At 69.6% G+C, this 115343-nt stretch carries 90 protein-coding genes and 1 pseudogene (2 of these 91 only partly in view); 47 read left to right on the plus strand and 44 right to left on the minus strand.

The features are described from left to right. The 3 genes in view from GF068_RS29650 to GF068_RS29660 are tightly spaced (at most 1 nt apart) and all read left to right on the plus strand, a layout consistent with a single transcriptional unit that may run on beyond the window. Positions 1-287, plus strand: the 3' end of a protein-coding gene (locus GF068_RS29650; RefSeq protein ID WP_153822862.1) for a 1,4-dihydroxy-2-naphthoate polyprenyltransferase. The gene continues 664 nt to the left of window position 1, outside the view; only the last 287 of its 951 coding nucleotides appear in the window; its start codon lies off the left edge, out of view; it ends in the stop codon at positions 285-287. Position 288: 1 nt separating this feature from the next. Continuing rightward, positions 289-1362: a mandelate racemase/muconate lactonizing enzyme family protein gene (locus tag GF068_RS29655; protein WP_338046629.1), complete on the plus strand. Its 1074-nt coding sequence runs from the start codon at positions 289-291 to the stop codon at positions 1360-1362. Next, entirely contained in the window at positions 1344-2795 is a 1452-nt protein-coding gene (locus GF068_RS29660; RefSeq protein ID WP_153822863.1) for a class I adenylate-forming enzyme family protein, read from the plus strand. Before GF068_RS29655 ends, GF068_RS29660 begins: the two co-directional genes overlap by 19 nt. Here GF068_RS29660 and GF068_RS29665 read toward each other — a convergent pair. Next, on the minus strand, positions 2758-3234 hold the full coding sequence (locus tag GF068_RS29665) for an acyl-CoA thioesterase (RefSeq protein ID WP_153822864.1): 477 nt from the start codon (positions 3232-3234) through the stop codon (positions 2758-2760). The genes GF068_RS29660 and GF068_RS29665 overlap by 38 nt on opposite strands. 102 nt (positions 3235-3336) lie before the next feature. Here GF068_RS29665 and GF068_RS29670 point away from each other — a divergent pair, with 102 nt between their 5' ends. Further along, positions 3337-4368: a DUF933 domain-containing protein gene (locus tag GF068_RS29670; protein WP_153822865.1), complete on the plus strand. Its 1032-nt coding sequence runs from the start codon at positions 3337-3339 to the stop codon at positions 4366-4368. A 130-nt stretch (positions 4369-4498) separates the two neighbouring features. Here GF068_RS29670 and smc read toward each other — a convergent pair whose 3' ends face one another. After that, positions 4499-8104 carry a chromosome segregation protein SMC gene (smc, locus tag GF068_RS29675; RefSeq protein WP_153822866.1) on the minus strand — a complete coding sequence of 1202 codons (3606 nt, stop codon included), beginning with the start codon at positions 8102-8104 and terminating at the stop codon, positions 4499-4501. A 287-nt stretch (positions 8105-8391) separates the two neighbouring features. On the opposite strand from smc, the pseudogene GF068_RS47430 reads away from it, so the two are divergent. After that, positions 8392-8538: pseudogene (locus GF068_RS47430) on the plus strand (FmdB family zinc ribbon protein); the annotation flags it as partial. Between the two features lie 26 nt (positions 8539-8564). Here GF068_RS47430 and GF068_RS46510 read toward each other — a convergent pair. Continuing rightward, the gene (locus GF068_RS46510) at positions 8565-8711 is read right to left on the minus strand and encodes a hypothetical protein (protein WP_275939272.1); all 147 of its coding nucleotides are present in this window, start codon (positions 8709-8711) and stop codon (positions 8565-8567) included. 102 nt (positions 8712-8813) lie between these two features. Between GF068_RS46510 and GF068_RS29685 the strand changes: the two genes are divergently transcribed. After that, positions 8814-9932 (plus strand): bifunctional chorismate mutase/prephenate dehydratase, encoded by a 1119-nt coding sequence (locus tag GF068_RS29685; RefSeq protein ID WP_153822868.1) that lies wholly within the window; start codon positions 8814-8816, stop codon positions 9930-9932. Further along, positions 9929-10978, plus strand: a complete 1050-nt coding sequence (locus tag GF068_RS29690; protein WP_153822869.1) for a hypothetical protein — start codon at positions 9929-9931, stop codon at positions 10976-10978. Before GF068_RS29685 ends, GF068_RS29690 begins: the two co-directional genes overlap by 4 nt. A gap of 17 nt (positions 10979-10995) precedes the next feature. Here GF068_RS29690 and GF068_RS29695 read toward each other — a convergent pair whose 3' ends face one another. Together GF068_RS29695 and GF068_RS29700 are read right to left on the minus strand one after the other, a co-directional pair. After that, on the minus strand, positions 10996-12156 hold the full coding sequence (locus GF068_RS29695; protein WP_153822870.1) for a hypothetical protein: 1161 nt from the start codon (positions 12154-12156) through the stop codon (positions 10996-10998). Between the two features lie 124 nt (positions 12157-12280). After that, positions 12281-13198 (minus strand): N-formylglutamate amidohydrolase, encoded by a 918-nt coding sequence (locus tag GF068_RS29700; protein WP_338046630.1) that lies wholly within the window; start codon positions 13196-13198, stop codon positions 12281-12283. Between the two features lie 170 nt (positions 13199-13368). Here GF068_RS29700 and xerD point away from each other — a divergent pair, with 170 nt between their 5' ends. Next, positions 13369-14259 (plus strand): site-specific tyrosine recombinase XerD, encoded by an 891-nt coding sequence (gene xerD / locus GF068_RS29705; protein ID WP_338046631.1) that lies wholly within the window; start codon positions 13369-13371, stop codon positions 14257-14259. A gap of 124 nt (positions 14260-14383) precedes the next feature. Here the strand turns inward: xerD and GF068_RS29710 are convergent, their stop codons facing one another. Genes GF068_RS29710 through GF068_RS29725 form a run of 4 tightly spaced genes read right to left on the minus strand, consistent with a single transcriptional unit; the run spans position 14384 to position 19153 of the window. Then, on the minus strand, positions 14384-15394 hold the full coding sequence (locus tag GF068_RS29710; RefSeq protein ID WP_153822872.1) for a DUF4340 domain-containing protein: 1011 nt from the start codon (positions 15392-15394) through the stop codon (positions 14384-14386). After that, on the minus strand, positions 15391-17349 hold the full coding sequence (locus GF068_RS29715; RefSeq protein ID WP_153822873.1) for a Gldg family protein: 1959 nt from the start codon (positions 17347-17349) through the stop codon (positions 15391-15393). Before GF068_RS29715 ends, GF068_RS29710 begins: the two co-directional genes overlap by 4 nt. Further along, positions 17340-18062, minus strand: coding sequence for an ABC transporter permease (locus GF068_RS29720; RefSeq protein WP_153822874.1), 723 nt, complete (start codon positions 18060-18062; stop codon positions 17340-17342). Before GF068_RS29720 ends, GF068_RS29715 begins: the two co-directional genes overlap by 10 nt. Next, positions 18059-19153, minus strand: coding sequence for an ABC transporter ATP-binding protein (locus tag GF068_RS29725; protein ID WP_153822875.1), 1095 nt, complete (start codon positions 19151-19153; stop codon positions 18059-18061). The genes GF068_RS29720 and GF068_RS29725 overlap by 4 nt, the downstream gene beginning before the upstream one ends. 226 nt (positions 19154-19379) lie before the next feature. Here GF068_RS29725 and GF068_RS29730 point away from each other — a divergent pair, with 226 nt between their 5' ends. Continuing rightward, complete coding sequence (locus GF068_RS29730) at positions 19380-25112, plus strand: alpha-2-macroglobulin family protein (RefSeq protein ID WP_153822876.1); 5733 nt, start codon at positions 19380-19382, stop codon at positions 25110-25112. After that, positions 25109-27550, plus strand: a complete 2442-nt coding sequence (gene pbpC / locus GF068_RS29735) for a penicillin-binding protein 1C (RefSeq protein WP_338046632.1) — start codon at positions 25109-25111, stop codon at positions 27548-27550. The genes GF068_RS29730 and pbpC overlap by 4 nt, the downstream gene beginning before the upstream one ends. Here the strand turns inward: pbpC and GF068_RS29740 are convergent. Next, the gene (locus GF068_RS29740; RefSeq protein ID WP_153822877.1) at positions 27531-28709 is read right to left on the minus strand and encodes a mechanosensitive ion channel family protein; all 1179 of its coding nucleotides are present in this window, start codon (positions 28707-28709) and stop codon (positions 27531-27533) included. The two genes, pbpC and GF068_RS29740, sit on opposite strands and share 20 nt — an antisense overlap. Positions 28710-28791: 82 nt before the next feature. On the opposite strand from GF068_RS29740, the gene GF068_RS29745 reads away from it, so the two are divergent. After that, entirely contained in the window at positions 28792-30306 is a 1515-nt protein-coding gene (locus tag GF068_RS29745) for a chloride channel protein (RefSeq protein ID WP_240807592.1), read from the plus strand. Here GF068_RS29745 and GF068_RS29750 read toward each other — a convergent pair. After that, entirely contained in the window at positions 30303-32336 is a 2034-nt protein-coding gene (locus GF068_RS29750; RefSeq protein WP_153822878.1) for an OPT family oligopeptide transporter, read from the minus strand. The two genes, GF068_RS29745 and GF068_RS29750, sit on opposite strands and share 4 nt — an antisense overlap. Before the next feature lie 39 nt (positions 32337-32375). Next, the gene (locus tag GF068_RS29755) at positions 32376-33506 is read right to left on the minus strand and encodes a GNAT family N-acetyltransferase (RefSeq protein WP_338046633.1); all 1131 of its coding nucleotides are present in this window, start codon (positions 33504-33506) and stop codon (positions 32376-32378) included. Between the two features lie 88 nt (positions 33507-33594). Between GF068_RS29755 and GF068_RS29760 the strand changes: the two genes are divergently transcribed. The 11 genes from GF068_RS29760 to GF068_RS29810 all read left to right on the plus strand — a co-directional run bounded on the left by GF068_RS29760 (position 33595) and on the right by GF068_RS29810 (position 46650). After that, positions 33595-34233, plus strand: coding sequence for a Uma2 family endonuclease (locus GF068_RS29760; protein WP_153822880.1), 639 nt, complete (start codon positions 33595-33597; stop codon positions 34231-34233). A gap of 67 nt (positions 34234-34300) precedes the next feature. After that, positions 34301-35038, plus strand: a complete 738-nt coding sequence (locus GF068_RS29765; RefSeq protein WP_153822881.1) for a hypothetical protein — start codon at positions 34301-34303, stop codon at positions 35036-35038. A gap of 593 nt (positions 35039-35631) precedes the next feature. After that, positions 35632-36393 carry a hypothetical protein gene (locus GF068_RS29770; RefSeq protein ID WP_153822882.1) on the plus strand — a complete coding sequence of 254 codons (762 nt, stop codon included), beginning with the start codon at positions 35632-35634 and terminating at the stop codon, positions 36391-36393. Between the two features lie 65 nt (positions 36394-36458). Continuing rightward, positions 36459-38027 carry a hypothetical protein gene (locus GF068_RS29775; protein WP_153822883.1) on the plus strand — a complete coding sequence of 523 codons (1569 nt, stop codon included), beginning with the start codon at positions 36459-36461 and terminating at the stop codon, positions 38025-38027. A 251-nt stretch (positions 38028-38278) separates the two neighbouring features. Next, a complete protein-coding gene (locus GF068_RS29780) occupies positions 38279-39850 on the plus strand; it encodes an alpha/beta fold hydrolase (protein ID WP_153822884.1) in 1572 nt (523 codons plus the stop codon). A gap of 357 nt (positions 39851-40207) precedes the next feature. Further along, the gene (locus GF068_RS29785; RefSeq protein WP_153822885.1) at positions 40208-41044 is read left to right on the plus strand and encodes a hypothetical protein; all 837 of its coding nucleotides are present in this window, start codon (positions 40208-40210) and stop codon (positions 41042-41044) included. A 116-nt stretch (positions 41045-41160) separates the two neighbouring features. Continuing rightward, positions 41161-42492, plus strand: a complete 1332-nt coding sequence (locus GF068_RS29790) for a M18 family aminopeptidase (protein WP_153822886.1) — start codon at positions 41161-41163, stop codon at positions 42490-42492. Between the two features lie 103 nt (positions 42493-42595). Further along, positions 42596-42826 carry an addiction module protein gene (locus GF068_RS29795; RefSeq protein ID WP_153822887.1) on the plus strand — a complete coding sequence of 77 codons (231 nt, stop codon included), beginning with the start codon at positions 42596-42598 and terminating at the stop codon, positions 42824-42826. Then, on the plus strand, positions 42823-43113 hold the full coding sequence (locus GF068_RS29800; protein ID WP_206079582.1) for a type II toxin-antitoxin system RelE/ParE family toxin: 291 nt from the start codon (positions 42823-42825) through the stop codon (positions 43111-43113). Before GF068_RS29795 ends, GF068_RS29800 begins: the two co-directional genes overlap by 4 nt. Before the next feature lie 143 nt (positions 43114-43256). Then, positions 43257-44153 (plus strand): fatty acid desaturase family protein, encoded by an 897-nt coding sequence (locus tag GF068_RS29805; protein ID WP_338046634.1) that lies wholly within the window; start codon positions 43257-43259, stop codon positions 44151-44153. A gap of 31 nt (positions 44154-44184) precedes the next feature. Further along, positions 44185-46650 carry a M1 family metallopeptidase gene (locus tag GF068_RS29810; RefSeq protein ID WP_153822889.1) on the plus strand — a complete coding sequence of 822 codons (2466 nt, stop codon included), beginning with the start codon at positions 44185-44187 and terminating at the stop codon, positions 46648-46650. On the opposite strand, the gene GF068_RS29815 is transcribed toward GF068_RS29810, so the two are convergent. The 6 genes from GF068_RS29815 to serC all read right to left on the minus strand — a co-directional run bounded on the left by GF068_RS29815 (position 46651) and on the right by serC (position 53236). After that, the gene (locus GF068_RS29815) at positions 46651-47394 is read right to left on the minus strand and encodes an MBL fold metallo-hydrolase (protein ID WP_153822890.1); all 744 of its coding nucleotides are present in this window, start codon (positions 47392-47394) and stop codon (positions 46651-46653) included. Positions 47395-47607: 213 nt separating this feature from the next. Beyond that, a complete protein-coding gene (locus GF068_RS45500; RefSeq protein WP_170319743.1) occupies positions 47608-48075 on the minus strand; it encodes a KGG domain-containing protein in 468 nt (155 codons plus the stop codon). An 875-nt stretch (positions 48076-48950) separates the two neighbouring features. Next, the gene (locus GF068_RS29825; RefSeq protein WP_153822891.1) at positions 48951-49394 is read right to left on the minus strand and encodes a helix-turn-helix domain-containing protein; all 444 of its coding nucleotides are present in this window, start codon (positions 49392-49394) and stop codon (positions 48951-48953) included. A gap of 86 nt (positions 49395-49480) precedes the next feature. Next, entirely contained in the window at positions 49481-50521 is a 1041-nt protein-coding gene (locus tag GF068_RS29830) for a tetratricopeptide repeat protein (protein WP_153822892.1), read from the minus strand. A 52-nt stretch (positions 50522-50573) separates the two neighbouring features. Then, on the minus strand, positions 50574-52007 hold the full coding sequence (locus GF068_RS29835; RefSeq protein ID WP_153822893.1) for a serine/threonine-protein kinase: 1434 nt from the start codon (positions 52005-52007) through the stop codon (positions 50574-50576). A gap of 140 nt (positions 52008-52147) precedes the next feature. Next, positions 52148-53236 carry a 3-phosphoserine/phosphohydroxythreonine transaminase gene (gene serC / locus GF068_RS29840; protein ID WP_153822894.1) on the minus strand — a complete coding sequence of 363 codons (1089 nt, stop codon included), beginning with the start codon at positions 53234-53236 and terminating at the stop codon, positions 52148-52150. 116 nt (positions 53237-53352) lie between these two features. Here serC and GF068_RS29845 point away from each other — a divergent pair, with 116 nt between their 5' ends. Then, positions 53353-54468, plus strand: coding sequence for a 1-aminocyclopropane-1-carboxylate deaminase/D-cysteine desulfhydrase (locus GF068_RS29845; protein WP_153822895.1), 1116 nt, complete (start codon positions 53353-53355; stop codon positions 54466-54468). On the opposite strand, the gene GF068_RS29850 is transcribed toward GF068_RS29845, so the two are convergent. The 4 genes from GF068_RS29850 to GF068_RS29865 form a co-directional block, all read right to left on the minus strand. Then, the gene (locus GF068_RS29850) at positions 54465-56027 is read right to left on the minus strand and encodes a hypothetical protein (protein ID WP_153822896.1); all 1563 of its coding nucleotides are present in this window, start codon (positions 56025-56027) and stop codon (positions 54465-54467) included. The genes GF068_RS29845 and GF068_RS29850 overlap by 4 nt on opposite strands. 132 nt (positions 56028-56159) lie before the next feature. Then, entirely contained in the window at positions 56160-56783 is a 624-nt protein-coding gene (locus tag GF068_RS29855) for a hypothetical protein (protein WP_153822897.1), read from the minus strand. A gap of 5 nt (positions 56784-56788) precedes the next feature. After that, the gene (locus GF068_RS29860) at positions 56789-57931 is read right to left on the minus strand and encodes an acyl-CoA dehydrogenase family protein (protein ID WP_153823069.1); all 1143 of its coding nucleotides are present in this window, start codon (positions 57929-57931) and stop codon (positions 56789-56791) included. Positions 57932-58074: 143 nt separating this feature from the next. Then, positions 58075-58275, minus strand: coding sequence for a hypothetical protein (locus tag GF068_RS29865; protein ID WP_153822898.1), 201 nt, complete (start codon positions 58273-58275; stop codon positions 58075-58077). Between the two features lie 80 nt (positions 58276-58355). Between GF068_RS29865 and GF068_RS29870 the strand changes: the two genes are divergently transcribed. Continuing rightward, positions 58356-59567: a hypothetical protein gene (locus GF068_RS29870; RefSeq protein ID WP_153822899.1), complete on the plus strand. Its 1212-nt coding sequence runs from the start codon at positions 58356-58358 to the stop codon at positions 59565-59567. Between the two features lie 6 nt (positions 59568-59573). Here GF068_RS29870 and GF068_RS29875 read toward each other — a convergent pair whose 3' ends face one another. Continuing rightward, positions 59574-60590: a rhomboid family intramembrane serine protease gene (locus GF068_RS29875; protein ID WP_338046636.1), complete on the minus strand. Its 1017-nt coding sequence runs from the start codon at positions 60588-60590 to the stop codon at positions 59574-59576. 108 nt (positions 60591-60698) lie between these two features. On the opposite strand from GF068_RS29875, the gene apaG reads away from it, so the two are divergent. Continuing rightward, entirely contained in the window at positions 60699-61085 is a 387-nt protein-coding gene (apaG, locus tag GF068_RS29880; protein ID WP_338046637.1) for a Co2+/Mg2+ efflux protein ApaG, read from the plus strand. 62 nt (positions 61086-61147) lie between these two features. On the opposite strand, the gene clpA is transcribed toward apaG, so the two are convergent. From clpA to GF068_RS29895, 3 genes are all read right to left on the minus strand, one after another. After that, positions 61148-63478, minus strand: a complete 2331-nt coding sequence (clpA, locus tag GF068_RS29885; RefSeq protein ID WP_153822901.1) for an ATP-dependent Clp protease ATP-binding subunit ClpA — start codon at positions 63476-63478, stop codon at positions 61148-61150. A gap of 5 nt (positions 63479-63483) precedes the next feature. Continuing rightward, entirely contained in the window at positions 63484-63807 is a 324-nt protein-coding gene (clpS, locus tag GF068_RS29890) for an ATP-dependent Clp protease adapter ClpS (protein WP_153822902.1), read from the minus strand. A 102-nt stretch (positions 63808-63909) separates the two neighbouring features. Continuing rightward, a complete protein-coding gene (locus GF068_RS29895; RefSeq protein WP_153822903.1) occupies positions 63910-66468 on the minus strand; it encodes a glycogen/starch/alpha-glucan phosphorylase in 2559 nt (852 codons plus the stop codon). 114 nt (positions 66469-66582) lie between these two features. Between GF068_RS29895 and GF068_RS44480 the strand changes: the two genes are divergently transcribed. From GF068_RS44480 to GF068_RS29910, 3 genes are all read left to right on the plus strand, one after another. Beyond that, entirely contained in the window at positions 66583-67314 is a 732-nt protein-coding gene (locus GF068_RS44480; RefSeq protein ID WP_153822904.1) for a hypothetical protein, read from the plus strand. A gap of 117 nt (positions 67315-67431) precedes the next feature. After that, the gene (locus tag GF068_RS29905) at positions 67432-68484 is read left to right on the plus strand and encodes a hypothetical protein (RefSeq protein WP_153822905.1); all 1053 of its coding nucleotides are present in this window, start codon (positions 67432-67434) and stop codon (positions 68482-68484) included. A gap of 23 nt (positions 68485-68507) precedes the next feature. Further along, complete coding sequence (locus GF068_RS29910) at positions 68508-69701, plus strand: hypothetical protein (RefSeq protein ID WP_153822906.1); 1194 nt, start codon at positions 68508-68510, stop codon at positions 69699-69701. 92 nt (positions 69702-69793) lie between these two features. Here GF068_RS29910 and GF068_RS29915 read toward each other — a convergent pair whose 3' ends face one another. Continuing rightward, positions 69794-70438, minus strand: coding sequence for an OmpH/Skp family outer membrane protein (locus GF068_RS29915; RefSeq protein WP_338046638.1), 645 nt, complete (start codon positions 70436-70438; stop codon positions 69794-69796). Between the two features lie 125 nt (positions 70439-70563). Further along, entirely contained in the window at positions 70564-74472 is a 3909-nt protein-coding gene (locus GF068_RS29920; RefSeq protein ID WP_338046639.1) for a serine/threonine-protein kinase, read from the minus strand. Positions 74473-74618: 146 nt separating this feature from the next. Here GF068_RS29920 and GF068_RS29925 point away from each other — a divergent pair, with 146 nt between their 5' ends. Continuing rightward, complete coding sequence (locus GF068_RS29925; protein WP_153822908.1) at positions 74619-75815, plus strand: DNA alkylation repair protein; 1197 nt, start codon at positions 74619-74621, stop codon at positions 75813-75815. On the opposite strand, the gene GF068_RS29930 is transcribed toward GF068_RS29925, so the two are convergent. Continuing rightward, entirely contained in the window at positions 75718-77010 is a 1293-nt protein-coding gene (locus tag GF068_RS29930; protein WP_170319745.1) for an S-layer homology domain-containing protein, read from the minus strand. The genes GF068_RS29925 and GF068_RS29930 overlap by 98 nt on opposite strands. Positions 77011-77289: 279 nt before the next feature. Here GF068_RS29930 and GF068_RS29935 point away from each other — a divergent pair, with 279 nt between their 5' ends. The 7 genes from GF068_RS29935 (at position 77290) to GF068_RS29965 (ending at position 86848) form a co-directional block, all read left to right on the plus strand. Next, the gene (locus tag GF068_RS29935) at positions 77290-77808 is read left to right on the plus strand and encodes a hypothetical protein (protein WP_170319746.1); all 519 of its coding nucleotides are present in this window, start codon (positions 77290-77292) and stop codon (positions 77806-77808) included. An 89-nt stretch (positions 77809-77897) separates the two neighbouring features. Beyond that, entirely contained in the window at positions 77898-79064 is a 1167-nt protein-coding gene (locus GF068_RS29940; RefSeq protein WP_153822911.1) for a hypothetical protein, read from the plus strand. A 15-nt stretch (positions 79065-79079) separates the two neighbouring features. Further along, positions 79080-81062 (plus strand): TPR end-of-group domain-containing protein, encoded by a 1983-nt coding sequence (locus GF068_RS29945; protein WP_153822912.1) that lies wholly within the window; start codon positions 79080-79082, stop codon positions 81060-81062. Then, the gene (locus tag GF068_RS29950; RefSeq protein WP_153822913.1) at positions 81063-81689 is read left to right on the plus strand and encodes a hypothetical protein; all 627 of its coding nucleotides are present in this window, start codon (positions 81063-81065) and stop codon (positions 81687-81689) included. 67 nt (positions 81690-81756) lie between these two features. Then, positions 81757-82605 carry a hypothetical protein gene (locus GF068_RS29955; RefSeq protein WP_153822914.1) on the plus strand — a complete coding sequence of 283 codons (849 nt, stop codon included), beginning with the start codon at positions 81757-81759 and terminating at the stop codon, positions 82603-82605. A gap of 59 nt (positions 82606-82664) precedes the next feature. Next, positions 82665-83774, plus strand: a complete 1110-nt coding sequence (locus GF068_RS29960) for an efflux RND transporter periplasmic adaptor subunit (protein ID WP_153822915.1) — start codon at positions 82665-82667, stop codon at positions 83772-83774. Beyond that, positions 83771-86848 (plus strand): efflux RND transporter permease subunit, encoded by a 3078-nt coding sequence (locus GF068_RS29965; RefSeq protein WP_153822916.1) that lies wholly within the window; start codon positions 83771-83773, stop codon positions 86846-86848. The genes GF068_RS29960 and GF068_RS29965 overlap by 4 nt, the downstream gene beginning before the upstream one ends. On the opposite strand, the gene GF068_RS29970 is transcribed toward GF068_RS29965, so the two are convergent. Together GF068_RS29970 and GF068_RS29975 are read right to left on the minus strand one after the other, a co-directional pair. Continuing rightward, complete coding sequence (locus GF068_RS29970) at positions 86803-87246, minus strand: hypothetical protein (RefSeq protein ID WP_153822917.1); 444 nt, start codon at positions 87244-87246, stop codon at positions 86803-86805. The two genes, GF068_RS29965 and GF068_RS29970, sit on opposite strands and share 46 nt — an antisense overlap. Before the next feature lie 353 nt (positions 87247-87599). After that, positions 87600-88385 carry a hypothetical protein gene (locus GF068_RS29975; RefSeq protein ID WP_153822918.1) on the minus strand — a complete coding sequence of 262 codons (786 nt, stop codon included), beginning with the start codon at positions 88383-88385 and terminating at the stop codon, positions 87600-87602. A 481-nt stretch (positions 88386-88866) separates the two neighbouring features. Between GF068_RS29975 and GF068_RS29980 the strand changes: the two genes are divergently transcribed. After that, positions 88867-89355, plus strand: coding sequence for a hypothetical protein (locus GF068_RS29980; RefSeq protein ID WP_153822919.1), 489 nt, complete (start codon positions 88867-88869; stop codon positions 89353-89355). Positions 89356-89365: 10 nt separating this feature from the next. Then, on the plus strand, positions 89366-90226 hold the full coding sequence (locus tag GF068_RS29985) for a hypothetical protein (RefSeq protein ID WP_153822920.1): 861 nt from the start codon (positions 89366-89368) through the stop codon (positions 90224-90226). Between the two features lie 18 nt (positions 90227-90244). On the opposite strand, the gene GF068_RS29990 is transcribed toward GF068_RS29985, so the two are convergent. The 5 genes from GF068_RS29990 to GF068_RS30010 form a co-directional block, all read right to left on the minus strand. Further along, positions 90245-90871, minus strand: a complete 627-nt coding sequence (locus tag GF068_RS29990; protein WP_153822921.1) for a hypothetical protein — start codon at positions 90869-90871, stop codon at positions 90245-90247. After that, positions 90868-91560, minus strand: a complete 693-nt coding sequence (locus GF068_RS29995; protein ID WP_153822922.1) for a hypothetical protein — start codon at positions 91558-91560, stop codon at positions 90868-90870. The genes GF068_RS29990 and GF068_RS29995 overlap by 4 nt, the downstream gene beginning before the upstream one ends. 64 nt (positions 91561-91624) lie before the next feature. Further along, on the minus strand, positions 91625-92206 hold the full coding sequence (locus GF068_RS30000) for a hypothetical protein (RefSeq protein ID WP_153822923.1): 582 nt from the start codon (positions 92204-92206) through the stop codon (positions 91625-91627). Positions 92207-92230: 24 nt separating this feature from the next. Then, positions 92231-92851 (minus strand): hypothetical protein, encoded by a 621-nt coding sequence (locus tag GF068_RS30005; RefSeq protein ID WP_153822924.1) that lies wholly within the window; start codon positions 92849-92851, stop codon positions 92231-92233. A 3-nt stretch (positions 92852-92854) separates the two neighbouring features. Continuing rightward, positions 92855-93787, minus strand: a complete 933-nt coding sequence (locus tag GF068_RS30010; RefSeq protein WP_170319747.1) for a restriction endonuclease — start codon at positions 93785-93787, stop codon at positions 92855-92857. A gap of 817 nt (positions 93788-94604) precedes the next feature. Here GF068_RS30010 and GF068_RS30015 point away from each other — a divergent pair. Continuing rightward, the gene (locus GF068_RS30015) at positions 94605-95951 is read left to right on the plus strand and encodes a hemolysin family protein (protein WP_338046640.1); all 1347 of its coding nucleotides are present in this window, start codon (positions 94605-94607) and stop codon (positions 95949-95951) included. Here the strand turns inward: GF068_RS30015 and GF068_RS30020 are convergent. Then, positions 95914-96978: a cation diffusion facilitator family transporter gene (locus GF068_RS30020; RefSeq protein WP_153822926.1), complete on the minus strand. Its 1065-nt coding sequence runs from the start codon at positions 96976-96978 to the stop codon at positions 95914-95916. The two genes, GF068_RS30015 and GF068_RS30020, sit on opposite strands and share 38 nt — an antisense overlap. 64 nt (positions 96979-97042) lie before the next feature. On the opposite strand from GF068_RS30020, the gene GF068_RS30025 reads away from it, so the two are divergent. Then, on the plus strand, positions 97043-98533 hold the full coding sequence (locus tag GF068_RS30025; protein WP_153822927.1) for a short-chain fatty acid transporter: 1491 nt from the start codon (positions 97043-97045) through the stop codon (positions 98531-98533). A 435-nt stretch (positions 98534-98968) separates the two neighbouring features. On the opposite strand, the gene GF068_RS30030 is transcribed toward GF068_RS30025, so the two are convergent. Next, positions 98969-100087 (minus strand): metallophosphoesterase family protein, encoded by a 1119-nt coding sequence (locus GF068_RS30030; RefSeq protein ID WP_153822928.1) that lies wholly within the window; start codon positions 100085-100087, stop codon positions 98969-98971. Beyond that, positions 100084-101223 (minus strand): hypothetical protein, encoded by a 1140-nt coding sequence (locus GF068_RS30035; RefSeq protein ID WP_153822929.1) that lies wholly within the window; start codon positions 101221-101223, stop codon positions 100084-100086. The genes GF068_RS30030 and GF068_RS30035 overlap by 4 nt, the downstream gene beginning before the upstream one ends. A 92-nt stretch (positions 101224-101315) precedes the next feature. On the opposite strand from GF068_RS30035, the gene GF068_RS30040 reads away from it, so the two are divergent. The 3 genes from GF068_RS30040 to GF068_RS47180 are packed head-to-tail and all read left to right on the plus strand — an operon-like array spanning position 101316 to position 104096. Further along, positions 101316-101672 (plus strand): hypothetical protein, encoded by a 357-nt coding sequence (locus tag GF068_RS30040; protein WP_240807594.1) that lies wholly within the window; start codon positions 101316-101318, stop codon positions 101670-101672. Next, a complete protein-coding gene (locus GF068_RS46520) occupies positions 101669-102811 on the plus strand; it encodes a collagen-like domain-containing protein (protein WP_275939278.1) in 1143 nt (380 codons plus the stop codon). The genes GF068_RS30040 and GF068_RS46520 overlap by 4 nt, the downstream gene beginning before the upstream one ends. A gap of 22 nt (positions 102812-102833) precedes the next feature. After that, complete coding sequence (locus GF068_RS47180; RefSeq protein ID WP_153822930.1) at positions 102834-104096, plus strand: tetratricopeptide repeat protein; 1263 nt, start codon at positions 102834-102836, stop codon at positions 104094-104096. Between the two features lie 13 nt (positions 104097-104109). Here the strand turns inward: GF068_RS47180 and GF068_RS30055 are convergent, their stop codons facing one another. Both GF068_RS30055 and GF068_RS30060 read right to left on the minus strand, forming a co-directional pair. Further along, positions 104110-105867, minus strand: a complete 1758-nt coding sequence (locus tag GF068_RS30055) for an arrestin family protein (RefSeq protein ID WP_153822931.1) — start codon at positions 105865-105867, stop codon at positions 104110-104112. A 70-nt stretch (positions 105868-105937) separates the two neighbouring features. Beyond that, positions 105938-107407, minus strand: coding sequence for a multicopper oxidase family protein (locus GF068_RS30060; protein ID WP_153822932.1), 1470 nt, complete (start codon positions 107405-107407; stop codon positions 105938-105940). 97 nt (positions 107408-107504) lie between these two features. Between GF068_RS30060 and GF068_RS43790 the strand changes: the two genes are divergently transcribed. Beyond that, the gene (locus GF068_RS43790) at positions 107505-109124 is read left to right on the plus strand and encodes a hypothetical protein (protein ID WP_170319748.1); all 1620 of its coding nucleotides are present in this window, start codon (positions 107505-107507) and stop codon (positions 109122-109124) included. Continuing rightward, positions 109121-110554, plus strand: a complete 1434-nt coding sequence (locus GF068_RS30065) for a serine/threonine protein kinase (protein WP_170319749.1) — start codon at positions 109121-109123, stop codon at positions 110552-110554. Before GF068_RS43790 ends, GF068_RS30065 begins: the two co-directional genes overlap by 4 nt. A gap of 32 nt (positions 110555-110586) precedes the next feature. Here the strand turns inward: GF068_RS30065 and GF068_RS30070 are convergent, their stop codons facing one another. After that, positions 110587-111606 carry a peptidase associated/transthyretin-like domain-containing protein gene (locus tag GF068_RS30070; protein WP_153822934.1) on the minus strand — a complete coding sequence of 340 codons (1020 nt, stop codon included), beginning with the start codon at positions 111604-111606 and terminating at the stop codon, positions 110587-110589. Positions 111607-111672: 66 nt separating this feature from the next. On the opposite strand from GF068_RS30070, the gene GF068_RS30075 reads away from it, so the two are divergent. Then, positions 111673-112347, plus strand: coding sequence for a hypothetical protein (locus GF068_RS30075; protein WP_153822935.1), 675 nt, complete (start codon positions 111673-111675; stop codon positions 112345-112347). Then, entirely contained in the window at positions 112344-113036 is a 693-nt protein-coding gene (locus GF068_RS30080; protein ID WP_153822936.1) for a hypothetical protein, read from the plus strand. The genes GF068_RS30075 and GF068_RS30080 overlap by 4 nt, the downstream gene beginning before the upstream one ends. 12 nt (positions 113037-113048) lie before the next feature. On the opposite strand, the gene GF068_RS30085 is transcribed toward GF068_RS30080, so the two are convergent. Together GF068_RS30085 and GF068_RS30090 are read right to left on the minus strand one after the other, a co-directional pair. After that, complete coding sequence (locus GF068_RS30085) at positions 113049-115034, minus strand: hypothetical protein (protein WP_153822937.1); 1986 nt, start codon at positions 115032-115034, stop codon at positions 113049-113051. Between the two features lie 73 nt (positions 115035-115107). Next, on the minus strand, positions 115108-115343 hold the final stretch of the coding sequence (locus GF068_RS30090) for a hypothetical protein (RefSeq protein WP_153822938.1). The gene runs 529 nt beyond the window's last position; 236 of the gene's 765 nt are visible here — the last part of the coding sequence; its start codon lies beyond the right edge, outside the window; the stop codon is at positions 115108-115110.

Here is a 115343-nt window from a genome sequence, read left to right on the forward strand (position 1 = left end):
CCGGCAAGCGCACCCTCGCCGTCCGCTTCGGCCGCCGCGCCGGCGTCCTCGAGTACGCCGCGCTCCTCGCCGCCTCCTACGCCGCGCCCGTCGTCTGCGTCGTCTCCCTCGGCCGTTCGCCCTGGGCCCTCTTGCCGCTCGTCTCCTTGCCGCTTGGCCTCGGCCTCCTCCGCGCCCTCGCCACCCGGGAAGGCCGCCCGCTCAACGCCGTCCTCGCGCGCACGGCGATGCTCCTCCTGCTGTTCGGGGTGCTCTTCAGCGTCGGGCTCTTGATCGGGGGAGGGTAGGGTGCGGATCCAGGGCGGCGCCGCGCTCCCGTCGTACGGGCCGAACCGCCAGTTCGTGCGCCTCGGCCTGCGCGACGAGCAGAAGCTCCTCGGCATCGGCGAAGCCTCTCCCTTGCCCCCGTTCGCGGCGGACGTCGCGTCGGTGCTCGCCGTCTTCCTCGGCGAGGCCTTCCCCAACCTCGACGCCCCGGCCGACGACCTCCCGCCCCGCGAGGCCGTCGCTTTTGCGCTCGCGCCCGTCGAGCGCGCCCTCGCCCCGCACCCGGCCGCGCGTTTCGCCCTGGAGACGGCCCTCTTCGACCTCGTCGGCCAGCGCCGCGGCCTCTCCGTGGCCGCTTGCCTCGCCGACGACGGCCGCCTCGCCTCCGTGCCCACGAACGGCCTGCTCGACGCCTCCGCGCCGGATCTGCCGGCCCGCGCGCGTGAGCTCGCCGACGCGGGCCTCCGGGCCGTGAAGGTCAAACTCCGCGCCCGGGACGAGGCTGGTTTTTCGCGCGAGCTCGCCGCGCTCCGGGCCCTCCGGGAGGCCTTGCCGCCGCCCTTCGAGCTCCGCCTCGACCCGAACGGCGCCTGGACCGTCCCCGAGGCCCAGGAGAAACTCGCCCGCCTCGCCGACGTCGCGCCCCGGTACGTCGAGCAACCCGTCCCCGCGGCGCTGCTGCCCGACCTCGGCCCTGCGGCCGTCCCCTGGGCCGCGGACGAGTCCTTGCTCCTGCCCGGCATGGCCGAGCGGCTCGCAGGTGCCCCCGGCTGCGCCGCCTTCATCCTGAAGCCCGCCGCCCTCGGTGGCCTCGATCGTGCCCTCGCCGTCGCCTCGATCGGCGCCGCGGCGAGCCTCGACCTCGTCGTCACGCATTTCGCCGACGGTCCCGTGGGCCTCGCTGCGGCCTCGGAGCTCGCGCGGGCCTTGCCCCGGCCGCCGCTCGATTGTGGGCTCGAACCCCATCCCGGGCTGTCCACGTATCCGGCGATGGCGATCCCCCAGCGTGGGCGACCTGGTGCGGTCCGGGAGGCGGCGCTCCCGGGGCTCGGCTTCTCGGAGGAGGCGCGAAGGCGATGGCTGGCGACGGACTGAGCATCCTGGATGCGGTCCGGGAGCCCGGCGTCGCGTCCCGGCCGGCGCTGATCGAAGACGGCCACGTGACCTCGTTCGGCGAGCTCGCGGCGCACGTCGAACGCGCCGCGTCATCCCTCGCCGCGCAGGGCCTCGGCCCTGGATGTCGCGCCGCGTTGCGCGCTACGTGCGACATCGGCACGGTCGTCACCTTCCTCGCCTTGATCGAGCTCGGCGTCGCGCTCGTCCCGATCCACCCGCGCCTGACCGATGCGGAAGTACGCACGATCACCGAGGATGCGCGTCCGGATCTCGAGATTTTACCTTTCACCTTCACAGGTATCACATCGAAAAAAGGACAATTTTTTCGTCCTGATCCTGCACCCTCCACGCCCCTCGCCATCCTCTACACCTCGGGCACCACAGGCCGTCCCAAGGGCGCCGTCCTCTCGCGCGGGGCCTTCGCGGCGAGCGCCACGGCCAGCGAGAAAAACCTCGGCTGGCTCCCCGACGATCGCTGGCTCGCCTGCATGCCCCTCGCGCACGTCGGCGGCCTCTCCATCGTGACGCGGTGCATTCACGCCCGCCGGCCCATCGTTCTCGAACCTCGCTTCGACCCCGACGCTGTCCTGCGCGCCATCCGCCGCGAGCGCGTCACCCTGCTCTCGGTCGTCCCCACCATGCTCCGCGCCCTCTTCGACGCCGACCGGGACGGCATCCTCGCCACCCTCCGCCTCGTCCTGGTCGGCGGCGCCGGCGCGCCCTGCGCCTTGCTCGAAGAGGCCGCCGCCCGTCGCGTCCTCGCCCTGACGACCTACGGCCTCACCGAAGCCTGCTCCCAGGTCACCTGTCAGCCCCCGAGGCCCGCAGGAACGACCGAGCCAGGATCTGGAAAAGCACTCACAGGTGTAGACGTGCGCACCATCCTCGACACCGGCGCCCTCGCCGAACCCGGGGAAGTTGGTCGCATCCAGGTACGCGGGCCCACGATCATGAGCGGCTACCTCGCCGGCCCCGGCGAGCCCCTTCGCACCTCGCTCACCGAGGACGGATTTTTCGACACCGGCGACCTCGGCGCGCTCGACGAGCAAGGCCGCCTCTTCGTCCATGCCCGCCGCACCGACCTTGTCGTCACGGGCGGCGAGAACGTCTACCCGGCCGAGGTCGAGCAGACCCTCGAAGCCCTCCCCAGCGTGATCCGCGCCGTGGTCTTTGGCGTCCCGGACGAACGCTGGGGCCAGATCGTCGCCGCCGGCCTGGTCCTCGACCCGCCCGACCCGACCCGCGCCGTCGCGCTCGTCGTCGAAGCCTCGGTGCGCCTTGCCCCCCACAAGCGGCCGCGCCTCGTCGCCTCCGTCGACGCCTTGCCCCTCACGGCCTCGGGCAAGCTCGATCGCGCCCGCGCCATCCGCGAGCTCAGCCCGCGCCTCGTACCTGTGCCCCGACGGCCTTGAGCGCCGCCGCCGTCTCGTCCGGCAGCGCCCTCGACCGGAACGTCTGCCGATCGATACACACGTGCACGGCCTGCCCGATCGCGAGCACGCGCCCCTCGGGCGAGCGCACCCGCGCGCCCACGGAGAGCGACCGCTCGCCGAGCTCGAGCCGCACGATCTCCACGACCACGTCGTCGCCGAACCGCATCGGCCCGAGATAATCCGCCTCCGCGTGCCCGAGCGGCATCCCCCACTTTCCCTCCTTCAGGACCGCCGCGAGGTCGACCCCCGCGCGGCGCAGGAGGCTCAAGAACGCATCGTGAAAATACTCGAGCACGCGGGCGAAGTAGATGATCCCCGCGGCGTCGACGTCCTGGAAGCGGACGGGGCGGTCCTCGGCGTGGAGGACGCTCTGGGCGTGGACGAGGTCTTCGGAGGAGAGGCGAGGCCGTTCGGACATGGCCGCGAGCCTACCGCACGCAAGCGCGGGGAGCGAACGGCCGGCCCGTGGTGGTATGGTCGAGGCGCCCACGGAGCAGGGGACTTCGGAGGAGGGGCCACGATGCACGTAGGAATCTGCGGTTACCCGGGTTCAGGCAAGACGACGGTCTTTCGGGCGCTCGCGCCCGGCGGCAAGGCGGATCGCGAGATCGCCTACGGCAACATCAAGGTGCCCGACGCGCGTGTCGACGCCCTCGCCTCGATCTTCAACCCGAAGAAGACGACCTACGCCGAGATCACGTTCGTCGACGTCGGCAGCGGCTCGCGCTCGGGCGGCGCCTTCCCGCCGGCCGTGCTGCAGGGCATGCGCAACGCCGACGTGATCGTGCACGTGGTGCGAGGCTTCGACAACCCCTCGCTCAGCGCGCCGCCCGACCCGCCGCGCGACGAGAAGGCTTTCGACGAGGAGCTGCTCCTGCTCGACCTCGGCACGCTGGAGAAGCGCAAGGAGCGCTTCAAAAAAGAGGCGAAGAAGGGCCTCGAGGTCGAGGTGAACACGAAGATGATCGAGCACCTTGAGAAGGCCGAGCCGCTGCGCACGCTGGAGCTGTCGGAGGAGGAGCTACGCGCGCTCGGCCCGGGGATCCAGCTCCTCTCGATGCAGCCGCTCATCACGCTCTACAACCTCTCCGAGGAGGCGTGGAACGACCCGGCCCGCGCGCACCTGCGCGAGACGTTGCACGGCAAGCAGTGGGTGAAGATGGCGCTCTGCGGCGCGATCGAGGCGGAGATCGCGGCCCTTCCGGCCGAGGAGCAGACGGATTTCCTCGAGGGACTCGGCCTCGGCGAGCCTGCGCGTAACGTCTTCGTGCGCGAGGCTTACCGGCTGCTCGACTACATCAGCTTCCTGACCGCGGGCTCCGACGAGTGCCGCGCCTGGCCGATCCGCCGCGGCACGAACGCGAAGCGCGCGGCGGGCAAGGTGCATTCGGACCTCGAACGAGGCTTCATCCGTGCGGAGATTTACCGGCCCGAGGATCTGGAGATCGCCCGGACGGAGGCCGCGCTGAAGGCGCAAGGCAAGATGCGGCTCGAAGGGAAGGACTACATCGTCAAGGATGGCGATGTCGTGCACTTCCGCGCAGGAACCTAGACCTTCACCGGCCCGTTGGAAGAACTGCGCGGAGCGCAGTTCTTCCACCAGAGGTCCAGGGCTTGCCCTGGTCCGGGTCGAGGGGCGGACAGCCCCCGCGGGGTCCGGGGCAGCGCCCCGGCTCCACGCATCAGGCGACCGCCACCGCCTCGGCCGGTTTGTCCTTCGTCGACTTCGTGGTCTCGTTGACCTTGACGCTCACGATACGCGACACGCCCGGCTCCTGCATCGTCACGCCGTAGAGCACGTCCACCGACTGCATCGTGCGCTTGATGTGCGTGATCAGGATGAACTGCGAGTGCGCGGTCATCGAGCGGATCGCCTCGTTGTAACGAGCGACGTTCGCTTCATCGAGCGGCGCGTCGACCTCGTCGAGCACGCAGAACGGCGAGGGCTTGAACTGGAAGATGGCGAAGATGAGGCTCACTGCCGTCAGCGCCTTCTCGCCGCCGCTCATGAGCTCGATGTTGCCGAGCTTCTTGCCGGGCGGCTGCGCGAGGATCTCGATGCCCGTCTCCAGCATGTCCTCGGGGTTCGTGAGCCGGAGCTCCGCCGCGCCGCCGCGGAACATCTTGGGGAAGAGCGCCTTGAAGCGCGCGTTGATCGCGTCGAACGTCGTCTTGAAGAGCTTCTTGCACTCGCGGTTCATCTGCGCGATCGCCTTCTCCAGGTCGCCGAGCGCGCTCTCGAGGTCGTCCTTCTGCTGCGCGTAGTACTTGTGCCGCTCCTCGGCCTCGGCGTACTCGCGCATCGCGTCGAGGTTCACCGGACCCATACGATCGAGCAGCTCCCCGAGCTCCTGGATACGCGCCCGGTGCTGCTGATCGACCGGCGCGCGCTTGTGGTAGTCGCCCACGACCGTCGGCAGGTAGAGCCCGCGGAACTTCTCCTTCACGCCCTCGATGAGGTGGTTCTCCTCGATGTCGAGCCGCGCGAGCGCCATCTCGTGGTGCCGCAGTTTTTCCGTTGCCTCCGTGAGCTCCGTCCGCAGGCCCTTGAGATCGGCCTCTTTTGCCGCGAGGATCTGCCGCGCCTCGTCGAGCCTGCGCTTCGCGTCCTCGAACGCCGCGTGCGCCGACTGCGCCCGCTGCACGGCGTCGTCGAGCTTCTCCCGCGACAGCATCATCGTCGCCGCGGCCACGCCTGCGCCCTCCGCGCAGTCCGTCCGCTCCCCGTCGAGCCGCGCGATCCGCCCCGCGAGCTCGTCACACGACCGCGCCAGCCGCTCCACCGTCGATCGCGCCGCCGTCGCCCGCTCGCGCACCCGCGCGAGGCGCACCTTGCGCTCGGTCACCACCGACTGCTGCGCGAGGACCCGCTCCTTCCACTCGGCCGCGAGATCCTCGCTCGTCGCCAGCCTGCCGGCGACCTCCTCGCGCTGCCGCTTGCCCTCCTCGAGCTTCTCGCGCGCCTCTTCCTGCTCGCCGCCTGCGTTCTCCAGCGCGCCCATGATCTCCTCGAGATCCCGCTGGACCACGCTGCGCCGCTTCTGCGCCGCCGCGAGCTGCTCCTCGGCGCGGCGTAGATCCTTCTCCGCCGTCACGAGCGCGATCTCGCTGCCGTGCGCCTCGCTCCGCGCCTTGTCCACGGCTGCCGTCAGCTCCGCGATCCGCTGCCGCTCGGCCGTCTGCGCTTCGAGCAGCCCCGTCACCTGATCGCCGAGCTTCGCCACCACGTCGTGGAGCTCGCGGATCTCGCGCTTCTGCTCCAGCATGCCCGCGGCCACCGCGTCACCCGCGCCGCCGCTCACGGTTCCATCCGGACGAACCACCGTCCCGTCGAGCGAGACGAGCGTCACCGTCGCGCCCGACGTCGCGAGCCGGATCGCCGCCTCCGCCGTGCGCACGACGACCGCGTCGCCCACGAGCGCCCGCACGAGCGGCTCGTCCTCCGCGGAGAAGCGCAACATCTCGAAGAGCGGCCCCACCACGTCCTCGCCCGACGGCGAGGCCGAGGCTCCGCCCGCCACGTACCGCGGTCGGGCCGGGACGAGCGTCGCGCGCCCCTGCTTCTTCGCGGCGAGATCCCCGAGCAGCGCGGAGGCGCGCTCGGTGTTCGTCACGACGATCGCCTGCAGTTTGTCCCCGAGCAGCGCGGCGAAGGCGGGGAGCAGCTCCGAAGGCGCCTCGATCCGGTCGGCCACGAGGCCCACGATCGACGGATCCTTCGTCTTGAGCAGGCTCTTCGGCCCGGATCCCACGCCTTCGAGCCGCGCCTGGATCTCCTCGAGCGCCCGCAGGCGGCTGCGCTTCTGGTTGTGCTCGTTCTTCGCCTGCTCGACCTTGCGATCGCTCGCGACCGCCTGCTCTCGGAGCGTCTTCGCCTCGTTCTCGAGCGCGGCTCGCTGCTCGGCCGACGCCTTCTTCTGCTCGGCCATCTCCGCGACCTGCGTCGCCAGCGCCTCGCGCTTCTTCTCGAGCTCTTCCAGCTCGTAGACCAGCCGCCCGTGCTCGTCGTCGAGCTTCTCGCGGCGGATCATCATGTCCGAGAACCGCCGCTCGTAACCCGTCAGCGTCGCCTCGGCCGCCGCGACCTTCGCCGCCGCGTCCGCTGCCAGCTTGCGCAGCCGTGACGCCTCCTGCTCGGCCTCCTTCTCGCCTGCGCGCACCTCCTCGAGCAGCTCGTGTTCTTCGAGCGCCTCGCGGTTCTCGCGTTGCTCCTCGGCGGCCACGTTCTCGAGCTGCTTCTCCAGCTCCGCGCGCTCGACCTTGAGGTCCGCGATCGTCTTCTCCAGGTCCTCTTGCTCGATCGTCGCCGCGGCCCTGCGCTCTTCGAGGTGCTTGAAGCGATCCTTGGCGCGCGCGAGCTCGGCCTGGAACGTGCGCACGTCGTTGTCGGCGGAGAACGCCGCGTTTTGCGCCTTCTCGGCTTGCTCCTCGGTCTGGTGCGCGGCGAGCCTCTGCACCTCGAGCTCGGCGTCACGCGCGGCGAGCGCCGTGCGCGAGGCGAGGACCTTCTCCGCGTACTCGGCCCGCGCCGCGGTCTCGCGCTGCCGGAGCACGATGATCTCGAGCAGCTTGTGCGAGGCCTCGTGCAGCATGAGGTCCTCGAGCTCCTTGCGGTACGAGATGTACCGCTCGGCCTTCGCGGCCTGACGCTTCAACGAGGAGAGGCTGCGCGAGATCTCCGAGACGATGTCGCCGATACGCAGCAGGTTCTGCCGCGTCTGATCCATCTTCTGCTCGGCCTGCTTCTTCCGGGCCTTGTACTTCGTGATGCCCGCGGCCTCCTCGATCAGCATGCGCCGATCCTCGGGCCGGGCCGACACGATGAGGCCGATCTTGCCCTGCTCGATGATCGAGTACGCCTTCGTGCCGACGCCCGTGCCGAGGAAGAGGTCCGTGATGTCCTTCAGGCGGACCTGGGTCTTGTTGATCAGGTACTCGCTCGTCCCGTCGCGGTAGAGCCTGCGGGTGACGGCGATCTCGGCGTAGTCCTTGTATTCGAGCGGGAGCTGCTGAGCGAGCTCGGGGTCGGTGTTGTCGAACGTGAGCGTGACCTCGGCCATGCCGTGTGGCCCGCGCGTCTCCGACCCGTTGAAGATGACGTCGGCCATGCTCCGGCCGCGCAGGTGCTTCGCGCTCTGCTCGCCCATGCACCAGCGGATCGCGTCGACGATGTTCGACTTGCCGCATCCGTTCGGGCCGACGATGCCCACGACGTCGACGTCGAAATGGATCACCGTCCGGTCGACGAACGACTTGAAGCCGGCGATCTCGAGCTTGCGAATGCGCATTCCGTCGTCCCGGCGCGAGGCTGACGGTCACATGGCGTCACATAATGCCACGTACCGCCACGCATCGCGCAGGGCTAGGGTTACACCCGCCGGGGGGGCGCGGCAAGCGCGATAGGGCAGGGGCCGACCCGGTCGTTCGGGGGCGGCACGTCCCGGTTGTACGGGGAGGGCTCGAAAGGGCTAGCCACCGGCGCCCTGGGTGGCCAGAATGGCCGGCAGTCGGCCCGTCACCTTGACAGGCGCCCAAGGAAGCCGTACCTGCACGGCGAAATCCAGAGGTATTCTTTATGCCTACCTACGAGTACGCCTGCACGTCCTGCACTCACGAGTGGGAAACCGAGCAGTCGATTCGTGAAGATCCCCTCAAGGAGTGCCCGAGCTGCCACAAGGAAACCGCCCGAAGGCAGATTTCCCGCGGCACCGGCTTCATCCTCAAGGGAGGCGGCTGGTACGCCGACCTCTACAGCTCGTCCGGCAACAAGGCCGCGGCGAAGTCCGAGACCAGCACGAGCTCCGACAGCAGCAGCTCGTCGTCGTCTGCGTCGTCGTCTTCGTCTTCGTCCTCGGACAGCTCGTCGAGCACGTCCTCGACGCCCTCGGCAGCCACGCCCTGATCCGGCCGATCCGGAGGCGCGGCGGGTCTCCCGTCCCGATCCGTATACGGTAGGGCCGCCCCGGGTCGGTCCGAGGAATGCTAGGTTGTCGGGGTATGGACGAGAGAAAGCGGCTCGATGAGCTTCGCGCGCAGCTCGCGGAGATCGATCACCAGATGCTCCGCCAGTTGGAGCGTCGCGCGCGTGTCGCTCAGGACATCATCAAGCTGCGGAGCGGGACTGCTCGTTTTGCGCCCATCGCAGACGGGCAACACTTGCTCGCTCTCGAACGAGCCGCCGAGCCGCCCCTGCCCGCGAGCGCCGTCCGTCCAGCCTTCGCCGCGATCGACGCCGCCTGCCGCGTCTTCGAGGTCGCCCCACGCGTGGTGTTCCTCGGCTCGGAGGGCGGCTTCGGCTGGATGGCCGCGCAAGAGCACTTCGGCCCGAGCGCCGAGCTCGTCCGCAACGAGACCGTGCTCGGCGCCCTCGACGAGGTCGCCCGCGAGCGCGCCGAGTTCGCGGTCGTGCCGTACGAGTCGCTCGAAGACGGCCTGATCTTCCCGACGATCCAGGGCATCGTGGCCGCGGATCTGAAGCTCGTCGGCGAGCACGAGCTCTCGCAGGTCCTGGTCCTCGCCAACGCCACCGGCAGCCCGTCCGAGGTCGAGAAGATCCTCGTCACGCCGCACGATCACGCGGCCACCGTGCGGTACCTCGAGTCGAACCATCCACGGACGACCGTGGTCGACGTGCGCTCGCCGTTCGTCGCGCTCGAGCACGCCCGGGACAACCACGGCACCGCGGCGATCGTCCCGCGTGGCGCCCTCGGGCCCGACGCGCCCGTGCGCGTGGCGCGCGAGAACATCGGCGATCAGGGCGAGGTGCGCATGCGTTACGGCGTGATCTCGCGCCTGCCGGCGCCGCGCTCGGGCTCCGACGCGACGGCGTTGCTCTTCGGCGTGCACGACAAACCGGGCGCGCTGCACGAGATCCTCCAGCACTTCAAGGAGCGGAGCTGCAACCTGCGCCGCATCCAGTCGCGCCCGCTGCCCGGCGAGGGCTGGGAGTACGTGTTTTACGTCGAGGTCTCCGGTCACGTGACCGATCGGAACCTCGTCGCCGCCCTCGAGGGGATCAAGCGAGAGGCGAAGATGCTCAAGATCGTGGGCTCTTTCCCGCTCGAGCGGCCCATGCCCGCCACGCCCGAGGGAGAGGATCGTCGTCGAACGTCATGACCTTTGCGGCTCCTCGCGCCCGCGCGGCGCGTTTCCTTGCTTGGGCCCTCGGAACCACGCTCCTCGCCCTCGGGCCCTCCGCCTGCGGGGGCGGGGATCAGAACCTCGTCCTCGTGGGCGGTCGGCAGATCGATCCTGGCGTGATCGACAAGGACCCGATCGCGCTCCTGCCGTCGAACCCCGTGATGCTGGGCTACCTCGACGCGGCGGCGATGTTCCACTCGAGCCTCGGGCCCGACGTCGGCTCGATCATCACCTCGGTCCTGCCGCTCGGCCCCGAGTCGAACTTCGTGCCGTCGCGCGACGTGACGAAGATCTACGGCGGGATCTACGCGATGCAGGGCGCCGATTTCTGCGCGGTGATCCAGGGCAATTTCGACGTGGCCTCGATCCAGCGCGCCGCCGAGGCGCGCGCGAACGTGAGCTCGGGCTTGCCGCTCGTGCGATCACGTTACGCCGACATGGACCTGTACACGGCGGGGAACGTGGGGTTCGTGCTCCTGACGCCGCACACGGCGCTGACGGGCAACGAGACAGGGATGCGGCGCGCGCTCGATCGGCTGCGAACGACGGAGATCAAGCGCGCGGTGCCGCCGTGGATGATCGATCTGCTCCACACGCCGAACGCAGCCTTCGCGCTCGCAGGCGACATCAGCGGGCAGGGGACGGTGGAGGCCGCGACGCAGAAGATGCCGTTCCTGACGGGCCTGCAGAAGGTGCGGACGATCGGCAATTTCCAGCCGCCAGGCATGAACTTCGCCGGCTCGTTGACGTACGCCGACGCGGCGTCGGCCGCAGCCGGGACGACGAACCTCGCCGATCTGCAGAAGCTGACGGGCTTCATGGGGCTCCTGTCATCCCTCGGGCTCATGGGCCCCGTGCCGCAAATGCAGGTGGCGCAGCGGGAGAACGACGTCGCGTTCACGATGCCCGTGGACACCTCGTTCGCGCGTTTCCTGCTGGGCATGCTCGGCGACGTCGCGAAGAAGGCGACGACGGGGCAAGCGCCGTCGAGCGGCTGGGTCTGGCCGTTGCTCTCACACTGACGGGCGCCGCGCCGGGATCAGTCCGATGACGACCAGTCCGACGTCGTCGTCGGCTCGGGCTTCCTGCGTGGTTTTTCCGGCACGGCGGCGTGGATGTTGATCCGGCGCGCGTCGCCCGAGAGCCGCCACGCGAGGATCTGGAACAACCCCAGCGCCGAGAGCCCCGTCGCGGCCACGAAGGCCACGGCGGCGAGGATCGTGCTCGTCGGGCTTTGCCATGTCGCGAATGCGCCCGGGTAACTCAGGTCCGAGAGCGCGAGCTCCGTGCCGAGGCCCGAGAGCACACCGAGGCCCACGTACGTGCCTGCGCCCGTCGTCTCCGAGCCCATGAAGCCCACGAGCGCCGCGGCGACCACGAAGATCGCCACGAACGAGCCGATCGTCGCGAGCTCCGGGGAGAGCGGGGCCACGCGGAGCACCGTCAGGATCAAGAAGGGCAGGGCGCAGACGAAGGCGGCCGCGAGCAACCAGCGTGCGCCGGCGTAGGCGCGGTAGCGGGCGCGGAAGAGCAGGGCCGCGGGCAAGGCCGTCGCGGCGAGCAGGCGCGCGAAGCCGAGCACGGGCGCGCCCGCAGCGATGCCCGCGGCGGGGCCGGCGCCGCCGAGGCCCACGACGGCCGCGAGCGTGCCGAGCAGGAGCATGGCCACGGCTCGATGGCGATAGCTCACGCGGGTGAGCGCGGCTGCGAGCGTCACGCCGCCGAAGAGCAAACAGGAGAGCGCCGCGTTTGTCCCGCCGGGCCGCACGCCCAGGTACGGGAGCGCGCCGAGCCCCGCGAAGCCGAGGCCCACGGCGGCGCACCAGAACCGCGCGGCCTGGCGCGAGGGCTCGATGGGCGCGAGGTCCTCCATGAGCGCCTCGGACGCGAGCAGCGGCTTCTGCGGCGTCTCTCGCGGGCGCTCCTCGTTGCGGGGCGTGGGCGGGGACGAGGGCGGCGGGGACGAAGGCGTCGCCGAGGTCGCCGGGGTGGCCGGCGCGTCCGCGGCGGGCGGGGCGGCCACGCGGGAGACTTCGCTCACGGCGACCCCGTCGGACGAGGCCTCGATGCCCTCTGCGACGGCGGCGGCGCCGTCCGTGACGGCGGCGGGCTCGCGCGGCTTCGATCGGGGCGCACTGGCAGGTGCCGCCTCGGGGGGCTCGGCTTCGGCGCGGGGGGCGCTTTGCGGGGGCGCTGTCATGGCTTCGCCAAGGCGGGCCGATGGGGGCGGCTCGGTCGGAGCCGTTCCTGCGGGGACCGTCCTCGACGAGGCCGGGCTGTCCATGTTCTGCGCTGGAGAGGCCATCTGGATCGCCCGCGGTCGATCAGGTACCGCCCGGAGCATACCCCCGGAGGGCGTCGAGCGTCGTGGGGTTTTCGGCGAAGGCGAGGCGGGCGACAAGGGTGCGAGCGAATTCTCGCACACTCTGGAAGCCCTGGGGATCCGTCCGTAGCGTGGATTCGTCCATGTAGAGCCGTCGACTGATCTCGACCTGGATGGCGTGGATGCCGCTCGCTGGGGTCCCGTAGTGGCCCGTCGAGAATCCACCGCGATAGGGGTCGTCGTGGCGCACGGTGTAGCCGCAAGAACGCGCGTGTCGATCCACCATGTCGATCACGGCGGCCGAGGCGCTCGTCCGTCCGCGGGTGCCGGGGACGATGTCGGCGCGGGCGACGCCGGCGTTTTCGTGTCCGCGGCGGGGCTGGCTCGGCATCGAGTGGGCGCAGAGCAGGATGGCGAAGCCGAAGCGGGCGCGCTTGCGAGCGAGGAGCTGCTCGAGCACGCGGTGGTAGGGGCGGTAGACGAGGTCGAGGCGGCGCTCGAGCTCGGCGCGGGGGAGCCTGCGGGCGAGGATGGGCTCGCCGTCCGTGGTGAGGCGCCAGATGAGGCCGCGTGGCCAGGGCGCGCGGCCTCCGCCGTCGACGGCGTCGAGGTCCACGTCCTGCTCGCCGCGGTTGAGGTCGACCACGTATCGGCTCGCTCGCGCGTAGATGAGCGTCGCGCCTTCCATGGGCGCGTCCTCGAAGAGGGCGTCGACGTGCAGGTCGGCGTCGCGGGCGATGCTGCGCGCGGGCGCGATGGTGAACGAGAGGGTCTCGGCGTCGAGGGAGAGGCCTGCGTGGGGCACCTCGACGACCACCGGGGTCTCGCCCCCTTTGGGTTCGATGACCTCGAACTGCGGATGGGGCGCGACGCCGACGGCGGAGCGCAGCCCCCACTCTTCGTATCGGGGATCGACCACGGCGAACACTCTTACCCCATCCATCGCCCGGCCGCAGGTGGAGCGCTCGTCCGGAGCACGGAAGGGCCTCTTGTCTCGGCCGCGCGTCCGCCCCACGTAGCGACCTTCCGTCCGCGCCACCTGCTTGCGGTTTTCTTCGGCGGGGCTGGCAGGGGCGGTAGGCTCGGCGCGTGGACCTTCACGCCTGGGTGGATGCGTACCTGGATCACCTGCGTGTCGAGCGCGCGCTCTCGCCCCGCACGCTGGAGGCGTACGCGCGGGATCTCGGCAAGCTCTGCGCTTTGTGCGAGGGGCAGGGGATCACGTCGCCGGCGGAGCTCGACGCCACGGTTGTCTCGACGTACCTGGTGGAGCTCGGCAAGCAGGGGCTCGGGGCGCGTTCGGCGACGCGGCACCTCTCGGCGGTGCGTGGGTTCTCCAAGTTCTTGCTGCGGGAGCGGGCGATCTCGGCGAACCCGGCGGCGCTCGTCGAGCGGCCCCGGACGAGCCGCAAGCTGCCGAAGGTGCTCTCCGTGGAGGAGATCGAGCGGATCCTGGAGGCGCCGGATCGAGCTTCGTTTCGAGGCCTGCGCGACCGGGCGATGCTGCACGTGATGTACGCGGCGGGGCTACGCGTGAGTGAGGTCGTGGGCCTCAAGATCGCGGACATCGATCGCAAGCAGGGCGTGGTGTTCGCGTTCGGCAAGGGCAACAAGCGGCGGATCGTGCCGCTCGGGGAGCCTGCGCTCGACGCGCTCGATGCGTATCTGGCCGTTCGCAAGGATCACCCGCGCGCGGCCATGACGCCCGCGCTTTTCCTGTCGCCGCGGGGCAAACCGCTGACGCGGCAAGGTGTGTGGAAGTTGCTCGGCGCCTACGCGCGTGGCGTGGGGGTGACGAAGCCGAGCTCGCCGCACAAGTTGCGGCACTCGTTCGCGACGCATCTGCTCGAAGGAGGCGCCGATCTGCGCAGCGTGCAGGCCCTCCTGGGGCACGCGGACATCACGACGACCGAGATCTACACGCACCTGACGGACGATCACGTGCGCACCGTTTACAAACGGTCGCATCCTCGTTCCTGATGCATCGACCACATCGTGGTCGATGCACCAGAGGTCCAGGGCTTGCCCTGGTCCAGGTCCAGGGGTGGACAACCCCTGGTCGGGGTCCGGGGTGAAACGCCGGCGCTACGCTGTAAGCTTGCAGCTACTTGAGGATCGAGCCGAGGTCTTGCTCGACCTGCTCTGCCGTCTGCGCGGGGACCTTCGCGTAGAGGCGCGTGCGCTCGGTGCGCACGAAATAATCCGGTTTGCCTGCGGGATCCGCGGCCGGGACACGCACGAGCTCGAGGAAGCCGAGCGACGAGCCCGCCGCGTACTCCACGCGGAGCACGTCCTGCTTGCCCGCGGGCTCGTTCATCACGTAGTCCGTCGGCCGCAGCCGATCGAGCTTCGCCATGAAGTTCGCCGCCGTCTCGTCCTTTTGATCGGCTGCTGCGGGATCTGCCCAGAACCGCTTGCCCTCGGGCCCGCCGCGCACGAGCTTTCGCTTCTTCTCGCCGGCCGAGAGCTCCGCCGACGAGATCTCGGCCTCCTTGAAGCCGTGCAGCTCCCGCTCCACGAGGCGCGACTCGGCCGTGTCGAGGTCTCGCATGGCGGCGCCGTCGATCACGTAGGCCTCGCCCGACTGCGGATCACGCACGTACCTGTCGCCGCCGCCGGGCGTCGTGCCGCCCAGCACGAGCTTGCGCTCGGCGCCGCCGATCGTGACCGTGAGCGTGCCCTCGGGCTCCGCGAGCCCGAACTCGGCTGCGCGATCGTCCGGGATGCGGCCGAGCGCGCGGATCGCCTTCAGCGGCGCGAGCGCGTCGACGAGCTTCTGGGCCACGCCCACGCCGACGAACTCGGTCTTCGTCTTGGCGCCGGGCGCGGGCGGCGGCGCGCCTGCGTCGGGGTTCACGGGCGGAGGGGTCGCCTCGCGCTCGAGCGTCCCGAGGTAATAGGCGCCGAGTTTGTCCGACTTCGTCTCGAGCGAGACCTTGCGGTTCTTGCCCTCGAAGACGACCTTCACGACGTCGGCGGGCCGGCCGGGCCACACCGTCGCTTCGGTCTGCACGAGCGCCTTCGGCTGCTCGTCGCGGGTCCACACGGCCACCGCGCTGGCCGACGCCAGCACGAAGAGCCCCACGTGGACGAAGAGGCCGCGTCCCACGTTCATGCCTTCCTCCCGGCCGTGCGGCGCGATCGCCGCGTCACGAGGAGCCCCACGCCGAAGAGGAGCGCTGGAGCCCCGATGATCGTCCCGTAGAACCAGAACACGTCCTTCTGCTTCGTGTGCTCGATCCGCACGTCCTCGGGCGTCACGATCTCTCCGCTGAAGCTCTCGTCGCCGCCGAGCCAGCGCACCGCGTCCACCACGAAGAGCTGGTTCGTCTCGGCGACGCCGAGCGCGAGGTCGCTGAGCGCGTCCGCGTCTGCGACCACGAAGGCGCGCATCTCCTGCGGGCCCTTCACCTTCGACTTGTCCGCGCCGTCGCCGATCGGCTTCGTCACCGCGGCGGCGAGGTTGTGCGTCGTCTTCTTCTCGTCGCCGTCGAGCTCGTAGTTGCCGTTCTTGTCGGCGAACACGCCTCCCGACGAGCGGAGCACGAAGTCCACCTTCGGCTCGGATCCGGCTTTCTTGTCGAGCGAGCCCGCGACGGGCACGAGCACCACCGCGCGCTGCGAGACGCGGCTGAGCGTCGAGACCGAGGCGTGCGACGAGAAGCGGTTCGACACGAGGTTCGCCTTGTCCGAGGCGTTGCGGCGCCGCGGCACGAAGAGCTGATCCGTCGTGGCGAGCACCGTCGGATCGAACGAGAGATCCGCGATCGCGGCGAGCGGGGCGAGGTCGCCCTTCGTCTCTGGATCCAGCGCGAGGAGCAGCTTGCCGCCGCGCGCCGCGTACTTCTCGAGCGAGGTGACCTCCTCGGGCAAGAACGCCTGCGTCGGGCCGAGCACCACGACGATCGACGCGTCCTCGGGCACCGTGTTGGCGAGGCCCTGCGGCATGCCGAGGTCCTTCACGACGTAGTTCTGGCTCTCCAGCAGGCGCCGCAGGATCTTCGCCGTCCGGCCCTCGGCTGCCGCCGCGCCCGCGGCCTCGTTGAGCTCGCCGTGCCCGACCGTGAAGTAGGCCGTGCGTTGCTCCTTCATCGCCTTGAGGAGGGCCTTCTGGAAGTCGGCGTCGAGCGTCTTCAGCTTCGCCGCCGCCTTGTTCATCTCCTTGTCGAGCGTGAGCGTCTCGCGCGTCGGCCCGCGCAGGATCACGATCACCGCGTCCTGCGTGACCTTGTTGTCCTTCGCGAGCTGCGGGTGGAGCAGCCGGTCGTAGAAGCCGTACTTGAAGTTCGGCGCGCTCCTCGCGATGTCCGCGAGGTAACCCTCGACCTCCGTACCCACGTCGTTCAGGGGCGGGAAGAACGCGCGCACCTCCACGGTGTCCGGCGCGCTCGTCACGATCTTCTTCGTCGACTCGCTGGCCTTCGCCGTGCGGAAGTACGAGAAGTCGGCCTTCACGTCGAGCTCGCCGGCCGCGTACGTGAACAGCGCCGCGTAGGCCACCGCGAGCGAGAGCGACAGGCCCGCGATGGTCGCCGCGCGCACGCGACGGACCTCCACGCGGGGCGCGCGCCGCATGGGCGCGAGCGCGATCTCGCCGAAGACGAGCGGCAGGACCGACACGAGGATCAGGACGACCCACGCGACCGTGCTGGCCCCGTCGAAGCGGGCGCGTTTGTCCGGGGTCGCGTCGAGGATCCCGAGCGCGCGCCTGCCGACCTCGGTGTTCGCCGCGAAATAGATCGCGAGCGCCACGAGCCCGAGCGCCGAGAAGATCGAGAGCGTGCGCTCGATCTTGCGCCGCTCCGGATCCTTCTCGCCCGACGCGTGTACGAACCGGAGCGCCGTCGCCCCCACGGCGCCGAGCGCGCCGAGCGCGGAGAACACGAGCCGCGCCGACTCGATGTTGCCGAGCAGCCGCTCGCCGATGAAGACGAGCACGAGCGAGCCCACGAACGCGGGCACGAGGAAGGGCGCCCAGCCCGGCGCCGCGGCGGGCTTCTCCGCGCTGCCTGCCTTCGCCTCGGGCGCCTTCTCGGCGGCCGGGGCCGCCTCTTTCGGTTTCAGCGCCATCGCCGCGCCTCCAGCGTCTTGGTGGCCGCGAGCAGGAAGAAGTACGTGACGGCCACGTAATAGACCACGTTCTCGAGCTTCAGGACCCCGGTCATGAAGGGGAACTGCCGCTGATGGTGCAGCGCGAGCCCGGAGAGCACGCTGTTCACCGGCGGCTCGGTCACCTTCGCGACGAGCCAGAGCGTCACCATCACCGCGAGCATGAGCCCGCCGAGGATCGCCGCCATCACCTGGCTACGGCTCACGGCCGAGGTGAACATCCCGATCGAGAGCGCCGCCGAGCCGAGCAGCACGATGCCCGCGTAGCCCACGGCCACGTGCCCGAGGCTCACCTTGCCGTTCACGAAGATGAGCAGCGGCATGTACACGCTGATCAGCGTGATGAGCGCGATCATCGCGAGCGCCGCGAGGTACTTGCCCACGATGATCTCGATGTCCCGGATCGGCGCCGTGTTGAGCAAGACCAGCGTGCCGCGCTCCCGCTCCCCGGCGAGCAGCGGGATCGACATGAGCACCGCCACGATCATCGTGACGCCGCTCGCGCCGTTGAAGAACTCGCGCAGCACGTCGGCCGACATGCGCGACCCCGAAAGGCCGTTCGCGCTGAACCATACGCCCTCGACGAGCAGCGCCGCGGCCCCGATGGCCCAGCCGAGCAGGGATCGGCCGTACGAGCCGATCTCTCTCCCCGCGACGAGCAGAGCATTTCTCATGTCCCGCTCCCGTCCTCTTTCTCTGCCGCGGCGTCCTTCGCCCCGGCATCACCCTCGCCGGCCGAAGCGCGCGCCTTCTTCGCGCCCTTCTTGCCGGCCCGCCTCTTCCTCGGCGCGGCCTCTGTGCCGTCGCCCTTCGTCTCGGGGCCCGCGAGCTCCAGGAACACCGTCTCGAGCTCCCGCTCGCCGCGGCGCACCTCGAGCAGCCCGATCCCGGCCGTCACGAGCGCGTGGCACACCGCCTCGCGCGCGTCGCCTCCGGACTCGATCTGGAGCGTGACGACGCCCGCGCCCTCCTCCGTCGCGTCGATCACCTCGACCGACACGACGCCCGAGACGGCGCTCGCGGCCTCCTTGGCCTTCTCCTCGTCGCCGCGCACCGTCACCTCGACGCGCTGGTTCTTGAGGAGCTTCGAGCTGAGCTCGGCCTCGGTGCCGCTCGCGGCGATCTGGCCCTCGCGGATCACGAGGATGCGGTCGCACGTCTCGCTGATCTCGCCGAGAATGTGGGAGGACAAAAGGATCGTGTGTTCGCCCTTGAGGCCGCGGAGCAGCTCGCGCATCTCCACGATCTGCACGGGATCGAGGCCGCTGATCGGCTCGTCCAGCACGAGCAGCTTCGGCCCGTGCACGATGGCCTGGGCGATGCCGACGCGTTGCTTGTACCCGTGCGACAGGGACGCGATGAGCTGGTCCTGCACCTCGGCGAGCCCCGTCGCCTCGAGCACCTCGGGCACGCGTTTGTCCGCGGAGGCCTTCGAGAGGCCCCGCAGGCGCGCGGCGAAGTGCAGGTAGGCGCGGACCGTCATCTCGCCGTAGAGCGGAGGTGTGTCCGGCAGGTAGCCGATCAGCGACCGCACCTCGTGTGGGCTCTCCACGACGTCGAGCCCGTTCACGCGGACGGAGCCCGACGAGGGGAGGAGATCACAGGCGAGGATGCGGAGCGTGGTGGTCTTTCCGGCGCCGTTGAGCCCGAGCAAGCCCACGATCTCGCCGGCTTCGATGGAGAACGAGAGCGGCCCGACGGCCCTCCTCTCCCCGTAGTACTTGTAGAGGTCGACGATTTCGATCACGGCAAAAGCCTTCGTCATGCGTCGCCGTTTCCCCGGCGACGGCGCCCTTATAACAGAAGCTCGGGCCCGTGATTCCCGACCTCGTCGGGATCCGACGCCCCGAAGCGCCCTCGACCGCCCAGGGCAGCCGCGCCCGGGGGGCGAGCCTCGCCGCTCGGGGGGATCCCTCGGTACGTTCAGCGTTTCCACGCGATCCCGCTCATCGGCCTTGCCGCCGGGCCGGGCCCGCGAGAAGAGCCGCGCCATGACGGCGCGAGCCATGTTTCCAGGTCCCCGCAACGCTTTCCTCGCGGTCGCCGCGATGGCCCTCGGCATGGCCTGCATGCAGGGAAGCCGTCCGCCCGAGGTCGCGCCGCGCGGCACGCTCGTGCCCGGCGCGGCAGACGGCGCGACGACCGTCGATACACGCGGGGCCTTTGGCGTCGTGTTCGGTACGCCGCGCGGCGAGACGATCGACCCGCCCGAGGTGAGCCTCGTCTTCAACCGCCCGATGCGCCCGCTCGAGCTCGCGGGGGACGAGAGCGCGCCGCCCGCGTCGATCTCGCCCGCCGTGCCCGGACGATGGCAGTGGGTCGGCACGAACGCGCTCTCGTTCGTGCCGGAGAAACGGCTGCCGCGCGCCACCGCCTTCGTCGTCAAGGTCCCGGCCGGCACGAAGGCGCTCGACGGTTCCACGCTCGAGAAAAACTTCGAGCTCCGCTTCACGACGGCGCGGCCCGAGGTCACGTCGGTCGAGCCTTACGATGGGTCGGATGGCCTGCGGCCCGACGCGAAGTTCACGCTCCGCTTCAACCAGCCCGTCGACGATCGCGCGATCGAGCGCGCCGTGTCGGTCATCGTCGCCGAGAAGACGCGCGCGTTCTCCCTGCGTCGCCCCGATCCGCAGAACGAGCAGCTCGTGGAGATCGTCCCGCGCGCGCCGCTGCCGCTCGAATCGCAGATCTTGCTCGACGTGAAGGGCCTCGCGGGCAAGGAGGGGCCCCTCCCCGCCGCGAAGGAGGAGCGCTTCACCTTCATGACCTACCTCCCGCTCGCCGTGAAGGAGCTGCCGTGTGATCACGACACGCCGCGCGGCAAGTGCGCGCCCGACGGCGGCGTCGGCATCTACCTCACGACGCCGGTCAAGCTCGGCGATCTGAAGAAGGCCGTGCGCTTCGAGCCGAAGATCGCCGTCACGTGGCCCTCGTGGCTCGACGACGATCACACGACGAGCGGCGTCACCGTCTACGGCGCGTTTCCCCCGGGGAAAAACGTCAAGGTCATCGTCCAGAAGGGCCTCAAGGACGAGCACGGGCAGACGCTCGGGGCCGACTACCGCGGCGACGTCGCCTTCGACGATCTCTGGCCCAAGGCCGACATCGGCCTGCGCGGCAGCGTCTTCGAGCCCGCCGCGCGCCGCGAGATCCCGATCGACTCCATCAACACGAACGACCTCGAGCTCGTCGTCGCCCCGCTCTCACCCGCGGACGCGATCCGCCTGCAGGACGATCCGTACGGCGCGGGCCGCGCGCCCTCGTACAAAGACATCCTCGCTTTGCCCGGCGCGAAGGTCTCGAAGCTCGCCGCGAACGCGCCGCTCAACAAGCCTTCGCGGCACGCCGTGAAGACCGAGGAGGCGCTCGGCGGCAAGGACGCGCGTGGCGCGATCGCGCTCGGCATCCGCTACACGGGCTGGCCCGGATCGAACCACCAGCGCGTCGTGACGAACACCGCGATCGCCAAGGTTAGCGATCTCGCGGTGAGCGGCAAACTCTCGGCGCGTGGCTCGCTCCTGTGGATCAGCCGCCTCTCGTCGGCCGCTCCGGTCAAGGGCGCCGAGGTCTCGATCCAGACGCCCGGCGAGGCGCCGATCGGCCCGCTCCGCTCCGACGACAGCGGCTTCATCACGCTGCCGAAGGAGGTCTGGTCCCGCGGGAGCTCGGCCGCGGACAGGTCCGTCATCGTCATCAAGGACGGCAACGATTGGACCTACAAGCATCTGACGGACACGCTCGACAGCTGGCGCTTCGACATGCAGGTCGATCCGGGGCCGGACCGGCCGTTCGGCCTCATGTTCACCGATCGCGGCATCTACCGGCCCGGCGACACGGTCCACATCAAGGGCATCTTCCGCAAAGAGGGCAACCCAGGCACCGTCACGCCCGCGGGCCTGCCCGTGGAGATCAGGGTCGAGGGCCCCGACGGCGACGAGATCTCCTCGCGCACCGAGACGCTCTCGCCCTTCGGCACCACGTCGATCGACGTCGCCGTTCCACGCGCGGGGAGGCTCGGGACGTACTCGATCCGCGCCACGGTGCAGGAAGGGAACCCGGGCTGGGCCGACGTGAGCTCCGACTTCGAGGTCGCCGAGTACCGCCCGGCCGAGTTCGCGGTCTCGGTCGAGAGCGACAAACCGAGCTACGTGCGCGGCGACAAGGCGAAGTGGATCGCGCGCGGCGATTACCTCTACGGCGCGCCCATGGCCGGCGCGGATGCGCGCGTCGTCGTCACGCGCGGCGAGGCCACGTTCCGCCCGCCGAACACCGATGGTTTCACCGTCGACGAGGACACGTTCCACGCGGACTTCACCGATCGATCCACGCGAGAAGGCGAGATCCACAGCCGCACGGACAAACTCGACGGCAAGGGCACGCTCCCGATCGAGGCCACGCTCGCGCTCCCGGGCCAGCGCGGACCCGAGCGCGTCACGGCCGAGGCCGAGGTAAACGACGTCTCGCGCCAGTACATCGCGGGCAGCACCACGGCCATCGTGCACCCGGCCGAGTTCTATGTCGCGCTGCGCACGGGGGCCGACCTCTTCGTCGACGCGGGCAAACCTGTCAGCCCCGAGGTCTTCGCCGTCGATCCCAGGGGCGCGCGTGTCGCGGGTGTCCCCATCAAGCTCGAGCTCGTGTCGCGCACGTGGAGCGTCGCGAAACAAGCGACCTCCGGCGGCCTCGCGCACACCGTGGCCGAGCCCGTCGATCGTGTCGTCGAGAGCTGCACGGTCACGACCACCAGCGGCGACAAACCTGCCTCGTGCAAGCTCACGCCGGCCGCGTCGGGCTACCACATCGTCCACGCGACCGCGGTCGACGCGCGGAAGAACCCGGTCGGCGCCGCGGATCCGCTCTACGTCTTCGGCGGCGCGAGCGGGGGCGGCTTCGGCGACAGCGACAGGCTCGTCGTCGAGCTCGTCGCCGACAAGGAGAGCTACGAGGTCGGCGACAAGGCGCGCTTCCTCGTGAAGTCGCCGTTCGCCGCCGCCGAGGCGCTCGTCACCGTCGAGCGCGCCGGCATCCTCTCGCAGCGTCGCGTGAAGCTCGGCGGCGCGATGCCGACGATCGAGATCCCGGTCACCGAGGATCTGCGCCCGAACGCGTTCGTCTCGGTCCTGCTCGTCCGTGGTCGCACCAAGCCCGCGCCGACGAGCCCGAAGGATCCCGACGTCGGCGCGCCCGCGTTCCGCATGGGGTACGCGCCGCTGCTCGTGAACCCCGAGAAGCGCAGGTTGAAGATCGCGATCACGCCGAGCAAGACGGAGGCGCGGCCTGGCGAGAACGTCGAGGTCGACGTCCTGGTGCGTGATCACGCGGGCAAAGCAGCGCGCGCCGAGGTCACGTTTTACGCGGTCGACGAGGGCGTGCTCTCGCTCGTCGGGTACAAGACGCCCGATCCGATCGAGGTCTTCGGCGCCCCGCGCCCGCTGCGCGTCACCTCGCTCGAGGTCCGCGCCGCGCTCGCTCGTGTCTTCCGGCCGTACGGGGATCTCGGCGCGGACAAGGGCCTCGACGGCGGCGACGGCGGCGGCGGCACCTCGGTGCGGCGCGACTTCCGCGCGAGCGCCACGTTCGTCCCCGCGATCGTCACGGACGACTCCGGCCGCGCGAAGGTAAAATTCCGGCTGCCGGACACGCTCACGACGTACCGGCTCATGGCCGTCACCGCGGCCGAGGACGATCGGTTCGGCTTCGCCGAGAACCGCGTGGTCGCGAGCCGCCCGCTCATGGCGCGTCCCGCGCTGCCGCGTTTCCTCCGCGCCGGCGACAGCCTCGACGCCTCCGTCGTCGTGAGCTCGAAGGGCATCGGCAAGACCACGGCCACGGTGGAGATCAAGCTCGACGGGCTCACGCTCTCCGGCGACGCGAAGCGCTCGATCGACCTCGCGGCGGGCGCGCCTGTCGAGGTCCGCTTCCCGCTCACGGCGCCGAAGGCTGGCAAGGCCAAGATCGGCTTCGTCGTGCGCGCGACCGAGAGCGGCAAGGCGCTCGAGGATGCCGTCGAGGTCGAGCGCGAGGTGAAGGTCCCGCTCTCGCCCGAGGCCGTGGCGCTCTACGGCGACACCACCTCGGAGAGCGCCGAGAAGCTCGGGGATCTCTCGGCGATCCGCGACGACACGGGCGGGCTCGAGCTCAGCATGGCCTCGACCGCGCTCGTGGGCCTCGGCGGCGGCGTCGAGCAGCTCGTCGACTATCCGTACGGCTGCACCGAGCAGCTCGTGAGCAAGCTCGTGCCGCTGCTGCCGCTCCGCGATCTCGCGGTCGACTTCAAGATCCCGCTGCCGAAGAACACGGACGCGATCATCGGCGTCACGGTGGCCGAGATCCTGAAGCACCAGCGCGGCGACGGCGGCTTCGGCATGTGGGTGGGCTCGGATCGCTCGAACCTCTGGGCCAGCACCTACGCGCTCTGGGGCCTCGGCGAGGCCAAGCGCCGCAAGGTCGACATCCCCCCGTCGGTGATCGACGCGGCCGCGCGGCACGTCCACGACGCGCTCGACGAGCTCGACGACGTGTTCGCACGCGCCACGGCGCCCTTCATCCTCGACGTGCTCGCCGAGAACCGCCACCCCGACACCGGCCGCACGACGCGCCTCTTCGAGGAGCGCAAGACGCTGCCGCTCTTCTCGCAGGCCTTCCTCCTGCACGCCATGGTCGCGGGCAAGCACGATCGCGCGAGCATCGAAGCGCTCGCGAACGAGCTCGAGGGCTCGCTCCGGCTCGACGCGAACGTCGCGCGCGCCACGACGAACCTCGGCGACAAGTACGCCGTGCTCATGGACTCCGATACGCGCACGACGGCGCTCGTCCTCCGCGCCCTGCTCGCGGCCCGGCCGGACCACCCGATCGCCGCGCGCCTCGCCATGGGCCTGCTCGCCGATCGCAAGGGCGGCGCCTGGCGCAACACGCAGGAGACCGCCTGGTCGCTCGTCGCGCTCGACGCGTACCGCAAGGCGCAGGAGAAGACCACGCCCGACTTCGTGGCGCACGTCTTCCTCGGCCAGGCCGAGATCGCGACGCCCGCCTTCCGCGGCCGCGACGTCACCCAGGCCCGGCTCAGCCTGCCCGCCGAGCGCCTCACCTCGGCCGGCGGCAGCGTCCTCTCCTTCGACCTCGACGGCTCGGGCCGCCTCTTCTACGAGGCGCGCCTGCGCTACGCCCGCAAGGAGCTCCCGAAGACGCCGCTCGATCGTGGCTTCTTCGTCGAGAAGACCCTGCGCGCCGTGAAGCCCGAAGAGCTCGCCGGCTTGCTCGCCGCGCCGCCTGGCAAAGGCGCGACCTCGTTCCCCGGCGGCCAGCTCGTCCTCGGCGAGATCGTCGTCGTCACCCCGTCGCCGCGTGACTACGTCGTCGTCGACGATCCGCTCCCGGCTGGCTTCGAGCCTGTCGACGCGCGCCTCGCCACCACGGCGAGCGCGGCGAACCTCGACGAGGACGAGGGTGATCCGGAGGACGCCTTCTACGAGGAGGGTGGCTACGACGCCGTCGCCACGGGCCGCGCGTTCCTCTCCAGCCGTTACCTGCGCGAGCTCCGCGACGATCGTGTCCTTTTCATGATCGACCGCATGCCGGCCGGCATGTATCGCTATCGTTACCTCGCGCGCGCCACCTCGATCGGCTCGTTCGTCCTTCCGCCTGCGCGCGCCGAGGAGATGTACGCGCCCGAGGTGTTCGGAAGGACCGCCGCCGGCACGATCACGGTGACCGCCACCAAGTGACCCGCTCTCGCCTCGTTCGTCAGCTCCTCCGGTGGCTCGTCCCTCGTGGCCGCCGCCGCCGGATCGAGCTCGCGCTCGTGGTCGTCTTCTCGCCCGTCCTCTGCCTCGGCCTCGCCGCCGCGCTCACGCCGCTCCCGCCCGAGCTCCGCGCGGACGACCTCGCGGCGACGGATCCTTCCACCGTCTTCCTCGATCGCCACGGCGTGGTCCTTTGCGAGGTCCGCGCCAGGGACGGCACCCGCGCGCGCCCCGTGCGCCTCGCCGACATCGACCCTCGTGTCGTCCGCGCCGTCCTCGCGGCCGAGGACAAGCGCTTCTCCTTGCATCCCGGCGTCGATCCGATCGCGATCACGCGCGCCGTGGGACAAGCCTTGTTCTCCCGCCGCATCGTCTCCGGCGGCTCGACCCTCACGCAGCAGCTCGCGCGTAACCTCGTCCCGCGCCCGCGCACGGTCGTGGGAAAACTCCGCGAGATGGCGCTCGCGCTCCGGATCGAAGCTTCGCTCTCGAAGCCGCGGATCCTCGAGGCGTACCTGAACCGCGTCGCGTTTGGCCCTGCCTTGCGTGGCGTCGAGGCCGCGAGCCGCTTCTACTTCGACAAGTCCACCCGTGATCTCTCCCTCGCCGAGGCCGCCGCGCTCGCCAGCCTGCCGCGTGGACCCACGCTCTACGATCCTCGCCGCGGCACCGAGCTCCTGAAGCGCCGCCGTGATCGTGTCCTCGAGCGCATGCGCGCCGCGCGCCTCGCCGAGAGCGACGACGTCGATCGTGCCCTCGGCGAGCCCCTCGTCCTCGCCCCGCGTGGCAGCGGCCTCGGCATCCCGCATCTGCGTCAGGCGCTGCTCGCGGGAGGGAAGGGGATCGGTACGGACGGGCTCGCTGGCAAGGCCGCCATCGTCACGACCACCCTCGATCGTGGCCTCCAGCGCGAGATCGAGATCCTCGCCGTGCAAACGATCGAGCGCCTCGCGGCGCGCAACGTCACTGCCGCGTCCGTCGTCGTCCTCGACAACGAGACCGGCGAGATCCTCGCCTACGTCGGCTCACCCGACATCGAGAACGCCGCCCGCCTCGGCCACAACGACGGCGTCCTCGCCCGGCGCCAGCCTGGCTCCACGTTAAAACCCTTCGTCTACGGCCTCGGCATGGAGATCGGTGGCTTCACCGCCGCCACGATCCTCCCCGACGTCGACACGCATTTCCCCACGCCCGACGGCGACTACCACCCGAACAACTACGACGGCCGCTTCCACGGCCCCGTCCGCGTCCGCGAGGCCCTCGCGAGCTCCTTCAACGTCCCTGCCGTCATCGCCGCCTCCCGCGTCGGACCCGAGCGCCTCCTCGCGCGCCTGCGCGACCTCGGCTTCGCCTCCCTCGACCGCAGCGCGCGCGACTATGGCCTCGCCCTCGCGCTCGGCGACGGCGAGGTCCGCTTGCTCGAGCTCGCCGCCGCCTACGCCACCCTCGCGCGGGGTGGCCTCTCCGTGGCCCCGCGCGCCGTCCGCGAGGCCCGTGTTGCCTCCGGCGAGCTCCTCCCCATCGCCGCGCCGCCGCCGCGCCGCGTCCTCGATCGCCGCGCCTCCTACGTCCTCACGCACATCCTCGCCGATCGGCATGCGCGCCTCGCCACGTTCGGCGAGAACAGCGTCCTCGAGCTCCCGTTCCCGGTCGCCGCGAAGACCGGCACCTCCAAGGGCTTCCGTGACAACGTCACCGTCGGCTTCACGCCTTCGGTCACCGTCGCCGTCTGGGTCGGCAACTTCGACGGCTCGCCCATGAGCGGCGTCAGCGGCGTGACCGGCGCCGGCCCGCTCTTCCACGACGCCATGCTCGCGGCTTCATGCTTGTACCCCGAGCGCGACTTCGAGCGACCCGAAGGCCTCGTCGACGTCGACATCTGCCCCCTCTCCGGCGCTCGCCCTGGCCCGGACTGCCCTCATCGCAAGAGCGAGCTCGTCCCGCGTGGAACGTCCCTCGCGACCTGCGACATGCACGAGCGTGTCCGCGTCGATCGCAGAAACGGCCTGCGCGCCGGCCCCGCCTGCGCCGACGCTGCCGTCGACATCCGCGTCTTCGAGCGTTACCCGCCCGAGCTCACCGCGTGGGCCGACAACGCGGGCCGCCCCGTCGCGCCCCGCGCCGCTTCTCCCTTCTGCCCCGACGATCGCCAGTCCGAAACGCCCGCCCGCCTCCGCATCGCCTTCCCCCCCGACGGCGCGCGGTTCGTGCGTGACGGCGCCCTCGCCGCGGAGGAGGCCATCCGCGTCCGCGTCGACGTGCCCTCCGAGGCGCGTGTCGTGCGCCTCCTCGTGGATGGCCGTGGGTTCGTCCTGAAGCCCCCCTTCGAACGCACCGTCCCGCTCGTCCCGGGTGATCACACCCTCGTCGTCGAGGCCGACGGCGTCTCCTCCGCGCCCGTCACGTATTCGGTGCGGTGAGCGGCGGCGGCGGCAGCGACTTCGGCTCGCCGCGTGTCCCTCGTTCGCCCGCCTTCTCCAGGCGCGCGGCCGCCTCGCCGAAGTCGCCCTCGATCCGCATCCGCGGCAGATACCGCCCTCCTTCGAGCTCCTGCAGCCGCTTCACCAGCCGCTCGCGCACCCGGCACCGCAGATCCCAGAGCTTGTCCGCGTTCGCCGCGGACACCAGCGCCCGGAGCTGCAACGTCGTCGCCTGCGCGTCCGTCACCAGGAGCCCGGCGACCCGCCCGTCCCAGTCCGGATCCTCCTCGCACACCCGCTTCACCTCCTCGCGCAGCACCTCGATCGGCACCGTGTAGTCCGCGTGGAAGAAGATCGTCCCCATGAGCTCCGGTGATCCTCGTGTCCAGTTCTGGAACGGCTTCTCCAGGAGCTGACCGATCGGCAGCACCAGCCGCCGTTGATCCCAGATCCGCACCACCACGAACGTCAACGTGATCTCCTCGATCGTGCCCCACTCGCCCTCGATGATCACCACGTCCCCGATCCGCACCGGCTGCGCGATCGAGATCTGCAGCCCCGCGAGCAGGGTCGCGATCGACTTCTGCGCCGCGAACCCCAGCATCACGCCGGCGATGCCCGCCGACGCGAGCAGCGACACGCCCACCTGCCGCACGATCTCGAACTGCAAGAGCACGAGCGACGCGGCCACCAGCATCAGCAGCACGCTCAGCACACGCCGGAGCATCAGCAGACGCGTCCGCGCCGCGCGCGCCGCCGCCGGATCACCCGCTTGCGCCTCGTACCGCTCCGCCATGACGCTCGTGCCCACGTAGAGCGCGCGCTCCGCGGACCACGCCGCGCCGATCACCAGGAGCGAGCTCAGGACCCGCGCGATCCCCTCCTCCGTCTGCGCCCCCAGATCCAGCGCCGCCAGCGCCCCCCGCTCGAACAGCACCGCGCCCACGAGGCGCGCCGGCGCGCGTATCCGCTCCACGAGCAGGTTGTCCCAGTCGGCCTCCGTGGTCTTCGCGATCCGCGCGAGCAACCGGAGCAAGATCGAGCTCACGACGAAGCCCAACCCCGGCGCCACGAGCAGGAGCACCCACTCCCCGATGGCGAGCCCGAAATACGAATCTCCGCGCAACGTCTGGAGCAATCGCGCCCCGAATTCCTGCATCCCTCACTCCCTCCGATGGCTCGCCGCTCCTCACGCGCCGAGCAAAAGCGTGCTTCCCGAAATTCGTTGGTATACAAATGAATTGGCACGCCGCACCGAGCTCCGCAAGCCGCGGATCGATCACGCGCGCCGCACATCCATGGGAGACCTCTTCAAGCGACTCGATCACGAGCAGCGGGCTCTGCACGACTCCTGGGACGACGTCGTGCGTGTCCTCTTCGTCGTGTCCATGATGTCCGCCGCCGTCTGGTCGCTCTGCTCGGCCCTCCGCTTCGTCGTCCACGCCGGCTCCGACTGGCTCGTGCATCACGTCGCCGGCGCGCCTTCGCCCTGGGCCTGGGCTGTCCTCCTCGGCGTGCTCGTCGTGGGCGGGCTCGCGCGTGGCGCGCTCCTTCGCCGCCCCGGCTGGGACGAGACCGCCGGGGACGGCATGGACGTCGCCCTCGCCAACTACCACTCCACCTACGATCACGCGGGGGACGACCCTCGACCGCGCTTCGAACGCCCTGCCTTTGGCCTCGCCCTCCGCAAGGCCGCCGCCACCGCCCTCACGCTCGCCACGGGGGGCTCGGGTGGCCTCGAGGCGCCCGTCGTCGTCATCGGCGAGGCCGTCGGCGCCGGCTGGGCCCGTGTCTTCCGTGTCCGCTCCGAGCACGAGCTCCGCACCTACCAGCTCGCCGGCATCGCCGCCGCCGTCACCACGCTGCTCGGCGCCCCCTTCGCGGGCGCCCTCTTCGCGATCGAGTTCTGCTACGGCGATCGCATCATCTACCGCAAGTTCGCGTACGCCCTGCTCGCCGGCCTCGTCGCGTACACCTTGAACCAGCGCTTCATCGGCCTCGAGCCCATCTTCTCCGCGCCGCCCCACGCCCGCAGCCACACCCTCGCCGAGTACGGCATCACCGCGCTCGTCGCCATCACCGTCAGCGCCCCCGTCGCGCTCGCCTTTGGCCGCCTCATGGCCAAGACCGCCGACCTCGTCGGCAAGGTGAGCCTCGTCTTTCGTGGCGCCGTCGGCGCCCTCGGCACCGGCCTCGTCGCGCTCCTCCTCTCCGTCGCCGCGGGCATCCCGGCGCACCACGTCCTCGGCATGGGCGAACACACCCTCGCCGAGCTCCTGCGCCCCGGCGCGACGTTCCCCATCCACGTCCTCCTCCTCGCGGCGATGGGCAAGATGATCACCACCGGGCTCACCATCCGCTCGGGTGGCTCCGCGGGCATGCTCATCCCCTCCATGTTCCTCGGCGGCGTCTCCGGCGCGCTCATGGGCGAGGTCCTCCGCCGCACCGGCGTCTTGCCCGAGCTCGACCTCGCCTTGCTCGTCGTCGTCGGCATCGCCTCTGCGCTCGTCGCGGTCATCGGCGTCCCGCTCGCCGCGATCGCGCTCGTCCTCGAGGTCTTCGGCGCGGCGTATGGCCCGCCCGCGCTCCTCTCGTGTGGCGTCACGTACGTGCTCACGCTGCGCATCCGCGTCTACGGCAACCAGCGCATGTCGCCGGATCCGGACGCGGACGAGACGGGCTTCGCGGACGCCGGCGAGGCAGCGGACGCCGGCGCCGCGGCGGGGATGGAGGGCAGACCGGAAGGTGAGCCCTAGACGAGCACGAAATTGTTCAGCGTCGCCACGATCACGCCGATGATGCTCTCGCCTGCGATGAGGCCCGACGCGATCGGCACGACCATCTCCTCGGCCTTCTTGTTCATCTTGCCCCCGGCGTACGCGAGCAGCGCGCCGAGGAACATCGCCAGCGGGTAATAAAACGGCAGGATGAACCCGAGCCCGATCCCCGTCGGCGACGGCAGGTACTTCTTGTACTTCGGGAGCAGCTTCTCCAGCGCGACCAGCGCCGCGCCCACCACGAGCCCCACCGCGATACACGTCCGCGCCATCGGGTGCAGGTTGTCGATGCCCAGGATGAAGACCTCGGCGACCGCCTTCCACTGCTGCGCCGCCGGCGCCGGGAACGCGGGGTTGTCCCCCGTCAGCGCCTCCGCCGTCGGGATCAGCATGTAGAAGCCCACCACCGTCGCGATCGTCCCCGGCAGGATCCCCATCATCTGCGCGACGAACTGCCGCCGCGGGTTCGCCCCGAGCAGGTAGCCCGACTTCAGATCGTTCAAGAGATCCGCGCTCGCGCTCGCCGAGCCCGCCGTGATCCCGGCCGTCATCAGGTTCGCCGTCGCGCTCTGCGGGATCAGCACGCCGTAGATGAGCTGCATGATCTTGCCCATCGCGCCCGTCGGCGTGATGTCCGTCTCGCCCGTCGCGCGGCACGCCACGAGCGAGAGCACGAACGTCAGCCCCACCGCGAGCAGCCCGAGGTGCAGCGGCACCCCGAAGAACTTCCACGCGATCCCCACGACGCCCACGGTCGCGACGCTCCCGCCGATGGCGAACCAGCGCATCGGCACCTCGACCCCGGCCTTCGACGTCCCCGCGTCCCCCGCGACCTTCCCGAAGCTCTGGAACGCCCGGACGATCGTCCTCCACTGCATCACGAACGACAGCAGCCCCGACGCCACCAGCATCGGCGCGCCGATCCAGAGCCCGATGTCCTTCCAGGCCGTCTGCGGCTTCGCCGCCGCCGTCACCACCTGCCCGAGCTGGTTCGTCCACTGCGCTTCCATCGCGATCGGCGTCACGACGATCGCGAGCACGAGCCCGCCCACCACCATCGAGATCGTCGCCCGCAGCCCCACGAGCGCGCCTGCCGCGACCAGCGCCACGCCGTGATCCAGCTTGATGTTGAACGCGGAGAGCGCGTACGCCTTGCCCCCCGCCGTGATCTTGGGCAGCCAGTCGAAGATCGCCGACGCCCCCGGCAAGAGCGCCGCCCGTGTCACCACGCCCGCCGCGTCCACCGACTTGATGATGTTCAGGTCCTTGAGCAGCGGGATCATCCCCGCCACGGCCGCCGACGCCATCAGCGCGCGGCCCTTCTCGAGCGCGCTCGTGCCCTGGCTGTAGAGGCTCTGCAGGGTCACGGCCGCCGCGGTCCCCGACGGGAAGCGCAGCCGCTCCTGGTTGATCATGTTCCGCTTCATCGGGATGGCGATCACCGTCCCGAGCAACGCGAGCGCCACCGTCCAGGCCGCGAGCACCGGCCAGGGCATGTGCGTGCCCTTCGGGTTGCTCGGCGAGACGCTCAGCATGAGCAGGGCCGGGATCGCCGAGACCATCGTGCCGCCCGTCGAGTACCCCGCGGACGACGCGGTCGACTGCATGCAGTTGTTCTCGAGGATCGTCATCGGCGACTTCGCGATCCCGGCGCGCTGCAGGGCGCCCCAGATCGAGAAGGACAGGATGCACGCGGTGATCGCGACGCCGAGGTGCCAGCCCGTCTTCAGGCCGACATAGAGGTTCGTGAACGCGAGCAAGAACCCGAGCGCCGCGCCCATGCCGACGGCGCGAGGCGTGAGCTGCGCGGCCCTGTCGCCCCGGTACGCCTTGGCATACCAGGTGTCCTCGTCCATCTCGCCGACCGCCTCCGGCGCGATCTCGAGCGGCTTTCCGTGCTCGATCTCCTCCGCCGTCCTCGGCGCTCGCTGAAAGAGCGGCCCCTCACCTTCGGCCAACGCCGCGGGGCGCGGCTCCTCTGCGGGCGTCCCGATCTCGCCTTCGCTCATGATCGCCTCATAGCATGGAGGCGGGGTGAACTGGTCTGCCTACCGGAACGCCACCTCTGGATTCGCCGCCTCTCTGGCGAGGGCCACCCGCTCCCGGGCGAGGTAATCCCGGATCGCGGCGTCGAGCCTGGGATCGGCGACGTGGTGCACGCTGCGCGTGATCGTGGGTTCGAACCCCCGGCTCATCTTGTGTTCTCCCCCCGCGCCCGGCTCGAACCGCCCGATCTTCCGCAGAATGCATTGCTCGATCGAGTGATAGAAGCAAACATTGAAATGGAGGAAAGGCCGCTCCTCGGAGGCGCCCCAGTACCTCCCGTAAAGCGCGTCCTTCCCGGCGAAGTTGAACGCCCCGGCGATGGGCCTCTTGCCCTCCCGAGCGAGCACGACCTCGACCCCGTCCCCGAGCGCCGGCACGATCTCCTCGAAAAACGCGCGATTCAAGTACCGGCGCCCCCAGGTGAACTTGTCGACCGTGGCCGTGTAATACCCGAACATCGCGTCCACGAGCTCGGGCGTGATCTCGCGCCCCCGCAGCGTGGTGATCTCGATCCCCTGCGCGGCCATCTCGCGCCGCTCGCGCCGCCACTGATTGCGCCGCTTCGACGAGAACCGCGCGAGGTAATCGTCATACGTGACATACCCGGCGTTTTTCCAGTGAAATTGCAGCCCATACCGCTCGGCGAGCCCGAACCCCGCGAGCGCCTCGGCCTGCTCGTCGGTCGGAAAGAGGACATGCGCGCTGGAGATCTCCATCCGCGCCACGAGCTGCCGCAGCCCCTCGGCCACAGCCGCCGCGACCCGCGCGAACTCCGCCCCCTCGGCCACGAGGACCCGCGGCGCCGTCGCAGGCGTGAACGGGACCGCGACGACGAGCTTGGGAAAATACTCGATCCCCGCCCGATGCGCCGCGCCCGCCCAGGCATGATCAAAGACGAACTCCCCCTCGCTGTTCCCCTTGAGGAAAGCCGGCACCGCCGCCACCATCCGCTCGCCCTCATGCAGCGTGAGGTAGTGGGGGAGCCAGCCCGAGCGAGGTTCGACGCACCCCGTCCGCTCGAGGACGTCAAAAAACGCCCAGCGCAAGAAGGGAGCCTCGGAGACGCCGCCAAGGGCATCCCAAGCCGCCTCGGGTACGTCACGGATGGTCGGATGGACGCGGAGTTCGAACACAGGGTCCAGGTATCGTCGGCGGGAGCGGGGAGGTTGGCAAGGGGCATGGCCGTTGCGCGCGCCCGCTGCCCCGGGCAAGATGGCTCGCATGGGCGACCCCGCGCGAAAGATCAAGCCGCCTGTCAAGCCTGCGACGCTGGAGGATCTGCTGGCGATCCCCGCGGAGGAGCGCCGTCACGAGATCATCGACGGCGAGCTCGTCCCGAAGGAAGCGTCGAGCCCGCGGCATGGCCTGGGCCAAGTCAGCATGAGCGGACAGCTCTGGAGCGTCTTCGGAGGTCCACCAGGGCGCCGGGGCCCGGGCGGCTGGTGGATCCTCTCGGAGGTCGAAGTCCTCTTCGCCCCGGATCAGCTCTACCGCCCCGACATCTCCGGCTGGCGTCGTGAACGGTTGCCCCGGCTGCCCGACACCTGGCCCATGACGTTGCGCCCCGACTGGGTCTGCGAGATCCTCTCCCCGAGCAACACCACGAACGACACGGTCAAGAAGCGCCGCACCTACCACCGTTATCAGGTCCCCCATTACTGGATCCTCGATCCGATGCGCGGCGAGCTCACGGTCTACCGCTGGGCGGACGGCGGGTATCTGGTCGTCGCCGAGGCCACGCGCGGCGAGCGTATCCGCGCCGAACCTTTCGACGCCGTCGAGCTCGATGTGGATGAATTGCTCGGGTACGGGGAGGAAGCCGAAGAGGAGACGCCGCCCGCGGGCGAGCCCGAGCCCTGAGGGCGCGGCGCCTTGACAATGGCCGCCGCGCCCCCGTAGCCTGCGCCGCGACATACGGAGGAACCCCATGGCTGCACCGAGCTTCGCCCACGTCCCCGAGGAGGGGTTCAAATCCTTCGCGCAGGAGCTCTCGCAGGGAGCGTGGGCGCTCATCGATACCAAGCCTTACGCGGGGCCCGGCGACACAAAAGCGAAATCGCTCGGCGACGCGCCGCTCCTCGTGACGTGCAAGCTCCGGCTCACGTGGGTCATCGCCGAGCTCGTCTCGGCCCGAGGCGGCGCGGACAGCGCGCAAGCCGCGGACGACGCCTGGGACAGCGCGCAGCGCCGCGGCCAGAGCCTCCTCCACGCCGCGACGCTCGACCCGAGCCCCGACCGGCGCGCCGCGGCGACGCGCCTCCAGAAGGCGCTCATGAAAGGTACGGGCACGGCCCAGACGAAGCTGCGTTATCAGCAGGAGGTCGATTACGGCCGCACGCAGCTCTCGCTCGCGAACGAGCCCCAGAATGCAGCCGACATCGATCTGCTCGGCCTCGGCGGCTGGCTCGTGGAGGTCGAGCAGGCGACGGAGTCGCTCGCCGAGGCGATCGGCTACGAGCAAGGCACGGGCCGCCGGCCGTTCCAGCGCAGGCGCGCGGCGCTCTCCGCGTGCTCGACGAACTTCGTGGTCGTGGAGAATGAGCTCGCCTGGGCGCTCCGCCACGGAGACGAGGCCGACCACAAGCGCGTGAGCGCGCTCCTCGAATCGCTGCACGGCCTCGCGAGGCGATACCCGCCGCCCGCCCCGGCGAAGCCCGAGGCATAGCAGCGTCAGGTCCCATCGGCGCTTCGGCGCGGAAGCGGCGCGCCGGATGGAGCGCGGCGGAGGGGGGCGCCGTTCGGCGTCGGCGACGGTCGGGGGCGCCCGTCCGGTCGAGCGCCGCTTTCACGGATCATCGCTCGGCGGCGCGTGGATCTCGGCCGTCGTCGCTCCCCGGCATCGCCGCCGGGGGCCGTCACCGATGCCGGGGAGCGGTGATCCGGCCCGGCGGCGGTGCGGCGTGGCGGCGCCGCGGCGGAGCGCCGATGCCAGGTCGGGCTGCCGGCGCGGAGCGGCGCGGGCGGGGGGCGGTGAAGCTCCCTGCGTCGGTCTCCGTCGTTGTTCGGCCGAGTCACGTGTGATTCGATACTGCCATGCGAGCCATGGGGAGACGCCGCTTCGTTGTGCTGGGCGTGCTGGGATGGGTATTCGGTGGGGCATGGATGACGGGCGCGTGCGACGGGTCGAGCGGGCGCTTTCCCCCTCTCGACGTGAAGCCCCCCGACACGTCGACCGAGACGCCGGAGCAATGCCCGGACACCCTCGAATATCCGTGCAAACGTTACCACATCCCACTCGTGGGAAATCCGAGCACGGACGTGGCGCTGCGCGCCAAGTACATCGCGGCGTTTGGCTCGGCCTGCTACACGTCCGAGCCGAGCGTGTTCGGAGACAGCACGTTCAACTGCTTTTACAAAACCATCGACAAAGCATGCAAAGACGCAGCGCTCATCGGCGAGGTGTCGGGCAATGCGCCGTATGACAAGGGCTATACGTGTCAGCCCGTCGCTGGCACGGATGACTACACGCTGCAGATCGGCCCGGATGTCGCGAACAGCCTGCCGGTACGGTACAGGGACGCGCCGAGGCAGACGCCGCTGGTCGTGGTCGACGGGGTGCCGGTGGAGGTGAGCGGGCCGTATCGGGACTTGGTCGATCCGGTAGAGGTCGCGCCGGGGTATGAGTTTGACGGCAACAGCGGCATTGGCGACGGCGATGGCGGTTCCCTCGAGCAGAGGGAGTGGGTCCTCGCGGTCAACCGCAAAAAGAACAAGGGCGAGATTCGTTCCGATCTCGCGGGCTTCAAGTTTCCTTGTAAGAAGGGCGAGCCAGCGATATGCACCGAGCCGGACTTCCTCGAAGATCCAGACGCCGAAGAAAGGTCGCCTTTTTTTGCGGATACGGTCGCACAGGTGCACCACGTCGTGCCCAGGAAGGACAAGCGCTGTTGCCCCTGGGGCACGAACTCGTACGAGAATGCGGCGGTCATCTCGGCGAAGCTCAACCGGCATTTCACGAACAACGACCCGCCGGCGGAGGAGGTGAAGAGGCTCAACGACGCGGCGGCGTACACGCCGTGATGCCGCGAGCGCACGTTTGTCACGACCACGTGGACGCCGAGAGCAACGTGGCGTAAGGAGGCAAGGTGATCGAGTGGAATCATCGGTACGGAAACCTCGACTTCGACCGAGGCGCCATCGTGCGCGCCGCGTTGCGCGCCTACGTCGAGGCCATCTTCGGGAGCGGCGCGCTCAAACGCGTGTCGTTCGCAGCCTGCGCCTACGCGGGATGGACGGGGGACCTCGAGCGGGGCGCTTTCCGTGACGACGACGGATGCGGAAACTATAACGTCGTGGCGTGGACCGAAGCGGGCATCGTCGGCCTCGCGTACGAGCTCGGGTGGGGTCCGATCGAGCAGCTCGATCTTTCGCCCTCTGCGGTGACCGGGGGCCCGGACGACGTGCGCGGGGCGGTGCCAGGGCTTCCCGAGGCCCTGGAGCCCGCCCTCGTGATGGCCACCGGCATGCTCGGAGTGGGACCCGAGCATGGACAGAGGGATGCCGGCGTGGGCTTCTGGCTCCACGGCGATCGCGCCGGCGGCACGTTCTTCGACGATCCGACATCGCCGGGCGCCAAGGGCCTGGCCATGTGGGGCTTGCTCCGAGGCGGTCGGCTCCTGCCGCCGATCTATCTTTCCACTCATCCAAGTAACAGCGCGGCCCTGGCGGAGTGCGACCGCAAAGATGCCCCCATCCACGCGCTCCTCGACGCCGTGGTCGATCGGAGGCTGAAAGGCCCCACCGAATTCACGCCCGCCGAGCTCGAGGCGCTCCGGGTCCCAGCGTCCGACCCGACGCGCCACCTTGGCGCCCAGCGTTTGCTTCAGAAGGTCGGCATCACCTGGCCCGGCTCGCCCGAGATCCCCGATCTGCCGCGGCAACGACGTCGGAACCCTTTTTTTCCCAACCCCCCGACGACGACGGTGCGCCCCCGTCGCGGCGTCGACCAAGGCACCCTCGTGCGCGCCGCATTGCGGGCCTACGTCGAAAACGTCCTCGCTCGGCTCGACCCGCTCGATCGCCATCCCTTCGCGGCCTCCTTCGTCCCGCGCTGGACCGGGGACCTCGAGCAGGGCGCCTTCCGGAATGGCGACGCAGGCGGGGGCTACGAGGTCATTGCCTGGAGCGACGCGGGCGTCGTCGGCCTCGCGTACGAGCTCGGTTATGGCCCGATCGAACACCTCGAGCTCCCGATCGACGCGGTGAAAGGCGGCCCGGACGACGTGCGCGTGGCATTGCCGGAGCTCCCCGCCGAGCTCGCGTCCACGCTCGAAATGGCCACCTGCCTGCTCGATGTGGGAGCGCATGGAGAGAAGCTCGCGAGCGTGGGCTTTTGGCTTCGTGGCGCAGAGGTCGGCGGCTCGTTTCACGACACCTACATCATGAAGGGCGCGGAGCGGCTGCGCGCGTGGCACTCCCTCCAAGGGGGACGGCTGCGGCGGTGGTATCAAGGCTCGTACGTGGCGGACCTCGGCCGCACGAAAGCCGCGCCCATCCAGGCGCTCGTGGACGCAGTGACCACCCGCGCCCTCGCCGGCCCCACGGAGCTCTCGCCGGACGAGCTCGCGACGCTGCTTCCCACCCCGCCCGATCCCGCGCGATTGCTCGAAGCGCGACGTTTGCTTCAGCAGGTCGGCGTCACCTGGCCCGGCTAGCCCGCGCTCCCCGTTTCGCCGCGGCCAAGCAGCTCCTGGCCCCTTTCAGGCGGCGAATGCGTGTCACGCGCCCATGACACCGAGCGGCGCCCAGCGTCGCGCGCCCATCACACCTGTCACGCCGCCGTGTCGCCCGCTCCGCGGCGAATTCGCCGGAATGCGCGAACTCGTGCGCCTGCGACGCTGGCACGGGCCGTGCCAATACGCGGCGCCTACGGACGACCCACGCGAGGGGGCAGGGAGAACTTCTCATGAACATTCGTGCTTCTTACCTTGGCAGGTTCGCTCTTGTCGCATCCGCGCTCCTCTTGCCCGTGGGCTGCGTGGCCGAAATGGAGGAAGGCGAGGGCGTGCTGGAGGTCGACGACGAGGTCGTCGCGGAGGCGGAGCAATCGCTGACGCCGGGGGATCCTTCGGACGACACCACGCTCTCGAGCACCTGCTCCTGGACCATCACCTGCGGCGGCGTGACGGGGAAGATGCGCTGGGGCAAGGACGGCGCGAGCTGCTGGTCCAATGCGCCGTCGAACATGCCGCTCGTGATGATCCTGCACGGCAATGAATACGGATACGACGAGTACGGGTACCTCCAGGCGCACCTCGCGCGGAATGGCTTCGTGAGCGCGAGCATCGACGTGGTGGCGCCGGCGCCGGATGGCAAGTACAGCCCCGACGCGACGACACACACGCAGACGGCGCAGGCCGCGATCGATTACCTGCGCAGCACCTGCTTCCAGGACGACTTCGTCGACAACTTCACCGTGGCGAACCCCGTGGACAAGCAGCACTTCGGCGTCGTCGGCCATAGCCGCGGCGGGGAGACCGCACGTTACGTCGCCTCGCTCCTCGCGAGCGCGAGCGATTTCGACGTCCGCGCGGTCGTGGCGATGGCCCCGACGCGCCACACCTCGCAGGACATCTGGGGCACGCAGGCCGAGGGGTATCTCCTGCTGCACGGATCGAGTGATCAGGACGTCGGCGTCCTCCCCGGCTTCGGCGCCCACGACCAGGCAGGGCACAACGACTGGAGCACGCCCACCGGGTTCGACCTCTTCCGGAGCATGAAGTTCTTCGCGGGCGGCACGCACGGCAGTTTTTCGGACGCCGGGACCAGCGCGGCGCAACGCAATACGACGCAGGGCTACGTGCACGCCTATCTGCGCGCGCACCTGAAATCGGATTGGGGTTATTACGAGGACTACATCCGCGGCGACGCCGTGCCCGGCACCTACGCGAACAGCGTGTTCAGCCAGTACAGCGACCCCACCGCCCGCCGCGTCATCGACAACGCGGAGCGCGCCAGCCTCTCGCCGAGCACCATCGCAGATACGGTGACCACGTCCGGCATCGGATCGATCACGCTGGAGGATGGAAGCCTCACGCTCGGCACGCCGCACGACACGAAGCTGCTCGTCATCTCCCCGAACGGCTCGAACGCCTTCGTCCGCTGGGCGATCCCGTCGGGCAAGCGCGACGAGACGAGCTTCAAGTACCTGAGCTTCCGGCTCGGGCAGCTCTCGGGCGCGACGGGGACCGACATCCAGATCGGCCTGACCAACAGCGGGGTCAAGACGTGGGTGAGCCTGAGCGATTACGCCGCGATCCCTCAGCCGCGCTCCATGTGCGTCCACGGGCTCGCCGGGGCCACCTGCGCGGACATCCGGACCCTCGCCCACATGCAGACGTTCCGCATCCCGCTCTGGGACTTCCCCGCGGTCAACGACGTGACGTCCGTGGAGATCAAGTTCAACGGCACGACCGGCAATGACCGCTCGTTCCTCCTCGACAGCGTGGAGTTCTCCGAGTTCGTCATCATTCAATGAGCAGGCGGTAGCACCTCGGCGGGCAGGGGAGCGGGGCGTAGGTCGGGCCCCGCGCCCCCCGTCCATTCTCCGTGCCCCTACTACGCCGCCGAGGAGCCCGCGCGGCGGCTCTCCACGCACGGCATCTCCGCGCTCTCCGAGCACGACGCCTGGCAGCTCTCGCCATCGGCCCAGGTGCGTGTGCCCGCGAAGGTTTGGGGGTCAGGGTCCGTTCGAAATTTGGACCATGACCATCGCCTGTGGGATGAGGGCCGCGTCCGGCAGGTATCCAACGTATGCCGGAGGAAGGTGTTGTACATCATGAAAAGTGCGCGTTTCGTCGGGCTTCTCGTCGCCACATTCCTGGGCTTCCAAGCCGTGACCGGTCTCACTGGTTGCGTGGGTGGGGCGGAGCCGAGCGAGGAGATGCCCGCAGGATCGGCGGTCGAGCAGGCGCTCGAGGGCACGGTGCTCATCGAGGTTGGCCGCACATCTCCCGAGATGGACCTCCTCATCGTTCGCGCGAACCACGAGGTCTCGATCGAGCTCGCCATCGAGGGCGCGGCGACGTTCGCCGATGGCTCCACGTATCAGTCGATCGTGGCCGGACCTGGCGACGTCGTGCGCCTCCCGGCCATCCAGGCGTCGGATACGGCCGATGAGAGCTTCATCCAGGTGAAGCTCGACGGGATCGAGCAGGAGCGGCAACGTATCGCCGTGCTACCCGAGGGCGGCATCCAGAAGATGAAGGACGCCTTCGCCGAGATGCCGGGCGCGATTCTCAGCGTCGGGGAAGGCTTCGCCGTCGTCGACGAGGGCTTCGTTGCCTCCGAAGCGAGCGCGGTCGGCTCCTCCGTTGGGGTCATGTTCGTCGACGAGGACCAGACGGTCCCGCTCGGCCTTTGCATTCGCGAAGCCTGGGGGCCCGGCAAGGTGAAGTGGAGCTTCAGCAACCCCTCCGGGTCCGGGTACTCGTCGAAGCCTGAATCGTCGAACAACCTCGTGTGGGCGGCGGCTCCCGAGCAGGCCACGGACGGCATTTACCGGAGGAGCTGGGGTTGCGGAAACGCCTACAAGATTCCCGACTCCTGCACCGCGACTGTGAACTCCAGCGGCAGCATTTCGTATTGCTGCAACCTGGCCATGCAGCAGCTCGGTCACGTGTGCCAGTGGGTCAACCCCGGCGCGATCGGCTGGCCGAACTGCCCTCTCTGAGCGACCAGCGGCGTGGTCAGTTCGCGGCTGACTGATGGATCTCCCGCGGGGAGATCCAGGGGCGAGGGAGGATGGCGAGCGCGCGAGAGCTTTCGCCTGCTACCATCCACCCGCCCATGACCACGACCGACACCGTCCAGCAAGCCAGCGAGAGCGACCTCCGCGCCCAGGGCCTCGCCGCGGCCCGCGATCTCTGCGCGTTCCTCGACCATTCTCCGAGCCCGTACCACGCCGCCGAAGAGGCCGCGCGGCGGCTCGCCGCGCACGGCTTCTCCGCGCTCTCCGAGCACGACGCCTGGCAGCTCTCGCCCGGCGATCGCCGCTATTTCATGCGCGCCGGCTCGATCGTCGCCTTCGTCGTCGGCGACGAGCACCCCGCGATCGCGGGCTTCCGCCTCCTCGGCGCGCATACCGACTCGCCCAACCTGCGCGTCAAGCCCAACGCCGACCTCTCGCGCTCCGGCTACCAGGAGCTCGGCGTCGAGGTCTACGGCGGCGTGTTGCTCTCGACCTGGCTCGACCGCGACCTCTCCCTCGCCGGCCGCGTCTTCTGCCAGCGCAAGGGCGAGCGGCCCGCCGCGCGCCTGCTCGACCTCGGCCGCGCCGTCGCCCGCGTGCCGAACCTCGCGATTCACCTCAATCGCGGCGTCAACAAGGATGGGCTCGTCCTCAACGAGCAGAAGCACATGATCCCGGTCGTCGGCCTCGGCGCGGCCCCCGACGTGCGCGCCCTGATCGCCCGTGAGCTCGACGAGCGGCCCGACGCGATCCTGGGCTACGACCTCTGCCTCTACGACACGGCCAAGGCCGCGATCGCCGGCCTCGGGCAGGAGTTCGTCCTCTCGGCGCGCCTCGACAACCTCGCGAGTTGCCATGCGGGCACGGCCGCGCTCGTCGCCGAGTCGGGCCGCGGCGCCTCGACCCGTATGCTCGTCCTCTACGACCACGAGGAGTGCGGCAGCCGCAGCGCCGCGGGCGCCGCCGGCACGGTCGTCAAGGACACGATCGCGCGGATCCTGGAGGCGTATCCGAGGAGCGAGCCGCAGGGCTTGCAGCGGGCGCTCGCGCGCTCGTTCCTCGTCAGCGCGGACATGTCGCACGCGCTGCACCCCAATTACGCCGACCAGCACGAGCCGCAGCACCAGCCCATGCTGAACAAGGGCCTCGTCATCAAATCGAACGCCAATCAGTCGTACGCGACGGACGGCGGCACGGCGGCGATCTTCGAGGAGCTCTGCCGCGACGTCGGTTATCCCGCGCAGAGGTTCGTGGTCCGCACGGACCTGCCTTGCGGCAGCACGATCGGCCCGATCACGGCCGCCGCGCTGGGGATCGCCACGGTCGACGTCGGCGCCCCGATGCTCAGCATGCACTCGTGCCGCGAGATGTGCGGGACCCTCGACGTGTACTGGTCCGTGGAGACGTATCGGCGGTTTTTGCGGGGGTAGGGGAGGAAGATTGGCCCGGCGACGAACCTGGGCGACTCGGCGACAAACGCCTCTCGCGTTGGTCGGGTGTACCTGCTAGGCTCCGCCTCGAAGGAGCACCCGCATGCCGCCCGAACTGCAACGGCTCGCTGACGAGATCCTCTCCTTGCCCGCCCCCGCGAGGGCCGAGCTCGTGCGTTGCATCCTCGTGAGCCTGAGCCGCTCCGAGAGTGAAACGATCAAGCAGACCTGGGCGAAGATAGCGGAGGAGCGCTGTCGTCAGATCGACGCGGGCGAGGTCGAGCTCCTCGATGGTGAGGACGTCCTCCGCGAGCTCCGCGCGCACGTCCGGTGAAGCGATGGTTCTTCCACCCCGCGGCTCGCAAGGAGCTGCGGGTGGCGATCGCGTTTTACGAGGTGCGTCGCGAGGGCCTCGGTGAGGAGTTCCTCGACGAAGTCGAGGCGACCATCCGTCGCATCTGCGACATGCCCGCGACCTGGCCCAAGCTCTCCGAGCACGTGCGACGGGCCCAGACGCGACGGTTCCCTTACGGCATCCTTTACCGCGAGCTCCGCCAGCGGATCGAGATCATCGCGGTGTTGCACCTCCACCGTCACCCGGACACCTGGATGGGCCGCTGAGCAGCCTCGCCCCGCATTTTCGCTGCCCTGGACGGCTGGAAATGCGCTAGAGAGTGTCGAAACTTCGACACCTGTGGGCTGAGCTGCCCGTCGGATGAACTTCCATGCTTCGTTACCGAGCCGACATTCGGACGTTGTGCTTCGTGGCGATCTACTTTGGGCTCGTCGCCGTGCAGTGGGTATTCTCGCCGACTGCGCTTTGGCTTGTGATCCCGCTCGTCGCGTTGACGTGTGTGTTCTCGTTCCTCGGCGCCGTGGCCACGCACAACACCGTGCATTGCCCCGTGTTCAAGCAGCGCTGGGCGAACCGGGCTTTCCAGGTCGTGCTGACGTTGACCTACGGTCACCCCGTCAGCGCCTTCGTGCCCGGCCATAACCTGAGCCACCACAAGCACACGCAGACGCGGAGGGACGTGATGCGCACGACGAAGGTGCGCCATCGCTGGAACCTGCTGAACGGCCTGCTCTTCATGCCGACCGTGGGCAAGGACGTCTTCCTCGCCGACATGCGGTACTTCAAGGCCATGTACCGCCAGAACCCGCCCTGGTTCCGGCAGATGATCCTCGAGGCCACGGTCTTCCTCGGCACGATGGGCGTCCTCCTCGCGCTCGATTGGAAGAAGTTCCTGCTTTATGTCCTCGTACCCCACCAGTATGCGGCCTGGGGCATCATCTCGATGAATTACCTCCAGCACGACGGCTGCGACCAGGACAGCGAATACAACCATTCGCGGAACTTCCTCGGCAAGTTCGTCAATTTCCTGGCCTACAACAACGGCTACCACACGATCCACCACATGGAGCCGGGCCTGCACTGGAGCCTCTTGCCCGCGGAGCACGCGAGGCGTATCGCGCCGTTCATCCACCCGAACCTCGATCAACGCTCGATGCTCGTGTACCTGTGGCGGACCTTCGTCTGGCCCGCCAGGCGGCGAACTTATGATGGAAAACCCGTCGAGATACCGGCCGAGGGCCCCGACGAGGAGTGGATTCCGCCGCCCCGCGAGGTCCGGCACGACCTCGGCGCGATCGCCATGTAGCGTCCAGAGTCCGCTCGGGTAGCATGGCGACATGCGCCCCTTTGGCCTCGCTTTCCTTTCGACCCTCACCATCCCCCTCCTCACCACGGGCTGCGGCAGCTCGCCGCTCGAGGAGGCGACCCGCGACTACGACGTCACGCGATACGAGCTCGAGGGCGCGTTCGATTGGAGCACGCGCAAGCTCGACGCGACCGTCGCCGTCACGCTCACCCTCACCGAAGACGCGCCCGCGATCACGCTCGACAGCCGCGTCGCCGTGAAGGCCGTGCGTATCGTCGGCGCCGAGGATCCCGAATACGAGGTCGACCCCGAGGCCGGCGTCCTCGCCGTCTCCCTCGAGGACGCGCCGAGCGCGGCGCGCGGGCAGACGCTCGTCATCGAAATCGATTACCAGGCCAGCACGAGCGACAACCTGTACGCCGTGCAGAAGCGGCTCGGCGATCCCGTCCTCCCCCGCGCCCTCTACACGGACTCCGAGCCGCTCGGCGCGTCGTCGTGGATGCCCTGCAACGACGCGCCGACCGATCGCGCGCTCTTCTCGGTCTCCCTGAAGATCCCGGCAGCGGAGCAGCTCATCGCCAATGGCAGGCTCGTGCTCGACATCGTGGACGGGCCGGACGCGCACGTCGTGAAATACGAGACGGCCTGGACGCTGCCGACCTATCAAATGGCGTTCGCCGTGAGCCAGTTCGAGGTGACCAAGGCGCAGACGAAGACGGGTCTGCCCGTCGAGGTCTGGTCTCGCCTCGGCCTGCCGGGCAGCCACGCCGAGATGGCGAAGGCGCTCGCGGGGATGATCGATCACCTGACGCCGCTCGTCGGCGCATATCCCTTCGAGCGATATGCCCTCGTGCTCCTGCCCGCGTTCCCCGTGGGCGGCATGGAGAACGCGAGCATCTCGTTCCAGCGCGAGACGAGCAGCACGGAGCCCGGGATCCACGGCGATTATTACCTCGCCGCGCACGAGCTCGCGCATCAATGGTTCGGCGACCTCGTCACGGTGGAGGCCTGGGACGACATCTGGATCAAGGAGGGAATGGCGAACCTGCTCGAATACGAGGTCGGGCGCGTGTTCACGGACGCGAGCGGGCAGGGGACGCTGCACGGCGACCATTTCCACGGGGAGGACGGCGTACCCATCCGCGACCCGAGGCTCGCGCCGGCCGACAAATACACGTCGGGCCCGTACAGCCGCGCGGCCTGGTTGCACACGCAGATCCGGAGCCTGCTCGGCGATGAGGCCTATTTCGAGTCGGTGCGCGGGATCCTGAAGAAACACAGGTTCGGCGCGGTCGGGACGGACGCGTTCGTGGGCGCATTCGCCGAGGCGCTCGGGCCGGAGGCGACGACGCGGGTGCGTCGCGCGATCGACGCGAAGGTGATGCCGCGGATCGAGCTCCGGGCGGCGCCGGACGCGGCGTTCGAGGTGGTCGTCGAGGACCCGGACGTCGCGCTCGTCGCGCCCCTGGTCGTGCGCTGGTACGGGGCGGATGGGTCGGCCGAGGAGGTGTCGCTCCGGCGCGGCGAGGTGGCGACGATCCCAACCGCGGCGACGGAGGTTTTGCTCGTCGTGGATCCCGACGACGTGCACCCGGAGCTCGAGGTCGCGGGGGAGGACACGCTCGTCGAGGCATGGACGCGGGCGCGGGCGCCGCTCTCGGCGGACGCGAGGGCCGTGTTCGCGGGGCTCGGCGGCGCCGCGCAGGTGAGCGGGCTCCGGGCCGCGGAGGCGTCGGGGGCCGCGATGGTCACGCCGGCGGAGGTCGAGGGGCTCGTGAGCGGGCTCCACGCGGACGGGGCGAAGGCGCTCGCCCTGCGGCTCGGCTGCGGGATCGCGGCGAGCGCCGAGGATCCCGCGGAGCAAGAGGCCTGGAAGGGCGTCCTTTCGCCGATGCTGGAGGTCGGTCCGCCGTCGTTCGGGCTCGGGTGGATCTCCGCGGGCGTCGGCGCGTGTAACGACGTCGCGCCGCCGGAGGAGCTCTTCGCCGCGGAGTGGCCAAAGCTCGAAGCGGGCCTGATGGGCGAGGAGATGGCGTTCACGCGGCTTTTGTACCTCGGAGCGTGGCAGCTCTCGGAGGATCACGAGCTCGCCACGTTCGGCGCGGTGGCCTCGAAGGCGACGTCGCTGCGGGCGCGGCGGATCGCGCTGGATCACCTGGCGCGGCGCGCGCCCGGCGTGACGAACCCGTCGTGGGTGGACTTTTACCTCGGGCTCTTGCGCGAGACGCGGACGTCGGAGACGTTGCCGTCGATGATGGGCGCGGCCTCGTGGGTGGTCTTCAACACGGGGATCGGGCGGGACGAGTTCATCACGGAGCTCGGCGAGATCCTGCACGAAGAAGCGACGCGGCCGGCGCACGCGCGGGCGGTCTGCATCGGCGTGCGGCTCCTCGGGGACGCCCCCGGGGCGAGGGACACGTTCCTCGCCGGCCTCGCCGACGCGCCGCTGTCGGAGGCCGCGCGAAAGCTCGTGAAAAATCCCGAGGCGTGTTTCTGATCAGAGCTCGATCCGCTCGCCCTCCCGCGCGCACGGGATGGGCGAGTGAGCCGGGTCGTGAAAATCCGGGTAATGAATGAGCCGCATGCGGCGCTTCACGGCGTCCGGGAGCCCCACGAGCGAGGCGAGCGGGGTGTGGACGCCGAGGTTCGTCTCGTGGAAAAAGAGGTCGGCACAGGCGAGCCAGTCGACGAGCGTGGGGTCGAAGGCCGTGTCGGCGCTGTAGCCGAACGACAGGCCGCCCGCGGAGAACCTGAGCGCCGCCGTGGGGATGTGGTGGATCGTCGGCCGCCATTCGAGGTCGAGATCGCCGATGGGGTTTTTCCCGGGTCCGAGCGGGACGACGTTCGCATAATCGTCGAGCGTGAGCGACGAGCGGGTCCCGTCGGCCGCCATGAGGGTATCCATGCCGCCCCGGAGCCGCGTCTCCCAGAGCCCCGCGAGCACATCCGGGCTCGCGTGGAGCGTGATCCGCTTGCCCGTGACGAAGCGCTGGAAGAAGAGGAGCTGCTCGAGCCCCCCCACGTGATCGCCGTGCAAATGCGTGATGATCACGCGATCGACGTCGGCGAGCCCCACGGGCGGGCCGCCACGCGCGCCGAGGTCGCCGAGCGCCCGCCCGAGCGCGGGAGGCGCGTCGACGAGGATACGCGTCGAGCCGGCCTCGACGAGGAAGCAGGCATTGAAATAACGCGTGGTGAAGGCGTCCCCCACGCCGACGACACGCACGACGAGCGAGCTCATGACGGCCTCCCGTCGTGCGGCGTCGATTCTGATTTTTTCGGGGTTCGGGGCGTAGGGCGCCTCGGGCGACCCGGAGCCCCGAGCGGTGAGGGGTGAGACATGGCCATGGCGCGCCCCGATGGTGCCCCATCCGGGCGAGCAGAGCCAGCGGCCTCCACCTCGGGCCACGCGAGGGGAGCGACGAGCGCCGCTCCCCCTGCATGTGAGCCGCGGTCAATGCGTGCCGCGCGCCTCACCACCCTTGCGCCCAATCTGAGCCATGTGGGCCCGATCGCTCGACACGGCCTCGCCGCCCTTGCGGCCGATCTGCGCCATGTGCTCGCGGTCCTGGCTCACGCGCTCGCCGCCCTTGCGGCCGATCTCGGCCATGTGCTTGCGGTTCTGGCTCACGACCTCGCCGCCCTTCTTGCCGGCCTGGCGCGCCTCGTCGGGCGTGAATTCGTGGGCCGTGCCCTTCTCGTGCGCGGCCTTGCCGCCCTTGCTCGCGATGGCGCGCTGCTTGTCGCGCTCCATGGCCGCGAAGCCGCGCTGCGAGGCAGGCTTGCGCTCGGTCGTCGGCGCGAGGTCGCTCGAGGAGACCGGCGCCTCCTCGTCTGCGGAACGAGCCTGAGACGCCTCCGCCTGCTTCATTTCCTCCGCCTCGCCGGTCCTCGCGGTCTCGTGCTGGTCCTTCTCGATCATTTGCCCCTCCATGTTGACACCCCGCTCGATGCTCCAGCCGGGCGCCGTGTTGCTTCGCGGATTGCTGTTGGGCCGCGCGAAATGACGTCAAGCCGCGCTCGGTAGCGCGTGTTCCCGTTGCAATGAGAAAGGGTCCTGGATCGAGCGCTGCCGTGCTCGCCAGCTCGAACCGAGGACACGCTCGAAGCGCCCCGACGAACGGCGGAGCTCGACCGTGGGTTTTTCTCGTAATCGGGCCGGACAGACGACTTCATCGGGTTTGGCAGAGCCTCCCTGCGCGCTCGGTCGCTCGCCCGCCTCCCGGCGAGCGGGCGATCTCTCGCAGCCTGGCTGGGTCTGTCCCGTCCTTACCCGAGCGGTCGCACGATGGCGCGCGGGCAAGGAGGTGCACACCCCTCCGGCGTATACGCTCGCCAATCAAAGAAGAGACCACGCGGCTTCGCCGCGATGGACGCTCCCCAATCAAGCGGACGCGACGGCAATCTTCGATGCACGAGCCCGCTCATCGGCTTGCGATACCGCGTACAGAGCGGTTGTCCCGCCACGCCCCGTCGCGCGGGGTTTTGCGCTGCAAACAGGCGCGATACGCCAAACCCGCCCCGCATTGCGCCGCTCGAGCCGGGTTTTTCGGCGATTCACGGTACGGTGATGGCCTTACCCAGACGAACGGCGTCGACGAAGGTCTGTGGGCCAGAGCGAGGGTGTGGAGAGCCGTGAGGTTTCATCGGACGTCGAAGGTTGTTCTTCGCGGACGCGCCCGCTCCGCCTTCGGCGCAAGGACGCCCGCGCTTCGCCCCGTGGACGCTCGCCCTCGGCGTGGTGCGTTGTCGCCCGAGCTGCGCCGATGTCGGGCAAGGGAGGAGCGCCCCCGCGCGTCAGCGAGGGGATGGGCCCGTGGCGACGCCAAACGCGCGCAGGACGCGGTCGACGGTGGAGCGGCTGAGCCCGGTGGCCCTGGCCAAGGTGCGTCGGGACCAGCCACGCGCGCCCGCGGGCGTGGGCTCGCGGGTCCGGCGGAGAAGCTCGTTGATGCTTGCGTCCGTGATGCGTCGAGGGGCGCCCCGGCGTGGTCGGTCCTCGAGGCCTTGAAGCCGGTCGCGGACGAACCGGTCGAGCCAGCGCATGACGACCCGACGGCCGACGCCGACGTGCGTCGCGACGTACGCGACGTCATGGCCCTCGGCTCGAGCGAGCACAATCTTCGCACGCAGCGCCTGCCTGTGTTCGTGCGTGTCCTTCTCGGTCGGGGCGCGGGCGCGCGCTTCGAGGACCAGGCGTTCGTCGGGGGTCATCTCCACCTTCGGGGTCGTTCGTCCCATCGAAGGTGAACATGTGCGCAGCCTGGCTGCGTTCTCAGTTTTTGTTCAGGCGACCAAGCGGAGCCGCGAGAGGCCGGCGGGCGAGGTCAGAAGGTGCCGCGCAGGCCGGCGCTGCCGATGCCGATCCAGGGCTCGACGCTCGCCTGGGCGGGCGGGGTCGGCTTGGGGGCCTTGGGCGCGGTCAAGAGGAGAACGACGCCCGCGGCGATGCCGACGCCGCCCACGACGAACCCGACGTTCGCGAGCGTGGACTGGGTGTCGATGCTGTTGCGGTAGTCCACGTACTTCTGGGGGTACTCGGGGACGTCTTTGCGCAGGTCTCGGCAAGGATCACCGGCGGCGGCTTGATCCCGGCAGAACGCCTTCATGTCCGACGTCGCCGTGAGGAAGCCGATGCCGGTGGCGATGCCGAGGACGCCGAAGGCGCCGCCGACGCCGAGGCTGACGTACCCGAGGATCCGTTGCGTGGAGCCCGGGGCCTTCTTCGGCGTGTCGCCGCCGGGAGGCGTGACGACGCCGCCTCCGAGCTCGGCGCCGGTCTTGGGCTTCAGCTCGAGCACGGCGCGGGCGGCTTCTTTCTCGTCGACCTTGAGGTCCAGGGCGGCCGAGGACGCCGGGGTGTCGGCCTCGACGCGGTGCACGCCGGGGTTCAGCGGGGTCTTCACGCCGATGAGCGCGCGCGGGAAGATCTTGCCGTCGAGCATGACCGTCGCGGCCTCCGCGCCGGCCCCCGTGACGGTGAGCTCGATCGTGGGGATACGCGGGGTGAGCGCCGCGAGCTCCTTCCCGGCCGTCTCCTGCGCGTCGCGGAACGCGTCGGGGGCCTTGTCGTCGAGCTGCAGGATCGTGATGGATCGGTACTTCTCCGCGGCCTCGACGAGCCGGCCGAGCTTCTCCAGCGTCCGCGCCGCGAGCAGCTTGACCGTCGGCGCGTTCACGAGCGCGTCGGCGCGTTCGAACTTGACGAGCGCGTCGGCGTATTTGCCTTGATCGTAGAGCGCGAAACCCTCATCAGCGAGCGCGCGGGCGGCGATACGCACCTGATCGTCGAGCGGCTGTGCCCCCACGGGCGAGGCGCAGAGCACTGCGCTCACGAGCAGCGAGCCGATCCACTTCGACAACCGCATCGTTTTCCTCACGCTCCTTGGATCCGTCCGCGAACGGGACCGCCCGCGTCCGTCATATCCCCCAGTCCGGCTTCTTCTTGGTCGTACCGGACTTTTTGTTCGTCGTCCCGCCCTTGTTGATCGGGTAACGCGTGGTCGCCGTCGGAGCCGCCGTCGCGCTGGGCGTCGGCGGGCTCTCCGTGGCCGCCGCGGTGGGCTCGCTCGTGGGCGGCGTGATCGGATCTGCCGAGGCCGTCGTCGGCGCGGCGACCGTCTCGCTCGGCGGCGGCGCGGCCGGGGAGGCCGTGGGCGGCGACGCCGAAGGGTCCGTCGCCTCCGTCGTCGTCGGCGGGCCACCCGTCGAGGTGAGCAACACGGCGACGGTCACGCCGCCGATGAGCACGGCCACGGCGGCGCCCGCGAGCACGGCGGGGCGCAGCTTCTTTTGCGCGGGCGCGGCCGGCGCCACGGCCGAGACGAGGCCGCGGTGGGTCATCGTCGTCGGATCCGGCGTGCTCGTCTTGGCGAACGCCGAGGGCTCGGGGCCGGGGCTCGACACGCGCGCCTGCGGCATGACGATGTTCGGCAGCGACGGGTTCGTCGTCTTGAAGTTCCAGATGCCCGACTGATCCGGGCAGAGGATCCAGCGCAGCGACTCGGCGAGCTCCTTCGCGGTCTGGAAACGCTCGTTCGGCTCGCGCGCGCAGGCCTTGGCGAACCACGCGTCGAAGCCCTCGGGGATGGGCGCGACCGCGGACGGCACGGGCAAGGGGCGCGCGCAGATCTGCACGATGAGGTCGCCGAGCGCCTCGCTGTCGAAGGGACGCTTGCCGGTCACGCACTCGTAGGCGATGACGCCGAGCGCCCAGAGATCGGCGCGTTGATCGATCGTCTTGTTCCCGAGCGCCTGCTCGGGGCTCATGTAGCAGGGCGTGCCGACGACCGATCCGGTGCGCGTGGCGACGCCGCCCTGGCTGCCGAGCACGCCGCCCTGGATCGACTTGGCGATGCCGAAGTCGAGGACCTTCGCGATTTCCTCGTCGTCGTTGCGGACGAGGAAGACGTTGCTCGGCTTGAGATCGCGGTGGACGATGCCGGCCTCGTGCGCCTTGCCGACGGCGCGCGCGATGTGCGTGATGATCGTCGTGGTCATCAGCGGCGGGAGCACCGGCATGCGCTCGAGGCGCTGCTCGAGCGTCTCGCCCTCGAGCAGCTCCATCGCAATGTACGGCAGTGCCCCGTCGTAGCCGTGATCCTGGACCTGCACGACGTGCGGCGTGCGCAGCGCGGCCGCGGCCTTCGCCTCGCGGAAGAAGCGCTGGACGATCTCGCTATTTTCGTTCGCGCCGCTCGCTCCGAGCAGCTCGACGTCGATCAGCTTGATGGCCACGGGCGCGCCGAGCGTCATGTGCTCCGCGCGCCACACCTCGCCCATCGCTCCCTTGCCGAGGAGGTCGATGAGGCGATATTTCCCGGCGATCACGGCTCCGGGGCCCAAGCTACTCATGCTCGTATCAGCTTACTCCAAGTCGTGCCGAGCTTGGAAGGATCGTGCGTGCGGGAAAAGTACGACGGGCCCGTGTGTGTTCACGCGCGCGACCCGCGGGTTCACGCGTCGTTCGGGCCCATCTGCGATCTTCTTCACTATCAGCCCGATTGCTTCGCGAAATCCTTCATGAAGTTCACGAGCACCTCGACCGACGCGAGCTCGACGGCGTTGTAGAGCGAGACCCGGATGCCGCCGGTGACGCGATGGCCGGCGAGGCCGACCATGCCCTGCTTGGCCGCCTCGGCGACGAACCGCTTCTCCAGATCCTCGGTGGGGAGCCGGAAGACGACGTTCATCACGCTGCGGCTCTCGCGCTCGACCGGTGCGCGGTAAAACCCCGAGAGCTCGTCGAGCGTGGTGTAGAGCAGGCCCGCCTTGGCCCGGTTTTTCCGCTCGACCTCCGCCAGACCGCCCTGCTCCTTGGCGATCGCGAGGACGTTGCGCACGAGGTAAATCGCGAACGTCGGAGGCGTGTTGTAGAGCGAGTTGTTCTCGGCGTGCGTCCGGTACTGGAAAATCTTGGGGATGTCCTTGCGGCCACGCTCGACGAGATCCTTGCGCGCGACGACGACCGTGACCCCCGAAGGGCCGATGTTCTTCTGCGCGCCGGCGTAAATCAGCGCGTACCGCCGGACGTCGATGGGGCGCCAGAGGAAGTCGCTCGACATGTCCGCGACGAGAGGGACAGCGCCGGTCTCGGGGACGTCGTGCCACTGCGTGCCGAAGAGCGTGTTGTTCGTCGTGATGTGCACGTAGGCCGCGTTCGCATCGAGCGAGAGCTCGCTCTGCTTCGGGATACGCGCGAAGCGCTTGCCCTCGGCCGTCGACGCGGCCACGCGGACCGCGCCGACCCGCCCCGCCTCCTCGTACGCCTTCTCGGACCAGCCCCCCGTGAGGACGTAATCGGCGCTCTTGTCGGCAGGCAGGAGGTTCAGCGGCACCATCGCGAACTGGTGGCTCGCCCCGCCCTGGAGGAAGAGCACGTGGTAGTCGTCGGGGATCGAGAGCAGCTCGCGCAGGAGCGAGAGGGCCTCGTTGTGCACGCCCTCGAACGCCTTGCCGCGGTGGCTGTGCTCGATGATCGACATGCCCGTGCCCTCGAAATCGAGCAGCTCGCGCTGAGCGCGCTCGAGCGCGGCGAGGGGGAGCGCGGCCGGTCCAGCGTTGAAGTTGTGCACGCGAGCCATCGTCGGGTCTCCTCTGCGAAGAGGCGCGCGAAAGGCGACGCGCCTCGTGGCGCGACCGTATAGCACGAGGGCACAGGTGGCGGAGCCGCGCGCGTGGTGCTCTACTCGAACCGGCCATGAAGAACGACGCGGCAGCCGGGACGACGCCGGGCGCGCGCGCGGACGGGCCCCGCGAGCCGCGCCTCTTCGCCGAGTACCCCGCCCTCGCGCGCAGCGTGCCCTGGCTGCCGCTGCTCGCGGGGCCCACGCCGGTCGAGCGCTGCAAGGCGATCACGAGCTACCTCGGGCGCGACGACGTCTGGATGAAGCGGGACGATCTCGCGTCGCCGCTCTTCGGCGGCAACAAGGTCCGGCGCTTCGAGCACATCCTGGCCGACGCGAAGGAGCGCGGCGCGCGCGAGATCCTCACGGTCGGAGGCCTCGCCTCGACGCAGGTGAGCGCGACGATCCTGTTCGGCCGTGCGCTTGGCTTCGAGGTAACGAGTGTGCTCTTCGATCAGCCCGTCACCTCGTTCACGCGCCGCTCGATCCTCCTGCAAGCGTCGGCCGGCGGGCGCTCGATCCACGGCGGCGGGTATACGCGGACGGCGATCCTCACGGCGCGGGAGCTCGCGCGGGCGCGGAAGGCGTACTTCGTGCCGCCCGGCGCGTCCGGGCCGATGGCGAACCTCGGCTACGTCGGCGCCGCGTTCGAACTCGCCGATCAGGTCGAGCGGGGCGAGATGCCGCGGCCGGACGTCATCGTCCTGCCCGCGGGCAGCGGCGGCACGGCGGCGGCGCTCTCGCTCGGGATGATGCTGCTCGGCTGGCCGACGACGGTGGTCGCCGCGCGGATCACCGAGCGCGTGGCCTGCAACCGCGTGACGCTCCGGCTGCTCGTCGAGGCCACGGCGCAGAAGCTCGCGCGTCACGCGGGATCACGCGTGCTCCGGCGAAACCTGCCGCCACCGCGCTTCGAGGTCGACCACGGCGTCGCGGGCCGCGGCTACGGGCACCCGACGCCCGAGGCGATCGAGGCGGCGCCCGAGGTGACGCGGTTGATCGGCGCGCCGGGCGAGATCACGTACAGCGGCAAGGCGCTCGTGGGCCTGCGCCGCGCGTGCGTGGCGTTTCCGGGCAAGACGATCCTCTTGTGGAACACGCTCTCGGCCACGTGGCCCGAGCCCTCGATCGGGCCGGAGGCGCTGCCTCCGGCCTTTCGACGGTTCTTCGAGGGGGACGTGCCGATCTAGGGCGCGAGAGGCGGCGGGTAGGGCGGGCCGAAGTTCTGCTCGGCGATGTCGTCGTAGGTCAAGAGCGGCGTCTTCGCGGCCTCGTCCGAGTAGAGCGGCTTGACCACGCAGCCACGCGTGCCGCACTGGTTGACCTCGCGGAAGGCCACGTCCGCGACCATCCAGAAGCGGTTGCCGCCGGGCAAGTTCTGGCCGTCGACCGGGGTGAACGTGATCGGCGACTCGGGATCGTAGTAGCCCTTCGGGCCGAGCTCGGCGGCGAGCGAGCCGTCGCAGTAGACCTTGATCGTCGGGTGCACGTCGTACATCTTCCCGTCGCTGCTGTAGTAGTGCACGCCGACCCGGAACCACTGGTTCTTCGGGGGGAAGTCGACGTTGATGTTCTCGGGCGCGCAGAAATCGGCGTCGTCCGGGTTCGTCTCGAGCGGGTCGCAGCCCCTGTTGTCGAGGTCGAGCCGCGGGTTGTGGCAGCCCTGGCCGAGCTGCTGCCATAGGATGCCCACGCCGCGCGGCGCGAAGTAGCAGGTGTTCTTCTCGAAGACCGGGTCGAGGTACCAGGCGACGGGATTCGGCGGCGTCGCGTTCGCGGGGAACCACTGCGGCGCGTTCAAAGAGGCGGGCGGATCGAAGTCGCTGAACACGCAGTTCGACCACGTACAAACTTGCGACTTGCCCAGGACGGCCCAGGGCTGCGTGTTGTTCGGCTCGTGCAGGTGCAGATCGAGGTCCACGCCGTCGTCGCCGAGGTCGTGCTCCCACTCGAGCTCGACGCGTAGGCCCGGCGCGCCGACGATGAGCGGATAGGTGCACATGCCCGTCCCGCCGCCGGGCAGGCCCTTCTTGTACGTCACGGTGTACTCGCCCGACTGCAGCGGCTTGAAGTCGTCCGAGCTCGCGCCGCCGACGGCAGGGCAGGGGCTCACGCCCTCGGGGCAAGTGACGGTCCAGGTCTCGGAGCCCGGCACCGCGTCGGCGCTGAAGTTCCCCGTGCCCTCCTTGAGGCCCACGTTGACGAAGGGCGCCGTCTGCATCGGGTGGCAGGCGTTCGTGTCGTTCAGGAAGCAACCCTCGGTCGCGTGTACGCCGCCTTTGCAGCTCGACCAGGACCCGTTCTCGCTGCACTTCATGGTGCCGTCGAAGCAGCCCGGCGTGCCGCGATAGGACGGATCCCCCTTGAAGCACGGATTCGCTTGGCCCGCGGCGCAGGGGCAAGCCTCGTCGACCTCGCCGTCGCAGTCGTCGTCGGTGCCGAGGTGGTCGGGGTCGCAGAGCTCCGTGGGCCCACATTTCGTGCCGCAAGGGTTGACCACGACGTCGGGCGGCGCATCGGCTCCGCCGTCGTCGGTGGGGATGAAGAGCCCACCTTCGCCGCCCATCCCGCTCGAGCTGGTCGGCGACTCGGTCGTGCCGCCGGAGCCGCCCTCGCCGCCGGAGCCGCCTTTGCCCGGTTCGAAGTTGTTGCCGGGGGACGTCGCCGAGCAGCCGGCGGCGATGGCCGCGCCAGCGGCGAAGCCCGCGAGCACGTAAACGAGCGGTTTCAAGGAGCGGCGACGGCGCATGGAAATCCTCCCGCCCCGGCTGGGGCGTGATGGCGGAACGAAAAGAAGGACACGTGAGGTAAGGGCGCGGCGAGCCGGTTTCCCGGGGCGCGCGCTGCGCTCGAGTGTAACGCGGCGCGAGACGTCGAGCCGCTATTTGGCGCGCAGGCTCTCGACGAACTTCTCGAACGCGGGCTTCGCGGCGGTGACCGTCTTCTCGGGGCCCGTCAGTTTGAAGAACGTCAACGCGCCCTCGGTCTCCACGATGGCGCCGAGCAGCGCCCATTTCGGCTTCGACGAGGCCGGCGCGGCGCCCGGCATGCCCATGCCGCCCGAGAACGTGCCGTGGATCTCCACGACGGTCACCGAGAGCTCACCGATCTTGCGATCTTGCCGGGACGTCGTGTCGTCCTTTCCACGCTCGAACTGGCCGGACCAGCGGTTGACGTTCTGATCGATCGTGCCGCCGGCCTGCATGACGCTCATCTCGGCGTCCTCGGTGTCCCCCTCGGCGCGCGGGATCTTGAAGGTCGCCATGCGCATCTTGCTCGGGTGATCGACCTTCTCCCAGCCCGCGGGGACGTCGTAGGCGACGTCCTTCGGGCCTTTGGGGCGCGAGGGCGCCGCGCCCGGGTTCGTGTTGCCTGCGGGAGGCGCGGCGGCGTGCGGGTTCTGTGGCGGCGCGTTGCTCGGGGGGGGCTCGGGCGTCTTTTCGCACGCGGTGAGGGCGACGATTGCGCCGAGCGTGAGCAGTGGAGCGAGGAGCCTTTGGCGCATGGTGGCTAGTAACCCTCCGTCTTGCAGATGATCTCGTTCATGATCTCGCGCGTCCCCCCGCCGATCGGGTAGAGCCGCGCATCGCGGTAGAGCCGCTCGACGAGCGTCTCGCGCATGTAGCCGTGGCCGCCGAAGATCTGCACGGCCTCGTCGCAGACGAACGAACACATGTCCGTCGCGGTGTTCTTCGCCATCGCGGCGAGGCCCGTGACCATGTCGCCGCGCAGATGACGCGCGACGACGTCGTTCATGAGCGCGCGCGCCGCCGCGATCCGCGTCGCCATGTCCGCGAGCTTGTGGCGCAGGACCTGGAAGCCCATGATCGGCTTGCCGAAGGCGCGGCGCTCGCGCGCATATCGCACGGCCTCGTCGTACGCGAGCGAGGCGATCGCCACGCAGTTGGCCACGAGCAGCAGGCGCTCGACGGCGAAGTTCGTCATGATCGGGATGAAGCCGGCGTTCTCCTCGCCGATGAGGTTCGCCCGCGGCACGCGGCAGCCGTCGAAGACGAGCTCCGCCGTGTCCGAGGCCCACCAGCCCATCTTCGCGAGCTTCTTCCCCACGGAAAAACCAGGCGTCCCACGCTCGATCACGAGCAACGAGACCCCGGCGTGCCCTTCACCGCCGGTGCGCACGGCCGTCGTCACGAGGTCCGCGCGGCAGCCCGAGGTGATGAACGTCTTCGCGCCCGTGACGACGTAGTGATCACCGTCCAGCACGGCGCGCGTCGAGAGCGAGGCGACGTCGCTGCCGCCGCCGGGCTCGGTGATCGCGAGCGCGGCGATCTTCTCGCCGGCGAGCACGGGCGGTAAATAACGCTTCTTTTGATCCTCGGTGCCGAAGTTCAGGATCGGCGGCAGCGCGATCGCGTGGCTGCCCAGGCCCACCGCCGTGCCCACGGACGTGCCGCCCGTGATGAACTCCTCGGTCGCGGCGATGATGTGCGAGAGATCCCCGCCGGATCCGCCGTACGCCTCGGGGTAACCGATGCCGAGCATGCCCGCGCGGCCGGCCTTCTCGTAGAGCTCGCGCGGGAACTCGTTCGCCTCCTCCCAGGCGTGGGCGAAGGGCGCGATCTCGCGGCGCGCGAAGCGACGAATCTCGTCCCGCAGCCGGGCGTGCTCGGGGGTCTCGTGGAGCGAAGGCAGGGATGTCACGGTGCGCGGTCCGTTCCGGGCGAAGAGCTCACGACGAGCGAGCTCGTGCCTGACGCATGCGGATGTCGCGGGGCGGAGGGCGTGGTGTCGGGCGAGGTTTTTTCAGGCTCCAGACCGGAGCCTCGTCAACCGCCTCAACCACCTCCGCCGGGCGCAGGGGCCGCCGCAGCGCCGGGCTGCCCGGCGGGCGCCGCCGGAGCGGGCGGGGGAGCCGCAGCCGCGACGGGCTCGGCTTTGATCGTGATCTCGTCGGGCCGCGTCAGCGACGAGCAGGCCGTCGCCGAGAGCGAGAGGATCACGACCGCGAAGGTCGTCATGAAGTGTCGGGAGAGCACGCGAGGAAGTTACCACCCGACGGGCCTCGGGATCCATCCCCTGCCGCGCCGCGCCCCGCTCGTGCTACCAAGGGAAGCGCATGGATCCCGCGTTTCGCCGCTCCTTCAACGCCGCCTTCGGACCCGACACGTATGCGGACTACCTCGCGCGCCTCGAGCGCCGGGTAGGCTCGAAAATCCCCTTCCGCGTGGCCGAGACGCCGCTCTTCTTGCCCGAGGGGCTCCGGAGCTACCTGGCGAAATCCGCCACCGAGATCGTGCAGCAGATCTCGCGGCCGCAGGTGATCGAGACGATGAAGCGCGCGATCCCCGCGCACCTCGACGCGCCGGGGATGGACCACCTGCCGAACTGCGTGCAGGTGGACTTCGCGATCGTGCGCGGGCCGAGCGGAGAGCTCGAGGGTCGCGTGGTCGAGCTGCAGGCGTTCCCTTCGCTCTACGCGCTGATGGTGCTGCAGAGCGAGGTCGTGGCCGACGTGATGCGCGTGATGCCGGGGCTCGATCGCAAGTGGTCGATCTTCTTCGGCGGCCTCGATCGCGACGGCTTCGTGGCGCGCCTGCGCAAGGCCGTGGTCGCGAGCGAGGATCCGGCGAACGTCGTCCTGCTCGACATCGACCCGCCGAACCAGAAGACCTACCCCGACTTCCTCGCGACGAAGGAGCTCATCGGCGTCGACTCGGTCTGCCCGACGACGCTCGTGCGCGAGGGGCGCAGGCTCTTCCGCAAGGTGAACGGCAAGCTCATGCAGGTGCGCCGCATCTACAACCGCGTGGTCTTCGACGAGCTCGAGGCGCGCAAGATCGAGCTGCCTTTCCGCTACACCGACGACCTCGACATCACCTGGTGCTCGCACCCGAACTGGTACTGGACGTGGTCGAAGTACACGCTGCCGTACATCGATCACCCGGCCGTGCCCCGCGCCCGCTACCTCTCGGATCTCACGGAGATCCCGCACGATCTCGAGCGTTACGTGCTGAAGCCGCTCTTCTCGTTCGCGGGCTCGGGCGTGAAGGTGGATCCGACGAAGGAGGACATCGACGCGATCCCGGCGTCGGATCGGCACGGCTGGATCTTGCAGGAGAAGATCAACTACGAGCCGGCGCTCCCGATGCCCGACGGATCGGGCGTGAAGGGCGAGGTGCGGATGATGTTTTTACGCGCGCCCGACGAGCCCATGCCCGAGCTCGTGCTCAACCTGGTGCGCCTCTCGCGCGGAAAAATGCTCGGCGTCGATCAGAACAAGGATCTCACCTGGGTCGGCGGCACGGTCGGGCTCTGGCCGGTCGACTGATCCGGTTCAGAACGGCCAGACGAGCCGATACGGCAAGGCCAAACGCCACGCGCCGAGGACGAGCGCCGCCGTGGTCCCGAGCAGCGCGACCTGCAGCCACGGCCTGGGCGACGGGCGCGTGTTGCGCAGGACGAGCGCCGCGCCGAGCCCCACGACGACGCCCGCGACAAACCCGAAAAAATGCGCGCCGAGATCCGATTGCGGGTTCGCGCCGAGCGCCCCGAGCAGCGCGAGCCCGCCGACGATCGGCGCCGCGATCTCCTGCAGCGTCCGCTTCTGCCCCGCCGCGTGATGCCGATCGAGCGCGAGCTGCGTGGCCGCGAGCAAGCCGATCGCGCCGAACACCGCCGTCGAAGCGCCGATCGATCGATGCACGTCGCTCGAGAGCGCGTGATACGCGACCGCGTTCGCCACGTTGCCCAGCGTGCCCGCCGCGAGGATCGCGAGCGCCGCGCCGCCCGGGCCGAGCCTGCGTTGCACCGCCGATGCGAAGATCGAGCCCGAGATGACGTTGCCGATCACGTGGGACGAGTCCGCGTGCAGCGTGAGCGCCGTGAGCGCGCGCCACGGCTCCGCGCCGAGGATGAGGTCGCTCTCGGCGCGACCCCGCTGGAACCAGAGCGAGTTCTGCGCGACAGGGCCCGTCACCAGGAAAAACAGGGCGAGCGCGACGAAGAGGAGCGGCGCGATGATCGAGGGCGCGTGCCGCGGGCGCTCGCGCACCTTCTGCGGCGGCCAATCCCGATTCTCGGCTTCGTACCGATCGATCGAGCTCGACGCGAGGTCGTAATCCTCGTCCCGCACGACGAGGACCCAGCCGCGGAACGTCCAGCGCATCATGTGCCAGAGCGACATCGACTGCAGGACGAGCGACCAATCCCGCGCCTTGCGCTCGGTCACCGGGCCAATCGCCGTGAGACCCGGGAGCGGATCGACCGGCGCGAGCCCGTCGGGCGGCGATGGGAGGAACTGGCCATGGGCCTGGGCAGCGCTCGCGCCTGAATGGTCGTCGTTGTCGTTCACGGTTCGGGGAACGTGCGAACGGGCATGAGCGCTGTCAACACGGCCGGGCTTTCCGTCACCTCCGAAAGTCCCCTTGTGGTCAGGGCGGGTGCGTGGCAGGGCAGGAACGTGTCCACCGCCATCACGAACGGAATCCGCGTCAACGTCACGACCGTGTACGTGCCGTCGCAATCCATGCCGAGCGCGAGGCGTTACGTGTTCGCATACACGATACGCATCTCGAACGAGGGGACCGAGACGGCCCAGCTCCGCACGCGCCACTGGATCATCACCGACGGCAACGGGAAGGTCGAGGAGGTGCGGGGGCCCGGCGTCGTCGGGCAGCAGCCGATCCTCCGGCCGGGAGAACATTTCGAGTACACGAGCGGCTGCGTGCTGGAGACGCCGCGCGGCTCGATGCGCGGCACCTACCAGATGTACCCCACGAGCGGCGGGCCCGCGTTCGACGCCGAGATCGCGCCGTTCACGCTCGCCATGCCGCACTCGCTGAACTGAAAACGAGAGCGGGAGCTCCTCCCGTGGGAAGGGCTCCCGCTTCGTGTGCGCCTCACGCGTGCTCAGGCCTGGGCCGTGGCCTCGGGCTCCTTCGCGTCGGGCTTCTTCTCCGCCTCGTCGGCGGGCTTCTCGTTCGGGATGAACGAGAACGAGAGCGCGTCGTCTTTCAGATCAACGACGGCCTTTCCGCCGTGCTCGAGCTCGCCGAAGAGGATCTCGTCGCCGAGCCGGGGCTTGAGCTCGCGCTCGATGACGCGCCCGAGCGGACGCGCGCCGAAGGCCGGATCGTAGCCCTTCTTCGCGAGGTAGTCGCGCGCGGCGTCGGTGACCTGGATGCTCACGCCCTTGTCGCCGACGAGCGCCTCGATCTCGCGGATGAACTTGTCGACGATGCTGCCCATGACGCTCGGATCGAGCGCCTTGAACATGATGCGCGCGTCGAGGCGGTTGCGGAACTCCGGGCTGAACACGTTCTTGAAGGCGCGATCGTCGTCGCCCACGCTCCCGCGTTCGCCGAAGCCGAGGCGCGTCTGCGTGAGCTCCCGCGCGCCGACGTTGCTCGTCATGATGAGCACGACGTGCCGGAAGGAGCTCTTCTTGCCGTTGTTGTCGGTGAGCGTTCCGTGGTCCATCACCTGCAGGAGCACCTGGAAGATGTCCGGGTGCGCCTTCTCGATCTCGTCGAGCAGGAGCACGGCGTGCGGCGTCTTCGCGATCGCCTCGGTGAGCAGGCCGCCGCGATCGAAGCCGACGTAGCCGGGCGGCGCGCCGATGAGGCGCGAGACCGTGTGGCGCTCCTGGTACTCGCTCATGTCGAAGCGGAGGAACTCGATCCCCATGACCTTCGCGAGCTGCTTGGCGAGCTCGGTCTTGCCGACGCCCGTCGGGCCCGTGAAGAGGAACGAGCCGATCGGCTTCTCCGGCGAGCGTAGACCCGCGCGCGAGAGCTTGATGGCGCTCGCGAGCTGGCCGACGGCCTCGGCCTGGCCGAAGACCACGCCCTCGAGCTCCTTCTGCAGATCCTTGAGCTGCGCGCGGTCCGAGGTCGAGACCTGGCGCGGCGGGATCTGGGCCATCTTCGCGACGACGATCTCGATGTCGGACACGTCGACCGTGTAGTCCTCGCCGTGCGCGAGGCGCGCCGCGGCGCCCGCCTCGTCGAGCAGATCGATCGCCTTGTCGGGCAAGCGCCGGTCGCGGAGGTAGCGGTCGCTGAGCTTCGCCGCGGCCTCGAGCGCGGCGTCCGTGAACTTGACCTTGTGAAACTCCTCGTAGTGCTTGCGCAGCCCCTCGAGGATCTGGCGCGTCTCGTCGACGGAGGGCTCGTTGATCTCGATGCGCTGGAAGCGGCGCGCGAGGGCGCTGTCGCGCTCGAGGTGCCCGCGGTACTCCTGGAAGGTCGTCGCGCCGATGCAACGCAGGCGGCCGGACGCGAGCGCGGGCTTCAGGAGGTTCGAGGCGTCCATCGTGCCGCCGCTCGCGGCGCCGGCGCCGATGATGGTGTGGATCTCGTCGATGAAGAGGATCGCGCCCGGCTGCTTCTCGAGCGCCTTGAGCACGCCCTTCAAGCGGTTCTCGAAGTCGCCGCGGTAGCGCGTGCCGGCGATGAGCGCGCCCATGTCGAGCGCGTAGATCGTCGCGCCCTTGATCGCGTGCGGGACGTCGCCCTTCACGATCTTCATGGCGAGGCCCTCGGCGATCGCGGTCTTGCCGACGCCGGCGTCGCCGATGAGCAGCGGGTTGTTCTTGCGGCGACGCGCGAGGACCTGGATGGTGCGCTCGAGCTCGATCGTCCGGCCGACCAGCGGATCGATGCGCCCGCTCTCCGCTTCCTTGTTCAGGTTCACGGTGAACGAAGCGAGCGGATCACGCTTGCCCTCGCGGCCGCCCTCGCCCTCGGCCTCGGCGGCGTCCGCGCCCTCGGTCGCGTCCTCCGGCCCGACCTCGTCGTCCTGGCCGTCCTTGGCGATGCCGTGCGACAGGTAGTTCACCACGTCGAGGCGGTGCACGTCGGCCTCGCGGAGCATCTGCACGGCCGGCGACTCGCGCTCGGAGAAAACAGCGACGAGGACGTTCGCGCCCTTGAGCTCCTTCTGGTTCGTGTTCTGGACGTGCACGGCCGCGCGCCCGACGACGTTCTGGAAGCCGAGCGAGACGACGGGATCGCTGTCGACGTGTTCGGGCAGCGCCTCGATCTCGTCCTCGAGGAAACGCTCGAGGCGCTTCTTCAGCTTCGACAGATCTCCGCCCGCCTTGCGGATCACGTTCGCCGTCTCCTCGTCGAACGTGAGCGCGTAGAGAAGGTGCTCGACGGTCACGTACTCGTGCCGTCGGCGGATGGCCTCGTGCGTGGCCAGCTTGAAGGCGATCTCGACCTCGGGGCTGATCTTCATGGTTCCTACTCGGGTTCGGCCGAAAGCCGGAGGGGCATGCCGTGTTGCCGCGCGAAGCTCTGCACCTGGGTGACCTTCGTCTCGGCGACGTCCTTCGTGTAGACGCCCGCGACGCCGCTGCCCTTGTGATGCACGCTGAGCATGATGTGCGTCGCTTCCGTGTCGGTCTTGTGGAAGAACTTCACGAGCACGAGCACGACGAATTCCATCGTCGTGTAGTTGTCGTTGTGGAGGACGACCTTGTAGCGGCGGACCTTCTCGACCTTGCGCTTCTTCTGGGTCGCGAGATCGCCTTCCTGGTCCTCTCGTTCACGCGGATCGTTCGCCATGGGTCTGTGGGGGCCGAACAGAATAGCAAGCCAGGGCCCGGCGCGCCGGTGGTCGCGCGCCGTTAAAAGATACGCTCGGGGCGGGCAGCGAGCAGGGAGGCGCTACTCCGCGCCGGGCTCGGGGGTGACGAGCTGGATGGGGCAGCGCTCGATCCGCCAGATTTCATTCGCGTATTCGCGGACCGTGCGATCCGACGAGAAAGATCCGACCCGCGCGATGTTGAGGGCGGCTTTGCGCGACCAGCCCACCTCGTCGACGAAGGCGCGCTCGACGAGCTGCTGGGCGTCGGCGTAGGCGCGGAAGTCGCTCATGACGAGGTAGCGGTCGCGGCCGAGAAGCTCGTCGACGATCGGGTGGAAGGCGGTGGGATCCTCGGGCGAGAAGAAGCCGGAGCGGATGAAGTCGATCGCCTCGCGGAGCTCGGGATCGGCCTCGTAGGCGGCGCGGCCGGGGACGCCGGCGGCGAGGCGGGCCTCGACCTCCTCGGCCGTGAGCCCGAAGAGGAAGAAGTTTTCGGCCCCGACGGCCTCGCGGATCTCGATGTTGGCGCCGTCGTAGGTGCCGATCGTGAGCGCGCCGTTCATCGCGAGCTTCATGTTGCCGGTGCCGGAGGCCTCCATGCCCGCGGTCGAGATCTGCTCGGACAGATCGGCCGCCGGGATGATCTTCTCGGCGAGCGAGACGCGGTAGTTCGGCAGGAAGGCGATCTTGAGCTCGGGGACGCGGCTGTCGTCGTTCACGACGGAGGCGATGGCGTGGATCAGCCGGATGATGAGCTTGGCCTGCCGGTAGCCGGGCGCGGCCTTGGCGCCGAAGATGAAGAGCCTCGGGTGCACGCGCTCGCCGCGCTTGGCGCGCAGGTAGAGCGCGACGATGTGGAGCGCGTTGAGGAGCTGGCGCTTGTACTCGTGCAGCCGCTTGATCTGCACGTCGAAGATCGCGCCGACGTCCACGTCGAAGCCGAGGTCGCGCTTGACGATGCGGGCGAGCGCCTCCTTGTTCTCGCGCTTGATCGCCCGGAGCTCGGCGAGGAAGCTCGGATCGTCCACGGCGGGCTCGAGGTCGGCGAGGCGCTCGAGCTCGGTGACGAAGCGCGGGCCGATGCGGGAGGTGATGAGCCGGGAGAGCCGGGGGTTGCAGGCGAAGAGCCAGCGGCGCGGGGTGACGCCGTTCGTCTTGTTGCTGAAGCGCTCGGGCCAGAGGTCGTGGAAGTCGCGGAAGAGCGAGCTCTGGACGAGCTCGCTGTGGAGCTTGGCGACGCCGTTGATCGAGTGGGATCCGACGACCGCGAGGTGCGCCATGCGGACCATGCGCTCGGGCCCCTCCTCGAAGATGCTCATGCGCCGAGCGCGGCCTTGATCGTAGGGGAAGGCGACGGTGACCGCGCGGAGCAGGCGGCGGTTGATCTCCTGGATGATCTCGAGGTGGCGCGGCAAGAGGCGCTCGAAGAGCGCGACGGGCCAGCGCTCGAGCGCCTCGGGCAGGAGCGTGTGGTTCGTGTAGCCGAAGGCCCGCACGGTCTGGATCCACGCCTCGTCCCAGGAGAGGGAGTGCTCGTCGACGAGCACGCGCATGAGCTCGGCGATGGCGATCGCCGGGTGCGTGTCGTTGAGCTGTATCCCGACCTTGTCGCCGAACCTCGAGAAGTCGTCGTGTGTCTTCGTGTAACGCCAGACGATGTCGTGGATGGAGCAGGCGACGAAGAAGTACTCCTGCCGGAGCCGTAGCTCCTTGCCCTTGTCGAAGTTGTCGTTCGGGTAGAGGACCTTGGAGATGACCTCGGAGGCGTTCTTCTGCTGGACCGCGCTCACGTAGTCGCCGGCGTTGAAGAGGCCGAAGTCGAAGTCCTCGTGGGAGCGGGCCGCCCAGAGGCGCAGCGTGTTGACGGTGCCCGTTCCGTGGCCCGCGATGGGCGTGTCGTAGGGGACGCCGAGCACGTGATCGGCCGGGTGCCAGAGGACGCGGAAGCCGCCGCGGGCGTCCTGCACCATCTCGGTGCGGCCGCCGAAGCCGACGGTGACCGCATACTCGGGGCGCTCGATCTCCCAGGGGTTGCCGAACTTCAGCCACTCGTCGGCGCGCTCGACCTGAGCGCCGTCGCGGATGACCTGCTCGAAGATGCCGAACTCGTAGCGGATGCCGTAGCCCTGGCCAGGCAGCTCGAGCGTGGCCATCGACTCGAGGATACACGCGGCGAGGCGCCCGAGGCCGCCGTTGCCGAGGCCGGCGTCGTGCTCCTGCTCCATCACCTCGTCGAGATCGATGCCGAGCTCGCGCAAGACCGCGCGGTAGGTGTCCTCGACGCCGAGGGCCTGCAGGTTCGACTGGAGCGCGCGGCCGAGGAGGAACTCCGCGGAGAGGTAGTAGGCGCGCTTGACGTCCTTTTCGTAGTAGGTGCGCTGCGTCTGCGACCAGCGCTGCACCAGGCGATCCCGCACGGCGAGCGAGAGCGCGACGAAGCGGTCGAAGGCCGTCGCGGTCTCGAAGTCGCGGGCGCGTGAGAACTGCACGTGGTCGGTGAACGCGCGGCGGAGGGCGGCGGGGTGCATGCCCGTCCGGTCGTCCTCGACGCGGACGCGCGAGGGCACAGGATCTTGGGCGGAGCCAGCGGGGATCGCGCCATCGGCCGGCGCAGTGGGGCCCTGGAAGAAGGAGGTCATCGGGCGCGCATCATAGCGAACCTCTCGCGGAGCGCCGCAGGAGCTTGTCCCCCGGCGGCCTGGCTGTGATAGACGACCCAAGGGCCCGCGATCGCGCGCGGCGAGAGAGGAATCATGAGGAAAACGCGTGGGGCGAAGGTGGGTGGAGCGCTGCTCGGCGGGGCGATGGTGGCGTTGCTCCTCGGTCTCGGTGCGACCGGCTGCGGCTTCCTGAAGCAGGAACAGGAAGAAGCCGAAAAAAAAGCGTTTGGTGCGGCCTGCGCGAAGGACGCGGACTGCGCGTCGCAGAAGTGCGCGGCCACGGGCAGCATCTGCACCAAGAGCTGCACGTACGACAAGGACTGCGGCGACGGGCTCGTTTGTCGGTCGAAGGACGGCGCATCGGATCGCGAGTGCAGCAAGCCCGCGGGCTCGAAGGTCGGCACGAGCTGCGCGGCCGCGAGCGAGTGTGATCACGGCTATTGCCTGAAGAAGGCCGACGCGCCGAACGAGCCGGGGTTCTGCTCGGCGACCTGCCAGGGCCCCGGCGAGTGCCCCGACGGCCACAAGCTCTGCGACACGCTCACGGCCAGCGACACGACGAAGCTCTGCCTCCTCGGCGACGACCGGATCCCGATCGGAGAGCGGCCGCAGTTCACGGCGCCGCCGACGACGACCGCGAAGGCCCCCGCGACGGCGACCGCGACCGCCACGACGTCCGCGACCGCGGCGCCCACGGCGACGGCGACGACGGCGCCCACGGCGGCGCCCACGGCAGCGCCCACGGCCGAGCCCACCGCGACGCCTTCGGCGACGACCACGGGGCGACCGAAGATCAAGCTCGACCTCGGGAAAACGAAAAAGTGACGTTCGGAGCGCCGGGCGCTCGTGTCCGGCGCGCGGGAGTTCCGGGGCGCGCGGGGGTCGGGTAGTATCGAAGCGCGCGCGGCCTCGCGAGGCCGCGGGCACGGGGAGCAGAGGTCGATGAACAAGTCTCAGCGAAGGTCGCGTCCCGCGGCGCGCGTGGCGATGATGGCCGGTGCCGCGGCGATCGCGCTCTTGTCGCGAGGTGACGCGTTCGCGCAGTCGAAGGAGGAGCTCGACAAAGCGCGCGCGCTCTTCCGCGAGGGGCTCGCGCTCAGCGCGGCGAACAACTGCGCCGGCGCCCTCGTGAAGTTCAAGGCCGTCGCCTCCGTGAAGATGACCCCGCAGGTCGCCTTCAACATCGCCGAGTGCGAGGAGAAGCTCGGCAAGCTGCTCTCGGCGCTCGGGAACTACAGGCTCGCGGCGAGCGCGGCCGCGGGCGACAAGAAGGCCGCGGACGTCGCGGCGGCGTCCGGGCCGAGGATCACCGCGATCGAGGAGCGCCTGCCGAAGCTCACGATCGCGCGCGGCAAGGGCGCGGAGGCGGCCATCATCGAGCTCGACGGCACCGAGCTCGGCGCCACGCAGATCGGCGTGGAGATGCCCGTCGATCCCGGCCCGCACTACATCGTGGCGAAGCTCGGCAACCGCGAGATCTGGAAGGACTCGATCAACATCCCCGAGCGCGATACGAAGACCGTGGAGGTCGCGGTCGAGGACGAGCCCGCGACGACGGACGGAGAGCCGAAGGACGACAAGCCTCCGCCGCCTCCACCGCCGCCGCCGCCGCCCCCGAGCGGGCCGAGCATCCCGGGGATCGTGCTCACGGGCGTCGGGGTCGTGGGGATCGGCGCGGGGCTCGGGCTCTTCTTCGGGCCTCGGCAGTCGACGATCGACGAGCTCGAGGATCTCTGCGGCGGCGACACGTCGTGCCCGCCGTCGGCCAAGGAGACCGCGGATCGAGGGCGCATGTTCACGGGGATCGCGCAGGCCGCGGTGGGCGTCGGGGCCGCGAGCTTGATCACGGGCGTGATCCTTCTCGCGACGAGCGGCTCGAAAAAATCTTCTTCGTCGGCGCAAACGGCTTCGGCGGAGGCCGAACGAGGCGCGCGGTTCATCGGCGCCGCGCCCGGCGCGACGCTCGGCGGCGTGAGCCTCGTGGGGAGGTTCTGATGGCACCGCGAACAGGTTCGTCCGTGCGTCTCGCTTCGTGGCTCGTGCTCGCGGGGCTCGGCGTCGCCGGGATGCCGGCCGCGTGCCTCTATCCGGAGTACACGTTCGACGAGCCCGAGCCCTCGGGCAGCGCGAGCGGCCCCGGCGGGCAGGGCGGTCAAGGCGGCCAGGGCGGACAAGGTCCGGGAGGACAGGGGCCGGGAGGGCAAGGCGGCCAGGGCGGGCAGGGGGGTTCGCCCGGCGGCGAGTCGTGCCTCAACGGCATCGACGATGACGGTGATTCGCTCGTCGATTGCGCGGACGACGATTGCACCGCGGGGTACGTGTGTGTCCCGTCCGTGCCTTTTGGCTGGAGCGGCTTCGCTGCGCTCTACGAGGGGCTGCCCGCGCAGGCGCCCGCGTGCCCGAGCGCGTTCCCCTCGATCACGCCCTTCGAGGGCAAGAACACGCTCACCACGCCGACCCACACCTGCTCGGCGTGCTCGTGCGGCGCGCCGACGGGACAGACGTGTGATTTGCCGGATGAGATCACCATCCAGAACAAGGCCTGCGGCACGACGCCGACGGTCACGGGCAAGCTCACCGTTCCCACGAACTGGAACGGCGCGTGCCACGGCCCCGACGGTTATCAGGCAGGACAAACCTGCGACAACGGACCGTGTAACGTCTCCGTCACGAGCGCGAAGCCCACGGTGACGGGTGGGATGTGCGCGCCGAGCGGCGGAGCGCCGACGCTCCCGCCGGTCGCGTGGGCCATCCAGGGGAAAGCGTGCGGTGATGCGTCCCTCGGCGGCGGGTGTGGCATGGGCATGGTGTGCCAGCCCAAGACGCAGCAGCCCTTCCTGCCGGGCCTGTGTGTCTACAAGGGCGGTGACAACACCTGCCCCGCGGGCGACTTCACCGAGAAGCACCTGTTCTTCGAAGACGCGGACGACGCGCGTACGTGCAGCCCGTGCACGTGCGGCGCGCCGAGCGGGTCGACGTGCGACGCGACCCTCACGATCTACGGCGATCAGTTGTTGAACACGTGCAACACGCTGATCACGACGTTCACCGCGGGGAACTGCGCCAATGTGTCGGGCAACCCTTCGCTCGTCGGTCGCCAGGCCACGACCACGGCGCCCACCGGCGGCGCCTGCGCCGTCTCGGGGGGCGGCCAGCCGACGGGCGCGATCACGCCCTCGAACGCCACCACGTTCTGCTGCATCGCCCCCTGATCGACCGGTTCGAATGAACGAAGCCGGATCCGAGCGTGTTTGGCGCTTCGGATCCGGCCTTCGTGTGCCCGGCCTTCTCGCGAGCGAGCCGCTTACTTCTTCTTCGGCGCGGGCGCGGCCGGCTTGCCTGCCGCGGCCGGCTTGCCCGTCGCGGGCGGCGGCTTGGCCCCCGCGTCGCCACCCTGGCCGCTGTTGTACATCTGGATCGCGCGATCCGTGATCTCCAGGTCGGCGCGCATGTACGGGACGCTCGCCTTCTCCAGGATGATCTCGTAGCCGTCCTGCGCCGCGATCCGACGGACGATGCCGATGATGCGCTGGTAGATCGGCGTCGTCATCTCCGTCTCCTTGCGCTGCATCTCGCGCTGGTACTCCATCGCGATCGCCTGGAGCTCGGCCGCCTGCTTCTGCAGCGTCTCGAAGCGCCGCTGGAGCTGCTCCTGCGGCACCTTCTTGTTCTGCGCGTCCTTCTCCAGCGACTCCTTCTCCACCTGGAGCTTCTGCTGCTTCGCGTCGAGCTCGACCTGCCGGCTGTCGAAGAGCTTCTTCAGCGTGGCCTGGACGCGCAAGCCCTCCTCGGTCTCCAGCATCGCGCGACGCACGTCGATCACGGCGATCTTCGACTGCGCCGCGGCCGCCCCTTCCGCCGCGAGAAACCCAGACGCGCCCGCGACGAGCGCCGCCGCGAGCACCGGGGCCCTGAGCCCGGAGAGCCAAGACGAACGCCGGGTGCCCACGAATCCAGTACGATCTGCACGCATCACCCCGGGGGACTAACCCCGAAGCCGCGTCGATGCAACGTTTTCTTGCGTGCTACCGAACGACGCCGCCGCGTTCGAGCGGAGCTCGCGACACGGGCGAATCAGGTGCCCGGCTGAAAATATCGGCCCCGCCGGTGGTAGGCATACTGGACGATCCGATAGACCTCTTCGTTCCGGCGGACGAAGGCCTCGCGATGATGCGGCATGCGGATCGTGCGGACGCGCTCCGTGAGCGCCGTGAACGCGGCGTCGAGGACGGCGTCGGCCTCCTCTTCTTCCCCCACGGAGAGCAGGGCTTCGATCAAGGTCACGCGGATGCCCTCTTCCCATTCCTCGACGGGCATCGAGGCGAGTCGCGCGTTCGCGTCGCGAGCGGTCTCGACCGCGGCGTCGACCACGCGCCGAGCGAGCTGGACACGCGAGAGCGCGAAGAGCGCGAGGACCTGGAGGGCCGGCTGCGCGCGGGTCTCCTCGATCGCCCAGCGGGCGAGGCTGAGCGCGGTGGAGAGATCGCCGGGACCGCCGCGCCAGACGAGGAAGATGGTCTCGTAGATACGCGTGTTCACCCGCAGGCGCGCGGCGTTCGTCTCGTCGGCGATGCGGGCGGCCTGGCGCTGGTGATCGATGCCGAGATCGAGGTTGCCGAGGCGCGCGTAGCTCATGCCGAGGTTGTGCAGCGCGAAGGCCTCGAGGATCCGCATGCGGCGCGCGCGGGCGTCGAAGAGGGCGCGCTCGAGCATCGACTGCGCCTCCTCGAACATGCCGAGGTGGTTCAGCGCCGAGCCCACGTTCAGGCGGCCGCGCGTGGCGAAGGCGATGTCGCCGATGCTCTCAGCGACCTCGATCAACGAGGCGCCCGTGGTGACGACCTCGGACGGGTCGTTCATGTGGGCGATCGCGAAGAGCCGGGCGTCGAGGGCGCGCACGAGCGCCTCACTCGCGCCGGAGGCGCGCGCGGCTTCGACGGCGTCGTTCGCCACGCGCATGGCCTCGCCGGGCTGCAGGCGATCGACGAGGCCGCGGACGCGCACCGCGAGCAGGCTCGCGCGGATCGGCGGCGAGAGCGTGTTCGCGTAGGGCGGCGTCAAGGCCCTCGCGGCGCGATCGTCACCCTCGGCGGCGCGGCCCGACTCGATGAGCGCGGCCGCGGCGAGCCGCTGCGCCTCGCCCCACATGTCCGAGCCGCCGTGGGCGAGCTGTGCGGCTTCCTCCGCGGCGGCGATGCCGTCGAGCAGCCGGCCCATGAAGATCGAGAACTGCGCCCGCGCGACGAGGAGCTGCACGCGCACGTCGCCGGTCGCGCCGCAGGCGAGGCCGCGGTTCGCGAGATCGAGGGCCGTCTCGAGCTGCGCGCCGTTCGTGTAGGCCTGCTTCGTGGCGCGCGCGTAGAGCCGCGCCGCGCGCTCGTGCGCGCCGCCCGCGTCGGCGTGCCGGGCGATGAGGCCCGCGTCGACGTCGCCCACGGACTCGAGCCAGTTGCCCGCGGCGAGGTGGAGCGCGGCCCGATCCTCGTCGAGGATCGCCTCGTACGCGGCGTCGCGCACGAGGGCCTGGCGGAAGATCCACTCGTCCTCGCCGGCGATCCGCGACTCCGGCTGGCGGGCCACGATCTCCGCCGCGAAGAGCTCCGAGAGCTCGAGGCCCACGGTCCTGCCGACGATCGCGGTCACGCCGCCGGTCCAGAACGACTGGCCGAAGACGGAGGCCGCGCGCAGGACCTCACGAACCTTGGAGGACATACGATCCAGGCGGAGCTGCACCACCGCCTGCACCGTGAGGGGCAGCTCGTTCCGGCCCTCGGCGGCGCAGCGGACGAGCTCTTCGAGGAAGAGCGCGTTGCCGTCGGCGCGCTTGACGAGGTTCGCCCGCGTGGCGGCGTCCATGCCCGGCAGGGCCGCGGAGACCAGGCGATCGGCCGCGAGCGGGGAGAGCGGCGCGAGCCAGACGCGCGTGATGTTGCGGCGATCCCAGAGCACGCGGAGCCGCGAGGCGAGCTCCGTGCGGCCGAACGCGAAGACGGCGAAGCGGAGCTCCGCGCAGCCGAGCAGCCAGTCGACCATCTCGAGCGTGGTGTCGTCGGCCCAGTGCACGTCCTCGAGCACGAGCACCTGCGGCGCGCGATCCGCCTCCGCGCGGAAGTACGCTTCGAGCGCCATGCGCAGGCGCGACTGCATCAGCTCGGCGCTCGCGCGCGCGGCCCGGAGCGGCTCGTCGTCGTGATCGGGGAACGTCACGCCGACGATCTCCCCGAGGAACCCGGCCACGAAGCGTTGCCCCGGCGGCAGGCGCGTGGCCACGTGCCTCCGCACCTTCAGCACCTGCTCGGCGTGCGCCTCGCCGTCCTGTAGGCCCATCACGGCGCGGAGCGCGCGGCCGAGCGCGGACAGGCTCGACGCCTGGCTGATCGAGTCGCCGCGGCAGATCAGGAGCTCGGGCCGCACGGGCGCGACCTCGAGGCGCTGCACGAGCTCGCTCCGGACCCGGCTCTTGCCGATGCCCACGGGGCCGAGGACGAGCGCGCCGCGCGGCGTCGCGTCCTCCAGGAGCTCGCCGTAGATCCCCTGCAGCAGCGCGATCTCCTTCTCGCGACCCACCGTCGGCGTGGGCCGGCCGAGGAGCTGGCGCGCGACGAACCCGCTCGTGTCCTCGCGCAAGAGCATGCCGCCGCGCCCGTCGGTTTGCAGGATGAACCGGCCTTCGAGCGCGCTCGCGGCGTGGGTGTCGACGCGGACCGTGCCCGGGCTCGCGAGCTCGATCTGCCCCACGGCGCGCTCGAGCGCCTGGCCCGCGAGGTTCGCGCGGCCGCGGATCGCGAGGCCGATCGCCACGGCCGCGCGCGCCGTCGGCAGCGCCTGCGTCACGACGAGCGCGGCGCGGGCGGCGCGCATGACCTCGTCGCCGCGCGAGTGCTCGACGCCGAGCACGGCCACCATCTGCTGATCGAGCAGCGGCTCGAGGCGCGTATCGTCGCCGAGCACGGCGCGCAGCTTTTGATCCACGTCGGCGCCGAGGCGCGCGCCGGCGAGGTTGAAGAGCACGGACGCGACGACGCGGCGCTCGGCCGATCCGGGCCGCGACACGGGCGCGGGCGGCGCGCCGGCGTCGGTGATCGTGATCGGCTTGTGGCCGGGGACCGCGCGGACCGCCGAGGCGCTGCTGCGATCGGTCGCGGGTGGATCGTTGTTGAGCTGGCCGACGCGCGCGAGGGCGCGGGCGAGCTCGCCGCTGTTCTCGAAGCGGTTCTCGCGGCTCCGCGCGGTCGAGCGCAGGATCACCTCGGCGAGCGCCTCGGGCACGTCGAAGCGGATGCTCTGCGGGTTCGGCGGGTCCTCCAGCACGAGCCTGCCGAGCAGCGCGATCACGTGCTCGGTCTCGAAGATGTTGCGGCCCGTGACGAGGCGGAAGAGCACGGCGCCGAGCGAGTAGACGTCGGCGCGCTCGTCGATGAGCTCACCGCGGGCCTGCTCGGGGGCCATGAAATGTGGCGTGCCGATGATCGTCCCGCGCTCGGTCTGGTACTCGTCGGGCACCGGCGGCTTGACCACGCCGAAATCGATGAGCTTGATGGCCGTGCCTTTGCCGCGGACGAGGAAGATGTTCGAGAGCTTGAGATCGCGGTGCACCACGTTCCGCGCGTGGATCGCGGCCATCGCCGCGGCCGACCGCCGCACGACCTCCACGGCGTCGCGCATCCCGAGCGGCGCGCGCCTTTGCCGCTGGCCGAGGTCCTCGCCGTCGAGCCATTCCATCGCGAAGAACAGCCGCCCGTCGCTCCACGTCCCGTGCGTGACGTACTGCACGATGTTCGGGTGACGCAGGTCCGCGAGAATCGCGATCTCGCGCATGAAGCGCACGCGCTCCTGCGGCGTCGCGCTGTCGCGCAGGATCTTCAGCGCGACCTCCTGTCCCGTGAGCTGGTCGGTCGCCTTGTAAATGTCCCCCATGCCGCCGCTGCCCGCGCGACCTTCGATGAGGAACCGGTCCGACGCCTGACTGAACTCCGGGACCACTGAGCGTACAGGCTACGCGAGGTCCAGCGCGGCTGGGTAGATTTCGGGACCAAAATCGGGCCGGCCCCTTGGAAAAAATTTCGCCCTCGTGTGCCTCGCTCGGGCCTTCCCGCCTCGGCGGCCTCGTGCCATGGCGCGGCGAGAGCATGGCCGAGCCCCTCAAGTTATTCTTCGACGAACGCCTCGTGCGCCGCATCGCCACCTCGATCCAGGCCGCCTGGCCCGATTTTCCAGCGCGAGCGTTCATCGCCGAGGCGTCGACCGGGCTCGACGACAAGGAGCTCAAGGACCGCGGGCGCCACATCGCCGGGGCGCTCGGCCGCGCCTTGCCGGCCGACTTCGAGCGCGCGGTCGACGTCCTGCTTCGTTCGCTCGAGACGCCCGCGTCGCGCGACGAGGGCGCGATGTCGGCCTTCTTCTACCTCCCGCACCTGGAGTACGTGGCCACGCGCGGCCTCGATCACTTCGAGGCCTCGATGCGGGCGCAGCACGCGTTCACCCAGCGTTTCACGGCCGAGTTTTCCATCCGCTTCTTCCTCCTCCGCGAGCCCGAGCGCACGCTCGCGCGGCTCCGGGCCTGGGCGACCGACCCGAGCGTCCATGTGCGCCGCCTCGTCTCCGAGGGCACGCGACCCCGTTTGCCCTGGGCGCAACGTTTACCTGCGTTCGTCGAGGATCCCACGCCCGTGCTCGACCTGCTCGAGCTCCTGAAGGACGATCCCGAGCCGTACGTCCAGCGGAGCGTGGCGAACAACCTCAATGACATCACCAAGGATCATCCGGATCGGGTCGTCGAGTTGTGCCGCCGCTGGAGCGAGGGCGGGGGCCCTGGGCGCGCGTGGATCGTGCGGCACGCGCTTCGCTGGCTCGTCAAGCGCGGGCATCCGGGGGCGCTCTCGTTTTTCGGCGCCTCGGCCGCGCCCGAGGTCGTGCTCGAGCGCGCGAGCGTCACGCCCGGGAAGGTCCCCCTCGGCGCGGAGGCGCGTTTCTCGTGCGAGCTCGCCTCGCGCGCAGATGCGCCACAGAAGCTCGTCGTCGACGCCGTCGTTCATTATCCCGGCGCAAATGGAAAGGCCCGCCCCAAGGTCTTCAAGCTGCGCAAGATCGAGCTCTTACCCGCGGGGCGGGAGCGGATCGAGGGCCGGGTGAAGCTCGTCGATTTGACGACGCGCCGCCATTACCCGGGCGAGCACCGGATCGAGCTCCGGATCAACGGCGTGGATTTTCCGCTCGGCGGCTTCGAGGCTACTGCATCGAACGGTAAAGGAACGTCGCCATCTGGGCGCGCGTCACCTTCGCGTCCGGGCAATAAAGCTGCTTCGCCACGTCGCAGCCGGACGTGATCCCGGCGGCGGCGAGCGCGTTGATCGCGCCCTCGAACTGCGAGGTCTCGTCGTCCACGAAGGCGTCGACCGACGAGGCGGGCAGCGCGAAGGCCTTCGTCAGGAATGCGGCCATCTGCCCGCGCGTGATGTCGTCGCTCGGGCAGAACCGCGTCCCGTCCGCGCTGCAGCCCGACGTGATACCGGCCGCGGCGACGGCGTTGATCGAGGCCTCGAAGATCGATCCGTCGTCGTCCGTGAACTTGTCGGGCCCCGGCGGCAATTGCAGCGCGCGGGCCAGGAAATCGGCCATCTGCCCGCGCGTCACGTTCGCGTCCGGGCAGAAGAGCTTTTTGGTCGCGTCGCAGCCCTTCGTCAGCCCCGCCTCGGCGAGCCATTCGATCGCCGTGCGGTGCGTCGATCCGCACACGTCCACGAAGACCGCGTCGCAGACCGGCCCTGGCCCGTCGTACCCGAGCGTCTTCGCGTAGCCGCCCCACACCTTCCAGAAGAGGTAATTCCCGAATGGCGGGTTGTTGCCGCCGGAGGCCTTGTCGCCCACCCACGGCGTGTACGTGTACAGCACCGCGGCGGCCTTCCCTTTGGGCGTGATCGTGTATCCGTCGAGCGTCTTCTTCCCCGCGCCCACCTTCCATCCGGCGATCGTCGTGCTGCCCGCCGCGAGGTCGTCGAGGTAACCCCGCGTGAGTTTTCCCGCGCAATCGAGCTGCTTGTCGAACCCCACGTACGCCGGGTTGCACGGCGCGTTGTCGGGGCAGCCGCAGCCGAACGCCTTGTCGAGGCGGCTCTTCGGGCACGTCGCCGAGGTGTTGCCGATGAGGGAGGACTCCTTTTGCAGGTGCGTCAGGACGAACAGCGGGTTCAGGCCATATTTCACGCTCGTCTCCGCGATCACGGTCCCCGCGGTTTTCCCGCCGAACGTCATGCGCGAGAGGCACGAGCCGCTGCTGTGCAGGTGCGGGTAGGGCTTCTTCAGGAATGCGTCGACCTCGGCGGCGGTGAACGCCTGCGGGTCGAGCATCTCCGCGTCGGGGATGATCGCGTGGCGATCGAAATCACCGAGCGCGAAGTCCTCCATCATCGGGTTTTCGTCGTCGAGGGCCCCTTCGTCGCCGGGCTCGGCGATACATCCGGCGCCGAGGAGAAAGGCGAGGGGCGCGATGAGGGAGGCGAAACCAAGGATTCTTCGGTGCATGCCCGCACGATAGCAATGGCCGGGCCACCACGTCGACCTCCGATTCGAGCCAAAACTCGACGGCTCCGGCAGACGATAGGGTGGATCGATATGGATCCAGGTTGGCCGGCGATCCACCCGCCATTTCAGTGACGGTCGACGTCGTGTTCCAGGAGCGTCCTTACGAGTCTGGCGAACAACACGGGGCGCTTGCGTGTTCATGCCCCGAGCCGGTTTCGGACGTGAATGTCGAGGACGTGATGGTGGCGGCGGGGAGGGGGTGGTGGTATCTTCGCCTCGATGTCTTTCATCCTCAAGTCCACGCCACCACCGGCTCCGGCGAGCAGCGGCCGCGCCTCGGTGGCTCCCCCGGCGGGGGGCTTGTCGTCGCCGCGCGACACGGGCCGCCTCTCCGCGCTTTCGGGGGGTCAAGGTGTACTCGAGGGGGGGGTTCTCGATCTGTCGCGATGGCCACTCGTGGTCCTCGTCAACCATCCACGCGCGAACGAGGCACAAACCGAGCTGTTCGTGAAGAACCTCGCCCAGGTCCTGCGGAGCCGGGGGGGCAAGTTCGCGCTTTTATGCGATTATCGTGGGACGAAGGAGCTCACGCCGAAGCAACGCAAGACGCTGGCGGATCACCTCGCGCAGAACATCGAGCTGTATCGTCGCTGCGCGGGCTGCGCGTTCGTCGCCGACGCGGCCTTCCCCAAAGGCGCGCTCACCGCGATCTTCTGGATGGCGACGCCCCCTTATCCGTACCGCGTGTTCCCCGACGTCGAGTCGGCCGAACGCTGGGCGCTCGGCAGCCTGGGGTGACGCTCCCCGTCTCCCCGTAATCCCCGTAAAACGAAGGCTCGACTGCTTTCCCGTTGTCCTCGGGTCGACGTCGTGCGAGCGTCCGTCGCATGGGTCTACCCTCGCACTGGTGGAAGGATCGAAGACCTTTCCTTGACGGGCTCTTCGTGGAGACCGCGAGGGATTCGGGGCAGCCCGGCGAGACGGGCTGGGTGTGGCTGAGCGAGCACGAGAGTCGCGAGGCGGCGGCGCGGATCCGCGGCGCGTCGGACGAGGACGCGCCGCTCGCGGCGTGGATCCCGCAGGAAGCGCACGAGGCTTGCCATACCATGCTCGAGGGCGTCGTCCCGCTCGCGACGCGGGGTGATCTGCGCGGCGATCGCTGGATGCGCAAGCTCCACGCCCCGACGCTTTTTGGGGATCCGGCGCGGCCCGATCAGGTCTGGATCGCGCTCGACCAGCACATGCCTCCGCCTTTGTGGATCCCCGCGGGGACGACCGCGGCTTCGCTCGCCGAGGCGTATGCGCCTTATGTGTGGCCCGAGACGCAGGATCCTTTGCCGGCGGTGGTCCGTTTGCCCCGGAGCGTCCGGATCTTCCTCGGGTCGGAGCGGGAGATGGGCGCCGATTTCGAGACCATCGTGCGCTTCTTCCAGGGCCTCCCCTGCACCGACAGCCTGCCCTGGGGGACGCGGTTCGTCGAGGATCCGTGGCCGGATCACCCCGTGGGGATCGCGCTCGTCAGCGCGGGTTATCACATGGCCGACAACATACAGCAGGCCGACGGCGCCGTGCCGAGCATCACGATGCGGTCGCGCCGCCTCGGCGCCGCGATCACCGTCTCCTCGATGGAGACGTTTTGCGTGCTCGAGGTCCGTTATGCCCCCGTGTCGCACGCGAGCATCCTGCCATTGCTCGAAGAGCTCTTGCCTGGTTTGCCCAAGGGTTTGCCCTCGGACATGCCCGTCGACGCGCTCGGGGTCGTCGCGCGTTTTCGTGGTTATCAGGCGGACGAGCTCTTTGCGTTGGTTCGGGATCCCGAGGAGGAGCCGTCGCTCGGTTATCATACGATGGCGTGCCTCGCGGCCTTCGGGGACGACGGCGCGGGCGCGCGGGCGCTGCTCGCCGAGCTCGGGGGCCGCGAGAATCCCCGGCAGCGGGGCCTCGGCTACCAGGCCGCCTCCCTCGCGCGGCACAAGCGATTTTTGCATGAAGCGTTGTTACGCGAGACGGACGAGGACAACGTCCAGGCCTTGAAGAACGCCCTCCGCCCCTGAGCTTCGAGGAAAACCATGAGCGAACAGGTCGTGTATTTTCTGCGCGAGGACGCCTCGCTGCGCTCGTTCTTTGAGGGCGTGGCCCGCGAGGGTTTTCAGGTGGTCCGGCGCGCACCGCGGCGGGGCGACGCGGCGCCTTTCTGGACGATCGACATGGGCGAGGGGCGGTACATGCTGCTCGTCGATTTCCCGCTGTTCGGCGTCCGTTACATCGATTGGAAGAGCGGGAGGCCGATGCCCGCGTGGCTCGAATCCGCGGTCGTGCGTCGCGGCGCGGACGAGCTCGCGGCGCGGGCGCGGGAGGCGCGATCACCCGAGGAGAAGATCGCCACGCTTTGTGAGGCCGTCGCGGCCTTCTCGCCGACGCTCCCGGACGGCATTCGTGGTGTCCTCGCCGAGCGGCTCCGGGATACGGAGGAGGCCGTCCGCTGGATGGCGCACAAGGCCGTCGTGGCCCTCTCGGATGCGTCGCTGGAGCAGACGCTCGGCGAGATGCTCGCCGCCGGGCCCGTGCCCGAGGACATGGAGGCGTGGGCGCGGGAGCTCCACGAGCTCGCGAAGGCCGCCGTCCGCGGCGATTATACAGGCGACCTCGACACGAAAAACGAGGATTACCTGCGCGACGCGATCCGGCGTGATCTGCCGGAGAAGAAATGGCGCCGCGTGGAGATCGCCGCGGCGAAGCTCCTGTGGAAGGACATGCCGCTCTACGAGCTCGAGGCGGCGGCCGCGTGGGCGCAGGCCGTGGCGGCGACGGGGCGCGTGTGGAAGGCGTATTTCGCGGCGCTCCTGGTCTCGGAGATCGAGCGCTCGCAAGGCCGGGAGGGCCTCGCGGCCGTCGTGCGGGCCGAGATCGAGCCGACGCTGGCCACGCGCGAGGATCTGCCGGCGCGGGAGGACCTGCACCCGATCCTCTGGATCGTGCGGGATCGATTGAACGAAAAACACACGGCCGCCTGCGATCGCGCGCTCGACGCGCTCGACGCGCACGTGAAGAACCTCGAGGCCGAGCGCCTGCTCTTCCGGGCGATATCGATGCGAAGCGGGCCCGAGGGGCGCCCGCTCGCGAAGAAGCTCCGCGACCTCCTGCCGGGGGCGATCACGCCGCTCGTGTTGCTCGCGTATTTGCATGGGTTCGACGACACGAGCGACGAGGCGCTCGCCGACGCCGAGGCGCTCGCGGCGGCCATGATGCAGCGCGAGCTCGCGGCGAAAGGGAAGGCCGATCCGCCTTCGACCGAGATCGCCTCCTTCGACGCGTGGGCCGAGGGGATCCTCGCGTACCAGGCGCGCAGGCCGAAGGACCTCATCCGCGACCACCTGCGTATCCTCCAGAAGCGCGGCGACCACGAGGGCGCCCTGCGCGCCGCCGATCGCGCGATCGCCGCGGACGACTCGGCCCTCGCGTGGCTCGACAAGGGCATGATCCTCACGTCCTCGAAGCGGCACGCGGACGCGATCGTGGCGTACACCGAGGCGATCGCGCGGGTCGACAACGACGGCAAGGTCCTGCTCGGCGGCAGCTACGACGTCGCCTGGTTCAACCGGGCCTGCGAGCGCGCGATCTCGGGCGATCACGAAGGCGCGCTGCGCGACCTCGCCGTCGCCGTCGCGAAGGACGAGCAGTGGATCGACAAGGCGCGGGCCGACGATTATTTCGATTCGGTCCGAAATGACCCGCGCTTCGAGGCGATCCTCTCGGGGACGTTCGAGGCCCCGCCGGAGAGCTCGCCTGCCGGCGCGGCCCTGCCGCCGCCGCCGAAGCCGCCCGAAGCGCGAGACGAGGCCTCCTCGAAGGCGACGAGCGACGAGCTCCCGCCCTGGGAGCGCGACCCCTTCGGCAACCCTTACCTTGACAGCGAGATGGATCGGCGTCTCGGTTACGGCGACGAAGCGGACGAGGACGAGGACGACGACGACGATTCCGGCGCGGACGAAGAGGACGACGAGGGTGACGAGGACGCATTCGACGACGGGGATGACGACGGGGACGATTGAATGAGCGACGGCCCGGGCAACGACGTACTCGCGACGCGCCGGCCGTACCTGGCCACGGCCTTCGTGCTCATCATGGGCAGCCGGATCCTCGGCGCGGCCCTCTCGCCGGTGCTCTTCGCGCATGCGCCTTTGGCCCTGCTCGCGCTCTCGCCTGTCCCGGCGAACCTCGTCCTCGTCGCGGGCGTCACGGGCCCCGCTGCGTACTGGGCCGTCGCGTTGCCCCTCTGCGCCGGGCAATGCCTGCTCGCGTATCTGTTCGGGCGCTCCGAGGGGACACGCGCGCTGCGGTGGCTCGTCGCGCGCGGCGTCGCGTCCGAGGGGCGCGTCGAGCGTATGATGAAGCCGGTGCGGACGAGCGCGCCCCTGCTCGTCCTCGCCGTCCCGGGCCCCATCGCGGCCACCCTCGCGGGCGCGTTTGCTGCTCCGGCGCGGGTCCTCGTGCCCGCGATCGTCCTCGCGCAGAGCCTCTGGGTCGGCATGTGCCGCTTCTTCGGCCAGGCCCTCCTCGGCTGGATCGAGGCCCTGCGGGCGGAGGTCGTGGAGCACGTGTTGCCCTTGACGTTGATCACCGTGGCCATCGCGGCCGTGGTGCATTTCCGCAAGAAATGGGCGAAGCCCAGGGCTTGACGAGGACGCCCCTCTCGCCCGACGCTGCCATCGCCGCGCCATCCCGCGCCTCCCGAGCGACACATCGATGGGACGGACCATTCGAGGACAAAAAGGTTTTACCTACACGTACGTCGAGGGCGAGCAGCCCGTGAACCTGCTCTACCTCGCGGCCGTCTCCGGCGCGGGGTTTTCGCTCGTCGTGCCCGAGCTACGCGGGCGCGCCGCCGGCGACGTCTCGCCCGTCTCGTGGAGCTGCCTCGCGCTCGGCCGCGAGCTCGTCGAGCGGGGGAAGGCGAGCCGGCAAGGCGAGCTCGGGGCGCTCCTCCGCAAGCTCGACGGCGACTTCCTTCGTGTCGACGATCCACACCACGTCTCCCTCGCGTTCGTGCAGGACGCCATGGCCGAGAACGTGGCGACGATCGTCGAGCGCATCGACGCGGAGGCGCGGCTCCCGCTCGAGGCGCTCGTGCTCGTCGGCTCGTCGGGGTATCACCTCGCGCGGGGCGACTGGCCCAAGATGCTCGTCTTCGTCAACGAGTCGCTGCCGCGCGCGAAGCGGCTCGACATGGGCATGCTGCGCGAGGCGCTCGGGAAGGGGCCGGAGGCGCTCGCGCCGCAATGGTCGTCGCTGCGCGGCAAGATCGATTATCTCCCGTTCATGGGCTTCTCGCTCCTTTGCCACGCGGCCCTGCACGATATCGAGGGCCTCGTCGTGCACGAGGACGAGCCCGAGGTCCGTGCCGAGGGCTTCTGGGAGCTCGCGCGGGCCTGGCACGCGTGGGACGCGGCGCCGCGGACCGAGCCCGGCGCTCCCTTCGCGCAGGCCCTCGTCGCCCATTTCGCAGGCCACAAGGCCGAGGCGCGCCGCCTGCTCCTCGCTTGCCAGGAAGCCGGGGAACTACGGGCGGCGCGGTATGTGGCCATGATGCGTTGATCGACGCGCTCGCCCGGCCGCGCACCCATAACGTCCTCTGCGGCATCGTACCCGCGTGAATGCGAGCGCTCCTGCTCCTCCTCACGCTCATCCTCCTCGCGCCCGCCTGCTCGCGTGAGCGGAGCGGACCGCCCGAGCAGCCGCGGGCGCCCGTACGTGTCGTGTTCTCCGAGATCGCGACCGTGCCCATCGAGCTCTCCGCCATTGGTACGGTCGAGCCGTCGGCGAGCGTCTCCTTGCGGCCGCGGGTGACCGGCCTCGTCACGGCCGTGAAATTCCAGGAGGGCGCGGACGTGGCCGCGGGTGACGTGCTCTTCCTCCTCGATCGGCGGCCCTTCGAGGTCGCGCTCCGCGAGGCGCTCTCGAACCTCGAGCGCAGCCGCACGCAGGCGGCGAACGCGAAGGCCGAGGCCGATCGGTATGAAGAGCTCGCGGCCGCGGGCGTGGCGAGCCGGCAAGACGCCGAGCTCCGGCGCGCGGAGGCGCGGGCCGCGGTCGCGGCGGTGGAGGCATTTCGCGCGGCCACGGCCCAGCGGCGGCTCGACCTCGAATACACGACCCTGCGCGCGCCCATCGCCGGGCGGACGGGCAGCATCCTCGTGCGCGAGGGCAATATCGTGCGGGCGAACGAGACCGTGCTCGTCGACATCGCGCGCCTCGCGCCCACGTTTGTCACGTTCACCCTCCCCGAGGCGAGCGTGCCGGCATTGCAGGAGGCCCGCGCGAATGCGACGGAGCCGCTCCCCGTACTCGCCGAGGTGTCGGGTGGCCATTCTGCCGAGGGGATCCTCACGTTCGTCGACAACACGATCGATCGAGCGACGGGCACCTTGCGGCTACGCGCCACCTTCGACAACGACGACCGAGCGCTCTGGCCGGGGCAATTCGTGCAAGCGACCGTGCGGCTCGGCGTGCGGCAGGGCGCGGTCGTCATTCCCTCGGAGGCCCTCCAGACCGGCCCCTCCGGCACGTTCGTCTTCGTGGTCGGCGCGGACGAGACCGCCCAGATGCGGCCCGTGCAAGCGGGCGAGCGCGCGCCCGGCGGGCGGGTCCTCGTGCAATCGGGGCTCGCTGCGGGCGAGCGCGTGGTCACGGACGGGCATTTGCGCATCCGGCCGGGCGCGCCCGTGACCATCGTGGACGGGCGCGTGGAGGAGGAGGCGCGATGAACGTCTCGCGCCCCTTCGTGACGCGGCCCGTGATGACCACGCTCTCCATGCTGGCCATCGTGATCTTCGGCATCGCCGGGTTTCGCGCGCTCCCGGTGAGTGATCTGCCGAATGTCGATTTTCCGACCATCGCCGTGACGGCCACGCTCCCGGGCGCGAGCCCGGAGACCATGGCCGCGGCCGTGGCGACGCCGCTCGAGCGGCGGTTCTCGACCATCGCCGGCGTCGACGCGATGACCTCGACCTCGGGCCTCGGCAGCACGCAGATCGTGCTCCAGTTCGATCTCACGCGCGACATCGACGCCGCGGCGCTCGACGTGCAATCGATGATCGCGCGCGCCGCGCGGGATCTGCCGCCCGACATGCCCACGCCGCCGAGCTTCCAGAAGGTGAACCCGGCGGAGTCGCCCATCCTCTACCTCGCGCTCCGCAGCGAGACCTTGCCGCTCTCGGAGGTCTCCGAATACGCGGAGACCACGATCGCCCAGCGTGTCTCGATGATCCCCGGCGTCGCGCAGGTCCTCGTCTGGGGCTCGCAGAAATATGCCGTGCGTATCCGGCTCGATCCGCGGGCGCTCGCCTCGCGGGAGATCGGCATCGACGAGGTCGCCGCCGCCGTCGCCCGCGAGAACGTGAATCTACCGACGGGCGTGCTCGAAGGCCCGGACCGCGCATACGTGATCCAGGCGAGCGGCGGCCTGCTCCGGGCGAGCGCGTTCCGGCCGATCATCGTGGCGTATCGCGACGGCGCGCCCGTCCGGCTGGAGGAGCTCGGTACCGTCCTCGACAGCGTCGAGAACGTCCGCGTCGAGAGCCATTACAATGGCGATCGCTCCATCGTCCTCGCCTTGCAGAGGCAGCCGGGCTCGAACACCGTCGCCGTCGTCGACGCCGTGCGGGAGCTCCTGCCCGACCTGCGCGCCGAGATCCCCGCCGCCGTCGAGATTGACACGCTCTACGATCGTTCGGTCTCCATCCGCGAATCGGTCGCCGACGTCGAGCACACGCTTCTCATCACGATCGGCCTCGTCGTGCTGGTCATCGGTATCTTCTTGCGGGATCTGCGCTCGACCCTCGTGGCGAGCCTCGCGCTTCCGATCTCGCTCATCGGCACGTTCGCGGGCATGTGGGCGCTCGACTATAGCCTCGACAACCTCTCGCTCCTCGCGCTCACGCTCAGCGTGGGCTTCGTCGTCGACGACGCGATCGTCGTCCTCGAGAACGTCTTCCGGCACCTCGAGATGGGGAAAAAGCCGCTCCAGGCGGCGCTCGACGGCGCGGGCGAGATTGGCTTCACGGTCGTGTCGATGACGACCTCGCTCGTCGCGGTCTTCGTCCCGGTGCTCTTCCTCGGCGGGATCGTGGGGCGCCTGCTCCGCGAGTTCGCCGTGACCATGAGCATCGCGATCCTCGTCTCCGGCGTGGTCTCGTTATGCCTCACGCCCATGCTGGCGAGCCGGTTCTTGCGGTTGAAATCGAAAAAAAAACACGACGAGGCGCGCGCCGCGACGACGGGCAGGCTGGACCGGGCGTATGCAAGGAGCCTCGGCTTCGTCATGCAGCACAGGTTCGCGACGCTCGTCGTATCGTTTTTGCTGCTCGGGGGGACGATCGTGCTCGGCGTGATCGTGCCGAAGGGCCTCTTTCCGAGCGAGGACACGGGGCAAATCTTCGCGCAGACACGCGCCGCGCAGGGCACCTCGTTCGAGGCGATGAGCGAATACCAGGCGGCCGCGGCGGCGATCGTGCGAGAGCACCCGGCCGTCCGGCACGTGATGTCCTCCCACGGCGGCTCCAACACGGGCCGCCTCTTCATTCGATTGAAGGATCGGGACGAGCGTGATCAAAAACCAGAGGAGGTGATCGCCGACCTCCGCCCGAAACTCGCCGCGCTCCCGGGGCTCGGCGTGTACATGCAAAACCCGCCGTCCATCCGCCTCGGCGGTCAGCTCACGCGTGGGCTCTTTCAATTCACGTTGACGGGCACGGACACGGACGAGCTCTACGACGCGGCGGCGGAGCTCGAGCAGGAGATGCGAAACGTCCCCGGTCTCGTCGACGTGACGAGTGATCTCGAGCGGCGGACGCCCGAGGTCGAGCTCGTCATCGACCGGGATCGGGCGGCCACGCTCGGCGTCTCGGCGCGTAGCATCGAGGAGGCGCTTTTTTCGGCATACGCGGGCCGGCTCGTCTCGACCATTTACGCGGAGGCGAACCAGTACTCCGTGCTCCTCGAGGTCGATCCACGCTTCGCCCGCGATCCGAGCGCGCTCGGGCTGCTCTACGTGCGCGCAGCGGGCGGCGAGCTCGTGCCGCTCAGCGCCATTTCGCGGATCGAGGAGGGGACGGGTCCACTCAGCGTCAGCCACCTCGGGCAATTACCCGCCGTGACGATCTCCTTCAACCTGGCCGAAGGGGCGCCGCTCGGCGAGGCCGTCGCGGGCGTGTCGGCGCTCGCGCGGGAGCGATTGCCCGACACCATCACGACGCAATTCCAGGGCAGCGCGAAGGTCTTCCGCGAATCCCTGGGCGGGCTCGGCTTCCTGCTCATACTCGCCATCCTGGTGATCTACGTGGTACTCGGCATCCTCTACGAGAGCTTCATCCACCCGATCACAATCCTCTCGGGCCTACCCTCGGCAGGCTTCGGCGCGCTCTGCGCGCTGCTCCTGCTCGGCGAGGAGCTCAACGTATATTCATTCGTCGGCGTGCTCTTGCTCGTGGGTATCGTGAAAAAAAACGCGATCATGATGATCGATTTCGCGCTGGAGGCAGAGCGACGCGACAAAAAGCCCGCAGCGGAGGCGATCGTGGAAGGAGCAAGAATCCGCTTCCGGCCAATCATGATGACCACGATGGCAGCACTCGCGGGCGCATTGCCGATCGCGCTCGGGTTCGGCGCGGGCGCCGAGGCACGACGTCCACTCGGCATCGCAGTGGTCGGCGGGCTCGTGGTGTCGCAACTCTTGACGCTCTACATCACGCCGGTCATCTACACGTACCTCGACGCAGCAGGCGCACGTGTGACTCAAGCCTTCGCGCGGCGGAAGGCACGCGCGACGAGCGCGACATAACCAATCTGGATCAACATGGGCACGCCAAAGCTGACGACCCCACTCCAGCGATCATTCCGCGGATGATAAATCCCGCCAGCCTCGGCGGCCACCATGAAGACGAGGACCGTGACGAACGCAATCGGAAGGTTCATCACGAGCGCGAGCGGAAACCGTCGATGGTCGCCAATGACATGAAACGCACGCATGCCAGCGAGGCTGAGCAGGCCAACGACGCCAATCGGGAGCGCAAGGAACGCGACAGCGACGAGCGACATGACAGCACAAGGGCCATTCGCGAACATGTGCGAGCAGCCCGGATCAGCAAGCGCCGCGGCAGGCGCGAGCAGGGCGAGCAAGGCGGCCGCGAGGGCAAGGGGGCGAGGCATGGGGGCGTTGTAGCCTTCTTTGGCGGGCATCTCCAGGGGCTCGGCTGGCGGGCGTGGGAGCCGGGGCGCTGCCCCGGACCCCGCGGGGGCTACGCGCCCCTCGACCCGCGCCAGGGCAAGCCCTGGACTGGGGGTTGAAAAACTGCGCTCCGCGCAGTTTTTCAAACAGGCCGGCGAAGAGGCCGGGTTGCCAGCAGAACCAGCAGCGCGGCTGTTTTGGTTGGCAGGGGCGTTTTTGGTCTTGATTGCGGCTGTTCGATGAACTGCGCGGAGCGCAGTTCATCGACCACGGGTCCAGCGCTTGCGCTGGTCCGGGTCCAGGGGTGGACAACCCCTGGTCGGGCCTGGGGCGAAGCCCCAGCGAGGCGGTTCAGCTCGCGACCTCAGGGCGATTGCGTGGGGTCGGCGGGCGATTGCGTGGGGTCGGCGGCGGGGAGGTCGGTTTCTTCGGGCAGGCCTGCGCGGCGGCGGGCTGTGGGTTTCACGCGGTCGGCGAGGGTCTGGCGGTCGGCAAGGGTGAAGAGCAGGGATGTGAGGTCGGCGATCACGGGATAGCGGCGGCCCCAGGTTTCGAGCTCGGTGTTTTTCTTGTCGAGTGTTGATTGTGCTTCGCGCTTCTCGCGTTCGACGTCGCCGAGGGAGTTTTCGACGGCCTTTGCGGCGGCCTTCAGGTCGTCGGCGGCGACCACGGGATCGATGCTGAGGCCCTTCATCTTGGGTTGTTCGACGAGCGGGCGCGTGCGGAGGAGCTTCTCGACGCTGCCGGCTGTGTGAAGGAGGCTCTGGTTGTCGTCGGGCAGCGCTGCGGGCAGGCCGTATTCCGTCGGGAGGTCGGGGCTATAGTTGTTGCCGAGGGCGGTGCGGAGCGCGACGAGTGAGCCGCGCAGGTCTGCGAGGGATGACTCGCGCTTCTTGCGATAGCCGTCGTCGTCGGCGAGCTCGTTCGTATGGTCCTGATCGGCGATGGCGAGGTTCTGGGTGACGCCCTGGAGCAGGTTGCCGAGGGCCGTGACCACGTTGCCCATCGTGAGGTGGGGCGGCACGCCGTCAGGAAAAAGCAGCGAATCGAGGACGGGCGCGATCTCCGGCCCGTGCACGTTGATGGCCGCGATGACCGTATTCGTGATCGCGACTCGATCCGCGACCATCCGTGAGACCTTCACTGTCATGAAGATTCCTCCCAGGGCGATGGATACCTGAACTCCGTCGCTGGAGGAATTCGAAACGTACGGTGGTAAAGATCACACGAGGAGGCGGCGGAGGGGGATCTTTGCCGTGAAAGAACGTGAGCCGGGGCACGTCGGTGAGCGAGGGGCGGGGGGACGAAGGGGGTTTCGGGGCGGCGGGGAGGCGAGGTTTACGCGGGGAGGGGCGTCGGGACGGGGGGCGACGCGAGGTTCAGGCGGGGCGGGGACGCGGCGGCGGGGGCGGGAGGGATCGGGGGTGGTGAAGGGCGGGCGGGAGCGCGGGGAAGGGGGAGGGGGCGCGGTGAAGAGGGGCGGGCGGCGGGGGGAGGCGCGAGGGGTGGTGGTGAAAGGAGGGGCGGGAGGGGGGGAGCTGGCGTTTTTGGTTGACAGGCGAGGCGGGCAAGGCATGCACGTCGTGCCCGGGACCTTGCGAGCGAGAAAGCGCCCCTGATAGGTTGCCCGTATGACTGGCCGGGTTCGAGGAGCAGTCCAGGTCGCGACCGCTGCCGTGGCGGTGAGCGCCCTCGGGGGCTGCACGTTCGGAGACGTGCCGGAGGAAACGCCCTCCAGCGTCATCAACTGGCCGCCGTTTGCGGACAACTGCGTCCCCGTGGAGTGCTTGTTCGAGTGTTGCGACGGGTGGAACTACTCCAAGGACCCGATCCTCCACGGAGGGGTGGTGTTGGGAACCAAGTGCAACGAAGTCAAAGCGAAACACGCTGACTACGCCGAGTACGTTGCTCTGATGACTTCGGAAATGAACTTCTGCCCGAGTGATTTCGCAGGCATTGAGTCTGGGTATTGCCATGTCGTCCAGCCACCCGACGCCGTCAAAGAGTTCACCTTCGAGGGGCAGCCCGTCTACTCGGGGTTGAACTTTGCGGTTTGCCCGCCGAGCGTGCCGAAGGCGGCGCGTCCATTGGAAGATAAGGATCTCGCCCCCCAGGAGTGAGTGGGTCGTGATGGTCGTGCCTGCGCGCCTCCTCGCGCTCTCCGTCATGGCTTGGGTTTCCCTCCACCCCGCGGAGGTCTTCGCGCAGCAAGGCCCCTGCGCGAGTCCCGAGCCCTTCCACGGGTTCTGGGGCGGTGGGGAACTCCAGGTAAGGGAACGCGTGGCGGGGGTTCCGGTCCTCGCCACGGCACGCTTTTCCTACAGGCAGATGCGGTACTCCCCCTGCGTCGGCGAGGCGGCCTTGCTCCCTCCTGGGGTCGGCGAGGCGAGCTTCAGCGTGGGTGTGCCTCTCTTCGACAATCGACGAGGTGGGTGGCTCCTGCAAATGGCCGCCCGCGGGCAAGGCTCGCAGAGGGCGAGCGAGCCAGTGAGCGGCGTCGTTACCGGCGCGCCCGCGATGGCCGGCCACCTCAATCTCTGGGAGACGCCGCTACCATTGATCCAGCTCACGGGGGCGGCGTCCGCGGCCATCGTGCCACAATCCCGAGACGTTCCCCTGTCGCTCGCGTATCTCGGGGGGGTACGCGTCTACGCTCTTTACGGGAGGCACGCGCAAGCAAATCTGGGAATCATGGTCGGAGGCAACAACGCTGCCGCCCACGTCGTGCCTTCGCTCGCGGTTCGATTGAGTGATGTGAAGATATGGAGTTACAGGACGGGCCTCGGCTTCGAGTTTCGCTCCCCCGTCGAGTTTTTTGGCGGCCCGGTGCCGGTTCGGTGGCGGCTCTGGGGCGCCTTGACCCTCCTGCTCGAAAAGCTCGACGAAAGCAGGAGCGACCGCGCGCGCGGAGCACAGACGCCCTCGCCCTCCGTCGACCTGGTCCGTTCCCCCCCGAATCCGCTCCGTCGACCCAGACCGCCTGGGAGATGACCCTGTGACAGTATCCGCTCATTCAGAGGGCAGCGCCCAGATTCGACGGCAGTCGCGGCGAATTGCTTCCATCCATCCGATCATGCTTTTCCTCGTCCGACCGTTGTAGGTGAGCTGTGACATCCCAACACGACTCTTTTCGCTTTGCGTCAGCTCGTCTTCGTCCAGATGCGCGGGAAATTCATGAAACTCGGCGCACTTCTCGACGCTGTTGAGCAGGTGTTCTCCAATCCCTGGAGGGTCTGCGCACGACATCCCGTGTGCCAAAACGTCGTATAAATTGATATGACCACTGATGGTCTCGCATACGTACGCATTCTGCAGCGTCTCTCGCACCCTGCATTCCTGGACCTCTCGCCGAAGAGCCTCGACCTTGGCGACCTCCTCGGGCGCGGCGTCCTGCGTCATGACGACGGGCGGGGCGAGCTGCTCCTTCGCGAGCTGACGCAGCTCCTTCCGACAAGCCGCGATCTCTCGCTTCACCTCCTCGGCAGTGACGGGCTCCTTGCTCTGCGACCTGGCCGGCGGCCTTCGCTCCCGGGTCGCCCAGCCGACCAGCACGCCGCCGCCGAACACGAGGCCGACCACGGTCAGCGCGACGAGGAGCCGAACGACGAGGCCAGCACGCTCGGGGCGCTCGCTCATAGGGGCGCCTCCTCGCGCTTGCGCTGCTTTGACCGATCCACCCCCGGCGGGTACTTCGGGGGCGTCTCCGTGCACGTGAAGACGAACTCTTTCAGGCGACGGAGCAGCTCGTCCTCCGTGAGCGTCCGATGGATCCGGACCGCCTCGGCGATGAGGCTCGATTGTTCCTTCGTGAGATCGTCCGCGCGGTAGTCGGGTGGAACGTCAGCGAACATGGCGCAGCGCTCGAAGTTCTCCTCGACGAGATCCGCGGCCCGCGACTTGGGCCCGCACATCAAGCCATCCTTGGGCAAGGCCAGGAGCACGTGGAACTGACGGGCCGCGGCGACGCAGACTTCCGCGCTGGTCAAGAGTCCGCGCCGGTTGCATTGCGAGAGTTTTGCTTCGAGCGCCTCGATGGTGGCGGGCGTCTCGGCCGCGTCTGGGTTCGCTTCTTCGGGAGGAGCTGCGGTGGCTGAGGGGGTCGATCGGGGTTTCGAACGGGCTGCCAGTTTTTGATGACACGCCGAAAGTTCTGTCTGGGTTGCGAGATCCGCTGGCCGTTCCGCTGGGTTCTTTGCGGCAGCCGAGGGGGGCCGTTCCGGGATCGATCTGCCGGCGAAAATGCCGGCACCGAAGAGAGGAGCGAGCAGAACCGCCGCTGCAATGAAAGGAATCGGGCGACGCGGTTTCTTGGCACCTTCAGTCATGCGTCGACCTCACGATGACGCGGTTCCGATGCGCCACGCGAAGATGGCTGCGTGATGACCTCTCTCACTTTAGCAGCGCGACATTACTCGATGGATTCGGAATTGAAGCGAAGGTCGCCATTGCCCGTATTTGATCGGCAACCTGCGCGATGTACAATCCGAAGAGCGCTCGGACTTCGGGAGTCCAAGAGGCTACGCGAAGGTGTCGCCACTCGGGGCGGTGTTTCTGGTCTTCCACGAAGAGAGAGCGTCGGCCCGCAAAAGCGTTAATACACTCGATCCAGTAGGGCTCGAACACTTTAGGCGGATTTGGCACATCGTCGAAGCTTTCGGAAAGGTCCAGAAGAAAGCCGCCCCTGAATGTGTCAAAAAATGCAAATTCCAAACTTGAAGCGTTCGGTCGGCGGTGCATGTGCTTGTTGTAGCTGTCGAGGCGTACGCGGAATCCTTGTTCGAATTTCCCGGGCTTGAGAGAGGCGCCGCCTCCGGGCACTACGACCTTCCGCCTTTTGTCGGTTCTTGGGTTGTCGTAGACGTCCAACTCGGTTTGGTTTTCAAACAAGAAAACGTATAGGCCGCGTCTGCGTCTGCTGTGGACGCCGCTCAGAAGCTGACTATCGGCCGAGGGTGTGAGCTCGTAGAGCATGGTTTTGATCCCCAGGGGCTGCGTTTACCCGCGGCGCCCGAGCCCTCGATTCGGAGCATCGTGAGGTTGCGGGCTCGGATCAAGGCTTGGGCCATCGCTACCGGCGCCGGCGGTTGCAATGGCTTGTTGGGTGGCCCCGAACGCGGCCGCAAACCCGTGCAGAACTCGCAGCCCAAGTTCCTCGGAATCATAGCCGAGGCGCGCTGCCAGAAGATCCCAATCGTCGCGCTCCGCCTGGGTTGCAAACGTCAGGAACAGCGTGCGTGTATCATAATTCTTCGCAGGGACCGGCCACATCTGATTGTGGCTGTAGTTGTCGCCTCGCTTTTTCAGTTGTGCGACAAACACCGTCCCCAAAATACGGAAACGTCGGTGCTCATGGTCGTGGTGGCAGAATGGGCGCGAATGTTCTGGAATCAGCCCGAGGACGTCCTCGTACTCGACAGGATCACCATGAATGATTGCTTGTCTGATGGTTGCGTCCCAGGTATCGTCGAAGCAACAGACCGCTTCGTCGTCCGACATCATGTCCCGCTTCTCAAAGTTAGTGCCGAATACATGGTATCGGCTGGGGCGAATAAAATAGATCTTTTGTCTTCTAGGGATGTCGTTTGTGATGTGCATCATTCGTCCTGTGATCTGCATCGATCAATCATCACCTACGTGGTACATCGCGCGACCGTATTCAGCCGCGTGGCGCAATTTGCGCCGCAGCAGCTCCGTAAGGTCTACGAGACCCTGGAACACCTGCGCAAGGTCGGACCCGTCCATGAGAACAGCGTAGATTCGGCCGCTCCGCGCGGCCTCTTCAACCGCATAATCAGTAAATCCACTCATTGATACGAATAGGCCCAACGTGTTGTCGAGCTTGGTCTGCACCTTTCCTTGAAAATCCCGTACGTCCTTCGGCTCAATAGGCTTTGCCTCCCACTTGGCTTCGACGACTAGAAACGAGCCGTCAAAGACGATACTGCCATCAATTTGTTCACCGGGCCGAGCCATCGAGCCGCGAGGATCCATGTCGTGAAGGGCAAACAAGTCCCGGAGCAGTTCCTGAAATTGAAAGCCACGTCGCCGCTTGCTCGCCGCATCGTCAGGGATCATGCTCAATGCTAGAAACCTGTCGTTGAGCGCCTTCAAATCTCTTTGCCGCTGTATGCGAGCCACCCGCGAGCGCTCCGCCTCAGTTCGTGCTTCGCGACGCGCGCGATCGGCTCGCTCTGCGATGGTCTCCCGCCCCAAGAGGTCCTTGAGCGCGCGGACAGCTCGGCGCGCGTCATCAGCCTTCTTCTTCCCATCGTCGAGCCGCACGAGGTGTGGCATGTCCTCATCCATCTCGACAACGGAATCGATAATCCCGTTGAGGATGGGCATGCCGACCGCCGGCTCGCCTGCAAGTTGATCGACGAGACGCTGGGCAATGATGCGCTTGTAGGTTCCGGGGCCCCAGGGAAGCGCCCCCAAAACATCTGCGGGGACCCCCGCCCGCGTGAGGAACGAGCGTAGGTCGTTTTGGAACCAGTATATTGTTCGTAAAGCGTCGACCAGCGCGTTTAGGATAACGGCGGAGTAGACCTTCATGCCGGCCAGGGTTGTACCAGAACGCCGCTGCTGGAACAACCGGAGAAGATGCTCGAACGCCAACTCGCACCTGGGGTCGACCGGAGCGAGGACAGGTAGTGGGAGCCAATCGCGATGCATCCATCGCTGGACGCAGTCCCTCACGGTATCTGCTTCACGTCTTCAGAAGGCTTCCGCGGATGAATCGCTGCCTGCGTCCGCCCCCACGCTGACGTTACGCCCGGCGTGAACCAAGGTTAGACGCGCGAACCGCTTTGAATGTGCTTTAGGTCGCAGTTTGCCAGGAGCCCCCCGGGATGCGGAGACGATGTTCTGTTACCCTCCCGCGCATCCGGCCTTGTTCTGGTCATGGGAAGATCTTCGAAGCCGACCGACTACCCGCCCGAGCTGGTCGCCGAGACCCTTGACCTCCGTCACGAGGTCACGCGCCTCGCACGCGAGGGTCAGGCGTACACGCGGGAACCCGTGGACGACAGGGTGCAGCGCGTGTTCGTGAACGCGCTGCGCAACCTCTGGAGGCACACGCCGCACCCTGACGGCGCGAAGTTCATGAAGAGCGACGACCTTGGATTCGTGGCGCATCCGCCTGTCGAACGAACGCTGTGTAACCACCGAGTCCCCACCGGCCCGATGGAAGAACTGCGCATTGCGCAGTTCTTCCACCCTCGGTCCAGGCCGTGCCTGGTCGGGGTCGAGGGGCGGACAGCCCCCGCGGGGTCTGGGGCGGCGCCCCAGTGTGGCGCCTCAGCCGCCCACCCCGCCCTGGACGGCGTCGCGCACACGAGCGGACGGTACCGCGGGCACATGCCGCCGAGATGTGCGAAGGATCGGCGGGTCCTGTCAGGAGGCAGCCATCGTCACCGAGCTCCTCGTCATTTTTGCGCTCGTGCTGGTGAACGGCGTGCTCGCTGGGGCCGAGATTGCCGTCGTGGCGCTGCGTGGTTCGCGGCTCGATCAGCTCGTGGCCGAGAAGAGCTCGCGTGCGCGGGCCGTGAAGAACCTGCGCGACAACCCCGAGCGGTTCCTCGCCACGGTGCAGATTGGGATCACCGTGATCGGCGCGCTGGCGGGGGCGTTTGGCGGGGCCACGTTTGCGGAGGATATTGCGCCTTTGGTCGCGGGGGTGCCTTTGCTCGCGGATCATGCCGAGGCGGTCGCGATTGGCGTCGTGGTCGTGCTGATTTCGTATCTCTCGCTCGTGCTCGGGGAGCTCGTGCCCAAGTCGCTCGCGTTGCGGTATGCCGAGACGTATGCGCTGAACATCGCCAAGCCGCTGCTCGGGCTCTCCTTCCTCACGCGGCCGGTCGTGTGGTTCTTGACGGCGAGTTCGAATGTCGTGCTGCGGCTGTTCGGGGACAGGACGACGTTCACCGAGGCGCGGCTGTCGCCGGCCGAGCTGCAGCAGCTCCTCGGGGAGGCGACGAAGGCCGGCTCGGTGGATCCACGCGCGGGGGAGATCGCGTCACGCGCGTTCGATTTGCCCGAGCTCTCGGCCGCGCAGGTGATGGTGCCGCGTACGCGGATGGTGAGCTTGTCGCGGGACGCGACGATCGAGGACGTGCGACGGGTCGTCGCCGCGCATGGGCATACGCGGATGCCCGTGTATGAAGAGGATCTGGATCACGTGATCGGGTACGTGAACGTGAAGGACGTGTTCATGCGCGCCACCGGGGAGGTGTCCTTCACGGCGAAGGACGTGCTGCGGCATGCTTACTTCGTGGGGGAGAGCGTGCGCGCGGTCGCGCTGCTCGAGGCGATGAAGAAGCGGCGGACGCAGATCGCGATCGTGGTCGATGAGCTCGGGGCGACGAGCGGGATGGTGACGCTGGAGGATCTCGTCGAGGAGCTCGTGGGGGATGTGTTCGGTGAGCACGAGGCGCCGAAGCCGGAGATCGTGTGCCCCGAGGCGGAGGGGACGTTCCTCGTGCTGGGCAGCGCGCCGGTGCACGACGTGAATCGCGCGCTCGGGCTCGATTTGCCGATGGAGGAGAGCTTCACGACGATCGCGGGGCTCGTGCTGCACCTGGCCCAGAGTATCCCCGCGGAAGGGACGAAGTTGACGACGGAGGACGGGACGGGGATCGAGGTCGTGGAGGCGACGCCGCAGCGCGTGCGGAAGGTGCGGATCACGCCGCCGGCTGCTCCGACGGAGGGCGAGCGGTAGCAGCCAGCCGGGCCTCCGCGCGTCGCTCCTCGGTGTGGTCGACCTCGATGTCGATGTGACGCGCCTCCGGGATCACGGCGCGTACGGCGAGCTCGATGTCGTCGATCTCGTCGCTGATGGCGCGCAGGGCGCTCGCGCCGAGGAGGCGGGCGGTCTCTTCACGCTCGGGGCCCGTGAGGGCGTGGGCGCGTTCGGCGAGGACACGGTCGAGGCGGCGGATGAGCAGGGAGGGCTCGAAGGTGACCTCGGCCTTGAGTTTGTAGACCTCGGGCGTGATCTGGCGGCTCTTGACGTCGCGGACGGCGCGTACGGTCGGGCGCTCGGAGAGGACGCGGACGAAGGTGTCCTCGACGCCGTCAGGGACGGCCTTGCCGAGGAGGAGGTCGCGGTTCTGCGTGACGAGGTGGAGCGCGACGAAGCCGAGGAGGAGGCCAACGAGGATGGAGGCGATCGCGTCCCAGGCAGGGTTTTTCGTGAGGTAGGCGGCGCCGATGCCGCCGGCGGCGAGGAAGAGGCCGAGCAAGGCGGCGCCGTCTTCGAGGAGGACGGCGACGGCGGCAGGATCGGCCTTCTCGCGGAGGTAGCGGCGGAAGGGCATGTCGCCGCGGTGGGCGGAGACGGCGCGGACCGCGAAGACGAGGGCGCTGCCCTCGATGAGGAAGGAGAGGCCGAGGACGGCGAAGGTGACGGTGTTGATCTCGGGGTCGTGCGGGTGCAGGAGGCTGTCGATGCCGTGGTAGACGGTGACGCCGCAGCCGACGAAGAAGATGCCGGCCGCGGAGAGCAAGCCAAAGACGAAGCGCTCGCCGCCGTAGCCGTAGGGGTGCTCGTCGTCGCCTTGCCGTGCGCCACGCTTGAGGCCGACGAAGAGGAGGGCCTGGTTGCCCGTGTCGGCGGCGCTGTGGATGGCCTCGGAGAGCATGGCGCCGGAGCCGGAGAGGAGGAAGGCGACGAACTTGAGGACGGTGACGACGGTGTTCGCGGCGAGGGCGGCGATCACGGCGCGCAAGGAGGCGGGGGAGGCCATCGGGGGATGATAGGCGCGGAGCCGGGCGCAGACTACGGCGAGGTCGATGGTCTAGGATGGCGGCATGTCCGGTGCCGAGCTGCCGAGCTCTCTCGACAAGCCGAAGACGGCTCTCCCGCCCGAGGAGCCACCCGCGGGCGCGCTGCAGCGGCTCGCGGCGCGGTTCACGGCGTGGGCCGAGCGGTGGATCCCCGACGCGTTCATCTTCGCGCTCGTGGCGACGTTCCTCGTGGTCGTCGCCGCGTGGGTGAGTTTGTCGGCGAAGATGGGCGCGGCGAGCGCGGCGGCGGAGGTGGTGGCGATCTGGGGCGGCGGGTTCTGGGAGCTCATCCCGTTCACGTTGCAGATGGCGCTCGTGATCATCACGGGGTACGTGGTCGCGACGACGCGGCCGGTTTACCGGCTGATCCGCGCGCTCGCGTCGGTGCCAGGCTCGCCGCGGGCGGCGATCGCGTGGGTGGCGCTGTTCGCGATGCTGTCGTCGTGGTTCAACTGGGGGTTTTCGCTGATCTTCAGCGCGATGCTCGCGAAGGAGACGGCGCGGCGCGTGAAGGGGGTCGATTATCGCGCGGTGGCGGCGAGCGCGTTCCTCGGGCTCGGGAGCATCTGGGCGCAAGGGCTGAGCGGGAGCGCGGCGCTGCAGATGGCCACGCCGAGCGCGCTGCAGCCGGCGACACGCGCGATCGTCGAGGCGGGCGGGAAGGTGCCGGGCGGCGTGATCCCGCTGTCGGACACGATTTTCCTGTGGCAGAGCCTCGTGTCCGTCGGGGTGGAGATCGTGGTCGTGACGGCGCTCGTGTACCTGTATGCGCCGTCGGCGGCGCGGGCGCGGAGCGCGGCGGATCTCGGGATCGAGCTCGGGCGGTCGCCGCTCGAGGCGGACGATCCGCCGCGGAAGGCGACGCCGGGGGAGTGGCTCGAGCATTCGCCGATCCCGAGCTTGCTGTTCGTGATGCTCGCGGGCGCGTATCTCGTGGGGTACTTCGCTTCGAGCGGGCAGGGGCTCAACGCGCTGAACCTGAACACGGTGAACCTGATCTTCCTGACGCTGGGGGTGCTGCTGCACGGGACGCCGGCGCGGCTGATGCGGGCGGTGAAGGAGGCGACGCCGGGGGTGTGGGGCGTGATCTTGCAGTTCCCGTTTTATGCGGGGATCGCGGCGCTGATCGTCAAGACGCACCTCAACGAGGCGATCGCGGGCTTCTTCGTGGGCTTCTCGACGCCCCGAACGTACCCGGCGGTGGTGGCGATTTATTCGGCGGTGCTGGGGGTGTTCGTGCCGAGCGGGGGGTCGAAATGGGTGATCGAGGCGCCGTACGTGATGCAGGCGGCGCACGATTTGAAGGTGCACCTCGGGTGGATGGTGGCGGTGTACGATCTCGGCGAGGCGCTGGCGAACCTGGTGCAGCCGTTCTGGATGTTGCCCATCCTCGGCCTGTTCGGCCTGCGGGCGCGCGACGTGATGGGCTACACGTTCATCGTATTCCTCGTCCTGTTGCCCCTTGTGCTGCTGCTCGTGACGGTGCTCGGCGCGACGTTGCCGTATCCGCTGTGAACGACCGACGTGGTTTCTGGCACGTCCTGCCCGTGCAGAGTTGATCGCCGGTCGTTGCAGAGGTGCGATACGCGTGGGGGGGAGGGGACGCAAGTGCTGGAAATGGGGATGGACTGCCATTGGCCCGCTGCTTGCTCATAGGGATGGTCGAGCGCCTGCTCCGGCTCCCCCCCCCGCCGTCGAGTAGGCGCTTTTTTACGTCCATCGGTCGAGAATGTAATCGATGTCGCCGATTGCCGGCCGCGGCGAGGAGCCCTCGCACGGATGAAAGCGCGTCCTTGCAAGGTTGCGATGTCGGAAGGTCGATCGGGCGCGGATCTTCGCGGATCAGGGGGATCCCGAGCCTGGTATGCGGGTTGCAATCATCCTTCGCGAGCGCCTGCTCCGGTACCCCCCCCGCCGTCGAGTAGGCGCTTTTTCTTTTTGTTCGCGGGATCAATCGACGCGGACGATGGCGACCTGCTCGATCTTGCTCGGCGGGACGACGTCGACCGTCAAGAAATGCCGGCCGATGCCGTCCATGCGCTCCGGGATCGCGCCCCCGCCGCCCGTGATGTGGGCCGGGATGCCCGCGTTCTCGAAGGCGTAATACGAGTGGATGTGCCCGTAAAACGTGAGGTCGACGTTGCCGCGGGCGAGCTGCAAGAGGAGCTTGTCCGCCTCGGCGCGGCTCGCGAACGAGCCGTTGCGTGAGCCCACAGGGTCGATGGGCACGATGTGCATCGTGACCACGTCGAGGCGATCCCGGCCGCCCTCGAGCCAGCCGTCGAGCCAGGTGTAGACGAGAGGATCGAGGGTCGCGCTCGCGGAGTCGAGCATGGTGAGGCGCACGCCGCGGTAGTCGAAGGCGTAGTTTCCACGGCCAAAATAGTCGTGGTAGAGGTCGTCGCGCGTGCCGAGCTCGTGGTTGCCGAGCGTCGCGTAGCAGGGGAAGACGAGGGTCTTCATCTCGCGCTGGAAGGCCTCGAGCTGCTCGGGCGTGCCCTGCTGGGTGAGGTCGCCGCTGATGAGCGCGAAGCGGATCCCCGGCGTGTCGTTCATCTTCGTGTAGATGTCCTGGACGCCGTCGATGGCCTCCTGGACGTCGGCGTAGACGGCGAAGCGCCACGGGGAGAGCGATTCCCGATCGGGCGCGGCGAGGGAGAGGGTGATCTCGTCGTTCGAGGGGAGGTCGAGGCGGAAGGTGCGCTCGGTGGGGTGGGGCGCTTCCGCGATCTCGACAGGGATGGACGCGCCAGCCTGGGTCTCGGCGACGAGGACGGCGTCGGAGAGGATGTTTTCGAACCGCACGTTCCAGGCGCCCCCGCCGGAGGCGCCGGTGTGCAAGCGGAGCGAGAGCGCGGGCGCGGATGCCCAGAGCCCGAGCTCGCCGGGCGCGAGGCGGCGAACGGCGGCGAGCCCCCCTTCGACCTCGACGCGGACGTCGCTCTGCGAGGCGCGGCCGATCTCGAGGTCCCGGCGGGCGCGGCCCTCGGCGACGTCGAGGCAGGAGGCGAGGAGCGGGACGGCCGACACGAGGAGGAGCGAGGCGAAACACGATTCGATGGGCTTCAAGGGTTCCCTCCGTACCGAAAGAGGAGCGAGGCGCGGCCGACGAGGGCGGAGCCGCCCTGCGCGTCGAAGTGCGCGCCCCAGCGAGGCGAGAAGAAGAGGCGGGTCTGGACGCCAAAATGCCCGGCGATGCCGCTGCCGAGGCCAGGGCTCTTGAAGCCGCCGGCGAAGCCGTCGTGGCGGTGCTCGTAATAAGCCATGGCCTCGCCGCGCGGATATCCGGCGTGGCCGAGGTAGATGCCGAACGCCATGCGGGGGGTGAGCAGATCGTTCGCCTCGACGCCGATGCCAGGGTAGCGGTGCGCGGCATACGCGGCGCCGAGGCCGAGCTCGGCGAAGGAGCCGCGGAGCGTGGGGCCGACGCGGGCGAGATCGAGGCGGCCGACGAGGTTGACCTCGCCCGTGAGGACGGAGAAATGCTCGGGGCCGTAGGTGTGGTTCGTCAGGGCGAACTCGAGGTCGAGGTACGAGCCGTCGCGCGAGCGCGGTTGGTCGCCGGGGCGGGGGCCGAAGAACCGGTAGGCGGCGGCGACGCGGATGCGGGCGTTCGTGTCGTCGAGGGCAAAAAAGCCGAGGGCCGAGAGGCGGAAGGAGCCCTTGCGCAGGTCGACGCCGGGGGTGAGGAAGGCGTTGTAGGCGAAGTTGGGGTCGTGGACGAAGGTGAGGCCGAGCTGGGTCTCGACCGAGGGGAGGTAGACGGGGGGGCTGCCGGTGCCACCCTCGGGCGCGAGGACGCCGTACACGTCGGCGAGGGCCGAGAGGAAAAAAAACGCGGCGCCCGTGACGGTGCCGAGGATGATGGGGCCGATGAACCTGCGCGTCGCGCCCGTCGCAGCCGCGCCGCCGAGGCCGGCGACGACGAGGCCCGCCCCGAGGCCCTCGGCGCCGAGGAGGATGAAGCCGGTGCGGGTCTGGCCGAGGACGAAGTGCCCGGCGCCATGGACGAGCCCACCCGGGACGATGGATGCAGCGACGGCGAGGGCCTTGCGGGAGGGCGTCGGAGGCGACGATGCGGCTGGTTTCGGTTCAGGCGTGTCCGCAGCGGCGGCAGGGTGGGGGGCGAGGAAAAACGCGGCGGCGGTCGCGAGGGCCGGGCCGGATATCGAGAGGCGCCTCGGGGGAGCTTGGAACCCTGTCACGATCGCGGATCTTAGGACGAAAATGGCACTTGTCTTTCCAGCGTGAACGGCTGTTTAATGCTCTCTGGAGGCGTACCCACCGAGGCCCTCCCATGAACCGGATGAGACACGCAGCTCTTTTCCTTTCCGCGCTGCTCCTCGTGGGGCTCGCAGCGGCTTGCGGAGACGGCGGTTCAGCCACGTCGTCAGGACCCACGGGCGGCAGCGGCGGCACAGGCGGCAGCGGCGGCACAGGCGGCTCCGGCGGCAGCGGCGGCACCGGCGGAATGCCTCCGGCCCCGTCAGGGCCGCCCGGCATGGAGACGGTGAGCGCCGGCGACGTGATGAAGAGCCCGAGCTACAAGATGGTCTTCACGCTCGGGCAGCCCACGCAGAACCAGACGAAGACGACATCGCCCAGCTACCGGATGCAGGGCGGACTCATTGGAGCAAACGGGAGCTTGCCATGAGCAACGGGATGATCTCGCGCCTGATCTCGGCTTCGGCCTTCGCTGTCGCGCTCTGCGCAGGCGCCGCCGCCGCGGAGGCCGCGGTGCCGCAGACCATCACCCACCAGGGGCGGCTGTACGACGCGAAGGACGCACCCGTGAATGGCACGCTCCAGGTGCGTTTCGCCATCTATGCGGATGCCTCGTCCGTCGACCCGATCTGGTCGGAGTCGCACGACATCACGTTCGAGGAGGGGTATTTCTCGGCGAACCTCGGGACGAGCACCCCTTTCGACAAGAACGTCTTCGATGGCTCGGTGCGGTACCTGGGCGTCACGGTCGGAGACGATCCGGAGATGACGCCACGCGCGCCGGTGCAAAGCGTGCCCTACGCGATGCTCGCAGGCGACGCGGTGGGCGACATCCACCCGACCTCGGTGTCGATCGGCGGCACGGTCGTGATCGACGAGGCAGGCAAGTGGGTCGGGGATCCGTCGGGGCTCATCGGACCCGAGGGGCCGCAAGGGCCGATGGGGCCGAAGGGCGCGACGGGCGCGACGGGCGCGACAGGGCCGGCAGGGCCAAAGGGCGCGACGGGCGCGCAGGGGCCGACGGGGCCGATGGGGCCCGTGGGGCCGACGGGGCCGACGGGGCCGACGGGCGCGAAAGGCGCGACGGGCGCGCAGGGGCCGACGGGGCCTGTGGGGCCGACGGGGCCGAAGGGCGCGACGGGCGCGCAGGGGCCGACGGGGATCGTGTCGGTCACGAGCCTGAACGGGGCAGCCCAGACCGTCAACGGCGGCTCGCTGGCGTTCGCGTGGGCCGCGCAGCCGGTCACCGTCACGATCGCCGCCGGGCAGCGGATCACGGGATCGGCGGTGATGACCCTCGGCACGAGCTTGAGCGGGAGCCCGGGCGTGGCCACGGCGGTGGGCCTGGGGCTCTGCTACCAGGGGTCCGGAGGCTCGATCACCCACTTCTACTCGAGCTCGTACCCCACGGCCGCGAGTATCTCCGTGCGCGCGCCGTACGCCGCCGCGGGCACCGTGTCGGGCCTGCCGGCAGGGACGTACAACGTCGGGTTCTGCGTGCGGAACACTTCGATGGTCGCGCTGGGCGCGAACGACGCGCTCAACGGCTGGGTCATCGTGCACAACTGAACGACGAGCCCCTCCGTTCGTCGTGCCGAACCTCTCCCCCATCGTAGAGACGATCACGCGCGCGGCGCACGTCTTCGCGCTTGCCGTCGCGCCGCCGCTGTTCGCGCCCGAGCCCGGGCCGGGCTCGCTCGCAGGCGCGCTCGTCGCAGGCGTCGCGCTCGTTGCCGTGGTCGCAGGTGCGCTTCGCCTGGCCGGCCGCGCCCGCTCGCCCGAGGCGAGGATCGCAGCCGCGGCGCTCGTGCTCGCCGTCGTCACGTCCCTCGTCGTCGGCGCCTACTTCCGCGGCCCACGCGCGCCGCTCGGGCGCGGCGTGCTCTTCGTGGCCGCGCCGTTGTGGACGGGCCTCGCCGCTTGCGCCGCGATCGTGGCTCCGCCGCGAAACACGCGGATCGTGGCGGCGGCCGTCGTGGGCCTCGGCCTCGTGCTCTTCGGCGCGTCGGCCGAGTGGCTCGCCTCGACGTCGCAGATGTGGTGGCAGACGGTGCTCCGCGACGGCGACGCGCGGCGCGCCCTCGACGTGATGATCGCGCCCCACGAGCGAGCCCGCGATCACGCGGCCGCGCTCGCCGTGGTGGATCGATGCCTCACGCGGAAGCCCTCGAGCTGCGCGTGCGCGTCGCGCCGCCCGTTCATCCTGCTCCACCTGCGCGACACGTCGCGCGCGCTCGAAGGCGCAGAAAACGCGGCGGACCGCTGCCCGGCGGATCCACGCGCGCAGGCCGCGCGCGCCGCGGCGCTCGCCGCGAACGGCGAAGGGAAGCGGGCCGAGGAGGTGGCGCGCGCGGCGCTCGTCGACGGGGCCGATCCGCTCGTCGCGTACACGCTCGCGCTCGCGCTCGATCAGCAAGGGCGTACGGCCGAGGCGATCGCGTCGGCGAGGCGCGCCGTCGAGGGCGGCGCGGGGCGCGACGCGGCGGTCCTGCTCGGCGCGCTGCTCATCCGCGAGGACGCGCTCGACGAGGCGGAGAAGGTCCTCGCGCCGATCACCCGCGAGGCCTCGAACGACGCGGAGGCGCTCTTCGATCTGGGAATCGTGGCGGACAAGAAGAACGACTACAACCGCGCCCGGGAGCGTTACCTGGCGGCGCTGCGCGCCGATCCGAGCCTCGTGGCCGCGCGCCGGAACCTCGCGCTCCTGACGTCGCGCTTCGGCGCCCTCGAGGAGGCGCGCCACCACGCGCGCAAGCTCGTCGAGGCCACGCCCGGGGACACGCGGAGCGTGGAGCTCTTGCGGCGGATCGAGCTCGCCGCGCTCTCGCGATCGGCGCCTGCCCCCGCGCCCTGACGCGCGGCCGAGCTCAGCGGTACGGGCCGAGCCTCGTGGCCCCCGCGAGCGCGGCGACGGCTCCAGCGAACGCCTCGGCCACGCCGAGCATCTCCTCGGGATCCTGCACGAGCGGCAAGCGGATCCCGAGGCGGTCCTCTTCGAGCAAGGGCTCGCGCCCCGTGGCCTTCGTGATCGTCTCGCTCCACGAGGCCGGCAGATCACGCTCGGGCCGCGGCGTCCAGAGCCGGCTCTCGGCCGGCCGATCGAGCTCCCAGCGATGATCGAGGGATAGATGGAACCCTGCGCGGGAAAATCCTTCGAGCGCGAGATCGCCGATACGGAGGCGCGCGTCGCGCTCCTCGGCGAAGCGCCGGTAGGCGGGCAGGGACGTCGCGAGGGCGGCGGGCGGGGGCAAGGTCGTGAAGGCTCTCGCCAGTCGATACGCGAGCATCGCGCTCCGCGCGAGGAAACGCTCGAGGCCCGAGACCTGGTAGACGCCTCCCTTCTGCACGACCACCGCGTGCTCGTCGTCGAGCGCGGCCTCGTCGAAGACCTCGATGGCGTCGCGCACGTCGCCGCCGAGCAAGCACTGCGCCTGGACGGCCTCGCGCGCCTTCACTGTGAAGCGCTTGGCCAGGCGTTTGTCCAGGCCAGGGAGCTTCGCGCCGAGGTCGGTCCACCGCCGTTCGGCGAGGCGCAGATCGAGGCCGAGCGGAGGGTACGAGAGCTCGGCCACGGTGCAGGGCCCCAGGCCTTCGCGGTGCTCCTCGGTCACCTCGACGCGGACGCCGTGCACGTCGAGGGTGAGGCGAGCCTGCTCGGGATCGAACTCCACGACGGTGTAGCCAGCGGCGCGCGCCGCGCCTTCGCCCGCGCGCCACACCGAGAGGTGGCGTTGTTTGCCCACGAGCGGCAGGCGTCCCTCCGCGCTCGGCCGCTCGCCCCGCTGGCGCTCGACGCGCACGGGCACGCGCAGGGAGAGATCGCGGCCAAAGGCCACGACGGCGACGACCTCGATGGCGTGGTCGACGCTGATGAAGGGCGAGAGGAAGGTGGGCGCGAGATCCTTGGGGATGGCGATCCGGAAGGGGAGCGAGGCGCCCTCTTCGGGCGTGCCTTCACAGAGCTTGTACGTGCGCCGCTCGATCTCGGCGGGCCCCGCGGTGCTGCTCACGATCGCGGTCTCGACGCAGCTCGTCGCGAGCTCGACGCGGCGGAGCTTGCGGCTGCCGAGCCCCGTGAGCGCGACGGCGCCCGCGAGCACGCCCCCGAGGGGGAGGCGTTGATCCTCGAGGGAGAGCTCGATCACCGGGTCTTCGCCGCGGTGCTCGCCTGCCAGGCTCGTGAAGACCCTCGGCTGCGGAGGCGCGGCGGGCGCGGCCGGGACGCGGATCGGCAGGACGTAGACCTCGTGGCGATCGGGCCACCACGGGATGTGCACGTGGACGGAGATCTCGTACTCGATCGAGCTGTACACGCTGCGGAAGGTGGGCGGCAGATCGGGCGGAAGCTGGAAGTCGATCGCCTGCTCCCAGGTCCCCGGATGGAGGACGCCCGCGGGAAAACGCCGGCCGAGCCGCAGGATCTCGCGGCGATGGTACTTGCGGGAGGTGGTCTTGCCGGTGGACGCCGTGCGCTTGTAGCGGGACTCGCGGCCCACGAGCTCGACGTCGATCGCGTCGAAGGGCGTCTCCGTCCTGGAGGTCAGGCGGACATGAACGCGGACGCGATCGCCGGGGCTCGGCTCGGCCGGCTCGAGGTAGGTGGTGACGTCGGGGCGGCTGCGCATCGGGGAGCAGCATCATCCGCCACGAGGCGGCCGGGGCACAAGGCGTGACGGACGCGGCGCGCGGCGCGCCTCAATGTCCCGCGCCGGATCCGCCCTGCAGATCGAGCATGCCCATCATGCCGGCGTCGGCGTGATCGAGGATGTGGCAATGGAACATCCACATCCCCGGCCTGTCGTCGTACCGCACGGCGAAGCGGCGCGTGCCGTCGACGGGGACGTTGACCGTGTCTTTCCACTCCATCGGCCGGATCGGGGCGAGCGACTCGTCGAGCGCCTGGAAGAAGAAGCCGTGTAAATGGAACGGGTGGTCGAAATCCATGGTGTTTTTCACGGTCCATACCTGGGTCTCGCCCACCGTCGCGGGGATCGGGACCGCCTCCCACGAGGGCACGCCGTTGATGCCCATGGTCACCTTGCCGTCCTGCTCGCCTTGCGTGAGCTCGAGCGAGATGGGCGTCGCGCCCGCGAGATCGAGCGGCGTGAGCGTGCGCTCGGTCTTCGGTCGCGGCGTCTCGGTGACCTCGGGCGCGTCCGCGAGGTGGACCCGGAAGACCTCCTCCTCGGGCCGGTTGAACGTCGTCCCGTAGCCACGATCGTAGGGCACCCAGCGCACCGCGATCGTCGAGCCGGGCGCGCCGCGTGGCACGACGAGCACGTCCGCGCGTTCGCCCGGCGAGAGCACGAGGGCCGCGGACTCCACGGGTTTTTCCATGAACCCGCCGTCGCCGCCGATCCGCGTGAACGTGTGTTCCTTCATGGCGAGCTGGAAATAGCGGCTCTTCGCGGCGTTCACGATCCGCCAGCGTTGCCGCCGCCCCGCGCGCGCCTCGACGATCGGGTTCTTCTTGCCATTGACGAGCAGGAGGTCCCCCTCGCGGCCGAAGAGCGTGCCGAAATCGAGGCCCGTCTGCGGATCCTGCAGGGCGCCGTCGTCTTTCAGGGCCATGTCCGAGAGCACGAGGACGAGCTCGTCGCCGATGTCCGCGGGCTCGGTCGGGTCGTCGACGAGCAGCGCGCCGTAGAGGCCGAAGCCGAGCTGCGCGGCCGAATGGACGTGCGGGTGGTACCAGTACAGGCCCGCGTCGGGCAGGACGAAATCGTAGGTGAACGTCTCTCCCGGCTGGATCTCCGGCTGGCTGTGCCCAGGCGCCCCGTCCATCGCCGCGGGGATGCGCAGGCCGTGCCAGTGGACCGTCGTCGGCTCCGGCAGCGTGTTGCGGAAATGCACCACGAGCCGATCACCCACGCTCGCGCGGATGAACGGCCCGGGGATCGTGCCGTCGTAGGTCCACGCGGGTGTCGTTTTTCCCTCGAGCAGCTCGAGGTCCTGGATGCGGGCCTCGAGGTCCATCTCGAAGGTGCGGGGATCGGGGTTGCGATCCGCGGCCGGGCGCATGGCGACCGCAGAGTCCCAGCCCTCGGGCTGCGCGCCCGGGTCCGGACCTCCACACCCGAGGGCCACGAGCCCGAGGAGCACGAGCGCCGAACCGCGGCGCAGGAGAGGGGCGGGAGCAGGTGCAACGACGGGGGGTTGCGACATCGCGGTCCTGAGCATCCGCCGAGCCCCTGCCGAATGCAAGCCGCGGCAGGGCCGCGCGACTTGCGAGCGAGAGGCATCTGCTCGTAGGATGCTCAGGATGTCCGTCCTCGTCTCCGGCTCGGCTGTCGGGCCTCGCCCCTTGCGCCGCGTGGCCGTCGCGCGCCGCGGGCGGGCGTGGGCGCTGCTCGTCGTTTCGGCGTCGATCCTCGTGCTCGCATACGGGTGCGTCTCGCCCGACCGGCCTTTCGGCGACGGTCCTCCGGACGGCGGCGCGGGCGGCGGAGCAGGGCAGGGCGGCGGCGCGATCGGCGAGCCGTGCAGCGACGGGGGCGCGTGTGGATCCGGCTTCTGCGTGGACGGGGTCTGCTGCGAGAGCGCCTGCGCGGGGACGTGCGAGGCTTGCAACGCCGGGGCCACGGGGCAGTTGAACGGCACCTGCGCACCCGTGAGCGCGGGCATCGATCCCGAGAGCGAGTGCGAGGACGAGGGCGCGGCGTCGTGCGGGCGGAACGGCTCCTGCGACGGCATCGGCGCGTGCGCGTTGTACGCGGCGGGGACCGAGTGCGCGGCGCAGACCTGCGTTGGACAAACCAAGACGCTCGCGAAGACCTGCGACGGCGCCGGCACGTGCGTGGACATGGGCGCGGTCGATTGCGCGCCGAGCGCCTGCGTGGGCATCCACTGCGCGACGGACTGCGGGAGCGACGGCGACTGCGCGCCCGGGAAATACTGCGACGTGGCCTCGGGGCAATGCCTCGACAAGAAGCCCATCGGCGAGGCCTGCCCGGCGAACAAGCCGAACCAGTGCGAGAGCGGCTTCTGCGCGGACGGCGTCTGCTGCGACGCGGCCTGCGAGGGCGCGTGCGAGGCGTGCAGCGCGGCGCGCACGGGCGCGACGGACGGCGCGTGCGCGCCGATCCCGGACGGCGCCGATCCCGACGGCGAGTGCCCCGAGCTCGGCGCGAGCTCGTGCGGGACCGACGGCGCGTGTGACGGCGCGGGCGCGTGTCGGTTCCATGCCGCGGGCACGGTCTGCGCTGCGGGCTCCTGCGCGGGGGGCGTCCGGACGAACCCCGACACCTGCGACGGCATGGGGAGCTGCGTCGACCAGGGCACGACGAGCTGCGCGCCGTTCACGTGCAGCGGCAACGAATGCGCCTCGGCGTGTACGCTCGACGCGCAGTGCGCGCAAGGCTCGTACTGCGCCGCGGGCGCGTGCGTGACGAAGAAGTCCGCGGGCGCGAGCTGCTCCGGCGCGAACCAGTGCGCGAGCGGCTTCTGCGTCGACGGCGTCTGCTGCAGCTCGAGCTGCACCGGGGTTTGTCAGGCGTGCTCGGTGGCCAAGAAGGGCGCCGGGACGAACGGCGCCTGCGGGCCCATCACGGGCGGGCTCGACCCCGACAACGAGTGCAGCTTGCAGGCGCCGTCGACGTGCGGGACGACCGGCTTTTGCAGCGGCGCGGGCGCCTGCCAGCTCTACCCCTCGGGCACGACCTGCGCCGCGGCGGGCTGCACGAACGACGTCGAGACCGCGGCCGACACGTGCAACGGCACCGGCGCGTGTATCGACAACGGCACGAAATCCTGCAGCCCCTACGTCTGCGGCACGACGAGCTGCAAGACGAGCTGCGAGCTCGACACGGATTGCGTCGCCGGTCACGTCTGCTCGGCCGGCGTTTGCGCCCTGCCGATCACGAAGCCCGGCGGGTCCCGATGAAGCTCGAAGAAGGCGCGATCCTCGGAGACTACCGCATCGTCCGTATCCTCGGGCGCGGCGGGATGGGCGTCGTCTACGTCGCGGACAGCCTGCGCCAGGACGGGCTGCAGGTCGCGATCAAGGTGCTCTCCCAGGCCACGGTCGAGCTCCACGGCGACGCGCTCGCGCGCTTCGAACGTGAAGCGCAGGCGGCCGGGCAGATCGGCTCCGATCACATCGTCGAGGTCCTCGACGTCGGCACCACGGAGGCGGGCGACCGCTTCATGGTCATGGAGCTGCTCGAGGGGGAGACGCTGAAGGCGCGGGCCAAGCGCGGGCGGATCTCGATCGACAAGATCGTCGAGCTCTTCCGGCAGCTCCTCGACGGCCTCGAGGCCGCGCACGTGGCGGGCATCATCCACCGCGACCTCAAGCCCGACAACGTCTTCCTCCAGAAAAAAGACGGGCGCGAGGAGTGGGTCAAGATCCTCGACTTCGGCATCTCGAAGTTCTCGGGCCTCGCCGGCGAGGCCGCGTCGCACACGCGCACGGGCGTCGTGATGGGCACGCCGTTCTACATGAGCCCCGAGCAGGCGCGCTCGGCGAACTCCGTGGACACGCGCAGCGATCTCTACACCGTCGGCGTGATGCTCTACGAGATGCTCACGGGGCAGGTGCCGTTCAAGGGCGAGACCTTCGCCGAGCTGATGTTCAAGATCGTCTTCGAGCCGCAGCCGCACCCGAAGTCGCAGAGCCCGCTGCTCGACGACGAGATCTGCGGCATCGTGGTCAAGGGCATGCAACGCGACCCGGCCGCGCGTTTCCAGAGCGCCGCCGAGTTCCGCGACGCGCTCGTCGCCTGGGAGGAGAAACGTGCGGCCGGCTCGCTCAAGCGCACGCCGCTGCCTTCGATCGTCGACGTCGCCGTGCAGCCGCCGCCGCCGAGCGTGAGGACGCCCGAGCCGCCGCCCCTCTCGACGCCGCCCGACGAAGCGTCCCTCGCCGGACCAACGAGCAGCCCCTCCGGGCCTCCGAGCAGCACGCTCGGACCGACCTCGGCGCCGACCAGCGCCTCGCAGACGAGGCAGACCTGGGCGCAGAGCGAACGCTCGTCCGTGCCCGCGGGCAAACGCAAGGGCGGGCTCGTCGCGGCGAGCCTCGCGGCCGTGGTCGCCGTGTCCGCGGGAGGCGCGTACGTGTTCCTTCGGGGCAACCCCGGCCCGCCCGCGCTCCCGCCGCCCGCCGCCGCGGCGCCCGTCCCCACGCCCGAACCCGAAACGACGACGCCGCCGCCCGCCGCGTCGACGGCGGCGCCCACGCCGGCCGAGAGCGCCTCCGCCGCGCCCGCCGAGAGCGCCTCGGTCAAACCCGCGTCCTCGGTCGCGCCGACGCAGGTCGCGCCGACGAAGAAGAGCGTGACGAAGAAGGTCGTCACGGACTACGGGTATTGAACCAGCGCGCCGGCGCGTTCGTCTCGTAAAACCTAAAACCGGCCGACCACGCCGCCGCCCTGCGGCCCGATCCACGGGGTGACGGAGGCTCCTTGCGGCGACGTCTCCGGCGATCGTTTCGCCGTGACGAACAGGATCACGCCCGTGATCGTCAATGCGCCGCCCGCGGCGAGCCCGATGACGCCGATCGTGCCTTTCTGGTTCGCGTCCTCGTCGAGCGCGCGCACGGCGTCCGCCTGCGGGCCCGAGCAGCCGACCCCGCAGGTGTTGAACGCCCCGTCCGCCTCCGAGCGCTTCATCAGCGACAGCACCCCGAAGGCGCCGCCGACCCCGAGCCCCGCCACGCCGAGCCCCAGGAGCGCGCCTCCCGCGATCCGCCCCGGGCTCGTCTTCCCCGCCGGCTGCTCCGGCCCCGGCCTTCGCACCGGCTTGATCGGCCCGGCGTTCGCCACGGGGGAGAGCTCCAGCACCACCTCGGACTTTTCCCCCTCCTTCAACGTCACGCTTTTTTCGGGCGCCGCCATGCCGTCGGCCGTCGCGCGTAACACGTGCGTGCCTGGGTCGATCGGGCTCGCGACGCCGAGCAGCGCCGGGGGGAGCGGCTTTTCGTCGATCGTGACGACGACGTCTTTCGCCTCGGGCGTGGTGCTCACCTGGAGGGTGGGGATCCGCGGCGAGAGGTCGGCGAGCTCCTTCTCCGCGTCGGCCTTGGCGAGCTTGAACGCGGCCGGCGCCTTCGGCCCGAGCACCTCGCGCACGATGGCGAGGTACGCTTCCTTCGCGAGCACGAGCTTGCCGAGGCCCACGTACGAGCGCGCCAGCATGAGCACGTGGGTCGGCGCGTGGAAGAGCTCCTCGGCGCGCAGGAACATGTCGACCGCCTCGCCGAAGCGCCCTGCCTTGAAGGCCGTCGTGCCGCTCTCGGCGGCGGCGCGGGCGCCGGCCTTGGCCTCGGCGCTCGCGGCGGGCTCGTCGGCGCGGACGGGCGGAGGCGCGAGGATGGCGCTCGCGAAGAGGCCTGCTGCGAGGAGGGCGCGGGCGCCGATCTTCATGGGGGGAGCGAGTGTACGGCAGGAGGCGCGGTCCGGGCAAATTGTCCTTTACGAGGCGCCTTCCTGATGCGAAAACGAGCAATCGCAGAGGAGCCACGTATGGCGATGGCGGGCCCGAGGGGCATGTGCAGGGCAATCTTCGTGGCCGGGTCCCTGGGGATCCTGGCTGGTTGCGGCAGCTACACGTCCGACTACGTGCCGCCGCAGGACGGGCGCGCGCGGGTCCTCTGGGACGACGATCGCGTCGTCGCCTCGCTCCCGGGCGAGAGCGGGGCCCCCGACTGCAGCCAGGCCATCCGGGAGCTCCCCGCCGACCCGGGGCAATATTCGACGTATTACGGCGGCTCGACGGGCGTCGTGTATTACCGCCCCTGGATCATCGTGCGCCGCGCGCCCGTCGTGATCGTGGGCTCGGGTGGCGTCGGCGGCACGCCGGGCACGATGACGCGGTCGGCGGCGACGCCCAGGGTCAGCGGCTCGAAGGGCGGCGGCTCCTCGGGCGGCAGCAGCGGCGGCTCCTCGGGCGGCGGGGGAGGGGGCGGCGATTGGGGCAAGGCGGCGGTCGTGCTCGCGGTCGTGGCGCTCTTGACGCTGCCGATCATCACGCTGAGCCTCGGTCTCAGCCGTCCGGAGCCCGAGCAGCAGGTCGCGAGCGCGATCGACGAGGTCAATGCGTACAACGACCTCGCGCGCCTGCCCGGATCCCCTTGCGCGGTCGATCCCGCGGAGGTGTCGCAATGAGCGCGCGACATGTAATGCTGGCCCTCGGGGTCTCGACGATCCTGCTCGCGGGATGCGGATCCGGCTTCTCCGCCGTCGAGCCGCGCGTGCTCGCCCCGCACGAGCTCACGCTCCGTTACGACAACGAGTTCCAGGTTCATTCGCCCCAGGGGGTCGTCGCGACCGGCGTGCGATATCGCGGGCTCGTCGAATACGTGGGGTGCGTGCCCGACGCCGAGCGGCACGCGCTCGCGGCCGAGAGCGCGGGCGACACGGCCGTGGGGCTCACGGTCGCGGGGCTCACCCTCGGCGTGGGTGGCGCGGCGGGCCTCGCCGGCCTCGCGTTCCAGGACAACCCCGAGCTCATGTGGGGGCTCATGCTCGGAGGCCTCGGCGCCGAGGTCCTCGGCCTCGTGCTCACGGGCGTCGGTCGAGCCACGAGGATCGACGCGCACGGCCACGCCGTCGACGCGATGAACTACTACAACGACGCCGTGGGCAGCCTCGGCGGTCGTTGTGGCCCGCGCGGCGCGGAGATGCCGCGGACGCAATACGTCGACGCCCCGGCCCCGCCGACCGGGCCGATTTACCCGGTGCCGGTGCAGCCGGGCGACGCGCCGCCCGTATTGCCACCCGTCCCGCCGGCCCCGGAGACCACGCCCGAGCAGCCCGCGGACCTGCCACCCGAGCGGATCATCCTCGACGATTGACGAGGGGCCGACCTACAGATCCATCTTGAGCAGCCGGCCCTCCGGCTTCGAGGCGTCGAGCAGCGGCTCCAGCAGCCAAGGTGCCTTCTGCATCTCCTTCGGCGGCGGCGCCGTCGTCGTGATGACGTACTGGAACGCGGGCGACCCGTCCGCGCTCTCCTCGAGGCGCCGCGCGTACAGGAACAGCCGCTCGTAGATGCGCCCGTCCATGTCCGCCTCGCGAGGGCCGTCGTGCACCAGCATGCCCGGGAGCTGCCCGTACCCGTCCACCGAGAGCTTCATCGCCGCCAGGTCGAACGCGAGCAGCTTGATCGTCTGCATGGCCGCGCCGTCCCGCTCGCCGCGGTCCTCCACGCGTAGCTCGAGCCTGCGGCCCTTCACCTCCACGCGCGCCTCCACGTGATCCCCGAGCAGCGCGCGCACGACCTCCCGGAAGCGCTCCGAGAGCCGCGCCTGCGCCTCCTCCTGCTCGCGCCGCAGCGCCGCTTGCCGCTCCGACGAGGCCTTCACCTCGTCCGTCACCACCACGAGCCGGTCCGTGTTCTCGTCCGCCGCGCGCTCGGCCGCCGTCATGTAGCCGAAGAGCCGCTCGACCTCCTCGATCGCCGCGCGCTCCCGCGCGATGCGCTTCTCCTCCGCGGAGAGCGCGCTCCTCTGCCGCGTATGCTCGGCCGCCGCCTCCTTCTGCGCGGCCCGCGCCTCCGCGAGCGTACGCTTCGCCTCCATCACCGCCTCGGCGAGCGCCTTCTTCTCTTCCCGCGTGATCGGAGCCGCCCCCGCGTGTGACGCCGCGAGCGGACATCCCTTCGTGATCGCGACATCGAGCGGCACGCTACACACACCACTCGCCCGCACCGGCAGCTTCGCCGGCGCCTCCTCCGCCTCGCGCTTCTTCTCGCCTGTCCGCTTCGCCTCCTCGCGTCGCGCCTCCGCTTCGCGCAGCGCTTCGACCCGCACGCCGCACGCCTCGGCCGCTTGCCGCGTGGCTTCCTCGGCTTGCTCGACCAGGGCTGCTTGCGCCGCGAGTGCCTCCTCGGCGGCGGCGAGGCTCTGCTTGCGCCGCGACACCGTCTCGCGGAAACGCGCGGCGAAGAGCGGACCTGCGTCGTTCATGTCGTCGGGCATCTCGAGCAAGCGCGCGAGCCGCCGCCGATCCTCCGCGGCGCGATCGGCGAGCTTCGGCGACGTCTCCTCGAGCCTCTGCTTCTCCAGCGCGAGATCCTCGTAGCGTCGCTGCGCCTCGCTCTCCTCGTCGGACATGAGCGCGCAGAGCGCCCGCACCACCACGTGCCGGTCGTCCGTCACGAGCCGCGGGCTCTCCGACTCGCTCGACGGATCACGCCACTCCACGAGCCCCGCGAACCGCGCCTCCTGATCACGCGTCACCCACGGCAGCACGTGCTCCCATGCGATCGGCTCGCGCTCGTGCGGCAGCGCCTTCACCGGCACGGGCTCCATCACCACGCGCCGGATGTCGGCGAGGAACTCCTGGTAGCCGCCGCGACCACGCTCCGCGAGCGCCTCGCCGAGCGACATCCCGCGCACGGCGAACGGGTGCAGCCCGATGCCAAACGGACGCCCCACGAGCCAGCGCGCGTCACCGACGACGACCGTCGCCGCGACCCAGCCCTCGGGCAGCGCCTCGCGGATCTTCTCCTGCGCGCGCGCCGTGCCGAAACGTGTCTCGCCGAGCAGGTAGCGGATCATGCGGCAGAACGTGGTCTTGCCGGCCGTGTGCCCCGTGATCTGCCCGTCGCCGAGCCGGTTCTCGGCGCCCTCGGGCGCGGGCGGGGCCCAGAGCACGTTCAGGCCTTTGCGGAGCGTGATGTGCCGGATGATCGACGCCTCGGACGCGTCGTACTCCCGGAGCAGCCAGAGCTCGGCGATCCAGACGAGCGGCTCGACGCGGCTCTTCTTGACGGGCGCGGACGGAGGCGGCGGGGCGGGGGGCTCGAAACCTCCGAAGAGATCGAGCTGTTGCATGCGGCGCTTGGTCATGACTTCGATCGCGGGTGCGCGACGCTACCCCACGTCCTCGAGGCTGTCTCTCCGGAAAAACTGGGCCGATCGGCTAGTCCTTCAGCGCGAGCAAGGTCCGATCGAGCTCATCGGCCATCTTGGTGAGCTCCTGCACGGTCACCCCGAGCTCCTTGCTCGCCTTGATGTCGGACATGGCGCCGTCCTCGATGAGCAGCGCCGCGTACTGCTGCGTGAGCTTCGACGACCGCTGGAGCGTGCCGCGTAGATCGAGGGCGAGCTCGGGGTCGTTCATGAGCCCCTCGAGCGACGCGAGCACGCGCAGCGCGC

This window comes from Polyangium spumosum, from assembly GCF_009649845.1.
In the GTDB taxonomy this organism is placed as follows: Bacteria; Myxococcota_A; Polyangia; order Polyangiales; family Polyangiaceae; genus Polyangium; species Polyangium spumosum.

Excerpts from the sequence above, each read along its gene's own strand:
- GF068_RS29810 (WP_153822889.1), top strand. The coding sequence starts at position 44,185 with ATGCGCCCCTTTGGCCTCGCTTTCCTTTCGACCCTCACCATCCCCCTC.
- GF068_RS29950 (WP_153822913.1), top strand. The coding sequence starts at position 81,063 with ATGAGCGACGGCCCGGGCAACGACGTACTCGCGACGCGCCGGCCGTAC.
- GF068_RS29870 (WP_153822899.1), top strand. The coding sequence starts at position 58,356 with ATGGATCCCGCGTTTCGCCGCTCCTTCAACGCCGCCTTCGGACCCGAC.
- GF068_RS30060 (WP_153822932.1), bottom strand. The coding sequence starts at position 107,407 with ATGTCGCAACCCCCCGTCGTTGCACCTGCTCCCGCCCCTCTCCTGCGC.
- GF068_RS29815 (WP_153822890.1), bottom strand. The coding sequence starts at position 47,394 with ATGAGCTCGCTCGTCGTGCGTGTCGTCGGCGTGGGGGACGCCTTCACC.
- GF068_RS30005 (WP_153822924.1), bottom strand. The coding sequence starts at position 92,851 with ATGCAGATCACAGGACGAATGATGCACATCACAAACGACATCCCTAGA.
- GF068_RS30020 (WP_153822926.1), bottom strand. The coding sequence starts at position 96,978 with ATGGCCTCCCCCGCCTCCTTGCGCGCCGTGATCGCCGCCCTCGCCGCG.
- GF068_RS29730 (WP_153822876.1), top strand. The coding sequence starts at position 19,380 with ATGACGGCGCGAGCCATGTTTCCAGGTCCCCGCAACGCTTTCCTCGCG.
- GF068_RS29685 (WP_153822868.1), top strand. The coding sequence starts at position 8,814 with ATGGACGAGAGAAAGCGGCTCGATGAGCTTCGCGCGCAGCTCGCGGAG.
- GF068_RS30055 (WP_153822931.1), bottom strand. The coding sequence starts at position 105,867 with ATGCGCAGCCGCCCCGACGTCACCACCTACCTCGAGCCGGCCGAGCCG.
- serC (WP_153822894.1), bottom strand. The coding sequence starts at position 53,236 with ATGGCTCGCGTGCACAACTTCAACGCTGGACCGGCCGCGCTCCCCCTC.
- GF068_RS29935 (WP_170319746.1), top strand. The coding sequence starts at position 77,290 with ATGTCTTTCATCCTCAAGTCCACGCCACCACCGGCTCCGGCGAGCAGC.
- GF068_RS30010 (WP_170319747.1), bottom strand. The coding sequence starts at position 93,787 with ATGAAGGTCTACTCCGCCGTTATCCTAAACGCGCTGGTCGACGCTTTA.
- GF068_RS29830 (WP_153822892.1), bottom strand. The coding sequence starts at position 50,521 with ATGCGGTTGTCGAAGTGGATCGGCTCGCTGCTCGTGAGCGCAGTGCTC.
- GF068_RS45500 (WP_170319743.1), bottom strand. The coding sequence starts at position 48,075 with ATGATCGAGAAGGACCAGCACGAGACCGCGAGGACCGGCGAGGCGGAG.
- GF068_RS29670 (WP_153822865.1), top strand. The coding sequence starts at position 3,337 with ATGCACGTAGGAATCTGCGGTTACCCGGGTTCAGGCAAGACGACGGTC.
- GF068_RS30065 (WP_170319749.1), top strand. The coding sequence starts at position 109,121 with ATGAAGCTCGAAGAAGGCGCGATCCTCGGAGACTACCGCATCGTCCGT.
- GF068_RS29720 (WP_153822874.1), bottom strand. The coding sequence starts at position 18,062 with ATGAGAAATGCTCTGCTCGTCGCGGGGAGAGAGATCGGCTCGTACGGC.
- GF068_RS30000 (WP_153822923.1), bottom strand. The coding sequence starts at position 92,206 with ATGCTCTACGAGCTCACACCCTCGGCCGATAGTCAGCTTCTGAGCGGC.
- GF068_RS29765 (WP_153822881.1), top strand. The coding sequence starts at position 34,301 with ATGGCTGCACCGAGCTTCGCCCACGTCCCCGAGGAGGGGTTCAAATCC.
- GF068_RS29990 (WP_153822921.1), bottom strand. The coding sequence starts at position 90,871 with ATGAGCGAGCGCCCCGAGCGTGCTGGCCTCGTCGTTCGGCTCCTCGTC.
- GF068_RS29995 (WP_153822922.1), bottom strand. The coding sequence starts at position 91,560 with ATGACTGAAGGTGCCAAGAAACCGCGTCGCCCGATTCCTTTCATTGCA.
- GF068_RS30085 (WP_153822937.1), bottom strand. The coding sequence starts at position 115,034 with ATGACCAAGCGCCGCATGCAACAGCTCGATCTCTTCGGAGGTTTCGAG.
- GF068_RS29960 (WP_153822915.1), top strand. The coding sequence starts at position 82,665 with ATGCGAGCGCTCCTGCTCCTCCTCACGCTCATCCTCCTCGCGCCCGCC.
- GF068_RS29710 (WP_153822872.1), bottom strand. The coding sequence starts at position 15,394 with ATGAACGTGGGACGCGGCCTCTTCGTCCACGTGGGGCTCTTCGTGCTG.
- GF068_RS30025 (WP_153822927.1), top strand. The coding sequence starts at position 97,043 with ATGTCCGGTGCCGAGCTGCCGAGCTCTCTCGACAAGCCGAAGACGGCT.
- GF068_RS29945 (WP_153822912.1), top strand. The coding sequence starts at position 79,080 with ATGAGCGAACAGGTCGTGTATTTTCTGCGCGAGGACGCCTCGCTGCGC.
- GF068_RS29790 (WP_153822886.1), top strand. The coding sequence starts at position 41,161 with ATGACCACGACCGACACCGTCCAGCAAGCCAGCGAGAGCGACCTCCGC.
- GF068_RS29695 (WP_153822870.1), bottom strand. The coding sequence starts at position 12,156 with ATGACAGCGCCCCCGCAAAGCGCCCCCCGCGCCGAAGCCGAGCCCCCC.
- GF068_RS44480 (WP_153822904.1), top strand. The coding sequence starts at position 66,583 with ATGAGGAAAACGCGTGGGGCGAAGGTGGGTGGAGCGCTGCTCGGCGGG.
- GF068_RS29955 (WP_153822914.1), top strand. The coding sequence starts at position 81,757 with ATGGGACGGACCATTCGAGGACAAAAAGGTTTTACCTACACGTACGTC.
- GF068_RS29845 (WP_153822895.1), top strand. The coding sequence starts at position 53,353 with ATGAAGAACGACGCGGCAGCCGGGACGACGCCGGGCGCGCGCGCGGAC.
- GF068_RS29970 (WP_153822917.1), bottom strand. The coding sequence starts at position 87,246 with ATGCCCGCCAAAGAAGGCTACAACGCCCCCATGCCTCGCCCCCTTGCC.
- clpA (WP_153822901.1), bottom strand. The coding sequence starts at position 63,478 with ATGAAGATCAGCCCCGAGGTCGAGATCGCCTTCAAGCTGGCCACGCAC.
- clpS (WP_153822902.1), bottom strand. The coding sequence starts at position 63,807 with ATGGCGAACGATCCGCGTGAACGAGAGGACCAGGAAGGCGATCTCGCG.
- GF068_RS29930 (WP_170319745.1), bottom strand. The coding sequence starts at position 77,010 with ATGCACCGAAGAATCCTTGGTTTCGCCTCCCTCATCGCGCCCCTCGCC.
- smc (WP_153822866.1), bottom strand. The coding sequence starts at position 8,104 with ATGCGCATTCGCAAGCTCGAGATCGCCGGCTTCAAGTCGTTCGTCGAC.
- GF068_RS29740 (WP_153822877.1), bottom strand. The coding sequence starts at position 28,709 with ATGCAGGAATTCGGGGCGCGATTGCTCCAGACGTTGCGCGGAGATTCG.
- GF068_RS30080 (WP_153822936.1), top strand. The coding sequence starts at position 112,344 with ATGAGCGCGCGACATGTAATGCTGGCCCTCGGGGTCTCGACGATCCTG.
- GF068_RS29825 (WP_153822891.1), bottom strand. The coding sequence starts at position 49,394 with ATGGGACGAACGACCCCGAAGGTGGAGATGACCCCCGACGAACGCCTG.
- GF068_RS29835 (WP_153822893.1), bottom strand. The coding sequence starts at position 52,007 with ATGAGTAGCTTGGGCCCCGGAGCCGTGATCGCCGGGAAATATCGCCTC.
- GF068_RS29940 (WP_153822911.1), top strand. The coding sequence starts at position 77,898 with ATGGGTCTACCCTCGCACTGGTGGAAGGATCGAAGACCTTTCCTTGAC.
- GF068_RS29690 (WP_153822869.1), top strand. The coding sequence starts at position 9,929 with ATGACCTTTGCGGCTCCTCGCGCCCGCGCGGCGCGTTTCCTTGCTTGG.
- GF068_RS29850 (WP_153822896.1), bottom strand. The coding sequence starts at position 56,027 with ATGCGCCGTCGCCGCTCCTTGAAACCGCTCGTTTACGTGCTCGCGGGC.
- GF068_RS29895 (WP_153822903.1), bottom strand. The coding sequence starts at position 66,468 with ATGACCTCCTTCTTCCAGGGCCCCACTGCGCCGGCCGATGGCGCGATC.
- GF068_RS46520 (WP_275939278.1), top strand. The coding sequence starts at position 101,669 with ATGAGCAACGGGATGATCTCGCGCCTGATCTCGGCTTCGGCCTTCGCT.
- GF068_RS29795 (WP_153822887.1), top strand. The coding sequence starts at position 42,596 with ATGCCGCCCGAACTGCAACGGCTCGCTGACGAGATCCTCTCCTTGCCC.
- GF068_RS29660 (WP_153822863.1), top strand. The coding sequence starts at position 1,344 with ATGGCTGGCGACGGACTGAGCATCCTGGATGCGGTCCGGGAGCCCGGC.
- GF068_RS29725 (WP_153822875.1), bottom strand. The coding sequence starts at position 19,153 with ATGACGAAGGCTTTTGCCGTGATCGAAATCGTCGACCTCTACAAGTAC.
- GF068_RS29985 (WP_153822920.1), top strand. The coding sequence starts at position 89,366 with ATGGTCGTGCCTGCGCGCCTCCTCGCGCTCTCCGTCATGGCTTGGGTT.
- GF068_RS29980 (WP_153822919.1), top strand. The coding sequence starts at position 88,867 with ATGACTGGCCGGGTTCGAGGAGCAGTCCAGGTCGCGACCGCTGCCGTG.
- GF068_RS29715 (WP_153822873.1), bottom strand. The coding sequence starts at position 17,349 with ATGGCGCTGAAACCGAAAGAGGCGGCCCCGGCCGCCGAGAAGGCGCCC.
- GF068_RS29665 (WP_153822864.1), bottom strand. The coding sequence starts at position 3,234 with ATGTCCGAACGGCCTCGCCTCTCCTCCGAAGACCTCGTCCACGCCCAG.
- GF068_RS43790 (WP_170319748.1), top strand. The coding sequence starts at position 107,505 with ATGTCCGTCCTCGTCTCCGGCTCGGCTGTCGGGCCTCGCCCCTTGCGC.
- GF068_RS29905 (WP_153822905.1), top strand. The coding sequence starts at position 67,432 with ATGAACAAGTCTCAGCGAAGGTCGCGTCCCGCGGCGCGCGTGGCGATG.
- GF068_RS30075 (WP_153822935.1), top strand. The coding sequence starts at position 111,673 with ATGCGAAAACGAGCAATCGCAGAGGAGCCACGTATGGCGATGGCGGGC.
- GF068_RS29855 (WP_153822897.1), bottom strand. The coding sequence starts at position 56,783 with ATGCGCCAAAGGCTCCTCGCTCCACTGCTCACGCTCGGCGCAATCGTC.
- GF068_RS30070 (WP_153822934.1), bottom strand. The coding sequence starts at position 111,606 with ATGAAGATCGGCGCCCGCGCCCTCCTCGCAGCAGGCCTCTTCGCGAGC.
- GF068_RS29925 (WP_153822908.1), top strand. The coding sequence starts at position 74,619 with ATGGCCGAGCCCCTCAAGTTATTCTTCGACGAACGCCTCGTGCGCCGC.
- GF068_RS29965 (WP_153822916.1), top strand. The coding sequence starts at position 83,771 with ATGAACGTCTCGCGCCCCTTCGTGACGCGGCCCGTGATGACCACGCTC.
- GF068_RS29760 (WP_153822880.1), top strand. The coding sequence starts at position 33,595 with ATGGGCGACCCCGCGCGAAAGATCAAGCCGCCTGTCAAGCCTGCGACG.
- GF068_RS29750 (WP_153822878.1), bottom strand. The coding sequence starts at position 32,336 with ATGAGCGAAGGCGAGATCGGGACGCCCGCAGAGGAGCCGCGCCCCGCG.
- GF068_RS29975 (WP_153822918.1), bottom strand. The coding sequence starts at position 88,385 with ATGACAGTGAAGGTCTCACGGATGGTCGCGGATCGAGTCGCGATCACG.
- GF068_RS29780 (WP_153822884.1), top strand. The coding sequence starts at position 38,279 with ATGAACATTCGTGCTTCTTACCTTGGCAGGTTCGCTCTTGTCGCATCC.
- GF068_RS30040 (WP_240807594.1), top strand. The coding sequence starts at position 101,316 with ATGAACCGGATGAGACACGCAGCTCTTTTCCTTTCCGCGCTGCTCCTC.